Source organism: Bradyrhizobium sp. BR13661 (assembly GCF_029892425.1).
Lineage (GTDB): Bacteria > Pseudomonadota > Alphaproteobacteria > Rhizobiales > Xanthobacteraceae > Bradyrhizobium.
The window spans coordinates 1-86091 of the sequence record NZ_JARXWB010000035.1; the positions used below are offsets into that span (position 1 = coordinate 1).

At 58.3% G+C, this 86091-nt stretch carries 68 protein-coding genes and 7 pseudogenes; 34 read left to right on the forward strand and 41 right to left on the reverse strand.

What is annotated here, in order from left to right; translation table 11 throughout:
• Nucleotides 1-1125 precede the first annotated feature (1125 nt).
• A pseudogene (locus tag M2427_RS35925) lies at nucleotides 1126-1391 on the reverse strand (transposase); the annotation flags it as partial.
• A 1477-nt stretch (nucleotides 1392-2868) separates the two neighbouring features.
• Here M2427_RS35925 and M2427_RS35930 point away from each other — a divergent pair.
• Nucleotides 2869-3303, forward strand: coding sequence for a hypothetical protein (locus tag M2427_RS35930; RefSeq protein WP_280711540.1), 435 nt, complete (start codon nucleotides 2869-2871; stop codon nucleotides 3301-3303).
• 1603 nt (nucleotides 3304-4906) lie between these two features.
• Here M2427_RS35930 and M2427_RS35935 read toward each other — a convergent pair.
• The 3 genes from M2427_RS35935 to M2427_RS35945 all read right to left on the reverse strand — a co-directional run bounded on the left by M2427_RS35935 (nucleotide 4907) and on the right by M2427_RS35945 (nucleotide 6252).
• Nucleotides 4907-5140: a hypothetical protein gene (locus tag M2427_RS35935; protein WP_280711541.1), complete on the reverse strand. Its 234-nt coding sequence runs from the start codon at nucleotides 5138-5140 to the stop codon at nucleotides 4907-4909.
• A gap of 16 nt (nucleotides 5141-5156) precedes the next feature.
• Complete coding sequence (locus M2427_RS35940; RefSeq protein WP_280711542.1) at nucleotides 5157-5561, reverse strand: hypothetical protein; 405 nt, start codon at nucleotides 5559-5561, stop codon at nucleotides 5157-5159.
• A gap of 541 nt (nucleotides 5562-6102) precedes the next feature.
• A complete protein-coding gene (locus M2427_RS35945) occupies nucleotides 6103-6252 on the reverse strand; it encodes a helix-turn-helix domain-containing protein (RefSeq protein ID WP_280711543.1) in 150 nt (49 codons plus the stop codon).
• Between the two features lie 512 nt (nucleotides 6253-6764).
• Between M2427_RS35945 and M2427_RS35950 the strand changes: the two genes are divergently transcribed.
• Nucleotides 6765-7094 (forward strand): hypothetical protein, encoded by a 330-nt coding sequence (locus M2427_RS35950; protein WP_280711544.1) that lies wholly within the window; start codon nucleotides 6765-6767, stop codon nucleotides 7092-7094.
• A 612-nt stretch (nucleotides 7095-7706) separates the two neighbouring features.
• Here M2427_RS35950 and M2427_RS35955 read toward each other — a convergent pair.
• From M2427_RS35955 to M2427_RS35965, 3 genes are all read right to left on the reverse strand, one after another.
• Nucleotides 7707-7964, reverse strand: coding sequence for a hypothetical protein (locus tag M2427_RS35955; protein ID WP_280711545.1), 258 nt, complete (start codon nucleotides 7962-7964; stop codon nucleotides 7707-7709).
• Between the two features lie 465 nt (nucleotides 7965-8429).
• On the reverse strand, nucleotides 8430-8726 hold the full coding sequence (locus M2427_RS35960; protein ID WP_280711546.1) for a DUF1488 family protein: 297 nt from the start codon (nucleotides 8724-8726) through the stop codon (nucleotides 8430-8432).
• 356 nt (nucleotides 8727-9082) lie between these two features.
• Complete coding sequence (locus M2427_RS35965; protein ID WP_280711547.1) at nucleotides 9083-9244, reverse strand: hypothetical protein; 162 nt, start codon at nucleotides 9242-9244, stop codon at nucleotides 9083-9085.
• A gap of 825 nt (nucleotides 9245-10069) precedes the next feature.
• Here M2427_RS35965 and M2427_RS35970 point away from each other — a divergent pair.
• On the forward strand, nucleotides 10070-11686 hold the full coding sequence (locus tag M2427_RS35970) for a phosphoenolpyruvate carboxykinase (protein WP_280711605.1): 1617 nt from the start codon (nucleotides 10070-10072) through the stop codon (nucleotides 11684-11686).
• A 968-nt stretch (nucleotides 11687-12654) separates the two neighbouring features.
• Nucleotides 12655-13340, forward strand: a pseudogene (locus M2427_RS35975) (transposase); the annotation flags it as partial.
• Nucleotides 13341-13584: 244 nt separating this feature from the next.
• On the opposite strand, the gene M2427_RS35980 reads toward M2427_RS35975, so the two are convergent.
• Nucleotides 13585-13911 carry a hypothetical protein gene (locus tag M2427_RS35980; protein ID WP_280711548.1) on the reverse strand — a complete coding sequence of 109 codons (327 nt, stop codon included), beginning with the start codon at nucleotides 13909-13911 and terminating at the stop codon, nucleotides 13585-13587.
• Between the two features lie 754 nt (nucleotides 13912-14665).
• On the opposite strand from M2427_RS35980, the gene M2427_RS35985 reads away from it, so the two are divergent.
• Nucleotides 14666-14962 carry a hypothetical protein gene (locus M2427_RS35985; RefSeq protein WP_280711549.1) on the forward strand — a complete coding sequence of 99 codons (297 nt, stop codon included), beginning with the start codon at nucleotides 14666-14668 and terminating at the stop codon, nucleotides 14960-14962.
• Between the two features lie 314 nt (nucleotides 14963-15276).
• Here the strand turns inward: M2427_RS35985 and M2427_RS35990 are convergent, their stop codons facing one another.
• Complete coding sequence (locus tag M2427_RS35990; RefSeq protein WP_280711550.1) at nucleotides 15277-15444, reverse strand: hypothetical protein; 168 nt, start codon at nucleotides 15442-15444, stop codon at nucleotides 15277-15279.
• 20 nt (nucleotides 15445-15464) lie between these two features.
• Between M2427_RS35990 and M2427_RS35995 the strand changes: the two genes are divergently transcribed.
• Nucleotides 15465-16745 carry a hypothetical protein gene (locus M2427_RS35995; RefSeq protein WP_280711551.1) on the forward strand — a complete coding sequence of 427 codons (1281 nt, stop codon included), beginning with the start codon at nucleotides 15465-15467 and terminating at the stop codon, nucleotides 16743-16745.
• Nucleotides 16746-17185: 440 nt separating this feature from the next.
• Here M2427_RS35995 and M2427_RS36000 read toward each other — a convergent pair.
• Nucleotides 17186-17349 (reverse strand): annotated as a pseudogene (locus M2427_RS36000) (IS481 family transposase); the annotation flags it as partial.
• 1007 nt (nucleotides 17350-18356) lie between these two features.
• On the opposite strand from M2427_RS36000, the gene M2427_RS36005 reads away from it, so the two are divergent.
• The 3 genes and pseudogenes from M2427_RS36005 (at nucleotide 18357) to M2427_RS36015 (ending at nucleotide 20069) form a co-directional block, all read left to right on the forward strand.
• The gene (locus M2427_RS36005; RefSeq protein WP_280711552.1) at nucleotides 18357-18605 is read left to right on the forward strand and encodes a hypothetical protein; all 249 of its coding nucleotides are present in this window, start codon (nucleotides 18357-18359) and stop codon (nucleotides 18603-18605) included.
• A 574-nt stretch (nucleotides 18606-19179) separates the two neighbouring features.
• Nucleotides 19180-19470, forward strand: a pseudogene (locus tag M2427_RS36010) (transposase domain-containing protein); the annotation flags it as partial.
• A complete protein-coding gene (locus tag M2427_RS36015) occupies nucleotides 19467-20069 on the forward strand; it encodes a plasmid pRiA4b ORF-3 family protein (RefSeq protein ID WP_280711553.1) in 603 nt (200 codons plus the stop codon). The pseudogene M2427_RS36010 and the gene M2427_RS36015, both read left to right, overlap by 4 nt.
• Before the next feature lie 1827 nt (nucleotides 20070-21896).
• Here the strand turns inward: M2427_RS36015 and M2427_RS36020 are convergent.
• Nucleotides 21897-22148 carry a hypothetical protein gene (locus M2427_RS36020; protein WP_280711554.1) on the reverse strand — a complete coding sequence of 84 codons (252 nt, stop codon included), beginning with the start codon at nucleotides 22146-22148 and terminating at the stop codon, nucleotides 21897-21899.
• 163 nt (nucleotides 22149-22311) lie between these two features.
• Here M2427_RS36020 and M2427_RS36025 point away from each other — a divergent pair, with 163 nt between their 5' ends.
• The 8 genes from M2427_RS36025 (at nucleotide 22312) to M2427_RS36060 (ending at nucleotide 29617) form a co-directional block, all read left to right on the forward strand.
• Nucleotides 22312-22920, forward strand: a complete 609-nt coding sequence (locus tag M2427_RS36025) for a hypothetical protein (RefSeq protein WP_280711555.1) — start codon at nucleotides 22312-22314, stop codon at nucleotides 22918-22920.
• A 1153-nt stretch (nucleotides 22921-24073) separates the two neighbouring features.
• Entirely contained in the window at nucleotides 24074-24394 is a 321-nt protein-coding gene (locus M2427_RS36030; RefSeq protein ID WP_280711556.1) for a hypothetical protein, read from the forward strand.
• 478 nt (nucleotides 24395-24872) lie between these two features.
• Entirely contained in the window at nucleotides 24873-25253 is a 381-nt protein-coding gene (locus tag M2427_RS36035) for a hypothetical protein (protein ID WP_280711557.1), read from the forward strand.
• A 676-nt stretch (nucleotides 25254-25929) separates the two neighbouring features.
• A complete protein-coding gene (locus M2427_RS36040) occupies nucleotides 25930-26256 on the forward strand; it encodes a hypothetical protein (protein ID WP_280711558.1) in 327 nt (108 codons plus the stop codon).
• Nucleotides 26257-26279: 23 nt separating this feature from the next.
• Nucleotides 26280-26591, forward strand: coding sequence for a ribbon-helix-helix domain-containing protein (locus M2427_RS36045; protein WP_280711559.1), 312 nt, complete (start codon nucleotides 26280-26282; stop codon nucleotides 26589-26591).
• A 15-nt stretch (nucleotides 26592-26606) separates the two neighbouring features.
• Nucleotides 26607-26837, forward strand: a complete 231-nt coding sequence (locus tag M2427_RS36050; protein ID WP_280711560.1) for a hypothetical protein — start codon at nucleotides 26607-26609, stop codon at nucleotides 26835-26837.
• Between the two features lie 1103 nt (nucleotides 26838-27940).
• A protein-coding gene (locus M2427_RS36055) for an IS3 family transposase (protein WP_280711561.1) occupies nucleotides 27941-29118 on the forward strand; the annotation gives its coding sequence in 2 pieces (ribosomal slippage) (nucleotides 27941-28193 and nucleotides 28193-29118; 1179 coding nt in all).
• A gap of 316 nt (nucleotides 29119-29434) precedes the next feature.
• Complete coding sequence (locus M2427_RS36060) at nucleotides 29435-29617, forward strand: hypothetical protein (protein ID WP_280711562.1); 183 nt, start codon at nucleotides 29435-29437, stop codon at nucleotides 29615-29617.
• A 275-nt stretch (nucleotides 29618-29892) separates the two neighbouring features.
• Here M2427_RS36060 and M2427_RS36065 read toward each other — a convergent pair.
• Nucleotides 29893-30106 (reverse strand): annotated as a pseudogene (locus M2427_RS36065) (hypothetical protein); the annotation flags it as partial.
• Nucleotides 30107-30786: 680 nt separating this feature from the next.
• Here M2427_RS36065 and M2427_RS36070 point away from each other — a divergent pair.
• From M2427_RS36070 to M2427_RS36080, 3 genes are all read left to right on the forward strand, one after another.
• Complete coding sequence (locus tag M2427_RS36070) at nucleotides 30787-30999, forward strand: hypothetical protein (protein ID WP_280711563.1); 213 nt, start codon at nucleotides 30787-30789, stop codon at nucleotides 30997-30999.
• A 1648-nt stretch (nucleotides 31000-32647) separates the two neighbouring features.
• Entirely contained in the window at nucleotides 32648-32911 is a 264-nt protein-coding gene (locus M2427_RS36075) for a hypothetical protein (RefSeq protein WP_280711564.1), read from the forward strand.
• A 3765-nt stretch (nucleotides 32912-36676) separates the two neighbouring features.
• Complete coding sequence (locus tag M2427_RS36080) at nucleotides 36677-36940, forward strand: hypothetical protein (RefSeq protein ID WP_280711565.1); 264 nt, start codon at nucleotides 36677-36679, stop codon at nucleotides 36938-36940.
• A gap of 49 nt (nucleotides 36941-36989) precedes the next feature.
• On the opposite strand, the gene M2427_RS36085 is transcribed toward M2427_RS36080, so the two are convergent.
• From M2427_RS36085 to M2427_RS36100, 3 genes are all read right to left on the reverse strand, one after another.
• On the reverse strand, nucleotides 36990-37367 hold the full coding sequence (locus tag M2427_RS36085) for a hypothetical protein (RefSeq protein ID WP_280711566.1): 378 nt from the start codon (nucleotides 37365-37367) through the stop codon (nucleotides 36990-36992).
• 2009 nt (nucleotides 37368-39376) lie between these two features.
• Entirely contained in the window at nucleotides 39377-39823 is a 447-nt protein-coding gene (locus M2427_RS36095) for a hypothetical protein (RefSeq protein ID WP_280711567.1), read from the reverse strand.
• A gap of 928 nt (nucleotides 39824-40751) precedes the next feature.
• Nucleotides 40752-41600 carry a hypothetical protein gene (locus tag M2427_RS36100; protein ID WP_280711568.1) on the reverse strand — a complete coding sequence of 283 codons (849 nt, stop codon included), beginning with the start codon at nucleotides 41598-41600 and terminating at the stop codon, nucleotides 40752-40754.
• A gap of 887 nt (nucleotides 41601-42487) precedes the next feature.
• Between M2427_RS36100 and M2427_RS36105 the strand changes: the two genes are divergently transcribed.
• Nucleotides 42488-43573: a hypothetical protein gene (locus M2427_RS36105; protein ID WP_280711569.1), complete on the forward strand. Its 1086-nt coding sequence runs from the start codon at nucleotides 42488-42490 to the stop codon at nucleotides 43571-43573.
• A 57-nt stretch (nucleotides 43574-43630) separates the two neighbouring features.
• On the opposite strand, the gene M2427_RS36110 is transcribed toward M2427_RS36105, so the two are convergent.
• From M2427_RS36110 to M2427_RS36155, 10 genes are all read right to left on the reverse strand, one after another.
• The gene (locus M2427_RS36110; protein WP_280711570.1) at nucleotides 43631-44848 is read right to left on the reverse strand and encodes a serine hydrolase domain-containing protein; all 1218 of its coding nucleotides are present in this window, start codon (nucleotides 44846-44848) and stop codon (nucleotides 43631-43633) included.
• A gap of 852 nt (nucleotides 44849-45700) precedes the next feature.
• The gene (locus M2427_RS36115) at nucleotides 45701-46576 is read right to left on the reverse strand and encodes an ABC transporter permease (protein ID WP_280711571.1); all 876 of its coding nucleotides are present in this window, start codon (nucleotides 46574-46576) and stop codon (nucleotides 45701-45703) included.
• Nucleotides 46573-47343 carry an ABC transporter ATP-binding protein gene (locus M2427_RS36120; RefSeq protein ID WP_280711572.1) on the reverse strand — a complete coding sequence of 257 codons (771 nt, stop codon included), beginning with the start codon at nucleotides 47341-47343 and terminating at the stop codon, nucleotides 46573-46575. The genes M2427_RS36115 and M2427_RS36120 overlap by 4 nt, the downstream gene beginning before the upstream one ends.
• 59 nt (nucleotides 47344-47402) lie before the next feature.
• Nucleotides 47403-48455 (reverse strand): ABC transporter substrate-binding protein, encoded by a 1053-nt coding sequence (locus M2427_RS36125; protein ID WP_280711573.1) that lies wholly within the window; start codon nucleotides 48453-48455, stop codon nucleotides 47403-47405.
• A complete protein-coding gene (leuB, locus tag M2427_RS36130) occupies nucleotides 48452-49591 on the reverse strand; it encodes a 3-isopropylmalate dehydrogenase (protein ID WP_280711574.1) in 1140 nt (379 codons plus the stop codon). The genes M2427_RS36125 and leuB overlap by 4 nt, the downstream gene beginning before the upstream one ends.
• Before the next feature lie 31 nt (nucleotides 49592-49622).
• Nucleotides 49623-50249 carry a 3-isopropylmalate dehydratase small subunit gene (gene leuD, locus M2427_RS36135; RefSeq protein ID WP_280711575.1) on the reverse strand — a complete coding sequence of 209 codons (627 nt, stop codon included), beginning with the start codon at nucleotides 50247-50249 and terminating at the stop codon, nucleotides 49623-49625.
• Nucleotides 50250-51683: a 3-isopropylmalate dehydratase large subunit gene (gene leuC, locus M2427_RS36140; protein WP_280711576.1), complete on the reverse strand. Its 1434-nt coding sequence runs from the start codon at nucleotides 51681-51683 to the stop codon at nucleotides 50250-50252.
• Nucleotides 51684-51825: 142 nt separating this feature from the next.
• Nucleotides 51826-52779: a LysR family transcriptional regulator gene (locus M2427_RS36145; protein WP_280711577.1), complete on the reverse strand. Its 954-nt coding sequence runs from the start codon at nucleotides 52777-52779 to the stop codon at nucleotides 51826-51828.
• Between the two features lie 171 nt (nucleotides 52780-52950).
• A complete protein-coding gene (locus tag M2427_RS36150; RefSeq protein WP_280711578.1) occupies nucleotides 52951-55119 on the reverse strand; it encodes an ADP-ribosylglycohydrolase family protein in 2169 nt (722 codons plus the stop codon).
• Between the two features lie 34 nt (nucleotides 55120-55153).
• Entirely contained in the window at nucleotides 55154-56209 is a 1056-nt protein-coding gene (locus M2427_RS36155; protein ID WP_280711579.1) for a LacI family DNA-binding transcriptional regulator, read from the reverse strand.
• A 76-nt stretch (nucleotides 56210-56285) separates the two neighbouring features.
• Here M2427_RS36155 and M2427_RS36160 point away from each other — a divergent pair, with 76 nt between their 5' ends.
• The 4 genes and pseudogenes from M2427_RS36160 to M2427_RS36175 all read left to right on the forward strand — a co-directional run bounded on the left by M2427_RS36160 (nucleotide 56286) and on the right by M2427_RS36175 (nucleotide 60117).
• On the forward strand, nucleotides 56286-57626 hold the full coding sequence (locus tag M2427_RS36160; RefSeq protein WP_280711580.1) for an extracellular solute-binding protein: 1341 nt from the start codon (nucleotides 56286-56288) through the stop codon (nucleotides 57624-57626).
• A 7-nt stretch (nucleotides 57627-57633) separates the two neighbouring features.
• Nucleotides 57634-58482: a sugar ABC transporter permease gene (locus M2427_RS36165; protein ID WP_280711581.1), complete on the forward strand. Its 849-nt coding sequence runs from the start codon at nucleotides 57634-57636 to the stop codon at nucleotides 58480-58482.
• A complete protein-coding gene (locus tag M2427_RS36170) occupies nucleotides 58479-59306 on the forward strand; it encodes a carbohydrate ABC transporter permease (RefSeq protein WP_280711582.1) in 828 nt (275 codons plus the stop codon). The genes M2427_RS36165 and M2427_RS36170 overlap by 4 nt, the downstream gene beginning before the upstream one ends.
• Nucleotides 59307-59365: 59 nt before the next feature.
• Nucleotides 59366-60117: pseudogene (locus tag M2427_RS36175) on the forward strand (IS5 family transposase).
• 54 nt (nucleotides 60118-60171) lie between these two features.
• Here M2427_RS36175 and M2427_RS36180 read toward each other — a convergent pair.
• The 7 genes from M2427_RS36180 to M2427_RS36210 all read right to left on the reverse strand — a co-directional run bounded on the left by M2427_RS36180 (nucleotide 60172) and on the right by M2427_RS36210 (nucleotide 68435).
• Nucleotides 60172-61494, reverse strand: a complete 1323-nt coding sequence (locus M2427_RS36180) for an MFS transporter (protein WP_280711583.1) — start codon at nucleotides 61492-61494, stop codon at nucleotides 60172-60174.
• 43 nt (nucleotides 61495-61537) lie between these two features.
• Nucleotides 61538-62479 carry a hydroxymethylglutaryl-CoA lyase gene (locus M2427_RS36185; RefSeq protein WP_280711584.1) on the reverse strand — a complete coding sequence of 314 codons (942 nt, stop codon included), beginning with the start codon at nucleotides 62477-62479 and terminating at the stop codon, nucleotides 61538-61540.
• The gene (locus M2427_RS36190; protein WP_280711585.1) at nucleotides 62476-63669 is read right to left on the reverse strand and encodes a CaiB/BaiF CoA-transferase family protein; all 1194 of its coding nucleotides are present in this window, start codon (nucleotides 63667-63669) and stop codon (nucleotides 62476-62478) included. Before M2427_RS36190 ends, M2427_RS36185 begins: the two co-directional genes overlap by 4 nt.
• A gap of 108 nt (nucleotides 63670-63777) precedes the next feature.
• On the reverse strand, nucleotides 63778-64734 hold the full coding sequence (locus M2427_RS36195; RefSeq protein WP_280711586.1) for a LysR family transcriptional regulator: 957 nt from the start codon (nucleotides 64732-64734) through the stop codon (nucleotides 63778-63780).
• A 736-nt stretch (nucleotides 64735-65470) separates the two neighbouring features.
• Nucleotides 65471-66238, reverse strand: coding sequence for a transporter substrate-binding domain-containing protein (locus tag M2427_RS36200; RefSeq protein WP_280711606.1), 768 nt, complete (start codon nucleotides 66236-66238; stop codon nucleotides 65471-65473).
• 27 nt (nucleotides 66239-66265) lie between these two features.
• Complete coding sequence (locus M2427_RS36205; RefSeq protein WP_280711607.1) at nucleotides 66266-66619, reverse strand: cytochrome c; 354 nt, start codon at nucleotides 66617-66619, stop codon at nucleotides 66266-66268.
• Between the two features lie 100 nt (nucleotides 66620-66719).
• A complete protein-coding gene (locus M2427_RS36210) occupies nucleotides 66720-68435 on the reverse strand; it encodes a PQQ-binding-like beta-propeller repeat protein (RefSeq protein ID WP_280711587.1) in 1716 nt (571 codons plus the stop codon).
• A 1098-nt stretch (nucleotides 68436-69533) separates the two neighbouring features.
• Here M2427_RS36210 and M2427_RS36215 point away from each other — a divergent pair.
• Nucleotides 69534-69701, forward strand: a pseudogene (locus tag M2427_RS36215) (IS701 family transposase); the annotation flags it as partial.
• A gap of 484 nt (nucleotides 69702-70185) precedes the next feature.
• Here the strand turns inward: M2427_RS36215 and M2427_RS36220 are convergent.
• Together M2427_RS36220 and M2427_RS36225 are read right to left on the reverse strand one after the other, a co-directional pair.
• On the reverse strand, nucleotides 70186-70467 hold the full coding sequence (locus M2427_RS36220) for a hypothetical protein (protein ID WP_280711588.1): 282 nt from the start codon (nucleotides 70465-70467) through the stop codon (nucleotides 70186-70188).
• 12 nt (nucleotides 70468-70479) lie between these two features.
• On the reverse strand, nucleotides 70480-70677 hold the full coding sequence (locus tag M2427_RS36225; protein WP_280711589.1) for an alpha/beta hydrolase fold domain-containing protein: 198 nt from the start codon (nucleotides 70675-70677) through the stop codon (nucleotides 70480-70482).
• A 54-nt stretch (nucleotides 70678-70731) separates the two neighbouring features.
• Between M2427_RS36225 and M2427_RS36230 the strand changes: the two genes are divergently transcribed.
• Nucleotides 70732-71076 (forward strand): hypothetical protein, encoded by a 345-nt coding sequence (locus M2427_RS36230; protein WP_280711590.1) that lies wholly within the window; start codon nucleotides 70732-70734, stop codon nucleotides 71074-71076.
• Between the two features lie 313 nt (nucleotides 71077-71389).
• On the opposite strand, the gene M2427_RS36235 is transcribed toward M2427_RS36230, so the two are convergent.
• The 3 genes from M2427_RS36235 to M2427_RS36245 form a co-directional block, all read right to left on the reverse strand.
• A complete protein-coding gene (locus tag M2427_RS36235) occupies nucleotides 71390-72109 on the reverse strand; it encodes an SDR family oxidoreductase (RefSeq protein ID WP_280711591.1) in 720 nt (239 codons plus the stop codon).
• Nucleotides 72110-72119: 10 nt separating this feature from the next.
• Nucleotides 72120-73364, reverse strand: a complete 1245-nt coding sequence (locus tag M2427_RS36240; protein ID WP_280711592.1) for an acyl-CoA dehydrogenase family protein — start codon at nucleotides 73362-73364, stop codon at nucleotides 72120-72122.
• Nucleotides 73365-73475: 111 nt separating this feature from the next.
• Complete coding sequence (locus M2427_RS36245) at nucleotides 73476-74414, reverse strand: helix-turn-helix domain-containing protein (RefSeq protein ID WP_280711593.1); 939 nt, start codon at nucleotides 74412-74414, stop codon at nucleotides 73476-73478.
• 718 nt (nucleotides 74415-75132) lie between these two features.
• Here M2427_RS36245 and M2427_RS36250 point away from each other — a divergent pair.
• The 6 genes from M2427_RS36250 to ugpC all read left to right on the forward strand — a co-directional run bounded on the left by M2427_RS36250 (nucleotide 75133) and on the right by ugpC (nucleotide 82372).
• Nucleotides 75133-76140: a LacI family DNA-binding transcriptional regulator gene (locus tag M2427_RS36250; RefSeq protein WP_280711594.1), complete on the forward strand. Its 1008-nt coding sequence runs from the start codon at nucleotides 75133-75135 to the stop codon at nucleotides 76138-76140.
• Between the two features lie 58 nt (nucleotides 76141-76198).
• Complete coding sequence (locus tag M2427_RS36255) at nucleotides 76199-77443, forward strand: sugar ABC transporter substrate-binding protein (protein WP_280711595.1); 1245 nt, start codon at nucleotides 76199-76201, stop codon at nucleotides 77441-77443.
• Nucleotides 77444-77534: 91 nt separating this feature from the next.
• Nucleotides 77535-78458, forward strand: coding sequence for a sugar ABC transporter permease (locus tag M2427_RS36260; RefSeq protein ID WP_280711596.1), 924 nt, complete (start codon nucleotides 77535-77537; stop codon nucleotides 78456-78458).
• Nucleotides 78458-79318, forward strand: a complete 861-nt coding sequence (locus M2427_RS36265) for a carbohydrate ABC transporter permease (RefSeq protein WP_280711597.1) — start codon at nucleotides 78458-78460, stop codon at nucleotides 79316-79318. The genes M2427_RS36260 and M2427_RS36265 overlap by 1 nt, the downstream gene beginning before the upstream one ends.
• Nucleotides 79319-79352: 34 nt before the next feature.
• Complete coding sequence (locus M2427_RS36270) at nucleotides 79353-81293, forward strand: beta-L-arabinofuranosidase domain-containing protein (protein WP_280711598.1); 1941 nt, start codon at nucleotides 79353-79355, stop codon at nucleotides 81291-81293.
• Nucleotides 81290-82372, forward strand: a complete 1083-nt coding sequence (gene ugpC, locus M2427_RS36275; protein ID WP_280711599.1) for a sn-glycerol-3-phosphate ABC transporter ATP-binding protein UgpC — start codon at nucleotides 81290-81292, stop codon at nucleotides 82370-82372. Before M2427_RS36270 ends, ugpC begins: the two co-directional genes overlap by 4 nt.
• A 146-nt stretch (nucleotides 82373-82518) precedes the next feature.
• Here the strand turns inward: ugpC and M2427_RS36280 are convergent, their stop codons facing one another.
• From M2427_RS36280 to M2427_RS36290, 3 genes are all read right to left on the reverse strand, one after another.
• Nucleotides 82519-83175 carry a pentapeptide repeat-containing protein gene (locus M2427_RS36280; RefSeq protein ID WP_280711600.1) on the reverse strand — a complete coding sequence of 219 codons (657 nt, stop codon included), beginning with the start codon at nucleotides 83173-83175 and terminating at the stop codon, nucleotides 82519-82521.
• The gene (locus tag M2427_RS36285; protein WP_280711601.1) at nucleotides 83165-83458 is read right to left on the reverse strand and encodes a hypothetical protein; all 294 of its coding nucleotides are present in this window, start codon (nucleotides 83456-83458) and stop codon (nucleotides 83165-83167) included. Before M2427_RS36285 ends, M2427_RS36280 begins: the two co-directional genes overlap by 11 nt.
• 263 nt (nucleotides 83459-83721) lie before the next feature.
• Nucleotides 83722-84252 carry a hypothetical protein gene (locus M2427_RS36290; RefSeq protein ID WP_280711602.1) on the reverse strand — a complete coding sequence of 177 codons (531 nt, stop codon included), beginning with the start codon at nucleotides 84250-84252 and terminating at the stop codon, nucleotides 83722-83724.
• Between the two features lie 493 nt (nucleotides 84253-84745).
• Here M2427_RS36290 and M2427_RS36295 point away from each other — a divergent pair, with 493 nt between their 5' ends.
• Nucleotides 84746-84928, forward strand: coding sequence for a hypothetical protein (locus M2427_RS36295; protein WP_280711603.1), 183 nt, complete (start codon nucleotides 84746-84748; stop codon nucleotides 84926-84928).
• A gap of 10 nt (nucleotides 84929-84938) precedes the next feature.
• Here M2427_RS36295 and M2427_RS36300 read toward each other — a convergent pair whose 3' ends face one another.
• Complete coding sequence (locus M2427_RS36300) at nucleotides 84939-85187, reverse strand: hypothetical protein (protein ID WP_280711604.1); 249 nt, start codon at nucleotides 85185-85187, stop codon at nucleotides 84939-84941.
• Nucleotides 85188-86091: the final 904 nt, after the last annotated feature.

The window sequence follows — 86091 nt, forward strand, 5'->3', positions numbered from 1 at the left end:
GGCGGCTCCTTCGTTTGAGGTCAGCGACGACCTCATCTTGCCACGCAGTGTGGCGGAAGGGGGCCGTCCACCCCAACACGAGAGCCCGGTGCGGCGAAAGCCGCTCGCGCACAAACGACAAAAACAGAATTGGATTCCCCTCGCATACTTTGTGCATCGCGACAGATCTCACTCTACCTCGTTTACCCAGCGTCACTGCTTGCTGTCGGATCCAGACATATGTCTGCCATCCCGACAATTGGAGTTCCTAACCAGCTTCCTGAGCGACTTGAACGACGATAGATTGTTGGAATGAGGATGCATGAGTAAAGGGTTCAGATGCCTCTTAATCAGCGGGTCCCAGATACGAGCCTGGGTGTGCCCCCAAGCTTTCAATCGCTTAGTAGCTCTCGCGACAGCCATTCCGACAATCGGTCAGCGGCTATTCTGACAAACCAGCTGACGTCCGAATCCATGATAATCCATCGGCGGAGGCGCTTCACCTCGGCCGAGGCCGCGCACCGACTCACTTGTGTCACGATTAATCCAGGTAAGCGGCCACAGCATCAGCGCGCATAACCGCAGGTCAGGCGCCGGTTGGCGGGTAGCGGGCCGGAAGAGGCGATCGTGGCGAGATCGCACTCCTTCCGCACGGCTCAAGCATCAAGCAGAATGCAGTTAGCCAATTCCGCTCAACGCTGCGTCACGAGCGTCTCCGTGCACCTTCATATCGCGTGAATTCGACGTGTAGGTGAGCAGATGCAACCGAGCCCAAAAGAAGGCCAACGGTCCTATCCGGCATTCGGCTAGCTTACAGCATGACTCCCTTGTCCGAAGCGGAGGGGACTTTGCCGCCAGCCTTGCCGCCATGTGCTCATTTTCAGACGCGGAACTTGGGCAAAAACCGATGCTGTCAGGTCGCTTTTGTCTCGCGAGACCATTGCCGAACCTGCAACCAGACCGTTATGTGCGGCCGGCTCTAAGGCTGGTTCGTTGATATTGCGCCACTTTTACTCGCATTGATCGCGTTCTTGACGACCCGCTTTGACCATTCCGGAGCGAAACTGGTGCGGTTGAGGAATCGTGTCCCGTTGCGCGGTGAAGCTGGCGGCGGTTCATCGCGTTCACCGGCATGGGCCGGGCTGATCAGCTCGCGATAGCCGGAAGGCCTATCGGTTGGATCATCGCTCAACGGCGGGGTGGTTTCCAGCCTCAGGCAGGGGCATGCTGGACGGCCCATTAATCGCTTTGCTCGAGCAGGATCGCGCCGATGAGACGGACAGTGGCGTCATCATTGGAAGGAAATGCCTACGACCTCGGTCCGCCGCTTGATCTCGCGGTTAAGGCGCTCGATGAGGTTGGTCGAGTGCAGCTTAGTCCGGTGCAGCGAACGTCATATTGGCCGGCACATCGGCCTTGCCCTGGGGTAGAATGTTAGCGACCGCTGTCCTGCCATCGCGCGAAGGTAGAGCCCATTTATTGTATTGTTCGCCTTCGGCTCGACCTCGATCGACCAAGGAGCTCAGGCCGCCAGTCAGCTTATTTTCGCGCAGCGCCGCACGACACCACTTCGCGCTCGCGACGAAGCGACACTGAACATTCCCGCCATACCGTCACAACTCGCGAAACGGGGTGCAATCATGCTAACGGTCATCAACGCGATTCACGAGCAATTCGGTAAAGCTGCTCTCCTCGGCACTTGCAGCAGAGGGTACCGATGACTGAGATTGCCGTTGCTACACGTTTGCGTAACGCAGCATCTCAATATTTCTCGCTCACGCTTTCCATGCGCTGAACCGCATGTTCCAAGCCCGTCCGGACCACTAGAGCCCCGTCGGCGAGCGGCATGCTTCGGCGACCCGCCGCTGGGCCAATGAAGAAACGAGCCTAACCCAATACTAAGGCCTCATTTGGAACTCATTTTACGGCAAATTAGCGGTGTTGCCAATGTGGGGACTGGCAAATGCCGAGAGCCATCGCGTTTGGAGTGCTTGGGTTAGTTGCAATCTGTGCAATTGTTATTGGCGGTCGCAGATCGGATCCATCCCAACAATCGGATGCGCTCCTTGAGTTCGTTGCGCCGTCGCCGGCTGTCATTACGAACAAATCTGATAGGCTGCAAGCTCTGGTCGAGAGAGGCGCGGAGCTACCCGGACAAATAATGGAGGTTAGCTTCTTAGCTGTACAACAAGATCCTCAGCCCGATCTTCCGATAGGCCGTGCTAAGCAGCCGCCTGATTTTGTCCCTCGTCACTGGCGTGATCCGTACGCTTTGAAGCCGGAAGCGCAAAAGCGTGCAAGCATCGCGAAAAAACTTGTCAAGCGGTCAGCCGAGAAAGTTCGAGCGAGCACGGCAAAGGAATGCCCAACCGATGGGTTTGCTCCGCTCCTGAGAAAGCTTAGATTAGCAACTGATTGCGATAGCTAGACCAACAACAATTCGACCACGGCATCATCTCTCAAGGCCACTAGCGCTCCGCACAGATGGCAGCTTTCTGCTCGTCGACATCGTACCTTTATGCTCGAATATTGTCGGTCATTGGCGCCGCCACTGGCGCGCCCTTGATAGGCGCCAGCCAAGGAATGCGCACGGCTGAGCCACTCGGCACGGCTGAGCGCATGGCCCGCCGCGTCCTCTCGTCGGGGTTCTTACCAGTTATTTCCATCACCATGCTGGGATGGCTCTATGCCATCCAGCAATACGCGACGTTGAATTGGCTAGCTGGCTAAAAAACGCCCGCCCACCACTCGCCGCCCTTGATGGCCGCACAGATGATCATTCCCCATAGTGCAATGTTGATCTGCAAAGCCGCTGCCATTGGTCCCGCCCTCAACAGTTAGCTTCCAGTTGCATTCTCTAGCGACACAATCTGGCATCGGGAACACTTCTTGATTCTCTGGATTCACGCCAGCTTAAATTCGCGCCAGTTGTTGTGCGATGCAATCGAGGTTTTACGGGGGTACCGTTTGCGAAAGCGTAGGCTCACAGCTTCGATCACCGAGAACACTGTCGAGGACAAAGGAAATCAGACGCAATGCGTTTTTAAGCACGCCCGAAAACGCATTTTGCCTAGTTTTCGCCATCCGGTTGTCAATCAAACGGCGCGAGATGCAACACATTCTGGGCGGTGGTCGCAAGGCACGATGACAAGCTGTGATTGGAATGCAAATATGGAAACTGATGGCGTTGAAATCCACAGCCGCTCGGCCTTCGGGCGAGTATACGCAGGCGGCTACCTAATGATGGCCATCATCGCTACGATCGGCTGGCTGTCAGGACTTGCTTGGGCCGCGATGGCGCTTTTGTACTGGATGTGCGGCTGAAGGGCTTCGGCCCACTACAGCGCGGAGCAGATAATGGCTTCCCAAGTGGGCAACTCATCGTAAGTCAACCGCAAGACGAAACCCACTCATTCGAGTGGCATTGCGCTCGTAACTAGTCGTTAAACGCTGTACGAGCACGCTAACCATCGAGGAATCAACAGGCTCGAATATCTGGGATAGAGTTGGCACGTGGCGGCTTTGTATGAACTGAGCCGCAACTCTGCTCGAGCGATGGAGCTAGCAGCTCGCGTCGTCCAGCAATTCTCGAACACGCGCCCAAAATCCGAAGAAGATTAGTCTCCACTAGTAGCCGACTACGCCGCTGCAAGTCTGCTGATTAAGTGCCTTGCCGGAGCCAGGGATACTATCAAGCACGCTGATGCGAGAGCTGTGAGCCCTACCGCAGCTGCCTCGAAGCGGCAGCAGCTCATACAAATTCGCGACCACGCCGGGATCGATCATGCAATCACTTCAAGGTTAGCTAACCGCGCCGTCATTCACTACAGTGGACAAATGATAACGCCTCAAGGAACACCGCGACCATTTCCTGCTGTAGCAGAGGCAGAAGTGGCCCGGCGCATCCAGGCCCAACTCGAAGCGCACAACGTCGAGTATGGCCACGGATCTTTGGTGTGGAGCCGACATCCTGATTGTCGAAGCGTTGCTAGGGAGACAGGCGGAGCTCGAAGTCGTTCTGCCATTCGAGACCGACAGCTTTCTAAAAAGAGTCGGTCACCAACGGAGGCGAAGAATGGCTACGGCGGTTTGATTGTTGGCTTAAGCGGTGCGCGTCGTTCATGCTACAAACAGTCAATATACCGGCGATCCCAAAGTTTTTGCCTACGCTTCGAAACTTGCCAAGGGCACGGCGATGCTGCGGGCACGACATCTCTCATCCGAAGTCTTCCAACTGGCGGTTGGGACGGGCAGAAAACTAACGAAATCGCAGGCAAGTTCGCCAATATTCAAAACTGAAAGGACAACGGAGAGAAAACAACAACGATTAGCAGCGAGGCAACCTTCCAGCGCGGCGCAAGAAGCCCGCGGATCGGCCGTCCACGTCACAGCACGCGCCATCGCGCAAGGTTAGGGCCATTTGGTTTGGCGATTTTCCGAGCGTCGGAGCGCTGGGCTAACCTTTAATAGCCATGTGAAGACGGCCATCAGCCCTCGATCCGTCGAAAGCATCACAAAAAATACCTGGGTGATGGGATTTTCCTGGTTTTTTGCTGATCTCGTTTCTGCGGCGCGCTGCGCCATGGACATTCAGTCGGAAGCGTCAAAGCTCGATATGGCGTCGCCGGAGCTCCCCGAGCCGAGAATCTTGGATTGCGGCTCGGTTTAGACGCCGGTGCCATATTTGAAATCCGAGATCCGATCCTAGGTGCTGTGACTTTCACCGGTGCCCATATCAGTTGGACGGAGAGGATTGAACCCAGCACCCCGCCAGGTGAAGTCTATGTCACCGAAGCTTTCGCTAAATTGTTTATCTTGCGCGACCATGGCGATCTGCGTGCGATGACGCTCGAAATGGAGCGCGAATCACCGCGCCGGCCCGCGACCTTGTGCAACAGGCGTGGCCGCCATCATTGAGCGGATCGATCTAGCCCCACTCGTTGTCCGGCATCGAGCCCGGCGGCGGCTTCAACTGTTCGAGACCGGCTTCGATCAACGCCAGTTCCGCTTGAATCGCTCTAACCGCGTTCTCCGGGTTGATGCCAGACACGGCCTGCAGTTCGGCGAGCACTTTGCGGCGGTGAGCAAGCAGGCTCGTAAGGGCGGGTCTATCCCTCACCTTCACGTAGCCAGCGACGATTAATTCTAGCGCCTTCGACACTGTCGCCTCGTTAAGCCTATTCAGGCGTTGGGTAGGCGGCTCGTGCAACCGCTTTCAAACGCGGCCGTGTAAATACCGCCAGTCCTGCTTCGGTAATGCGATATTCGATGCCCGCAACTGAAGACCGACTTTCCATCCATCCGTTTGCGAGAAGAGACTGTTTCGATTTCGGCCTGTCGTCCAACTTGGAGCTTTTGACCCATTCAAGATGACGCAATCGATCAAGAAATTGTCGGTGGTGTTGGTCGAAGGTTGATCGACGTTTTACCTGCTCTCGAAGGCTACGCAAAATCTCTTCGAGGGAATGTTCTGTTTCCACGGCACCAAATATTGCAATGCAGTGTTGATGAAGTGTTATCCGCCGGGAAAATGCAGCAACGCCTTCTAAACGGTCCGGATTTACCTTTATGGCATGGGCCACGATGACATACCCGACGGGGTTTGGGAGCACGCTGCGGCGAAGCTATGTCCGTCTAGCGGCTTGGATGGTGCGGTCTAACCGCCCATCTGAGCCTAGTCGGCCGCCGGACCCCGAGAACACTCGACGGCCGGCGCCAGGAAAGGTCATGGTCTTCCAGCGGCCGTGGGGAACCTTAGCGTGAAGTCTGCTCCCGCGCGGCGGCCCATCCTCGCAAGGGCGCCATATCGGTCCTGGTCCAGGTCTCGTCGATGAAGACCGACCGTTCATCTTCGGTGCGATCTTGATACTTTGTCTACTGGGCTCGCCGCTGCGCGACCTCGGGTCGATCGCGTTCGCCAGCCGCCACGCTTTTTTTTTGAAGCTGAGCTTCTCGCGGCATGCAAGAAGTCCCACACCGAGTAGTAGTCGACCTTCAGGCCGCGACCGGCAGGTTCGGCAACGAGACCGCGTATCGTGAAATTACAATTTTTGAATCGTTACGGCAGCCACCGCATGCTCGCCCGAGATCGGATTTGGCTTGTAGCCACCGATCTGGCTGGGCTCAACGCTGCCACTCATCGACCCGCTTCATCCGGCCAATCGCCGTGCTGATTGCCACCCCAAAATGCTTGGCGGCCTGATTGCGCGACATCCTACCCTCAATAGCAGCTACGACAAGCTTGCGGAGATCCAGAGAATAAGGCTTGCCCATCCATGCTGGCCTCCCATCCATCCAGCCAGCATGGCGAATCAGAAATACATTGATTTGGGAATCCCGAACCAATTCAGACTAACCACCCCCCGGCATTAAATTTAGCGGGTCGGAATCTCCAATGCTCGGCACGATCTGAGCGACGCGAGGTTCCGACCATAACGTGAGTTAAGGGACGCCATTTTCTTAGCCTCTTGCCAACCGACTGGGCAATCTAGACATCGGCGATCCTCAGTAATCGACAGACGGCCAAGGGAAAGCAGTCCGCCGAATTAGTGCGTAGCTTGCGGCCAATACTTCGGCCAAGCCAGGGAAGCCCTCGCGAACCATCGAGCGCGACACTACCCAAGGTCGTACGTTTGGGCGCGATCCAGACCGCGTCGTTGGGATGTCGTCGGACAAGAGCGCCGATCTGGACGCGCTGGCGACGATGCCGGCGGAAGACCGCGCGCCGCTGATCGCGAGAGCCGCCACTGGCGAAAACGTCAGCGCCTTTGCGCGCAGTTGAGACGATGAGCCGAAGCCCGGCTCTCAAAACTACCTTCAAGGCGTTCCGGTCGGCGTGGCTGCGTCCCGCGGCGGACAACGCATCTATTGACATCAACACCGCGTCGCATCAATTTGAAGTGTTTTTTAGTAGATGTTTTCATGTCGGTATTTGCGTAATGAGCGTTAGAACCGTCTTGTCGGCAATATTGAAGCGCGAGCTGATCAGACGCGGCTTGCACGGTTTGTCCGACGCCGATTGCTCCGACATCGTTGGTCAGCTTCTTGAGCAACTCATGGATTTCGAGCTTAAGCTTGCTGCCCAAGAACTGACTGATCAATTACCGAAGAAATAGGTCATCTGTGGCTTCGACTATGTCGACGGTGCCCCCGTCTTTTGGCGGCCGGCTTCGGCGCAGCTGTAGGCATCTTGCGGGTCCGGCCCTCGTTGCCGGTACGCATCTCAACTGGTCTGCGTGGGCCAGTTAATTTTTTAAGGGCGCGCGCCTCGGTCGCATCGCCGAAACAACGAACGACTTCGAAGATGTACATGGCCGCGCCGCAATAAGCCCGCCAAAGCTTCTTGCGCATAGGCAAGGAGAACGGCGCGAACCGTTGCTTGCCTATTTCGGCCTGGTTTCGACACCCTCGAACATCACTTCATCGAACAGCTGATTTGCCAAGTCCCCGGGCGCTCGGCGCGCGCTTTGCTGCCTGGGCTGAAAGAAAATGGGCCGCCTGTCGGCGGCCTATCATTGGTCATCGTATGATCATTAGGCGAGGACCGCTTCCCGCTCCGTTCGTGGCAACAAAGTTCGATAAACTCGCCCGGCGCAAGTGGCTGCAGATCGAACTGAATGCCGGAGAGCTGCGAGGGGGCGCCCTCCTTCAGAACGATGCAGATGCGGTTCGTCTGACGAACGCGCCGCGAAGCAGACACATCGCCGGGACTAACACCAGTTCGAACCTTATGCAGCCTGCGAGGCTGAACCGGCCGACCGCAACTGATATTCGAGCGTAGCGATCGTATCCAGCAGGTTGCCACGGCGTCCGCGCAGGGTTCGTGCCAACATCGAATAGCGTTGATCGTAAATGTCGGAAACTCCCGTCCGCACCTCCTCTTCCTCGATGTCGGCGGACATTAATTCGGCACGTCGTTTCAATTCAACGACGAGTGCTTCCAGCTTCACTGGTCTCCGAATATTAATTTGAGACAGGTACTGCATGAAACTGCTCCAGAGTGAGACGGTTGCGACCTCTATGGCTGATGTGTCGCAAGCCGCTTGCCAAGGGTCGCAACCTCGGCTGTTGCCTGCCTTTAACGTTAAACGCTCAGGTTAACGTCTGAACGCCTTTGCACATGGCCGACTGCCGATCTACTTGTGATCGCATGCACAACGATTGCACGGAACAAACGAACAGCAAACGACGAGCGCACGTACGTGTGCGTCAGGCGTTTGCTACTTTCATTCTGTGCGCCTTCGCCATCGTGATGCTAGGATGGCTGGCTGCACTCTACTGGTTGGCCCGTGCGGCGTTTCTCTGGCTGCTCCCGTGAGGCTCGGGGCAGCGGCGGGGGCCTATCCGCATTGAGGCGGCAACCTCCACCCGAAGAAGTCATTGCTTATGCCGCCGCAGCTCATTTTGCGATAAGCATTGACGAATGTAGAAAGCTAGTCGCGCTGCTGTTCTTACGCGAAGGTGCGCTTCACTGCCCGACGCAGATGTTTGGAAAAAATTCTGATGTTCTCATTGCGCCTGAAGAGATTGCACGCCACTGCTTCGATCAGGTCGCGATGCCTAAGAAACACCGCCTCGTGGTCGATCACGACGATGGTCGCGCGACCCGCGAGGTCCACCAGAGCCGCGTTACTGATCTCACAAGATACGGACGCCCGGCCTCTCATCATGCTAAATCGGTAGAACATGCGTTGGCGGTCATAGCCAATTGCGTTTCCTCGGGTGAGAATAGGCTTCGCCTCAGACATGCCCCCTCCCGCAAAATTAAGCCAGATTTTTCAAGTACAATAGCGGTCGGCACGATCAGCAAGCCGACACGATTATGATTTTCCAACAAATGAGATCGGGACTGCAGCGACCTGATGGCGCCGTCTAACTCTTCCTCTGGCCACCTAAGGCCGATTGCTCAGCCGTATCTTGCTAGAGTCCGTCGCTTTGCTCCCACGCGACCCAAGGTGAGACCAAGAGCATAGGCTCGTGCTTTGACGGCCTGCGGTGTGCGATCAAGTTGAGTGGCTATGGCTTCAACCGCATTTCCGGCGCTCAGCCCGTTTCGCAAAAACTCGATTTCTTCATCCGACCAAATCCGTCGTAACCCAACCATCTAAACTCCCTCAATTTCACCGTACTCAAAAGCGATTTCTAAAAATCTGAGCGCCGATTTTTCAGCCTCTTGATAAAAACGTAATCCCCCGCCGATTGCAAGCCGGTGTTGGAGGAGGACACCGGGCGAGCTTAAGGAGGCGGCACGGGCGAAAGCCATCATCCCGACGCCCGTCTCAATCAGAGATGGTTGCATCAGCTCAATCGGGATTCTTTGTTGAGCGCAAGCCGATCACTTGGTCCAAGACTATTCGGTAACGGCAGCAATGAGCACACGCACCGGACGACATCGATGACGTGAGAGGGCTCACGCTCGGTTCTCTTGACATATACTTAGATGGAGTTTTCCCTCGAACAGGCTCGGTCTAAACTTTCCATATTTCCACTTCCGCAAATTTTTTAGTCACGTAACTTCTCTCGAGAGCGGACGCGGCAATGCAACGATTAGCGGTCTGGCGGCACTTCGCCTTTAGAGCTTAAGACAGAAGCTCGCTCGCAATCGCCCATAGTGCCGCAGATATGAGATATAGCCAACACAAAGATACTGCGGTCGCGATTATGGCCCAGACAACAGCAAACAGGCGGCTGCGACCTTCAACGGATCGCGGAAGCTCGAGTTGGCCACTCTGCCCGTCTTCACAAATATTTAGGTCATCTGAATCGACTATTGGCATGAAAGCAAAAGACTTCAACACATCAGGGAAATGCGGGCACATTAGAGGTATCACTTTTGACGGAATTTCGACGATGACCAACGTGGCTGCCTATTTTGGAACCTATTGTGCTTTAGGATTGAACGTTAATTTGTGAAGTTACGAGGGTGCTCTGGCAACGTACGCGTCGTCAGACACGGATATAGGTGTCGTGCCACGCAATTCTTGCCGGGATCGTGCAACACCGCGACCCAAATGTGAATCAGATCGCATGAAATGGCATGATTATTGCTGATCGAAGGGAGTTTGAGATGCTTATTTGAGTGTGTAGCGTGATGAAACATACTGGCGTGCGCAACGGTGCCTTCGACGCCGACAAATTCGGCTTAAAGAATCTCAAGCAGGTTCACTGGAACCTGGGCGCACCGCAACTCTATCAGTACTCGCTCGCTGCCGGCGAGGCAGTGCTGTCCGCCGACGGCGCGCTCTGCGCCGACACCGGCGAGTTCACGGGTCGCAGCCCGAAGGACAAGTTCACGGTGCGTGACGCCACCACCGACAAGAAGATGTGGTGGGCCGGCAACCAGTCGATTACCGCGGAGCAGTTCGAGACGCTGTATCAGGATTTCCTCAGGCACGCCGAAGGCAAGAGCCTGTTCGCGCAGGACCTCTACGGCGGCGCCGATCCGTCCTACCGGATCAAGACGCGCGTCTTCACCGAGCTCGCCTGGCACTCGCTGTTCATCCGCACTCTCCTGATCCGCCCCGAGGCGGTCGAGCTGCCGCACTTCACGCCGGAGCTCACCATCATCGACATGCCGAGCTTCCGCGCTGATCCGAAGCGCCATGGCTGCAAGTCCGAGAACGTCGTTGCGATCGATTTCGCGCGCAAGATCGTGCTGATCGGTGGCTCCTACTATGCCGGCGAGATGAAGAAGTCGGTCTTCACCACGCTGAACTATTATCTGCCCGAGCGCGGCGTGATGCCGATGCACTGCTCGGCGAATGTTGGCGCCAATGGCGACACCGCCATTTTCTTCGGCTTGTCGGGCACCGGCAAGACCACGCTCTCGGCCGATCCGAACCGTACGCTGATCGGCGACGACGAGCATGGCTGGGGTCCGAACGGCGTCTTCAATTTCGAAGGCGGCTGCTACGCGAAGTGCATCAAGCTGTCGAAGGAAGCGGAGCCCGAGATCTACGCAGCCTCGACCCGCTTCGGTGCCGTGCTCGAGAACTGCGTACTCGACGAAGACACCCGCGTGGTCGATTTCGACGACGGCTCCAAGACCGAGAACACGCGTTCGGCCTATCCGCTCGACTTCATCCCGAACGCCTCGCGCACCGGACGCGCGCCGCAGCCGAAGAACGTGGTGATGCTCGCTGCCGACGCCTTCGGCGTGCTGCCGCCGATCGCAAAGCTCTCGCCGGCGCAGGCGATGTATCACTTCCTGTCCGGTTACACCGCCAAGGTCGCGGGCACCGAGCGCGGCTTGGGCTCTGAGCCGCAGCCGGAATTCTCGACCTGCTTCGGCTCGCCCTTCCTGCCGCTCGATCCCTCCGTCTACGGCAACATGCTGCGTGATCTCATCGCCCAGCACAATGTCGACTGCTGGCTGGTCAACACCGGCTGGACCGGCGGCAAGTACGGCACCGGCTCGCGCATGCCGATCAAGGTGACGCGCGCGCTGCTCACCGCCGCGCTCGACGGTTCGCTTCGCAACGTCGAATTCCGCACCGACAAATATTTCGGCTTCGCAGTCCCGACCGCGCTGCCCGGCGTGCCGAGCGAAATCCTCAATCCGGTCAACACCTGGAAAGACAAGGACGAGTTCGACAAGACCGCACGTAGCCTGGTCGGTATGTTCCAGAAGAACTTTGCCAAGTTCGAAGCCCAGGTGGATGCCGAGGTGCGCGCCGCTGCGCCGGACGTGAAGCTCGCGGCAAGGTAAGAAAGCTCATTGAAGACTCTGATCATAAGGCAGCGCAATGTGCTTTCATTTTGCTATTTCAAGGGGGCAGCGAATAACATTCGAAGGTGATCGCCGCGCGCTCCATCAGGCTGCATCCATACCGCCGATCAAACGGATGAGGCGCCTTGGCAGAGCACGACCAGGCGCTGTCCTACCCTAAACGATGCTGATATAAGCTCTTATGAAAACTGGCCGAGAAATACCCAGATCCGATAAATAACGCTGACTGGACGTAGGACAGCGATGACGGCAAGTTTGGCCCCAAGGCTGCGCGTGTCGCGAACCGACTGGCAAGCATAAACCTAACTCGCTTGCCGAAGAGCGCACAGGCGGTCGATGATGCCGCAGAAATTGACACTTCCCCCCAGCTGAAATACTACTACTGAGAAGATGAAATTGGCTGGAGTCGAGACAATGAACTCCAAGATCATATTATCCTTAGCGATCGCAGCGGCAGCTCTTAGCCTACCCCAGGGCAAGTCGCATGCGCGTGGATATCGAGCGGCCGTCACTGTTGCTGACATTCAAGGTTGCGTCGTAGTTCCAACGTATAACCCTTTCATTTATCCGACCGCGAATTGGCGGCCGTTCTTTCTGCGCCACTATTATCAGTACGGACCAGTGCCGATCTGCGCAGTAACATCGTCCATATCAGGACCTGTTATTGCGGCCAAATTTTAGAGTACCTCTTCAAGTTCTCCGTGCTGGACAAGCGAACACCGTATTGGGTCCGCTTTATCCCTACGACACATCTTTCGCCATCAATCGCAAAGTAAGTTGTCGTCCGTTAAGAGCGACCAAGTGACTGATGTGGAATCGTAATCTGGCAGGCCGGCTTTTTTGCGATTGCAGGGCTTTGATGCTTCAGGGATCGGAACCTTGCAATTTCATTTTCAGGATTCCGTCGGATAGCCAGTCATGATTCCGTGGTCGCGTCGGAGGGGGCGATGCCGCCGAAGAAGCAGAAGGCGACGGGATCGGGCGATCTGTTCCGGGCCAGGCTGGACCAGATCATCAATATGAAGCACGAACTGGCTCAATTCGCGGCAGGGTCGACTGGGACTGGATCGACGGGGAGATCGCGCCGCTCTGCAGCGAGAACGGTCGGTCGGGCATCGCGACCCGCTTCGTGATTGGGCTGCTGCTGCTCAAGCAGATTTACGGCCTGTCCGACGAGGGGTTGTGCGAGCGCTGGGTCCACGACCCATATTTCCAGTACTTCACGGGCGAAGAGTTCTTCCAGCATTCATTTCCGCACGAGCCCTCGGATTTGAGCCACTCGCGCAAGCGGCTCGGCGACAAGCTGGAGCTGCTGCTGGCCGAGAGCTTGCGGGTGGCGCACGAAGCCGGCGCGTAACGCAGCCAGGACCTCAAGCGTGTCACGGTCGGTGACCGTGCAGCCGAAGGCGATCACCTTCCCGACCGATGCCAAGCTGCCAAGCTGCTGCACGCGGCGATCAAGGGGCTCAACCGCATGGCGAGGAAGCACGGGGTCAAGCTGCGGCAGCCCTGTCTGCGCGTCGCCAAGACCGCGGCAATGATGGCGAGACGCGACGCCCATGCCAAGCAATTCAGGCGGCATCAGCGGCAGTTGCGCATCCTGCGCAGCCGGCTGGGCCGGATCATCCGCGACTTCGGAGGCAGTCCATTGGCGACGCATCGTCTACTTTGTCGAACGTTTCAGCTTGTCAGCTCCAAATTAAGGCCTCGAGCTGTGTGATCAGCAATGCACTACCTTCAACTGATAAGACGGAAATTCGACAAATCTCCCATCCAAAATAACGACTTTGGCGCGCGGAATAGCGACTGAAAATTTTACGGCACGTCTTTGGCGGCATCGACCAAGCTGTCGTAACTCAAAATCGAGCGGCCCCCATTTACTCTTTGATCTCTTTTTGACTCGCGCAGATTGCTGCCAAGGCTCTTTCGGATTTTGAAAGAATTTTCAACCTAGCTTCAACAATTCTATCAATGGGTGGGGCAAGCCCCCTCAAGTCTAACTCGACACCGAGATCGTTTAGAGCTCTCTGATTAAACAGGATAGATTCATCGGCCCAGCGATTCATCTGTTCCGCCCATCGTTTGTTGAGATCGTTTTCCGACAGTTGCTGATACCGTCGACCACGCACGAGATAAGAATTCCTATTCTCTAATCTACGATTTTTCAGCATCGCTTCAACAGTTTCTCTCATCGCATCGCTCATCGACTGATCCTCTTAACGCAATAATGTGCCTCTTCTCGAAAATGCCGAACGGCTATCACATTAGGGGAATAGTTCTTGAACCGACGAGGGAGCGCCCGAGCATAAAGCCTCCTTGCAGCTGCCTTCCTGTTGAGCCGGTGATATGCAACTATGCCGTCGGTGTTAATCGACAGGCAAGAACGAGACGGCGGATACCACGCTCGCCGAGCCGATTGGGCAACTTTAGCCCAAGATCCAGGATGGCATGATTGGGTCGTCGGCTACGCAACCTCTGACTGGCGGTCAATGCGCCCGAGACGCCGGCGCTGGCCCGATAACGCAATTATCGTGCAGCAAGCTATCGGGGGATTCCAGCACTTTCTATGAATGGTGAAGCGATTGCGGCTGACCCACGCAAGCACTTTTGTCCCAAGCGCCAACCGCTCCCAACTGCTTTGAACAGACGAAACAGGGCTGCAATTATCGCACGCGGCAAGTCAGTTAGGTCACCGAAAATGCCCGTAATTACTTCCAACACCACCAATGCATCGAGCAACAATCCCTAATATCCGCCATCGCGAGAAATCAGATTTGCTCAAAAGTTAAGAGAATGGCTCGGCGACGACGTGCTATGAGCCAAATCGCGATTGCGCCTATCAATTGGCCGCTAGACCCGCCCCATTGCCTCCGACTGCGGCCGGAGCTCGGTATTTGCATTCAACTCGATGCCTGTTAAATTGAAAATTGTTCGCGAGCACGATTTTGCGAGGTTGCAGTGCCATTTTTCAGTAAGAAGGCAGACCCGTCGCGGCGTACACTTGTTTCTCGAAGCGCCTTGGAGCGAGCAATCACCACGGCGATCAAAACCTTCGATGTCGGCTGCCAAGATTTTGTGGGCGTTGTTGTTGAACAAAGTTCGTCCAAATCCTCTGCAGAGCCAAATTGGCAAGTAAAGGGTCTTCGCTTTGGCAAATCAGATCGAGACATGGCAACTGCGGCCCTCGATAGCGTTTTGCCACTCATGCAGAAGGAATTTACGCTCGAAGTTTCGGATCAGGACAAGATAGGATGAGAGAGCTTTACAACCTTGGCGAGCTTGGAAAGATGGCACTTTTCTCGTCCGCGACTGGCTCTACTGAGTGCCTTAGGATGTGCCGCCTCCGACGCCAATCCAACCGGCATTTGGTCGATCCCTTCGACTTATACCTAACGGCTCGCGCTAGAGCGCATGCAAGTTGAACCTAGGCCAAAGCCTCGTCTGCTTGTCCAGGCAAGGTTCGGCAGACCCATCCAGCCCCTGAAGATCGAAGGTTTTGCAACATCGCTCGGCGCAAGTTCCGCTGCTGCACTCTTGTAAGTAACTCTCAGAGCTGGGGGTCAGCAGGCCTATCCTCGAGCAGCACGGTCGTCGATGACGATGGAACCCCCTTGCAGGCCCTTCAGTCTGCGATTGCCATCGACCCAGGCAAAGCTATCTTTTTGACCAGAAAGGAGCGTCTCTTCAGCAAATTCAGCTCGTTGCAGCAGACTTGATCGTTCGCTAAAATGTTCCAATGTTAGCCTCATAAACTCGAATGAAATCAGAATCCTCGAAGCTCAACAATAGTGAAAGCCAGGATAGCGACGCGAAGAACGCAGCTGTCGCGCGATCGTCCAATTCTTCTTATCAAGATGCAGCTAGCGATAACGAAGATCACGCAGAAGGAGCATCAAACAAGGTAACAGTGTTCACTCAAACCCCAGCGGAACGACTGAATCGAGAAGTTGATTTCGCGTTGATGTTGGCCGACTTGATTAGAGTTGTGAAGCGAGATCCAGAACAACTTAGACTTACAATCTATGATTTCGCGCGGGTCAAACTCGCCAATGAACTGACTTGGGCCACTCCATCCGAGCGTGAAAGCCTCTTGCACTCACTAGAGGTCGCTATTCATGGCGTAGAAAAGTTTTCCTTGCGTTCGGAGCAAGTAACAGCCTTGCCGGCAGCCAATGCTATATCCAGCCCAGAGGTTGCCGCGTACTTTGACCAGGAAGCCAGATTTCGCACAGATATCCCCGAGACAAAGCCCGCCCCAGTTCATTTGGTTGAACTCGAAGCAATTCCTCAAAGAAGGAAGATTTTCTCGCCTCGGGGAATTGCAGTAGCATCGATTTTGCTACTCTTCATTTTTGGTGGATTTTTAGCTGGATCGATGGTGCTAGGTTCGGTCTTTTTGATGCGCGATAAACTCGTACAAGCGGTTGCGCCGACATCTTCCGAAAAGGTCGTACAGCAAACCATTGAGTCCCAGCTTAAAGGAGTTCCGACGCCGCCCCCTCCTCCAGCATTTCCGATTCCAGGCGACTATGGTGTTTATGCTTTGAACAATGGCGCGCTGGAGGAGCTAGAAGTACTATCTGAACAAGTTCCCGACAAGCGCATTGCGATGTCAACACCGATCATGCAACCAAGCCGGATAATTCTCCCGGACGGCCGTGCGAAATTCATTGTCTACCGTCGTGACCTCGCGAACAACGCTCCTGAAAGGGTTGACGTTCGCGTGGTCGCACAAGTGACAAGAGCGCACATGTTTGACGCGAAAGGCAAACCTACAACAGCTCCGGTCTCCGGCGCCTGGAATATTCGGAACATAACTTTTGCATTTAGAGTACGTCCGCTCCCGGGGAATGCCGAAATGTTGCTAATCCAACCTGAAAGCGCCGACTTCTCCCTCAAACCAGGTCGATATGTTCTGGTCCTGAAAAGCCAAGGATACGACTTCACGATTGCCGGAAGGATTACAGACCCGGCTCAGTGTCTCGAGCGAACAGAAGCTGCTAACGGCGTGTTCTATTCGGAATGCGAAAAGACTTGAGGCTCGGTAACAGGCTTTGTCAACTGCCAGGCGCTGGAAGATGTCAACTGGGCGACCGTCTATAGCAGAAGATCGTCGGGCTAATCCTAAGAAAAGCAGTATGCAATCTCTGAAACCAGAGCATACTGACCGCGGTCATCGAGAGGCGATTCTCGAACTGGCTCGTTTGTCGGCTGAAAACAGTTCGCATCAAAGACAACTGTTCCTCTTGCCTCATCGCGGGTGCGGCCAATTGATAGCATTGGCGCAAACCGTCGAGTGCATGTCGATTGTCTTTGGGTTGGGCGCGGAAGTTGATGAATTGCGCGCTGACTGCGGGCGCGGGATGCAGCAGGTCGGAAACGGAAAAGCGTTAGGGTCGAAACGTATTGTAGGCAATCACCTGAAACAACTATTCGGCTTTGACCTTTATCAGCAGGCTACGCCCTTGGGTGACCTAGCTAGCTGTGGAGCCTCAAGAGGTTGTCCTCAGTCAGACCAAGGCAGCTTGTCGGTGTTTGTGAATTTATACCGCTATGAGCCCCGTTCCAGTTGTATCGCGATGCATCGGCAGCTCTTGGGCGCGGCGATCGGAGGTTGGATATGCTTGGGCACAAGCCCATTCCGTTCAGATGCGCCAGTGCGTAAAGCTTGCGCTCTGATCCGGACAATTGCCAGATACGCTGCCCGCATTGGCCGTCCAAAATCACTGGCATAAACCTTAGCGAACCGCTCGGTCCCCCCCAACGCCACCTCTGGATCGCCCATATCCGTAATCTGATCCAGCTGAGGGCGGAGATTGCCTACTTACCGTTTCGCTGCGCTGCTACCGTGCGTCTCATTTCCCCAAACACAGGCCAAGGCGGGTCAACAGAAATCAGCTATGCGAAGAAGCTCTTTCCAAAACCCGCGCCCGCCGACGCTGCTCGTGACGGCGCAAAGCTAGGCGCGAAAAATCATGAAACGACGGAATAGCGCAATTTTCGCGAAACTGACCAGCTATTCTATTCAAGGTTATATTTGCGCCGAAGGCGTTCAAGTACCTCTGTCAGAATGCTCATAACGGCACTTCTATCTGACTTCCCAAAGCGAATACCTCTTACATCCCAATTAGACGATAATTGTGCCGTCGGCGCCTCTCTTTCCACGATAACACCCACAAATTGCCGACACTCGGGCGACGAGCCTTGAACAGCGGAGGTTATTTCAGATTCCAAGGCTTCTCGCGAGATACCTTCTTTTTGGGAGATCGTTGTTATCAAGGCCTCATCCTTGCACTAGGGTTCCTTCATTCCAGCTTCAAAACGAATGGCCTAATGCACCGTACACGATTCCCAGTGTTCGCTCGGAAAAGTTTCATCCACCAAAGCAATCTTTGCTCGGAATTATTAACGATTCCTCTGACGCAACTTAAAGTCGACCAAGGAGTCCTCAGTGGTCAAAACGACTCATCGGCCATATTTTACCGGTGTTGCTTGACGCGGCAAATCAAAAGTAGGAAGCATACCCTTAGGCTTGCGACGCGAAGGAAAATGGTTTCTTAGGGTGCTACTGCATGCTCCAATTTTCCATTTTGCGTTCGTGTCTGATTCGTCGCCAGCGATGTTTCTATTCTCATGGATGGATATACGAATGAAACGAACAGCTATCGCTTGTATTGCAATTGGGCAATTGATCCTGCTTGAAACAACATTGTCCGCTCAAACCATCTCGAACAATCGCGACAAGGCCGGCAATTTGACAAATCGTGGCACGGCGGCCGCTTTTGCGGTTCAACCGACGACGAACAATGAGCAAGGGATACGGAACACCCCACCTGCCAGTCAGAATATCGTGCCGAGCGCAGGCGGCATGTCACGGATTCAAAATCAGCGAAAGTGATGAGTTCTCCTCACCTCTCATCTGAACGTCGTGCCAATCTGAAAGGGCTCTTCGAATTAGATGAAGTTATCGAACGGCGCGCCTGCGGTTTGATTTCTGAGGTTGCCATTCGTGAGAATTGAGATTGAACGGTGCTAAAGAGAGGAGTTTTAGCAAACAAGTGGATCAAGAACGAGTAGAGTTCTGAATCATTAGCTTCGGCGATCAACAGCATAATCCACGTTGAGTCCTGTTGATGTATGATCACTTGCAGCTTCTAAGCGATGGCGCTCCGCTCGCAACTTGACATTCTTGCTTGATAGTCTGATCAACAAGCGCTGTCATATGATCCACGCGGCAGTGCACGACTACGGCAAGCGTAGCGCCGAGGCCCTTCGGATTGTTTGTGCGGAGTCTTGGGAGCACGGTTAGAAGAGTCATCTTCTGGAAGGGTGCTCACAATGGACGCTCATTCTGACGACATAAGACGACCGCTGTCACCGCATATCGAAGTGTTCACTGGTGCGGGTCGCAAGCGGTGGCCCGATGATTTGAAGGCACAGATTGCCGCGGAAAGCCTCGACCGGGGGCGAATGATGACGGGCGCATCGAGATGGACACGAATGTTGTCGAGCGTGCGATGCGGCCGATCAAGCTCAACGCCAAAAACTCCCTTTTTGCCGGTTGCGACAACGGCGCCGAGAATTGGGCAGTCCTGGCTTCGTTAATCGAGACCTGTAAGCTCAATGGCGTCAATGCCGAGCGCCGGCTCGCTGACGTTCTCGCAAAGCCCGTCAATGGTTGGCCTGCGGCGCGACTGGACGAACTGCTTCCCTGGACGTCGACGTACGCGATACATGATCACGATCCGAGGCTGGCAGCATGAACCTGAACACCACCGCGGTCCGGATCAAAGTGACCCTCAAGGACGTTCAACCGGAGGTGATGCGTCGCCTTGTCGTACCCGTCACTCTGCGCCTTGATCGGCTGCATCTGGCGCTTCAGGAGGCATTTGGCTGGACGAACAGCCACCTCTTCGAGTTCTTCGCTGGTGAGGTCCGTTGGAGGATTCCTGATCCCCACAACGATTACGGCCACCAGCCCATGGACGCCCGCAAAGCGCGGCTTTGCGATGTCGTTCGAGAGACCGGCGCCAAGACGATCCACTATCTCTATGACTTCGGCGACAGCTGGGACCATGTGATCAAGCTCGAAAAATGGTTCGAAAACACCACGACCGAAGGGCTTCCCTTTCTGCTCGAGGCCGCCGGTCGTTGTCCTCCGGAAGACGTCGGCGGTGCGCCAGGCTATGCCGAATACCTCGCCGCCATCAGCGACCCCACCCATCCAGAGCACGAACACATGCGCCTCTGGGGCCCGGAGCGGTTCGATCCCAACGTCGTCAACCGGAAGGCGCTCGAAGCCGCCGTCAACGCGTTGTCCGACACATGGATACCGCGGCGACGCGCCACGCGAACAAAATAGGCGTCAAGCGCCATTCAAAAGGGGCGCAGAGCGACGCTTACCGACTAGGTATTCGCTGAGGCGATCTCGCAAGGTCGCTGGACCAACGGGATAATTCACGCATGCATTTTACGTGGCGGGCATGAACACAGCGGCCCTCGGTCTTTCTCCTACCCAGCCTGCCTAGTGAACCGCTCACCGGCTCAGAAAGCGTCTCTAGGCCAGCTTTGATCGCGGCGATGTCCCTGCTCGACTTGAGAGATCGGCAACCGGTAGTTGAAGCAGGTCCTGGCTTTCAGATCAACCTCCAAACGCCGGCGGTGCATTCTATGGTCTTCAAGCGAATGACGGTCTGACGGTCCTCGCGTCAAACTCTCGACAACCAACTCAATAGCAAAAGACATAAAGCTACTCCACAATCAAAGATATTGACTACAATCCCGAGGGGCTACCGACAATTACGACGACAGTGAATCGGCCACCGGTGCGCTTGAAGCTTGAAGCCGATCCTGCGGCCGGCGCAGCGACGTTCCGCACGATCGGCGTGGCGGCCAAGTTGCTGACAACCCGATCCTAGGCTGAGAACCGATTAGGCCGAAAGCGCCACCTCTATCATCCTGGCGGAATCTTTGGAGCTCGTTAGGGAGAATCTGTCAGAGTTAATATTGGGACGGGGCCGTCGGGGGACATACGCGGCCTTGTGCTTGGGGTAGAGAGCCCGCCAATTAGCCAGCCCCGGCGGCGCTCTCCCTCAGCCCCTCTAAGCGGCAAGGCAAGGGCCACCACCGACCATCGCGTTGTCGCGACGGGTAGATTGCTAGCTATAACCGTCGCCATGCTTGGATGGCCTATGCCATCGTTCGCGGCGGTATTTCGATGCTGAATTGACAGTCTAAAAGCCAGCCGCCGCCCACCACTCGCTCCACTTGATCGCCGCACAAATCATCATTCCCCACAGCGCAATGTTGATTTGTAAAGCCGCAGCCATTGGTCCTAGCCTAAAGAGCATCTCTTAGTTGTATTTTATCGCAACGCCAACTTCGACCTTGAACCTTACTGATTTACGGAACTCTAACACCGCTTAAGTTCGCGCTAGCAGTTGTGGGATGCAATCGGGGATTTTACGGGGTGCTCTCACTCTCCAGCCTTTGCAAACCGGTTGTCCACAACATTAGCTCATGCTCAAGAGTTGCAGTGCCCACAAACTCTCGCCAAGCTCGCACACCGTTCATTCAACCCAAAGACGCGGATTTATCAGCGCGCGTCTGCCCCCACGGATACACGCCTCTCCTTCGACCTCAGCTCGCAAATCAAACAGCTGATACGCGCTACATCGCAATGCTTGGATGGTTGTTGGGTAGATACCTGAGCCACGATCAAGTTTGCGTCATGGATTTACGTCTGACGCGAAGCGTTTGCGCAGCTAGATGATCGTGTCTACAGGACAAAGGTCTAGAGCGGATTCACAGCCTATTACACAAATGGTCGCGGACGACGAACGCGGCTGAAAAGATACTTAATTTTGCTGCGACGAATCTAGCATCGAGCGCATGGATATGCAGCTTCTACAGGGTGACAGCGGTGTTCAGAACAGAGATTTTCGCCAATCTTCTCCTGTACCTCTTCAGGCCCAGGATCGCGACCCGACCCGCGGCATCGGCGCTCCGAAGCAACTTTCGAATGCTCTGCTGGAGGTACAACCGGACCGCGCACATCTCGGATGCGAATGGATCGCTGGACGAAGGAGCGAACGCGATCCTCTGCTGTATCTTTAGCAAGCCGCATTGACAGCGCTGCCGCAGCGCTCTTCTAAGATATATGCTAAGTCGCGCGGAACCAGCGCCGCAATTATGCAATCGGGTCGCCGATTTTCAAAGGCTCCATCTCCGCTAGAGACGGCACAAGCGAAGGCGCCTCGAATTCCTGCTGTTCTAATTGCTGCAACAGATCAAGGATCTTTTGAGGCATAGACGTAGTGGTTCGATCGATCTGCTGCCTCAGCCGTTCGCCAATTTCATCACAAATGGATCTGTAATGCTTACTATCGAGCCAGGTCGTATCCATGACTTTTCGTCCCCCAGCCGACAGCATCACGCTCACTCCATTTTCAAAATATTAATACGAGAAGCTCCCATCAATCCGTGGTGAAGCTTGGGTAAAGGGCGCGACCGCTCGACGTTCGGAGCTCGCCCTTTTCTTAAAGTTAGCGTTAACGCGATTTTGGTACTTTGGGCGCGCTTAAGTTTACCGGTGGGGCTAGAATGTGAACGCTATATTGATTGTTGTTGGCGGCTTAATTGTAATGCTTGCCTATTCGATTTGGTCGGCGATTCGATCTTACTATCAAAAAGGTAAGATCAAAGGCATTGAGGAAGCCGTCCGCGAGTTGCAGGTTGGGATGGCTCTGCACTTGGAAGCGGCGCCGACCCCCGACGTTAAAAAAGCCCTAACAGATCTGCACAAACGATTACGTCACCGCAATTCACGCATTTCCAAAGGAACTGATCGAATCCACCCTGATCTATGGGCAGTGGGAGCCGCATTGGCGGAGGAGAGTTGGCTAAAGGGCCACGGTGCGGGTGTTCGTAGAAAAGCACCTGAGGCCGGGAAACTTCGCATAGATTTATCGGCAGCAGAGTTGCTGCAAATAGGTAGTCTGGCGAATTTGGGATTCCAATACATGATGCCTAACATGCGCCTGATTGATGCTCCTCGGTTCTCAGGCAACGACGATGCCTTGGAAGCTTCCCGCTCAATTAGTAAGATCGAGGCAGCGATCCCAAAGATGCACAGGCCAGATTTAATCCTTCAGGTCACGAGCCGAGAAATTCTAATCGAAGACTGGTGGCAGTTGCGCACGCGCAAAGCTTAGCGACCTGAAGAGCTAAAGGTCCATTCCTAGGAGTCAAGTCGGTTCAGCCGGGTGGTCTGCCGAGACTACCTGCCTCGGTCTAGCGCTGAAACGTCTCGAGAAAGCAGCCGGCGCGATAATGCAAATGGCTCTACGGAGCGATCGCATTAGGCTTCGGTGTGCGTCCGGCGCTCATCGATGAACGCTTTTCCTCGATCAAGACGAGCCGCTCGGCTTCGACGCGGCCACAATACTTAGTTGTGCTCACCGAGCGAGCACCATAATTGCCGTCGCGTTGTCAAGCGACCGCGCTGGAGCAGCTCCAGCCTAATATGGCCAAATTTTTCTCGAGCGCCACAAATCTTCAACGGCCGCAATTGTGTCGTTCGTTAGCAACGTAAGCAATTTGACAACAGCTACTCGGGGTTTCTTGGGCCGAAAAGACCGACAGCGCAATCTATAGTCGTCCCCACACACTTGCGACATAAGCTTATGCATAAATCTTGTGAGATTGAGCCTTACGCAAATACTCCGGCCTATGGCCCTGTCAACAAAACTCCCGCGCGGTAACCTTGAGCAGTTAGGTTAAGGAACGGGTTCCGTTGCGAATGCTTAAAGCAATACTAATCTGCCGATCAAATTCACTTTCGGCAGAACATCAAAAATCGTGCATTCCTCCGAGACAGACACTTCGAGACGAACTCAGGACGTGCCGTCCGCCAAGCACGCTTTCGCCAAGCAGCTTACCCCAATTGGCGCTCGAGTCCGCAAGGCGATGAAGCCGTTTCTAACGGCTGCAATAATTGCCTGTATCTTGATCACTATGACAAGCTGGATTTTTTTTCTTTGCTGGCTGATCTGGCAACTATGCTGGTGGTGGTAGCGGGCATGGCGCGGGCACTCCAGCCGACCGAGCGAAGAGCTGAATAGGAACCAAGAGCCGCAGGCAGCCAAGAAATCTTATCCAAAGCGGGCACTGCTTCCGGCGGGCCAAGCCGCCATGCCCCATTGACGATCATTGTGTGGCTCAAGAGATCGAACCTACCTGCAAAGTCCTCTCGATTGTTCTCCTTCGATCGACTCGAGTTTCGAAATCTCCGATCTAGATTGTCCCCCGCTAACGACGATTTAATGTCGACTATGCTAAGGCATACTAAGCCCCACGAGGCGAGCAATGTGGGCTAAACCCACGGGGATCGACGTGCCGCAAATCTGGATGACCTACAGCGAGATTTCTGAACTTTTGGATTGCTCGATCGAAGAAGCGCGGAGCCGCGTTGTAATAGAACAACTAGATAGGAAAATCAGCCGCGACGGTCAAAGACGCGTTAAGCTCAACGAATTAATGATGATTACCTTCGTCCGCCGGATCCAAGAAGCATTTTTCGACAATTCGCACGCTGTTCGAGAACTTCGGCGCATGCACGACATGCTAAGATCGGAATCCGACCTTGCACGCAACATTGCTCCCCAATCGCGTCAATCGGTTGGATAATAGAAGCATCCAACGCCACATGCCCAGCGGTAGCACGCTTCGAGCTTCTTAATATACGCAGTTGCGTGCGGAAGCCGGCCCCGGTGCGCGGCAGGCGATGACCACTTAAGTGCAAGACACGTTTGCGGCGACGCTGTTTGGGCTTCGATAATGTGGGCCGCCTGGGTCCGCGTCGGCTCAATGCGCAGCCCGCGACGTTTTGCAGAACCAGCTGAAGCTCAAGACGCACCCGGGGCCCGGCGTCCAAACAGCCTATTGAGTCCGCTCGCGACGTTGCGACATGGAAGAAGATTGCAATAGGTACCTTCGCCGACTCTCTTGAGTTCCGCAACGAGCTCGATGTCAAGGCTGCAATGCTGGTGGTCAGGCCGCTGAAATCCTTGCTGGGCCAACGTTCACCGTTAGCTCACGGAAGACAGACGTAGAGCTTGTCGATTTAACGCCTGCACGACTTGGGCTCACCTCTGATACCGTCACATTGGCTAGCGTTCACGCAAGCGCTCCTTGGCTCGGCCTTGAACTCGCTGCGGCCGAAGTCGGCCCGCAATTGCGCCTCCAATATTTCGACCAACCTATTGGCGAATTTCTCATTACCGGAATGGACCCGATCATGAGATGGAGCGGCGAGCCGATTATTCTGAATGTAGCAAACGGCGGCGCCGATCCTGATCGGGCAGGATGGTCGACGCCAGGCGAATTTACCCGTCACATCTCGTTTCATTTTGGTCTGACCCCATCAACCGGCAACCGGCACCGAAGCCTTCGGATCAGTCGCTGCATTACTGCCGCTGTGACTTCGCGCAAATTGACTTCATCTTCCGGCGATTACTTATTTTTGGATCTGAAATCATGTTCGTGACTGTGGTTGCCTAGCTTTGTCACCTTACCGCCCAGGACTGCACTGAGGTGATCGTTACAAATTCGTCCTTGGAGTCGGGCGTTGCGCTCCAGGGGTGCATGATGGGTGGCCAAGTAAGCCTGGAGCAATGGAAGGCGTACCACTCTATCTACCGGTCCGAGGATTGGCGCGTTGAACGCTACAAGTGCGTTGCAGGTCGCTACGAGGCCAGGGCCAAGATATGATTTCATAGCCGTCGTCATGAATCCGCAATCTGGGCAGAACCTTCTCAGGTACGAGGCTGTTTTTTCCTGTCCGATGCGACGAAGCGGTCCTGAAACAGGATATTGGGTGAAACGACATTCGGCTGAAGCAGACCGAGCGCAGATGCTTGCGACAATGCGGGATATCGGCGAAAGCGATCCTCCCAATAAGCCCGCAGAGCGTCCCTTGCCCGTGATGGTTTGCGTCCCCCTACAACCGCAGTTGATGACGGCGTCGTCGGCGTACAGCCCAAGAATGCTTCGATATCGAGCGCGCGGTGAGCATCGAGCCAGTCCCCCGCAGCGACCATCGGGTCAAGGCCATATTCTCTCCTCTGCGAGCGCACAATCGAGTGAGCCCAAACTTTAGGCTCTAGCCCATTTGACTACCCGGATGCCCCCGTCCACAATACCCGGAGCGGAGGGCTGGTAATATGGACTACCGCAAAGAGCTTGAAGCGCTCATGATCGAGACTGTCGCGTTGACATCTCGCACACCACCCACTGTCCCGCAGAGATCACCTGTCGTTCTCGGTCTCCAAGCTCCTATCGATCTTGTTGTATCGATCCCGAACGAGCCTAGCCGTCAGGCTCCTCGACCCTATAATTACGGTCCGCCCGAGCGCGAGCAAATCAGCAAGCGCATCGAGAAGTTCAAAGCGCACCAAGAACGGTTTCGGCGGGAGCGCGAAGATTATTGTTCGCAAGTGATGAAGCGCGTGCGTGACGCAGCGGCAGGTCGGACGTTGCCCGACGATTAGCAGGATTTAAGAAGGTGATTTTAATGTCGCAGGTTGCCAAGCGATCCATTGTTGTAAGAAATCATAGATCGAGCGTGAGCCTTGAGATCGAATTTTGGTCAAGCCTTCGCGAGATCGCGAAGACGCTCGGTGTCAGCACGCAAGAACTAGTAGCCGAAATCGACCGTCAGCGCGAACATGCAAACCTGTCGTGTGCCATTCGCCTCTTTGTTCTCGACTATTATCGATCTCGCATTCGGAAACCTCTGCCCCCCGCCGTGGCCGCCCCAAGTTCTGATGGTGGCGACCAAAATCTCAGTCTCAACCTTTCTTTGGAACAGCAAGTTCGCTCTTAATACAGCGGATGTCTCATGGACGCTCAGCGCCGCTATGAACTAAAAGTTGCACTCGACCGATTGAGCGCCGCTTCAAACGAGTTGCGCGGGTTGGCGGACGAAGAGGAAGCCGCTTTCAATTCCACTCCGGCAAATTTGCAACAGAGCTACAGAGCGATCGCCCAGAAGGAAACATCGGAAATCCTTTCAGAGGCGGCGACGAACGTAGACGATATTGTACAGGCTCTCTCGCTGTTACTTGGCTAACGTGGCACCTGGGCGGCTAAACCGTCCCACAATTGTATGAGCCAGCAGCACAGCACTCCCGCCACTACATTGATTGAGACAATGAGCAGGATTTCAGCGGGAATGAACGATAGATTTTCGTCCGGCTGAGCCATCGCCAGACCTTAATCGACGGTAGCTCGGCCGTCGGCCCCAAAGAGTGCGCGCGACCCGAAATTATACGGGTGTTGCTGTGACGCGTCAGTGCAGGGGTAGCGTCGTTTGGCGGGACGAAAAGTCGGTCGCGGAGTTCCACGCAGCGGCTGCGAAATAGCCAGTAAAGGCGACACTTGCCGCAATCAAGAAAGCCGAAATGATCTGAGCCACGGACATCCTCACCGGGGTTCCTGACCACCGGAAAGTGCCGATGAGTGGTGGCAATTTAGCGGCGGAGCCATCGTTGCTATGCACGACAACAGGCATACGCCGTGCCCCGGGCGCGGAGACGCGGCGGTCGCGGAACGCTCTAGCTAGAGCCGCTCGGCGAGGCTCGAAATCACTTGGACAGGGACGTTGGACTCTCGCTACGGGAAACAATCAACCCGCCACGCCCCGATTGATTTGAGACGGGCCGTAGGCGACGGATCGTCCGCATGCCGACGCAGAGTGCAATCAGACCGCAAACGTCAACAACGAGGCGAAACAGCTCGACACGAGTCATTGCCACCGGGCATCGCTCCAGATCAATCGAACCATACCTGCTCATCGAACCGGATCGCCACCTGAATTGTTCGTCATAAATTTGGATGGCGTGCCGGGATGACCATTGGTCTTGGACCAACACCATCAAAGTAAACCCAACCGCGTCAACTTGTCCGGCTCGATCACGGCTATGGTTGGCCACTTCAATTGGAGCTCACCTCGCCAGACCCGTGCCCACACCTTCGATGGCACGACAACAAATAAGCCGCGCGCCTGATTCTTGCTTCGCGAACTGATACAGTGAATCCGGAAGCTCTATTAACTCGAGAGAAAAACCCCAAAAGCAACGGCTATCACTTATGATCATAGCCATATCATCCTGACCGGCCACTGAGTATTTCCTCCAGAAGAAGTTTGAATCCGGCCTGAAGAAGGACGGACAGATGAAGCGAGCAAGGTTTACGGAAGAGCAGATTATCGCGGTGTTGAGGGAGCATGAGGCCGAGGCGAAGACGGCCGATTTGGCTCGCAAGCACGGGATCTCCGAAGCGACGATCTACGACTGGAAGGCCAAATTCGGCGGCATGGATGTCTCCGAGGCCAAGCGGCTGAGGGCATTGGAGGAGGAGAACACGAAGCTGAAGACGCTTCTTGCCGAGCAGATGCTCGATGCGGCCGCCCTTCGCGAGCGCCTTTTAAAAAAATGTTAGGGCCCGCCGCCAAGCGCGCTGCTGTCGAGCATCTGCAGGCCTTCATGAGCCTGTCGGAACGGCGGGCCTGCTCGATCGTGGGCGCGGATCGGAAGATGGTCCGTTACCACTCCAGCAGTCCGCCGGACGTTGCTCTACGCGGCCGGCTGCGTGAGCTCGCCTACGAGCGGCGACGTTTTGGCTACCGCCGGCTGCTCGTCCTGCTGCGCCGGGAGGGAGAGCCCTCGGGCCGGATCTACCGGCTTTATCGGGAAGAAGCGCTCACCGTCCCCAAGCGGCGGGCTCGCCGCAAGGCCGAGGGGACCCGTGCCCCGATCCTGGTTAAGGCGAGGCCCAATGCGCGCTGGTCGCTGGATTTTGTCCACCACCGGTTCGCCAACGGTCGGCGCTTCCGCATTCTCAACATCGTCGACGACATCGCCAAGGAATGTCTGGGCACCATTCCGGACACATCGATGTCGGGGCGGCGCGTGGCCCGCGAACTGACGGCGATCGCCGAGCGGCGCGGCAAGCCAGGAATGATCGTGTCCGACCATAGCACCGAGTTCACCTGCAACGCTGTGCTCGCCTGGTGCAAGGACGCAGCCATCTACTGGCACTTCAACGCACCAGGAAAGCCGATGCAGAACGACTTTGTCGAGAGCTTCAACGGCCGGATGCGCGACGAACTGCTCAACGAGACCCTGTTCTTCGAACTCGATGCTCGTGCCAAGATCGCCAACTGGGTTATCGACTACAATCTCCAGCGGCCTCACTCGTCGCTGAGATACCTGACCCCCGCGGCCTATGCCGCCCACCTCACCGCAACGGACCACCGGCTGCGCAACCCCGACCAGCTCCGCCGATCGTCCGTTGCTCCACCCGCGCCGCTTGGCGTACAAAACCCCGAGACTCTAACCGCCACTGGATGAGAACTCAGTGGCAGGTCATAGTCGACAAAGCCACTGATTGTCGCGATGGCTCTGACGCCAAAGCTGGCCAGCGCTGACAGTGATAGGTCGGAATTAGGCCCGACCTTTGAAATTGCATCCCAAAGGGACTCGACAGAACTTGTCGTGCTGTCGATACCTTCGTCGTTCGCAGTGATTGTTACTCTGCGAACGATATCGCCTTCGGCCATTAAAAAATGAATTTCAAAATCTTGATCCTGTACGCAACTAGTGCGATGTTGTTATTCTTGAGAATGTTACTTAGAAGGCCCCGGTCAACAACGACTCGGGAATTCAAATGGCAAAAAAAGCCAAGAACAGAACACGCCGCACCTATACTGCGGATGATGTGAAGCAACTGCTTGCGCACTCGAAAGCACGCACGCCGGTAGCGAAGATCGCAAAAACGATGAAGAGAACTGAAGGTTCGCTTCGCCAGAAGGCAATCAAGCTCGGAATTAGACTCGGTCACCAACGCTGAGCGTCTCGGTTCGTCTCTTGACTCGGAAAGTTCTTGCCCAATTCTGGAAAGACTTTTCCGAGTCGAACCAACCGCGAACACGCTACGATGTCGCAGCCAGCGACAAACGAACCATCCTGGCTCACCGCCTGAACATAAAAAGCACAGTCTTTCTGCGGAAGATCATCTTCACCTCGCAGGTAATCTTCCCACATAAAATTCAGCGCATTATGGTCTATCAAGCGCCTCACGTCGGTCGACAAGATACCGCCTGACACCTTGTGAGCGAGGTCGTGGGCGCGCTGAGCCGCTTCTGCTTCTACCCTACGGACGGCCTCTTCGAGCATCAGGCGTTCGCGCGTGATCTCAGACTCGGATAGCTGCGGTTCTACGCTACGGAGTTGGGCGAGCTGTGCGTGCCCGTTCATTCAGGGCACGCCGGCTTTCTCCGGGGGCCCCGAGGTCAAATGCGGAAATCGCGCGAGCGATCAAAGGATAATAGTCGGCCAGGCAATATTCCTATTCGTGGACACATGGCAATAACACTACTTTAGACTGGCGCGCTGTACCGGTTTTTCTAGCCCAGCCCCCCAAAATCGGGCCGACACCAATTTGCTGCGCTCATAATCCACGGCCAGTCTGCTTGTCCCGGCGCTGAGCTTTCGCTATCCGGGCGCGCACAGCCGAGCCTGTTTTAGAACCGCCCCTACGAGACAGGCGCAGCCGCCAGTCGCGCCTGCGGGTGCCATGGGCGCAGCAGAACAGCCCTCCGCCTTGTAATATAGGTCAGGCAAAGCCGACCGCTGACGGTACTGAACGAAGATCGTGCCCGCAAAGCCATGCCGCGCGGTGGCTCACGAAACGGACGGTACGACAAGCTGCGTAGGCATCCCAAGTCGGTAGTCGGCGCCAATCAGTTGGTCGTTCCAACGCGCGACACAAAACCTTGGCACAACTTGTGCCTACTAATCGATACCGGAGTTTTGCATCCCCCCTCGGGACTGGAAAGCTGCCGCCCACGCTGATTTAAGCGGGCGGCGCTTTTAGTCACGGTGAAAAGGCCCTCCGCATCATGCTGGCGGATTCTTGAGCTTTGACTTGTTCGTACGAAGAGCAGTGCCCTCTAAGGCAGTTCGTCGTTCCCGCTCTTTGGCGCAGACAATCTTGTTCGGCATAGCCTTGGTCACGTCATGGAATGGAAATACGCGGTGATGTTCACGGTCGAAATCTACGGGACTGCCTTAGACGGTTCGGACTGGCTTATTCACCGAACGACCATTTTGGGAATTGACCAACTTGCAGCGCGCAAAACAGCGGACACCCTGCTTGCCGTGCGCAAGAAGGCGGCACGCGCCTGCGTGCTGAATGCGCAGGGGGAGACCATCTACATCGTCCACAAGTAACAGCCCGACGGCCCAAGCGCCGCGCGGGAGGAGAGAAACGGTCGCCAGGGCCGCGAGCACGCCAACTCGAATACACATGCGCACCGGCCATCCAACAGGACGAGTGCCGCCGCCGTCCCAGATAGCGCAGCTCATGTTCCAAGCAAAATGCGTGACCCTAGGAACTGCTGCGACATTCACCAGTTGCAGTATGCGCGGCCCAAGCCACTGCGCACACCCGGCCGCCCCCACACCTCAGAAGTCCTACAGCGGCCGGGCGCCTGCCAGAACCGTAATGTCTCGATGCACTACCTAATTGCGTTTCCTTCGAGGTTCGCCTTCAATTCCCTCGGTGAGGCCCTGAACGACCCAGTTGCATCCGCAAGGGATACCTGCGCCGAAAGAGTGTTCAATAAAACGACTTCGCCGAGGCTGCCGATTTTCGATAATCGTCAGTATTCGACCGGAGGTGCACCCGACATTCTCGAAAACTATTTTGCCGACATGACGCGGGGCAATCCACCGATCCTCATTTGCCGGGAATGCAGGCGGCCCATCGATTTTCTTGCAATGCTGCCCCACATCGCAAACCTGCCTGCCATATACGTCTTCAGATGCTTACCCTGCCGGAGGGTCGATACGATTACCATCCCGTCCTAGCGGACCGTCCGGCCAGTACTTCGACTTCGTCAGTATCCATTCCTTGGCCTCAGCCTCAGTCTCGAAATCTCCAATATGAGAGTCCGGCCCGTAACCCGTCACAATGGCTACGAACCAGCGCCCACCCCTCGTCAGCTCTGGCTTGAATTCAGGAAATTGCCGCTTCATGCTGACAGTATGGGACCTCGGCGTTCCGAAATCTATCCATATCGAGCGAGTTGCAACCTCTCGCCTTCCGAATTCTCCGATACCCCAACCGACGGCTGAGATGATCTTGAGTGGACGATAGCGAGTTCCAAGATCAGTCCTGCAACGGAATTTTGCGCAGAATAGCATCAAGCCCCGCCTGCGTGGCTTGCCACGCGCCGCGGTTCAGCTCGATCCAGCGCTTTCGCAGTAAGTCCTCAAGCGTCGCTTGCCCCACACCGAACGGGAGGGGACGTCTTCGATGAACGGCCATGATAGCTGTACGCTCAGCGTGTGTCGGAACATCCGGCGAACGCTTCCTGATCGCGCTCCGCCTAATGTCTATCCCGAGTTCGTGGGCTTTGCGCCGAACAGTGGTCTCCGCTCGATGGAGCGCGGCGGCAATAGGCTTGGCAAATTTTCCATCCTTTGCGAGCTGACGTAGCTGGGCGATCTCGTCCGAAGTCCAATCTCGTTTCATTGGCTAGAAAAACTTTTTGAATGAAAAATGCGGTGGATGTCTCAATCGCTTTCAGAGAATAAGCGAGTCGCCATAGTCCGCCCAGTCCCTTGCTATTTTGCCAGCTACCCCTCGAACGAACTGGCTCGCAATAGTCCCTCGGAGTCGCGGTATTCGACCTCAGCATAAAACTTGGGCTCTAGCCGCCTGGCGCCTCTCTGGCCAGAGCGACATGGATATCACTGGCCAGATCTCCCTTCAGTCTTAAGGATCGAAGGGGTCGCCTACCCGCTAGACCTTGCGCTCGCCCTCCGGATGCCTCAGCATTGCTGCATTGTCGAGATCGGGCCAAGGAGAAGTGAAATGGCGAAAGACGTCCATTTTGACGTCATCCGAAAACTGATCGTTGTCTCCGTGCTTCTAGGTAGCACAAGCGCCCAAGCAGAAAATTGTAAGCAATTTCCCCCCGGCCCCTTCCGCCGTCAGTGCGCCGAAGCAAACCATCCGCAGTTAGGTGCAAAGCTTGAGCGGTGCAAAGAGGAGGCCGGATCAATGGGTCTCTACCCGGGCAAGGGCGATCCCGACGCCCTCAAAGAATACGTGCAGGCATGCATGCACCGTCGCTAGCGGCGAGCACAAAGCAAGTGCGCGACTCCTAATCGAAGCATGCGGCAAGTGAGGCACCGTATGGATACCAGGAGGGCGCGTCCCCGATCGTATCTTAAAGGCGTCCTGCCAGCGTTTGAGTAGCACCGCGTTGATCTGGTTTGGATGGTGTCCCGCCACTCGCCCTCTTCGCGAAGCCAGTGCGCAAATGCCGAGCGTTCTAGGGCTCCCCTACGGGCACTAGCCCGCTGGCGTTCACCACGCTGTTTGCAACCTCGAATTACGTCATCGTGTGCACGCCGGCCGCGACCCGTGGAGTCATTGCGTCGACCTTGATTGCAGCAGTTCAGTAGCAAGCATTGATCTGCGAGTACCACCTGCGACCAACACCGATGTCAACTTCAGCTGTTCGGTGTTCGGGCGGCAATAGGAACTACCGCATTTTGTAAGCGTCAAGAATGTGGGCGATGAAAATCGCAACGCTTATAAATGCGAATGTCACAACGGCAATCTCTGTCATTGTACCATAGCCAATTTGCTGAAAACGTCTAGCGAAGGCCGCAGCAGAGGGACCTACTGCGGCCCGCGCATGGTCAAAATCAGACCGGGTAAAAAGATCTAAGTGAAATATGCAGCCAGCCCCGGTAAGCAGGAGCCTACCGCAGCTCTGCCGCAATGCAATGTTAGTTAGGACACAGTTGGAAACGTATTTAATTCGGAACCAAGTGAGGGAGAGCACCGCCGGGGCTAGCTAGCTGGCGGGCTCCCAAGCCCAGGACCGCCTCGTCCCTGCAGTCCCGTCCCGCGAAGAATAGTCCGCGATTCTCGCGTTTCGAACCACAAAGATCCCCGCCGTTCCGTTGAGGCGGACGGTACGGACATGCTAGAGCCTTGCGCGCCGTGCCTCTCGTGCGGAGAGGTATAGGCACCCGGCCGCAGGCACTGCCCAGATTAGCGCCTGCGGCCGATCAAGATTATTATCACGGGCTGGAAACATGCTTTTGCCGAGTTTTTCCGATGCTGTTTGTTGCCCAAAGGGCCGGAAGTAAGTGGGCGCCAGCTCTTGCCCCCAACCCTGCGAGCTGAGGCCGCTACTTTGCGCGGGCTACTTCTTTAGAATCAGCTTCATTTCTCGGGCCGCGCGCCTAACCGATCCGACATGCCGGTCTAGCGCTTGTGCAATTTCCAACGACGTGAGCCGACGGCGCGCCATCGCTGCCAGCTTTTGTCGCTCGATCTCGGTCCAATCCTTCCGGCTTCGATGATTTCATGTCGGGATCATCTACCCAGTCCCTTCGAGTCAAAGGCATTGGGAAATCTTACAATTGGTCAGTGCGACATGAGATTGTCGCCAAGCGACAAGAGTCGGGGCTATTTCCCATCAAGGTCGCTTCTTGCAGGCGTCCCAAGCCGCCGCCAAGTCTGCTTGCGCGCCCTCCAAGCCGAGCGCTGCGCCAGTTATGGGCAGCCCGTTCCCCGTTGGAAGGAGCTTCCAGACCCACCGAGGCGGCAACCTCTCAGGCGCGTAATGGATTCGCCCGACGTGTTGGCCGTCATCATAGATGGTGTAGTCACGTCCGCCGATCGTTCGCATCGTCAGGGCCATACTCCTCCTCCGATTCGATCGCACCATAGTGGTGCAATATTCGGAATCAGCAAAGTCCCGTTGACATGTGACAGGCTTTCGCCAAGGGATGAGCTAATGGGGCGGATGCCGCGGCAGTAGATTCTGCAGAACGGTCAGCTCTGGAAACTCGGCAGCACAGGCCTTGTAGCGCTCACAAATACGAAGATCGTTGCCGTTCGCCTGACCTGCCTTCGAGTGTCCTCCTCATCCGGCGCTACTTCGGCTCTATACCAGAGACCATAAGGCAGGCGGGCCCGGGGTGTAGACCACGTTCCGGCATGTTTGGAGTGAGACTCCACCTTCCATGCCGTTCGGGAAGACGAGATCGAGATCCCCCTTCGGACAGACTAGCTTCCACTCGCGGAGAGCGTGGATCACGATCGGCGGGCACCGAGCCAGCCATCCTGCCGAGGTCCCGCAATTGAGAAACGGCAACCGGGCTAGCGCTCGGTCCGGGGCAAATTCTGCTGCGCCTGCTGTCGCTCAAGCGCTGCCTCCGCCTGCAATACGATCGATCGCCGCGTGTCCTGGTTAGTTATTTTCTGAAACGCCCTGATCAGGCGAAGTATCTGCAGATCTTCGACGCCGCTCGGCATGGCAAAGCCCTTTGAGAAAATTGCATCCGAAAATGGGAAAACTATGCAGCGGCTTTGTCCCGAGTGGAACAGCTAACTCGGCCGAAGGTTAAATTCTGCCGGCCCGCCGCCGCCGGGCTGGCGGAGCCCAAAAGCCCCCCAGGCGGGCAGTTTCTTTGACATAGAATGTGGGATTGGAATGCCTGATGCTTCAACCGGACGGTTCAGATTGCGTGGAATCAACTGGAGAAGACGGGTGATCTAGGCAATGCATCAGAAGCCAGCCGCTTCCTTGTCAAAACCGTCGACGAGATGGTTCTCAAGGGCGAGAGCAAGAGGCTGATGCTGGCTAACCGCGCTATCGATGCTTACCGCCAGCGCCCAAAGGAAAAAAGGCCGTCCGCTTGAACAGCAGCCAGCGTCTTCACCGGAGCTGGATGCCCAAGGTTTCCGCAACCCGCTTGACCGAGGCGATATATCTTCGCAGCGCGCTCGCAATCTGGAGGGCGCTTGCTCCCTCAGTGGCCATCTCAATCAGCAACTTCTGCTCGGCGTCGGTCCACTGCCGAGGTTTCTCGCACCTCATCGTCAGCTCCGCCCAAGTGAAACCCAAAATGAATATGCAGAAGCCCGCCAGGTGCGACAGCTAGCGGGCTTCAGCCAATGCGTCGCAGCGAGTCCAAAATGCGACGCAGAACGATAGCGGATCAAATTTGCTACGCCCGTCCCCACCGATGACAGACCCGCCAACTTGTGAACCGGTCGGCGGTTTGTTGGATTGTAGATGGGATCCGGAACGGCCGCCCTTCGATGATCCGCATCAGAGGAAAGCAGCCATCTCGAGAATTGAGCCTCGCCATCACGACCGCCGGGCACCCACGCGAGGTTGGCAATGTTGCACGAAGGCATCACACGCCGGGGATCGTTGTTAACCGACGGTCGCGCGTTTGCACCGCACCTGAGGCGTTGGTATCAGGTGGCGGCCGTGCACTTCGCCTGGGGTAGGTTAAGGACGCTCGGCACACGGCCGCCCGGTCACGGTGCGGCCGTGACCGTTTTCAGTAGAACATAAATTACTTAAACTTGCGTCGACGCTCTGAGTGTTATGTTGATCACACTCAAGCACTTTTTTCGCCCATAGTTCCGCGAGATTCGACCGCTGAAGTCAAGCCCGGCCGACTCCGGTCAGAGTGGCGCGAGTTCCTGTGGGCACGAATTTTGCTGCTAGCGAGATGGCTCCTGCTCAACACCTTGCGCGGGGTCCATTCCCAGAAGCCTTTGCCCGGCGCGGAAGCCCTCGCGCCGGGCCTTTTTCATTGGTCAGAGTGCTTCCAAGAGGCCCGACCACTGGTGTTTAAATACCTGTGGACAACCTGTGGAAAAGCCAGTACTGCCGCATTTACGGGCGCACAGAACTGGGAAGTTAGGGGCCTAATTGAAGCGCGCCCCCCAAGCGCACAGAAGCCCATTTTCAACCCCCAAGCTATTGCCCCGCTCGCCCCCCAGCGTGCGGGGCTTCTTTTCCGCCGCTCCGCTGAATTGAGAATCGCCTATTCTCGGCGGCATTCCGGCTGGGGCTGATCCGTGAAGCTGATGAACGAGCGTTCTTACTCCGATCCTGCGGCCGCAGCGCGCAAGCTGATCGAGCTCGCAAAGAGCATCGAGGCGGTCCAGGACGGCCGCATTCACATCGAGAAGATCAACGCGCCCTTCCTGTCGAAGCTCAAGGCAACGGGCCCAGAGTTCGGCGCCGGCATCACGCACGCGATCGAAAAAGGCTGGCTTGAGCTGCACGAGAGCGGCACCTATGTGCGGCTCTTGTCGCCGGGTGACAATCTCATGTCGTGATGACCATCCGTAATTTTCTAGGGAGGCCGCCAACTGGCTATGTCTTAATTCAAGGTCCGATAATCGTGTAAAAAGCGCCAAAAACAGCGCCAGTGACGACGAAGAATCCAGCTATAAGCAGATGCAGGGCATGCCGAGATAATCGGCGCCCCGCGGATTGGTTGCGGAGGCAAGGTCCCCGCCAGGTCAGGTCGTCTAGGTCGTCGCATGACCACGCTAAGAACGCGCCATGACGGCTGGGTGAAAGCAGTACGCGCCACTCAATAGAGATTGATGTTAGCCAGAGGAAGCCTGAGTTCGCGGCGCGCTCTACGAGATCCTTTTTCCGAAACTCTGTTGCCTGTTGTTCGAACCGCGCCATTTCCTTCTGCGTTGCTTCTACCAAGCTGTTGCGCCGCTCGACATGCACATGCGAGTTCTCCGCCATGCCCCCTCCTACGCATCGGGGCCTGGCAGCGTCTGGATGCTCGCTTCTATTACGGCAATGTCCTGCTCGACCTCAGCAATGGAAGCTCGACAGTCGAAGCCGGTTCTGGCTTTCAGGTCGACTGCCAAGTGTCGGCGATGTCCTCCGATTTTCCAGGGACTGACGATTCCCGAGCTTGGCATAGCTGCCCGCAATCAACTCAATCGGACTCGACATAATACCACCCCACGCCAACTTCGGATTGCAACAGTGATGAGCTAACGTGCAAAGCGATTTTTGCAAATTTATAGGCAAAAACCCGCCAGCCTCGATGACCAGCGGGTTCTCTATGCCCATGCGTACCGCGGTAGATGTCATCCGATCCGTGATGACGAACCATACGTCGATAGGCGTTGACGAGGGGCCGGACCTATTCCGAGTGCGTGCCGCATGGGTCTCGAAGGTCTCAAAGCATTGAGATCGGCCGTACCGCGGAGGCCGGCAGAAGCACTGGATCGAGGTTAAGAACCGGCAGCAGCCGGCGATGGAGCGCGAGCTATAGCCGTATTCGTTTACGTCAACACCAGCAAGAAAGTCGGCGGACCACGGCATATTAAGTATTTGCCACGGTCAATGCTGCGGAAAGGTGGCTTTACGAGAACGATCCTGAATGTATGGATTCGAATATGAGGTTTTGGAATGAGCCGGACTGCGGATCCAGAATTAACCCGCGGTCGCAACATCAATCTTAACGCAAGACCTTGCTTGCGGCCTCGCCTGCAGACGCTAGGCTAGTCGCTCAACGGACATTGCCGTTTGTCCGGGTCCCCAGTGGCGAAGCCGTCGCTCCATCATATTCGGCCGCGGCGGCTTCGTGCCCTTCGCTCGAGCTCATTTGAAGATGCAGCCGAACAACGAATCGCTCGATCTCATCGAGATGCGTCGGCAACTTACAGAACTACGTTCGCAACACTCGGACAATCTTCTAATAGCGGCGGTGTTGAACCGCTTTCTCGTGAAGACAGCTTTTCTAACCAAGCCGACAGACATCGCGCACGAGCTGCGTCTCCGCTCAGAGCTCGAGCGAACGTTGACCAGGGTCAAAGCGATCGCTGCCCGAAGATGAAAAAGGCCGCGGGGCCCTACCCCATGCCCTGCGGCCCCACCCGGGAAATTGACTGTTTACCGAATGAGCACTGCCAGCCCCGGTTGATCGGCATGATTCCAGAATTTGCTATGCAGTTTGAGTCGGAAAATCCTGTTTCAGAAAAGAACCTCGCGACTGTTGCGGCAATGCTACTTTAAAGTCAGGACTCGAACCGATTGGTTTGGCGAAGCTGCCGGAAAGCAGCGCTTCTTCTTGGGTTGGGGAAACTTAGCAGATGTTTGAGACCCGAAAATCGGCGTTTAATCCCCGACCATCAGAGCGTCGGAGGATATTCGCGGGGCCTCTACTTACTTCTTCTGGCTACATGTGCTGTCGGCCTGCTGCTCTTAGCATTCGGCCGAAAGGACCGATGCCGAGCGCACTTGTTGCCGCGAATCCGCAGCCAGATCTGAAACTGTGTTATGCGGCACGATCGTTTTTGACTGTGCATGGATCGGCGCGTTCAATCTGAGTATCGACGTGATCATTACTTGGATTTTCGTCTTTGTGATTGGCGCGAGCGCAGCGATTTTGATCGCTCACGTAATCGATGCAATTCATTCTTGATCGAAGCGAAATCGGAGCCGGCCTCCCACGTCAGCGCAAATAGGGAGCCAGGGTCACAAGCTTTGATGGGCAAGAGAGCCCACCTCTGCTTGACGCATTCGCATGATCACTCTAACTCCGCGCGCGCGAGCATCTTACCCCACTCGCATTCATGGATCAGCATCGCAGTTCTTGGATTACCCGCGGCGAGATTCCACCGAACAACGATCGGCACGAGCCCCCCAGTGATGAGAGGAAAACCCTTGCGCCTGATCTAGGCCGGCGAGCGCCAAGCATGCAGTGGTCGGGCAGGCCTGCACGTCGATCTCGAACACACTTATGCTTTTTGCTGCAGTGATGCCAAGAGCCCGAGCAGATGATCTATCTCTTTGCTCTCTTCACTTGAAACCTGCAGGCCCGTTGTCGAGGGGTCTTCCGATGGCATTATAAGGCCTTCGGGTGATAGACCGTCGGTTGTCGGTAATTTCTCAGGCAAATATGTCGCAATATCTAACTTGGCCGGTACAACGGTGGCCGACAGCTCGTGCTCCCTGCCAGCCTCGTTACCAGGTTCCAAAATGACATGACGATCGAGGCGTGAAAGCCCAGTTTCAACTATTGCAATTTCCTGTTCGAGCTCGCCTATAGCGCTGCTCGCGTCATAGCCGACGATCCCCTTGAGCTTGCTCAGCGCCAATCTTCGGTGCGCGATCAAATCTTGCAGAGCATTGCGATCGTTCAACTTCACATACGATGACACTATCAAATCAATTGCCGCTGACATCTCTTCTCTCCAAGAGAACCGCTCGGCTCACTTAAATGCGCAATTTTCCGCAAATCGAAGAAATTGTAGAACAGAAAGACGAAGCGATCGTTAAAGGACGATTGGCCAAGTAACTTGAACACGGCCGCTTCAACTTTCCAACATCATGCACCGCCTTGCTAAATTTGCGTCGATCGGATCGATGGTGGTTATTCTCCTTGGAATAGCCTTGGTTACTTGGCCGGGCTTCGCGGCATTTGTTGACGCTGCGATCTACTCCGTCCAGGTTTTAATTTGGGACATGTTCAGCCCGCAAGAAACTTCAATATTGACCACCCTATCCGGTGCTTGATTCCCCGCCAATGTTAAAGCGCCAACCTGTGTCGATCGACCAGTTTTTCGCCTGAACGAGCACCTCGTAAGGCTTTGAAATTCATTTTTCTAGAATCTACAACGACCCTACGCGCCGCCTCAACGCCTTTCTCGCTGAGCACGTCGAAGCCAAACGAGCGGCCTATGAAAACCAATTTATTCACCTGACGACAACGCCCAGAAACGGACCGGGTCCAGCATCTGCTCACGACCTAACGAGGGGGTGGTTATGTGGACAATCATCAACCTTTTGTACAGCGATTATTGTCACCGAAGCCTTGGCAAGGCTTCGCCGGGTCGATGGGGTAGGCCGAGAGGACACGACCGCCGTCTTGGACGGCGATATCGTTAGACTGCCGATCCTCGCGGCAAACGCTGCCCCAATCGCCGGTCAAATGCCGCTTGAGGCATTCAAGGCGGTAGGCGCCAGTCGTGGCGTCGAGAACGCCGGGTCGGCAGCGGAAGGCCCATCCATGCTGGCGAGTGGGTCTCAACAGGCCCATCGCGCTGCCATCATATAGGTGCAAGCCCGCTGTTCCTTGCTTCGTCGATCCTGCTCAGTTGCCGCCGCGTAGCGTCAGACCACTTCCCTGACAGGCATCGTTATCGAACCGGGCCCATTCTCGATCATGGCATCGTTATAGGGATGCTGAGGCGGCGCTTCTTCGTAGCGGAACGTCCGTCGGACCAGAGCAGTGCTGTGACGGGAGCCGACTGGAAGCTGCACCTCAAATCTCAAGAGCTTGATCAACGGATTGAAGCCTTGAGGAACGGCAGAGATCAACGTGACGTTCCAGTCGATCTCGACGATCGCCTCGACTGTTGCGATGAACTTCGGTCCTTGGTCGATGCCAGGCTGCCTGTTGATCCAGGCCGCGAACGTGCCGGGGACGACCTCGACCGATGGAATGATCGGTCTCGCATGTGCGGCGACATACGCCTGGCAACTGGCGTAAGTGTCCGGCCCGAACACCTTGTGATAAATAGCCAGGACGAGATCTTCCGATTTGGCGATCAGATAGTGATCCGTGCCGATCTGCTGATACACCACGAACTCGGCGGCGGCGGGATCAGAGACCAAGAGGCTCGGAACCGTGGCCGGTTGCTCGACGATATCGATCGCATGGACGCCGTTTTTGTCGACGATACTGACGACCTTCGTGGAGGACGGGTAATTCGGGAACGCCTTTTCCACGTCGAACGGAAGAACAATCGGGTTTGTGATCCCGTCAGTTTCGAAGAACAGGCCCAACTGGGGCGGAAAGATCAGAAACGGCAACTCTTCGATCGTCACACGCGTCTGCGCGGTCGGCTTCAGGCCCGTCGCCCTGACATGCAGAATCCCATTCTGGCGGTAGGCGCTATAAATTCCCTCTCCAAATACCTTCGACATTGTCCCCCCAATAGCCGCAATTTGCCGGCTCAAAATGTCATCTACCTGACGGTGCCAAACGATAACGCCTCAACCCGCTTATCCTAGCCCACCCGATGCGACACTTTGACGACGCCTTTGTTGGTCTAACCGAAAGGCGTCCAGCGATGGAACGCGCCCATCGTGCGCGAGGATCAGGGTGTCGCCATTGCTCCGGTATCTTTGGCTGTGCATTCGTCCGCGCGTTCATTTCCCCAGCGAGGAGGCGAGACGTGCTTGTCTGGATTGGAGCTCTTTTCATTGCAGTGAGCGTCGCGCACGCGGTCGACGCCCTGCGTTCGTGACGGCGATCAAGCTGAGAAAAGTTTCCTTAGCTCGTAGCTTTGCGGGTGGTTTTATTTCCGCGATAATCCGCCTACAATCCGGACTTGCCGCGGCGAGATTTTCATCAGCCAACGAGGTCACTTGCCACGTTATCGCCCGCGCATATGTGTTTTGTGGATGAGATGCGAAGCTGTCATTTGCACGTTTGAAATTGATTGCTGGGGTGTAGTGCTGCGGACATGCCTGCAATTGCCTATTTCATCCTCGCGCAGTTTGCGCGCCTTGTTGAAAGTATCCTTTGCCTGGCCATGAGCCTGATCTAACCTAGGCAAGATCCGCTTTCCGCAGCAGAGTGGATTTTGAGAGGAAAAACGCTTTGGAGCGGGTGAAGAGCCCCGAGCGGAGCGGGTGAAGGGAATCGAACCCTCGTATTCAGCTTGGAAGTCGCCACATTCTGCAATGTTATCAAGAGCCATTCTGATATTTCTCAGCTTCTTGGGCGATTGAGATCGCTACAGAGTTTCTCTTTGTCGGAATGGCGACGGGTTTAGCCCTTCGCCCGATTGGTCTAACCATGTACCGTCAATCGAAGGGCAAGACATTCAAAGGAGCAAGACATGCGGGCTGTCCGCTCGGGCCAAAATGGTCTCACTCGTTTGCTCGCTGGCGTCACCGTTGGTTTCGGGATCTATTCCGGTTCTGCGCTGGCCCAGGACGTGCTGCGGACCGCTCCGTATCCCGTTGGGGTGACGCAGCTCGAATATGTCGATCCGTCCGAGGGCGGTCGGCCTCTGAACTTGATGCTGATCTATCCGGCGGTCCCAGCTACAACAGCCGTTCCTTTCAAGATTTTCCTGGCCACCAATCTGAACCTTTACAAGGACGCGCCCGTCGTGTCCGATGGCGTGAGGCGTCCACTTATCATGTTCTCGCACGGGGCGGGCGGCAACGGTTCGGGTTATGCCTGGTTCGGCGAATACCTCGCCTCTCACGGCTATCTCGTGGCCATGCTGTATCACTTCCGGGCCAACACCTTCGACTCCAGCGCGCTCTACGTGCGCAGCAGGATCTGGCAGCGCCCGCGCGATCTCAGTCTGGATATCTCCCATCTTCTTCAGGACAAGGTCTGGGGACCGCATGTCGAGCCAAGCCAGATCGGCGTGGCGGGACATTCACAGGGAGGATTCACTTCGCTCTGGATCGGGGGCGCCAAGGTCAATCCGGAACTTTTCTTGAAGTTTCAGCGCATCTGGAAGAACAATGAGGCGGTGCCGGCCTATATCCGCGAGCAGATGAAGCTTGATGCCGAACCCGCCCGCGACCTGCGCGACGATCGGGTCCTGGCGGCCTTTGCGATGGCTCCGGGCGATATCCGGGGGTTCGGCATGGACGAGGCCGGGCTACGGCAAATGGCGATCCCGACCTATCTCATCGTCGGAGCCGGCGACACTACAACACCATCCGATGAAAACGCAGCCTTTGCGGCGAAATACATCCCGCATGCTCAGTTGGACGTGCTGCCCGGTCCGGTCAGCCATGAGATCTTCGGCAATGAGTGCGACCAGATCGGACGCGATAACTTTCCCGAAGCCTGCAACGATGCTCCCGGCGTGGACCGGGTCAAGCTGCACGAATACATCGGCAACGCAGCGTTGCAGTTCTTCGATTCGAACCTCCGTGTGCGGCGAGAGAGCCCGAAATGACGTGCACGATCGCCGCTCTTGCGGCCTGATAGCCGGAAGAACCCTGTTCGCCGACGCCTATTTCGCGTCACCCCGCAAGATGTCATAGATGACACCCACGAGGTCGTGGAGCTTGTCCGCTTCGGCCGCCGGCTGCGAGTTCGTCTGGAGCGTAATCATCAGGTCTTCCTTTTCGAACCACACATAGAGCGTTCGGTAGCCGAGCGTCTCGCCCTGATAAAACCAGTGTGCGCCAAACGATCCAAGAACAGCCTTGCCGAGACCGAGCGAGAATCCGCGCGTATCGTCTGCCGTTACGTCCGCGATCGGCTCACCCGTCTTGATCGACACGAGTGCCATCCATTCCGCCTGCTGCTTCGGCGGCACCACGCGTCCTTTGAGCACAGCGCGCATCCAGCGGTCCACATCGCGCGCGTCGGCGATCGCGCCACCTGCCGCCTGAGCCCATGAGGTGCTCATCCCGCGAACGTCACCACCCATCAGCGAGTGATTCCAGGACTGGGTGCATTTGGGTTGATAATCGGCGCAGGCAGGGTTGTCGAAATAGCCGTGCGCCAGACGATCGGTCACCGGGTCCGGATATGCCCCGTTTTCGTAGAACGTGCTGTGCAACCCGAACGCTTCGACAATCATGTGGTGCACCAGATCACGATAGGACTGGCCGGCTGCCTTTGCCGCGATCATGCCGGCGAGGATGTAGTTGGTGTTCGAATAATGGTAGCCTTTGCTCTTGGGCAGGTCGCCGCTTCCGGTAGGATAGGCGATGTCTATTAGGTTTTCGGCACTCAGCTCGCGCGTGGGATCGTTGATCCATATGCGGGACATGGCTTCGGTCTCGGAGTAGTTCGGGATGCCGCTCGTCATGTTGAGGAGACGCTGGATCGTCACATCCTTCCACGCCGGATATTGCGGAAGCCATTTGCCAAGCGCGTCGTCGATGGACAGCTTGCCCGCAGCCTCGAGCTTCAGGATCAAAGCCGCCGTGAAGGACTTCGACGTGCTGCCCATCTGGAACAGCGTGCCCTGCCGGACCGGAGCATCCTGTGGACCGCTGCCGATTTTTCCGGCGAACGCCTCGATAGCCGGGCCAGTGTCCCCGAAGCTGACGTAGGCGGCAACTCCCGTCACTTTCTCAGCCGAGCTGCGGTCGGCCAGCCATGCGTCCAAGGCCGCCTGGATTTTGGCGATGTGGGGTGAATCCGCTTGTGCGCCCGAAGCCGCGAGGATCATCAGGCCTGCCGCGACCATCGCCGCTGCCCATTTGCCTCCCAACATGGTGCCTCCTTCGGCATACCCCGCAGCAATGTATCGCCACATCAACGTCGCCGCTACGCCGTGGGCGTAAACCGGCGCCGAAGCATGGGTCGCACCTCGCCCGAAGCTCGCATCTCATCTGAGAGTCGCGATCATCTCTAAGTCAGGTACGCGATCCCAATTGCCTTCGGCCGACCGTATTTCAGAACTGACGCGCTCTGAAATCGTGCCGCAAATCGACCTTTTCGTAAGCGCTGCCAACAGCATGACCGTTTAGGCCCCTCACGCTCACTGGGATGGCGCACCGTTGCCTTGATCGACCAGCGCCCCGGGATCTTCTCGGTCTCACCAACGATGCTCCCGTGTCCCCGGGGCGCTTGGAACGTCGCGTATCGAGAGTATGCCAAAGAGCGTGACGCTACCGCTTGAGGCATCCACGACCGTCGGCTACCACTTCCGTCCTCCCAAGGGCGCGTCTTGGCTTCTTGAGGCTCAGCCTTATTCATCTCCTCTCGCTGGGTGATGAGCTGATCCGCCTTCGCCTACATTCGGGACAAAAGCCTCCTCCGGCGCGGTCCCTACGCCAGCGCGCTGAAGCTGGAGGATTTCCCTGCGCTGCCGACCGATCTGCGCGCGCATATCCCTCCCAGAAGGTGCTGCGCCACTACCGCGCAACGCCAGGAGCGATTGAAAAGCTATGTCCTCAACAACAACAACTAAGATCCGCTTGTGATGGAGACCGAAAATCTCGATCTGGCTCCTCGAAGCCAAATCGATCCCTCAGCGGCGCTCCAGGATGTCGGATATTGCGTCTCTATCGAGGGGTAAAGCAGACAATATGCGCGCCGAGGACGAGCGTTTCTGACTACACGCTTATTCGGCGACATTGTGCTGCTGCCAGCGTAGCAAATAGGCCTGCAATCGCCAGATCAGTGCCGAGAGCGCAACGCCGACCAGCATCAGTACGATCACGGCGACCATCATGCCGGACGCCTCCGCCCGCGCCTCGGATTCGATGATGAGGCGCCCGATCCCTCGCTCCGCGCCGATGAACTCGCCGACGATCACCCCGATCAAGGCGAAGGAGATAGCGGGCGTCAACGAGGCGAAGACCCAGGCCATGGTCGAGGGAATGACCACGGTACGGGTGATCTGCCACTCGCTCGCGCCGAGCAGCTGCGCAGCATTGACAAAACCCTCGTCGATCGAGCGGGCGCCCTCGAACGTATTGAAGAACACAAGGAAGACGACCACGATCCACGACGTGACGATCTTTGAGGTATCGCCGATGCCGAAGGCCAGCACGATGATCGGCGCCAGCGCGATGCGCGGGATCGAGTTGACCGCCGTGATGAACGGCTGGAAGATCGCGCTAAGGCGATCCGAGCGGCCGAGCACGAGACCCGCGGCAAAACCGCTGACAACGCCGGTCACGAAGCCGAAGAATGTGTTTTTCAGCGTGACGGCGGTCGCGATCCAGAGATTGTTCTCGGATCGCGCCATGCATCGGGTGAATTCGCCATTGAACCACCCGTTGAACACGCCGAGCTTGGACTTGAGACAGCTCAAGATCAGGAAGCGCTCGAAGATGTCGGATGGCTTGGACACGAAATAGGGATCGAGCAGATCCGGCACCAGCCATGGAAGGCGACCGTGCAGATCGTAGCCCCACTGCCAGATCGAGAGGAGGCAGACGCAGATCAGCGCCTGCCAGGCGAACGTTCTTCCCGGGCGGCGTGCGCGCCTCATGGCTTGCGCCCCTTGATGAATTCCTCGCCGAGCGAGTGCCAGATCAGCTGGAACAGCTCGGCATAGCGCGGCGTCTCCCGGATCTTCACGGCATTGCGCGGGCGGGCAAAGTCTACTTCGAAAGTCTCCTTAATGCGGCCAGGCCGCGCCGAAAACAGGATGATGCGGTCTGCCAGCGTCAGGGCCTCGCCGAGATCGTGAGTCACGAACAGCACGGTCTGCTTCTCGCGCTCCCAGATGCGCAGCAGCACATCGTGCATGTCGATTTTGGTATGAGTGTCGAGCGCGCCGAACGGCTCGTCCATCAACAGGACTTGCGGCTCGACGACCAGCGTTCGCATCAAGGCTGCGCGCTGACGCATGCCGCCCGACAAGGCCGACGGATAGGCATTGCCGAAATCCTGCAGTCCGGCCTGCATCAGACAGGTGCGGACGCGCTCCTTCCGCTCCGCCACCGGGACACCAGCCAACTCCAGGCCATAGCCGATATTGTCGGCGACGGTACGCCAGGGAAACAGGGTGTCGCGCTGAAAGACATAACCGACATTCGGCGTCGCTTGTCCGGGAATGACCGGCTTTCCATCAATCAGGATCTCGCCGCTGGTCGGCTTGATCAGCGTCGCGATCATATTGAGGACGGTACTCTTGCCCGAGCCGGACGGCCCCAACAGGGCAATGAATTCGCCGCGTCGAACACTGAAGGAGACGTCCCGCACCGCTTCGATGGCCGCGCCCGCCAGTTGGAAGATCTTGCACAATCCGCGCACGTCAATGCGCCGCACATCCGGTGGCGCATCGACAAGCCGCGTGTGTAAGGCCTCCACGCTCAAACCGGATAGGCCTTGCGTGCCGCTTCGATGAAGCTGGTATTGACGACATCGGCCATCGCGAGCGGCTTGATGCCGGTCATTTCACGAAACCAGACCTTCTGCCCGCGCGCGAAGCTCTCCGCATCGATGATGCCGTCGTAGTCGGTGATCTTCTTCATGATTCCGATGTCGAAAATATTCGCTTCGCGCGACGTACTGCCAACATAGGGCTCGATCGCATCATAGATCTCTTCGGGGGAGTGCCCCTTGATCCATTGGGTGGCCCGCCACAGCGCCGTGACGAAGGCCTGCATCTTCTGCGGATCCTTTTCGATGGTCGATTGCAGCGAGAAGTGAGACGTCACCGGGACCTTGCCGCCGATATATTTGGTCCAGACCGCCTCATCCGTTCCATCGAACAACAGCGCGCCCCAGCCCTGCTCGATCGAATCCTTCAGGATCGATGGCGAGTTGATGAGGACATCGACCTGCTTCGTTTTCAACGAACCCATCATGGTGTCGACATTGCCGGTGCCGATCCAGGTCACCTTGTCCTCGAGTCCCATGGTTTCCATGTAGTAGGACGCCCAGACATGATTGGTGCCTCCAAGCGAGGACACCGCAACGATCGGCTTGCGTCCGTCGGGCCGTTTCCAGTTTGCGAATGCCTCCAGCGTGGTGATGCCCTGATCCATCAGATCCTTGCGAATAATGAAGATCGCTGCATTGCTGCGGGTATCGACCGGCATCAGGACGCGCGCACTGCGGCCGTGATTGCTGAGCTGCATCGGGTGGGTGATGTCGCCGATGCCGATATCGCCCTGGGACGAGGCGATGATCTCGCGCGTCTTCACGCCGCTGCCGCCCTGGATCAGCTTGCAATCGAGACCTGCGTCCTTGAAGAACCCGGCACGGTCGGCGACGAACTGGGACTGATAGACCGGAATGGCCACCGGATAGATCACCCGGCCCGACGGGGTGTCCGCCCCAGCCCGCCCGGCAGCCATTGATGCACCGGCACCAGCGACAATCGTAAGCGCCGATCGTCTTGTGACCTGCGTCCTCATCATGCGGGCTCCCTCTCCTTGCCGGCGACCTTGTCCAGCGCGTTCAGCACTGCATCGCCCATCTCCTGGGTCGAAAGTCTTTTTGCGCCGGGTTCGGCGATATCGGCCGTTCTTGCGCCGGCGGAAAGGGCCGTATCCACGGCCCTCTCCAGCAGAATCGCATCATCAGGCCGATTGAGGGTGATGCGCAACATCATCGCGACGCTGAGGATCGAGCCGAGCGGGTTGGCGATGCCCTTGCCCGCTATGTCAGGTGCACTGCCATGGACCGGCTCATAGAGCGCCTTGCGGCGGCCCAGCCGGTCCGGCGGCCCAAGCGAGACCGACGGCAGCATGCCGAGTGAGCCCGACGCCATCGCCGCGCAATCGGACAGAATGTCGCCGAAGATGTTGCAGGTCACCATAACGTCGAATTGCGACGGCGCCCGCACGATCTGCATCGCCGCGTTGTCGACATAGAGATGCGTCAGCTCCACGTCGGAGAATTCGGCTTGATGCAGCCCGATGACCTCCTCGCGCCATAGCACGCTGGTTTCCAGCACATTGGCCTTGTCGACCGAGCAGACCCGCCCCTTGCGCGTCCGCGCCAGTTCGAATGCGGTTCGCGCCACCCGGCGGATCTGGCTGGTGGTATATTGCTGGGTGTTGAAGCCGCGGCGCTGGCCGCCGGGCAGCGTTTCGATGCCGCGCGGCTCGCCGAAATAGATGCCGCTGGTGAGCTCGCGGATGATGATGAAGTCGACATCCTTCAGCACCGAGGCCTTGAGTGGCGCTGAGTCCGCCAGTGCCGGATTGGCGACGATTGGCCGGAGATTGGCGTAGAGATCATACTTGCTGCGCAGCGACAGCAGGCTGCCCGCTTTGCGCGCCGCGGGCGGCACTTCTGTAGTCTCCGGGCCACCGGTCGCGCCCCAGAGTATCGCGTCGGCCTCCTCCATTGCTTCAACGGTGTCATCAGGCAGCACCTTGCCTGTCGCCAAATAAGGGCTGAGCCCGTATTGCGCTTCACGCAGCGTCACGGGAAGGCCGCGCCGGGCCGAGAACCATTTGAGAATGCGATGGGACTGGTCGGTCACTTCAGGACCGATGCCTTCGCCGCCCACGACGGCGACCTTGATCATATTCGAAAGCGTGTTCATGCCCAATGTATCCTGACGATTATCTTGCCTGTTACCCTGCAAAGTGGATCCACGGCCGCGCGTTGCGGTCGGCTGCCTGGAAGGCGCGGATCTCGTGGTCCCGCCGCAAGGTCAGCGAAATCTCATCCAGGCCTTCGAGCAGGCCCGCGCGGCGGCGCGGATCTATCTCGAAGACATGCCGCACGCCCGAAGGCGAAGTGACCGTCTGTGCCTCGAGATCGACCGAGAGGCGGCCGGCGCCCTGGCTCGCTTCGATCTCTGCGGCGAGGCTGTCGATGACGGCCTTGTCCAGCACCACCGGCAGGATGCCGTTCTGGAAGCAATTGGCGAAGAAGATGTCGCCGAAGCCGGACCCGATGATGGCGCGGATGCCCATCTCCTGCAGCGCCCACACCGCCGCCTCACGCGAAGAGCCGCAGCCAAAATTCGGACCCGTCACCAGGATTTCCGCCTGGCGATAAGGCTCACGATTGAGGATAAACTCCGGATTTTCCGCGCCATCAGGCAGATAGCGAAGGGACCCGAACGCCCATTTGCCCAGACTGCCACGGACGGAATTTCCGATCATGCGGTTGATGCTGATGATGACATCGGTGTCGACATTGGTGCGCATGATCGGCGCGGCGGTTGCGGTCAGCTTGGTGAAGGCTTGCGCCATCTAGCGCTCCATGGTTCGAACATCGGCGATGGCGCCGGACACCGCCGCCGCCGCGGCCATGGCCGGGCTCGCCAGATGGGTACGGGCGCGCGGCCCTTGCCGGCCGATGAAATTGCGATTCGACGTCGACACCGAGCGCTGGCCGGGCGGCACGGTTTCGCCGTTCGCAGCAAGGCACATTGAGCAACCCGGCTCGCGCCATTCGAAACCTGCGTCGATGAAGACCCTGTCGAGCCCCTCGGCCACCGCATCGCGCTTGACGGTTTCCGAGCCCGGCACGACCCAGGCCCGCACGCCAGGGGCGACCTTGCGGCCGCGCGCGACCTCGGCCGCGGCTCTGAGATCGCTGAGACGGCTGTTGGTGCAGGAGCCGATGAAAACCCAGTCTACCGGCGTGCCGGCGATCGGTGCGCCCGGCTTCAGGCCCATATAGTCGAGCGCGATCTCGATGGCGCCGCGGCGTGCCGGGTCGGCAATATCAGCGGGATCGGGCACGCGGCCATCGACACCGAGGACATGCTCCGGACTGGTGCCCCAGGTGATCTGCGGGATGATGGTGCTGACATCGATCGACACCGCGCGATCGAACACGGCGTCGCTGTCGCTCCGCAGCGTCCGCCATGCCGCGACGGCGCGATCCCACATCTCGCCTTGCGGCGCATAGGGACGCCCGCGGACATAGGCGAACGTCGTCTCGTCGGGCGCTATCAGCCCCATCTTGGCGCCGAGCTCAACCGAGAGATTGCAGATGGTGAGCCGGCCCTCGATCGGCATGTTCCTGATTGCGCTACCGGCATATTCGACCGCATAGCCGGTGCCGCCGGCGGCGCCGACATGGCCGATCAAGGCCAGGATGAGATCCTTCGCCGTCACGCCGAATGGCAGCTTGCCGTCGAACGTCACGCGCATGGTTTTAGGGCGGCGCTGGATGATGGTCTGGGTCGCCAGCACATGCGCGAGCTCGCTGGAGCCGATGCCGAAGGCGAGCGCCCCTAAGCCGCCATGGGTGCAGGTGTGGCTATCGCCGCAGACGATCAGGCAGCCGGGCAGGCTGAGGCCGAGCTCCGGCCCGATGACATGGACGATGCCCTGCCCCGGCTGGTCGATGTCGAACAGCTGGATGTTGCTGGCCGACGTCTCGGTGCGCAACGCCGCCAGCAGCTCCCACCCGGTCTTGATCGTGCCGGCGCGCCCCGCGGCCGTCGAAATCGCATGATCGGGCGTCGCAAAGGTCAGCTCGGGATTGTGGACCGGAATATTGCGGCTTTTGAGGTCGAGCAGGCCGCGGGAGCCGCCGAGGTCATGCAGCAGATGGCGATCCACATGGAGCAGATCGGTATCATCGCTGATATGGGCGATGACTTGCTGGTCCCAGATTTTGGCCAGCAGCGTGCGGCCACGCGTGTCCACGATCCGTCCTCCCCTTTTCGGCATCTGAAGTGCCGTATTGCTGCCGATCTTGCCAAGCGGCTGCGCTGTTGGGAAGCAGGATAGAAGGCCGTCGCGAAAATGTGCAGTGCCGGTTGGGCAGCCTGCCATCGCGGCCGGCGATGGCAGGCCGTCTGCACGGACGATCTCAGCCCCTGCTGCGGACGACCGTCAGCCGGTCGGAGACGCTGCCCGTGGCGAGACGCGCCTGGTCAGGAGATCGCAAATGCTCCACCAGGAGCTTCGTCACCGGAGGCAGCGATTTGTAGTCGCGCACGCCCATGACCAGCTCGCGCCGCGCCCAGGACTCTTCGAGGGGGACGGTGGCGAGGCTGTCGATGCCGTAGCGATCGCGGACGATCTCCAGCGGAACGATGCCGACTCCCATCCTTGCATCTACGACGCGAAACAGCGCATCGAAACTGCTGACGCGGATGCGCACCTTGAGATGCTGCCCGAGAGCCGCAGCGGCCCTGACACATAGCGTCTCGATCGAGCTGCCCTTCTCCAGGCTGACGAAGTCGAAATCGACCAGTTCGCGGAAGCGCACCCTGCTCCGGCCCGCCAGTGGATGGTCGCGCGTGACCAGTGCGACCAGGTTGTCGCTGCGATAGGGCAGCAGCTCCAGATCCTGTGCGTCGATGTTGCCGCCGAAGATGCCAATGTCGGCCCGGTTCTCCACCACGGCACGCACGATCGCGGGGCTGAGATCCTCCTCGATATCGATGTGCACCAGCGGATGCCGCTCCAGGAATAGGCTGAGCTCGTCGGCGAGGGCTTCGAGGATCGCGGACTTATTGGCACAGACCCGGATCAGCCCGCGCTTGCCCTGCCGGTATCCCGTCAATTCGCTCTCCAGCCTGCTCAGGTTTCCCAGGATGATGCGCGCATGCTCGAGCAGGGCAAATCCCGCCGGCGTCGGCTCAATGCCTTTCGAATGGCGATGCAGTAGTTCGACTTGGAAACGGTCTTCGACATCCGAGATGCGCCGGCTGACAGCGGACGCAACGATATTCTTCTTCTCCGCCGCCTTCGCAATGCTCTGCTCCTCGGCGATCGCTACGAATAATTCCAATGTCAAGAGATCGATTTTAGCCGTCATCCGTCAGATCCTCGATCGATCTAGGCTTCACGACATGCTACGATTGTTTCTCGTTGCGCGAAAGCTCTGACAGTATCGAACCCGACGGCGGACTGTTTGCCCGAGCGGAGAACAGGCCAATTCCGCAACTATAGTGCCGTCGGGATGACAATTCCGAGCGCTAGCGTTGTTCTATCTAAAATCCCTATTCAGCACTGGGGAAACGTGCACCTGTTCAGTTGAGATAGAGCCGCTCTCGACGACAAGCGCGACCGCTCCCCCCGTCAGTGGCAGCTCGCTGGTGTCCTGAACGCTGAACAGCCTTTTGCCGTCGACATGGGCTTCGATCGCGCTGCCGATCACACGCAGCTCGACCTCGTATTTGCGATCAAACTCCCAGGTGAAGCGTTCGCCGGCGAGCACGACCTCGTCATGCACGCGCTTGACAAGGCGCACCCGCCCACCCTCGATACGATCGAACATCAGCGCGTAATAGCGCTCGCGCCCCTGCACGCGCGCGGCGAGGCCCCAGGCATTGGCCAACAGCGGTGTGATTTCCGACCTGACTTGATAGTCCTTCCAGTCGCGTGAGCCCTGCGCGATGAAGCCAAGACCGTCGCCATTGGTGACGCGCAGGCCTTCCCAGCGGGTCTGGAACTGGCTGACATTGTTGACCCAGGCGTACTTCCACATCGTGCTGAGATTGTTGTCCGGCCGCTTCAGCACGGTGTCGGGCGCTCCACCCCAGGTCAGGTAATCCAGATACAGCCTGCCATCGACACCGAGCGGATCTGATGTCTCGATCTCGACGCCGATCTCGAAGATCGGATAGGCGTGCGTCTCCGGTACCTGCCAGCTCAGCACGGCCTCGCAACCGCCCTTTAACTCCTGCGCATCGCCATAGATCTGAACCAGCTCGTCGCGCTCGTCATAGACGCTGGCGAAGAGGCGTGCGCTCATCGTGCCGCTGTCGGTCTCTGATTCCAACCGGCACTCGACGCGCTGGCCCGAATGCAGCGTCGGGCACGACACCAATTGATAGGTTGGCATCGTAAACACCTCCTTGTCGAAGAAGGTTGGGCTGGCGATACGCGCGACACGGCCGGGCGCGAGGCGGCGGCAGTCGATCGCGAGGCTGCGCTCACCGGTGCGGCTGTGGCCAGCCACATTGCTCAGCTTGACCTCGTGCAGCCGCGCTGGCGACCCGCCCTTGACGTTGAAGCCCTGCAGGCTGCCCGGGAAATTGAAGTTGAAGCGCGCGCCGTTCTTGGCCACCGCGAGTGCCGGCGCGCCCGCCAGCGCGAGCCCCGCTGCGACCAGCGACTGCGTCTCGATCACGGCGTCGGTGATCGCGGCGCCGCCGTCGGCGGTCGAGATGTACATGCGATCGGCAATCGGCGAGCGGAAATCCGGTCCAGCGTCGAGGCCGGCAAGGCCAGTTCGGATGCCAAAAAGGCAACCGACATTGCCGGCATTGCAATCGGTGTCCCAGCCCGCCGTGTTAGCGATCCGCATCGCCTCCTGAAAGCTGTTCTCGCCGTACAGCGTCGCGAGGATGATCAGCGCGTGGTTCGGTACGACATGGCAATTGCCGAGGAACTTGTCGTAGCCGTAACGCTCGGCAATCAGAGCGCGAGTGCGCTCCCAATCGTTGCTGTTGTCGCCGGCGTGCCAGTCGCGGACGTCGTTGACGACGCGGCGGATCAGCGCGTCCTCCGGGACGACGGAAAGACCGATGTCGATCAGCTTCTGCACATCGCGCTCGACGAAGGCCTGCGCCTCCATCGCTGCCAGCAGCTTTGCGGCATGCACGGATTCGCCATCATGGCTGACGCGCCCGGCCTGGTCGGCGAGATAAGCAGCCTGCTCGGGATCGCCGGGGCTCACCATGGCCCAGCCATCGATGAAGATCTGCGCGCCGATCTGCTCGGCCACAGTGGCGCCGTTCAGCTCGATCGAACCGCTCTGCGGCGCCGGGATGCCGGACTTCAGGCGCAGATAGGCGGTGTGCTCGGTGGAATTGCCGACGCCGCCCCACCACAGCACGGCGCGCTCCTCGACAATATAGTTCAACCAGGCCTGGCCGACCTGCTTGGCGGTCAGGCGCTTTGGGTAGCCGTTGTCGGCAAGCGCGCGCGGAAACGCAAACGTGCCGGAGACGTCGTCATCGGTGACGACGAGATGATGCGAGCGCAGCGCGACGTCGCGGCGCTCGTTGACGTAATAATTGATCGGCCCGAGTTCCTTCATGATGCGCTCATAGGTCCAGCCCTCGAAAGGCCGGCCGAGATAGACGCCGATGAGCTTGCCGAGTACGCCGGCATAGACGCGCTCCGCGTAGTCATGAGGAATTGCCGTCACTTGTTCACTCCCACGTTCAATTTCCGTCGCCCAGTCAGACCGACGAGCGTTTCACGATCTCGAATTTCAGCTCATGGCTCTTGCCGGGTGCCCTAAGCCCGCCCGGCTGCAACCGCCTCACCAGCGTCTCCGCCGCCAGCGCGCCGAGGTCGAACTCCGGCTGGCGCACCGTGGTGAGGCCGAGCAACTTCGCGACCGGGATGTCGTCGAAGCCAGCAATCGCGATGTCGTCGGGAATCGAGAGCCCGGCGTTGCGCGCCGCTTCCATCGCGCCGAGCGCCAACACGTCGCTCGCGCCGAACACGGCGGTCGGGCGATCACCCTTGCGCTCGAGCAGCCGCGTCATCGCTCGCGCACCGGATTCTTCCGAATACGCACTGTCAGTGATGAAGTCGGGTGATAACCCAGCCTCGCGCATCACCGCGCCATAGCCTTGCGCGCGGCGATTGCTCGGGCCGAACTCGGCCTGGATCATGGCGATGCGCCGATGCCCACGCGCGATCAGCAGCCGAGTCATCTCGGCGGCGGCCTCCGAATTGTCGATATAGACGCTGTCGATCGCGAGCGGCCCGTCCGGCTTGTGCTGGCTTTCCAGCCGCACGAGCGGAATGCCTTTGCGAGCGAGCACTGCAAGCTGCGGCACGCGCAGATGAAAGAATGTCGCGACGACGCCGTCGGCGCGGCCCTGCAACAGCCAATCGATCGCGCGCGCCTCACGCTCGCGCGTTCCGTCCGTGTCGAAGATCAGCACGTCATAGCCAGCGGGCGCCGCGACCGTCTGCAAGCCACGCACGAGGCCGGGATAGAACGGGTTCGTAATGTCGGGGATGACGCAGGCAAAGGTCATGGTGCGCGCACTGCGCAGCATCCGCGCCGGATGGTTCGGCCGATAGCCAAGTTCTTGCGCGACTTCGAGGATGCGCGTGCGCGTCGCCGGCGGGACGGATGGTGTCTCGGCCTTGTTGAGGACGAGCGACACCGCCGCCTGCGAAACGCCGGCGGCGAGCGCAATATCCTTCTGCGTGGGGCGGCCGGGCGCCTGATTGTCGCGCCCCTTCCCCCGCTTGGTCCTGGTTGTTGACGTCGCCATTTCGCTTAGTTATACGTATTACTAAAGGAAAATCAACAAACGCTATTCCCGCCCGAGGAAACTGAGGTTCATTGCCATGACCATGACCCGACGCCAGCTTGTCGCCGCCATTCCCACCGCAGCGCTTGCAGCAAATCTGCCGCGCGGTGCCCGCGCCGAGGACGGGCGCAAGGTCGTCACCTTCTGGTTCGGTCAGGCAAACTCGGACGGCCAGGCCGCGTTGCGCAACGATCTGGTCGAGGCGTTCAACGCCTCGCAGGACAAATACCTGCTGCAGATGGAAGTGAAGGGCGCGGCGGTCAACAATCTGTTGAAGGTCGCCCTGGTCGCCGGCAATGGTCCTGATATCGTACAGACCGCGGGACCCGCCTATCTCACCGCGATCGCCAATGCCGGCCAGGTGCTGCCGCTCGACGATTTCGCCGAGAAGTACAAATGGAAGGACCGCTTCCTCGCGCCGCTGCTCAATACCAGCGTCTATGGCGGCAAGCTCTATGCGCTGCCGCGCGACTACGAGTCGATGCACCTGTTCTACAACAAGGAGCTGTTCAAGCAGAACGGCTGGAAGCTGCCGTCCAACCGGCAGGAGATGGAGCAAATCGCCGATGCCGCGATCGCCAAGGGCATCATCCCCTTCGGCGCCGGCAATGCCGACTGGAAGGGCGTCAACGAGTGGCTGATGACGGTGTTCTTCAACAACGTCGCCGGCCCCGACAATGTCCGCAAGGCGCTGTCGGGAGAACTGCCCTGGACTGCCCCGCCCTTCGTCGAGGCGGTCGAGCTCTCGAAGGCCTGGTACAACAAGGGCTATTTCGGCAAGAACTACTTCTCGCTGACAATCGAGCAGAGTTTTCTCCAGGTCGTGAACGGCAAGGCGGCGATGGCGCTCAGCGGCACCTGGTCGTTCGGCACCAAATCCTACGGCATGTCAAAGCCCGATACGGTGATGGACGTAGCGCCCACGCCGAGCCTCGGCTCGGCTGTCTCGGGGCCGCTGGTGCATCTCGCCTGCGGCGCGACGCTGTCGATCGCAAAGACCTCACAGAACGCGGAAGGCGCCGCCGCCGTGTTCGAGTTCATGCTGACCCGCAAGTTCTACGAGGCGATGAACCGCGACTGGCCCGGCAAATGGGCCCTGCCGGTGAAGGATCTGCCGCCGGAGATGCTGAGCGGTATCGGCTATCCCCTGTTCGAGAAGACCATTGCGAACCTGCACGAGGCCTTCAGCAAGGGGCAGTACGGTTTCACCACCTGGACGTTCTGGCCGGGCGCGACCAACTCCTATCTGATCGAGGGCATCGAGCAGGTTTGGCTCAACAAAATCACGCCGGATGCGTATCTCACCCGGCTGCAGACATTGTTCAGCCAGGAAGCCAAGGAAGGCAAGGTGCCACCGCTGCCGCCGCGGACGGCCTGATCAAAAGATGTGGCTGTTCGCGCTTCCGGCGCTGCTGATCAATGTCTGCATCATCCTGGTGCCAGCCGTGCTGACATTCACGGCGGCGTTCTTCATCTGGGACGGCGTCGGCACGCCTGTGTGGGCTGGACTGACCAACTTCCAGAACATGGTCGCCGATCCCGTGTTCTGGTCGGCTCTGACCAACAATTTCATCTGGACCGCGATCTTCCTCACCGTCCCGGTCTGCCTGGCGCTGGTGATGGCGGCGGCGCTCTTGATGGCGCCGAAGGCGCGCATCGTCGTGCAATCCATCATCTTCCTTCCGCGTATCATCGCAGTGGCGGTCACAGGCCGCATCTTCCAGGGCATGATCTTCAGCCCTGCGACCGGCATCGTCGCCTGGCTGAACGAGCACGGCTTTTCGATCTCGGATCCGCTGGCAGATCCCGACCGCTCGCTCTACGCGGTCGCGGCCGTCGATATCTGGCACTGGTGGGGCTTTCTTGCGGTTGTGTTCCTGGCGGCAATGCGGCAGATCAGCGTCGACCAGATCGAGGCGGCGCGGCTCGACGGTGCTGGTTTCTTCGCGCTGTTTCGCTACGTGCTGCTGCCGGGCATCAGCCCGACTTTGACCCTCATGCTCATCCTGACCGTGATCTGGTCGTTCCAGGTCTTCGAGTTCATCTTCATCGTCACCCGCGGCGGCCCGGCCTATGGCAGCGAGGTGCTGGCCACCTTCGCCTATCGCCACGCCTTCTTCGAGGGCGATGTCGGCCATGCCGCGGCGGCCGCCTGCGTCATGAGCCTGTTTGGACTCTGCGCCACCGCGGTCTATCTCCGGCTCCAGATCACCGACGACGCGCAATCGACATGATCGGGGATCGCTGGAGCAGGACGTTTGCCCTGGGGCTGATCGGCGTCGCGTCGTTCAGCTCGCTGCTGCCGATCGCGCTCGCGATCATGAACGCGCTGAAAACGACGACGGAAATCGGCTCGAACCCGCTGGCGCTGCCGACCCAGATGCACTGGGAAAACTTTTCGTCGGCCTGGCGTAACGCCCGGCTTGGACCGAGCCTGTTGCACAGCGCCGAGGTCGCGTCTCTCACCATCCTGATGGTCTGCGTCACCGCGACGCCTTGCGCCTATGTGCTGGCGCGACAGAAGGGCAAGCTCTGGCGCTTCATCACCTTCTACTTCATGGCCACGATTACCGTGCCCGTGCAGCTCTACCTCTATCCGCTCTATTTCATCTTCGCCAAGCTGGGACTGGTGAATTCGATTCCGGCGGTGGCGCTGATCTACACCGCCATGTTCTCGCCTTTTGCGATCTTCCTGCTCCGCACCTATGCGCTGGCCATTCCCGTCGCGCTGGAGGAAGCCGCGCAGGTTGACGGCGCGCGGCCGTGGCAGGCCTTCTGGTATGTGATCCTGCCGATGATGCGGCCGGGATTGCTCACGGTCGCGATCATCGTCGGGCTGAACGCCTGGAACGAATTCGTCATCGCCGTGACGTTCCTGCAGAACGACAGCAACGTCACGGCGATCGTGCGCTTCTACAACCTCACCGGCCAGTACTCGACCGATTGGGGTGAGATGCTCGCTGCCGCCGTGACGATCGTGCTGCCGATTGTCGCGATCTTCGTGCTGCTGCAACGACAGTTCATCGACGGAATGACATCGGGTGCGGTAAAGTCGTGAGCTAGGGTCTGTCTGGATTCAGGATTCTCATTCCAGCTTGGTTGTGATTCAAACTTGGGATGAACCGATTCGTTTTGACTGACGCCCAATGGGCGATGATGGAACCACATTGCCTTGGCAAGCCGGGCGATCCCGGCCGGGGCGGCAAGAACAACCGGCTGTTTGTCGAAGCAGTCTTGTGGATCGCCCGGACAGGCAGTCCATGGCGCGATCTGCCGCGCGCCTTCGGCAACTGGATAACCGTGTACACGCGTTTCCGCGACTAGGCGAAGGCAGGGGTCTGGAAGCGTCTGTTTGCTGCGGTCTCAGACGAGCCGGACATGGAATACGTCATGGTCGATGCTACCATCGTCAAGGTCCACCGCCACGGACAGGGCGCAAAAGGGGGACGCAAAACCAAACCATCGGCCGCTCGAAAGGCGGTATGACCACCAAAATTCTGGCACTTACCGACGCGCTCGGCAATCTCGTGCGCTTCGTGCTGCTGCCAGGACAGCGCTTCGACACGGTCGGCGTCCCGTCGCTCATCGAGGGGCTGGCCTCCGATGCGCTGATCGCAGACAAGGCATCCGACAGCAACGCCATCGTCGCCGACCTCGACCAACGCGGCGCCAAAGCAGTCATTTCCCAGCATCCACGCCGCGCACAGCCTATCGCCATCGACAAGGAAATGTACAAATGGCGGCATCTGATCGAAAGCTTCTTCTGCAAGCTCAAGGAATTCAAACGCATCGCAATGCGCGCCGACAAAACCGATCTGAGCTTCGAAGCAATGATCAACCTGACCGCCGCCGTGATAAACTCAAGATGAATCCAAACAGACCCTAGCTTGCAAGGCGGTCGATGAGTGAGCTTCGGGACAAGCTCAGTTCGGCAGATCGCTCGCCTTCAAGTCGCGAGGTAGGGCCGTCAACAACAGGATCGCGCAGAGCACGCAGAGGCCGCCGATGACGTAGAGTGCGGGCGTCGTGCTGCCGGTCCAGTCCTTGACGGAGCCGACCATCAGGGGGCTCACAATGCCTCCGATCTGGCCAAGCGTGTTGATCAGTGCGATGCCGCTCGCAGCGCCCGCACCGGTCAGGATCTTTGGCGGCAGGGTCCAGAATATTGGGATCGCGGCAACCACGCCGGCGCCAAGAACGGCAAGCGCCCCCACCAGCGTCACGACATCCTTGTCGAAGGCTCCGCTGGCGAAGAAGCCGAATCCTGCGGCCAGGATCAAGGCGGCCACGAACTTAGGACGTTCGCCCGACGCATCGGACATCCGTCCGACCACCAGCATGCTGATGGCACCGCAGAAATAGGGAGCTGCCGTCAGGAAACCGATCGCTGCCGCGCTGCCGCCGCCAGCGGCCTTGATCAGGTCCGGCGCCCAGAAATTCAGCCCATACGAGGCGACCTGGATCAGGAAGTAGATGAAGCCCAGCAGCAGCACGCCCGGCATCAGCAGCGACCGCCACGCCGGATGCTCGCCGATCTCGCTCTTCTGCCGGTCGAGCTGCACCGAGATGAGACGACGTTCGTCGTCGCTCAGCCACTTCGCCTGCTCAATGCCGTCATCGAAACGAAATAGGACGACTAGGCCGAGCGCAACGCACGGGAGGCCGCCAGCCACGAACAGCCATTGCCAGCCGGCGAGACCATGCACTCCGTTGAGATAGTTGAGAATGAGCCCGGAGATCGGCGCACCGATGATCCCTGAGAATGCGGTGGCGAGGAAGAACACCGACGTCATGCGCCCCCGGTGCGACTTCGGGAACCAAAGTGTCAAATAGTAGAGAATGCCGGGCGCAAATCCTGCTTCCATGGCGCCGATCACAAACCGCAGTGAGTAGAACTGCCATTCGCCGCGCACGAACACCATAGCCGCGGTGGCGATGCCCCAGGAGATCATGATGCGGGCGATCCAGCGCCGCGCGCCGAAGCGATACAGCAGCATGTTGCTCGGCACTTCCAGCAGGACGTAGCCGACGACGAACAGGCTCGCGCCTAACCCATAGGCCGTGTTGCTGAGCCCGAGATCGGCTTGGAGCGCGGCTTTGGCGAAGCTGATGTTGACGCGGTCGAAGAACGCGAAGAAGTAGCAGACTATGATCAGCGGCATCAGCCGCCAGGCGATCTTCCTGATAACCAGATGTTCGGAGATCCGGGTGTCGACATGGCCGATGGCCGACGCTGTCATGGTCATGGTTTCCTCCTTATGTTATTTGAGATTCTGAGTTGTTGGATGTTCAGCCCGAGTGCCGGAATCGCTCCGGAATCGGATGTAGGTCCGAGGCAAGACCGGCCTTGGCGACCTGCCCCGGTGCGTCATGCCCGACCAGTCCGGTCAAACTGCATGACAGGTCAATCAGGCCTCGCAGATCGAGGCCGGTCGCGAGACCCATCTCGTGGCAGAGATTGACAAGATCTTCGGTACAGACATTGCCCGTAGACCCGGGTGCAAACGGGCACCCGCCCAAGCCGCCGAGCGCCGCATCGAAGCGTCGCGCTCCAGCATCATGAGCGGCCAGCACATTGACTAACCCGAGGCCGCGGGTGTTGTGGAAGTGAAGCGTCAGCTTGTCCGCGGGCACCAGCAGCAAGGTTCTGGCCACTAGGTGAGAGACCTGGTTCGGATTGGCCATGCCGGTCGTATCGGCGAGCGTGATGCCGTCGGCGCCGAGAGCGAGATAGCGCCTGACGATGTCCAGCACCTTGTTGAACGGCTGCGCACCCTCGAACGGACAACCGAACGCCGTCGCGACGGTGGCGTTGAGCAGAGCGCCGGCTTCATGAGCGGGCCCTGAGATTTCGGCGAGCGACGCCAGCGAGCGCGCATGCGTCATGTTCATATTCGCGCGGTTATGGGTCTCGCTCGCCGACATCACGAAGTTGAGCTCGTCGGCGCGTGCCGCCAGCGCCAGCTCAGCGCCGCGCCGGTTCGGGATCAATGCGGTGTAGACCGTGCCCGGCCGCCGCGTGAAGCCGGCGAAAACCTCGGCGGCGTCGAGCAGCGACGGCACGGCCGCGGGCGAGACGAAGGACGATACCTCGATGCGGGCGAAGCCGATCGCGGACAGGGAATCGATCAGCTTGATTTTATCGGGCGTCTCGACCCATTTCGGCTCGATCTGCAACCCGTCGCGCGGCGCGACTTCCTGAATGACGATGTTGGGTGGCGCCGCGGTCATTGCACCGCTCCAACGCGGCGCAGCCGCGCGATCTCGGCCTGCTCGAGACCGAGACCCGCCAGAACCTCGTCGGTATGCTGACCGAGCGTCGGACCCGACCATCTGACGTCGCCTGGCGTGTCGGAGAGTTTCGGCGTAATGCCCGGCATCTTCACGGTGACATCGCCCGGCAACTCGGTGGGCAAAATCATCTCGCGAGCCGCATAATGGGGATCGCTGACGATGTCCGCGACCGAGTAGATCCGTCCTGCGGGAACGTCGGCGCCGTCCAAGACCGCCAGAATCTGCTCCATCGTCCGCGTTGCCGTCCACGCGGTGATGGCGGCGTCCAGGATGGCGTTGCGGCGAACGCGCCCGTCGTTGCTGGCGAGCGACGGATCGTCGGCGAGATCCGGCCGGCCGACGACCTCCATCAGGCGCCGGAAAATCGCATCGCTATTGCCGGCGATGACGACGTGCTGACCGTCCGAACTCGGATAGGTGTTGGAGGGGCTGATGCCCGGCAGAGCGCCACCGGTGCGGGTCCTGACATGCCCCATGAGGTCATATTCGGGGACGAGGCTCTCCATCAGATTGAACACGCTCTCGTAGAGCGAGACGTCGACCACCTGGCCACGCCCCTGGCCGGTCTTGACCCGCAGCAGCGACATCAGAGCGCCGATCACGCCGTGGAGCGAAGCGAGGCTGTCGCCGATGCTGATCCCGACACGAGCTGGCGGGCTGTCCGGATCGCCCGTGGTGAAGCGAAGGCCGCCCATCGCCTCGCCGATCGCGCCGAAGCCGGACCTATCGCGGTAAGGACCGGTCTGGCCGTAACCGGAGATGCGTACCAGCGTCAGGTTCGGATTGAGCCTGGACAGCACGTCCCAGCCGAGGCCAAGCTTCTCGAGGCTGCCCGGCTTGAAATTCTCGATCACGACATCTGCCTGCGCCGCAAGGCGAAGCGCCACCTCGCGCCCCTCCGGCGACTTCAGATCGATCGCGATCGACTTCTTGTTGCGCGATTGCAGGTACCACCAGAGCGAAGTGCCCTGATGCAGCTTTCGCCAGCTGCGCAGCGGATCACCGCTGCCGGGCTGCTCGATCTTGACCACATCGGCGCCGAATTCAGCAAGCAGCCGCGCGGCGAACGGCGCGGCAATCAAAGTTCCAAGCTCGACGACTCGAATTCCGGACAGCGGTCCATCCACGGCAGGCGCTCCTCGACGATCTGTTTCGTCGAGATGTCGCCTACCAGGAGGTGTTGAGTCCAATAGTCGTTGATGAAGGAGCGTTCGCGGATGACGAACGCCGCAAAACTAGTGGGTGCTGGCCGAGGGAGAGCGCAGATGCGCGAGCATCAGATGGCTCGTTGCCGACAAGCCAGCAGGATCCCTTGTAACCAGCACCAGCTCGCGATCGGCCCAATCGTCGCGCAGCGGAATGGCTGCCAGATCCATGCCCTGGCTCAGCACCTCGAACGCGCGATCCGGAATGAGGCCAATGCCCATGCCTGCCTGGACCATGCGGCAAACCGCATCGAAGCCGGGGACATGAACACGCAACCGGATCGATTTGCCGATCTGCTGCGCGGTGTATTGCGATCGCAGATAGATCGAGCTGGTCGCGAAAAGGCCGACATGATCGTAATCGAGTGTATCGGCAAAGGACACCTCGCCGACCCGCGTCAACGGATGATCGGACCGCACCACGATGACGAGGCGATCGCTCCGATACGAGAAGCGTTCCAGCCCGCGGGTCGATACATCCGTCGAACAGATGCCGATCTCGGCGACGCCCTCCTCGACACCGCGAACGACGTCGGCGCTTGGCCGCTCCTGCAAATCGAGCCGCACCAACTCGTGCGACCGGAAGAATCCGGGCAGATCGTCGGGAAGGAATTCGACGATCGAGGACAGATTCGCAAGCATCCGCATATGTCCGCGCACGCCGCGGGCGTGCTCGGCCATGTCGACCGCGATCTTCTCGACGTTGAGCAAAGTGACGCGCGCATGATGCAGCAGCGATTGTCCCGCAGGCGTCAGAGCCATCCCGGTCGGGTGCCGCTCGAACAGGGCAACCTCGAGTGCCTCCTCCAGATCATGCATGCGCTTGCTGACCGCGGATGCGGCGATCGCTTCGCGTTGCGAGGCGCGCGTCAGATTGCGTTCTTCGCAGATAGCGATGAACAGACGCAAGGTGATCAGGTCGATGCGCCTGATGAGATCAATCTTGTGCGACGCAGTTGATCGCGGCGACGGTGTTTTCTGTTGCATGATCGGCTTCCCAACCTGCGAACATAAACCGTCACGTCTTGAAGATTTTCTCAAAATGCGGGGACGTTTGCCGCGAAATCGGAAGATGATTCCAATATCTGGCGAAACTAGGCAGTTCCATTCCAATTCGGCCCAGGGGCCGCTTGGTTGCGCCCTAATTTGGCGGCAATGACTGCAGCCGCCTCCATTCCGCTCGCGTTTTGCTTACGATCGTCCCGCCTAGTTCTTGCAATTCGTTGAGGCGAAGCGTTCTTCCGTGATCCAGCGCGTGGCATGGTCGTTCTCGAAGCTAAGGCGGCGCGGTGGCAGGCGACCTACCGACTTTCTCATCAGGGCATCGAGCGTATGCTCTTGGGCCGCCACCTGCGGTAATTGCAAACGCCCCGAGCAGACCAGCATTCTAGGATCAAAAGCAGTTGGCCTTGCCCGGTAATCATGGCGTGCGCCTAGGCCGGCATTCGTTCATTAAGCAGTGAGACCCAAGCCGCGCAGGAGCTTGTGCGTGCGGCTGACGTCTAAGCCGAGAATACCGGCAAACTCCACCTCGCGGTATCCGAGAATGGCAACTTTCCTCATGGTCCCCTCAAAATCGGCCGTTAGCAGGTCACGAACGGTGTAGAGCTGCAGGCCAATCTTCCGAAGCTCTCGACCGCGTGCGGAGCCGAGTCTCGTCATCGCCCCAGCCGCGATGCATCGTAAGAGATGGCGCCTGCTGGGTTGCGGCGGCGTATAGGGTTTACCTTGGCGACTGTAAGACGACACCGTAGCGCTCGTAGATCCGATGAATCGTACCGTCGGTCCGCAGCCGGTCCAGAGCTCCGTCGATGGCCTCGCGCAACTGGTCATCCGGTCGCACCATGCCAACGGCAACGTTCCAGTTGAGCCCAGCCTCGTTCTCGTCAAGTGCTAGGATGTGTACCGCCTTGTCCGGATGCGTCAAATTGAAATAGCTGGCGGCTGTCGGGGTGACCGCAGCCGCATCAATCTCATGATTGACAAGAGCCTCCAGGCTGTCGACCTCAAACCCAAAGGTCGACGTGGGCACGTGTCGCTGCCCGAGGGTCATAGCCGCCATCGACCCGACAAGGACACCAACTTTCGAGTGTTCGTCGAGGCTCCTGAATGACGTGAGCCGGCTTCCATCAGAAACCGCCAGCGCAACCCCTGTGCGGTAATACGGTTTCGATATTTTCAGGTTAGTCTCGCCCTGCGCTTCGCCATCGGCGATGATGTCGAGCACAATGTCACAGCCCGCACTCCTCATCTGGTATTGAGTGATGATCCAGTCCGGCCTCAGGGTGACGCCGAGCTCACGCGCGAACGCAGCGCCTAGTTCGATCTGAAATCCCGGAGGGTCACCGGCCTTGTTAGCGAAAGGCAGCGAATTGGGGTGGGCACATAATCCGAGCACACCAGAGTTGCGGATCGCATCGAGAGATCGGGCCTGCGCGACGCTGGTTAGTCCCACCAGGGCGCTGAACACGAGAGGGAGATAGCTCTTGATGGAATTAAGGGTGTAGATCAATGTGGCCTAGCCTTCATGTGGCTTCAGAGCGCGAACGTATTTAATGATCTCGTCGATCTGCGCATCGCTGAACGTCGCGCCGAAGGCTGGCATCGCGCCTTCCTTGCCGTTCTTGATGCGGTTGCGGATGAAGTCGTCATCCCGCTTTGTGTCCATCAGCTGCGGCCCCTTGCCGGCGGCGCGACCGCCGTCGGAGTGACACCAGCCACAAGTGGTCGCGAACAACTGCCCGACATCGAGCTGTTGGTTATCCGGAGCGCCCGGCGCAGGTTGCTGCGCGCGAGCGGCCAAGGTGGAAATCGTAAGAAGCGCGGCCAGTGTCGAGGTCGAAAACGTCGTGATCTTCCAAGCCAATCGCATACCGACCAACCCTACCTCTCAGCGATCATTTTGCGCAGAGCCTCGTTAGCTCCGCTTCAATAGAGGGAGCGACGCCGCCGCTCCCTCCCGACGTGACGGATTATTTCAGACTGTAGACAACGAGCGCGCCGTCGTCGCGAGGCATGCTCTTGTAGACGCCGCCGAAGGTCGGCGCGTAATCATCCGAGGCCATGCCGCCGAAGCCCGCGACGACCGCGATGTACTGTTTGCCATTGACGGCATAGCTGATAATGCCACCCTGGTGGCCAGTGCCGTCGCCGTGGCTCCACAATTCGGCTCCGGAGTCGGCATCGTAGGCATGAACCGTGCCGCGCGAATCCGGCACGAAGACCAGATTGCCTCCGGTCGACAACACGCTTCCAAGCGGCGGCTCGGGGAAGCGGACTTCCCACTTCTTGGCACCGGTGATGGGATCACGCGCGTCGAGGTGGCCGTAGATCTCACCGCCGGGCGGCGGTGCGATCTTGAAGTCTGCTCCGATGTTGAGTTGAGCCTGAGGAGCAACGATCGGAGTCGTCTTCTGAACTTCGAGCGTCATACACCATTCTTGGCCAAGCTTGTAATAGAGCCCTGTTTTCGGGTTGTACGATCCGGAATTCCAGCTCACCCCGCCCGATATATGAGGGCACAACGGTTCGGAAACCTTCCCGGCGGAAAAGTCGCGGCGGCCGATTAGCTCACCCGTCTTGGGATCGATGTCCTTGACGAAATTGCTGTTCTGCGTGATCCGCCACACGTTCTTGACAGCGAGATTCCGGTCATAAACGAAGATATATCCGCTCTTGTTAGGATGGACGACGTATTTCTGGCCATCGCGATCAAGCATCAAAAACTCGCCGACCGCACTATCAAAATCCCACGCGTCGTGGGGGAGCTCCTGGTGATAGGATTTTAGCTTGCCGCTGTCGATATCGAGCGCAATCACCGAGGTGGTGTAGAGATTGTCTCCCGGACGCGCGCCTTGCGTCTTGTAATCGGCTCCCGACCAATCGTAGAGCGGCGCCGGGTTTGCAGTGCCCCACAGGATTGTATTGGTATCGGCGTCGTAAGTGCCAGGCATCCAGCCACCGCCGCCACCGGTGCGCCAGGAGTCATTACCCCAGGTCTTCATGGCGTCGTCAGTGCCGGCGACCGTCAGGAATTCCCATTTCTTTTTACCGGTGGTGGCATCAACACCGAAGATCGGGCCGCGGCCTGGCCATTCACCGCCCTGCGCGCCGATCACCACCGTGCCCTTTGCGTATAGCGGCGCTCCAGTGAAACCAACGGTCAGTTTTTGGGAATCGATCAGCTTGGTGTCCCACATTACCTTTCCGGTCTTCATGTCGAGCGCGATGAGGTGGCCATCCATCGTTCCGACGTAGACCTTTCCCTCGCCGATGGCGGCACCACGGTTGTAGGGTGAGTGGGTCTGCCGCGCTACCAAGGCCTCGTCCAACTCGGGGAAGTAGGACCAGATTACCTCGCCGGTTGCGCCGTTCAGCGCAAAGGTGCGGCTATACGAGCCCGTGTAATACAGCACTCCATCCGCCGCGAGAGGCATCGATTGTAATCCTCGTGTCGAACGTCCCGGAATATGGATCCAGGCGACACTCAGGTTACTCACATTGCTCGGGTTGATCTGTGCCAGCGGGCTGTAGTGATACGATTTGTATGAGCCATGATAGGTCAGCCAGTCGTTCTGACCGGCGGCTTCGATCCGCGCCGTGTCCACCGATTGAGCGAGTGCCGATGATGCTGCGACGGCAGCAATAACAACAACAGGAAAACAAGAATAACGCCACTGCTTGTTCATGTAGAGTCCTCCCGCTTTTCTAGATCTTTGTGAATTGAGTGAGCCGCCTCCGATGAGTTTCGCCCTTCAAATGCGGCGCTTCTTCGTCGTCACGCAACCATTTTCAGCCCCTCGCTCGATTCACAAGGAGCTTCGCCGACCGGACCGGATACTGTGTGTACCCCGCCAGGGATCTTAGAGTAGCCCGGATCACATCTTGTGCAATGATGGAATACGATCGCCAGCGAACGACAGCGGTACTTACCGAAATTGAATCTTCCGGCTGACGGACCCGTTTCGGTGATAAAAAAATCTCCCGTAAAGCGGGGGAGTAGTACGGTTGCCAGACGGGCGTAATCGCCTTGCTAACAGTCGGGCACTCCAGCTGGGCGGGAGGATGCATTGGCGTTTGTACTCGTACCGGAAGAAGTGGTTGAGAAAGTGCCAGCGCTCGACCCGGATGAAGTTGCGGAGCCGACAGTCGTATTTCCGGATGGGCCGGTAGCAGTGGCGCCGCTTACGTCGCGAACTACCTTGTTGGCCACGTCCCAGCATTGCTTCTCGTGACCGCTGGACCCGCCTGTCGAGGCGCCTTGCGAATGCGCGAATGCACCGACACCCAACAATGCGCCGCTAATCGCCAAACCCAGATACATCTTTCTCATCAATGAGAGCTCCTCTTTAGGTGCCGACTGGAGTGCCGACCCCTCTGAATACGGGCGCGATGTCCAACGTTCCTGCGGGCGGGCGCAGCGCTTGGATCTTGTCCGATAGGTAAGGTCCGGCTGGCTGGTCTAAGAACAGGGATCGAGCGGCGCCTGGCGCGTCATCTCATTCGGAGACGCCATTGAGAACGTCATGCGGGATTTGGAGCACAAAGTGGACGACCTGATGGGTTACTTCGTGAAGGACGGTTAGTGGAGGCTCACAGACGAATAGCGGTGCCGCCCCACGTATGACTGCTTGCGGCCCATCGCGACATATTGCGCTGCCGCACGAAGTCGGTCGCTATAGGGCAAAGCAGACATTGCTTTAGTCGCATGAAGCCGCCGGGTTTAAGGGTGCACGGCCTCGTTGCGCACCTTTGCCATAAACATTATATGGCTATTAGCACTATTTGGCCTCTTCGAAGGGCGATCATGGCAAGGTCTTCATCGCCACGCCCTGATGAAAATCATTGCCTAAGCCTTCCGTCAACATCGTCGCCTCGCATACGCGCGGCGGGAAGAAAACAATCAACGGGCCCCCTCAACCTAACGTGCTCGCCGTACGTCACGCCATCCTTAATCTCATCCTGCAGCCGCCGGCGCCGTGGTGTAAGTACTGCCGAAATCACTCCTTGAAAAAGAGTGGCCAAGCATTTCAGCCGGAAACGGGCCGCGCCCGAAGCCGACGATATCCGCCAACCGCAGCGATCATCGTCAGCTCTAGTCACTGCGCTCCGAAGCTCAGCCTGACTGTTTCTAGTGGATCAATCTAAAGCCAGCCTGAAAAGCCATATGATCCCAGAACGCATGATCAGCGCAGCCAAGTCAGCGATCGTCATCAGGAAGGAAAGCGCAAGTGCAGGATCGACCTTCTGCAACTTGACCACACGGGTGAGCGGGGTGTGATATCCCTCTGTCGCACCCAAGTCGGCATTAGGCCCAGGCAGTGTGATAACTGCTCTGTTTAAAGTGATTCGCGCGATAGGATTCCCAGCGATTTCGCCGGGCTTTGATGAAGTTTGCTACGGAAGCATGAAGCCTGACAGACTTACTTCCCAAGCACATCAATCCCTCCAATTGACACCCGAGTCCCACCGGCCTTGTGGCCGAAGGAGGCCACGCGTGCCGCTGGTCAGGATGGTGGGCGGAAAGCCGGCCATGTCGCCGTAAACCGCCGACGGCAGCGGATCCTTCAGATCGTGACCCTTGGCGTATACGACCGTACCCGCGTCGCAGATGCCGTCCGGCGAGACCAGCACGTTGTCCAGCCGGGCATTGGTCACGAAGCTGTCGCCGACCTTGGTCACGTCGGACATCGGGGTGCCCGGCGCGATCGCACCCGGCATCGGCAAGCCGTCCTACTTGGCCTTGAGCATCATCTCCAACGTGAGAGCGCCCCCAGCCGCGCTGTCGAACACCGCGATCTGTTTCGGATCGGTGGTCTTGAGCAGCGTCTTGTACACCGTCATCCCGTCATCGAGCGCCGCCGGGAAAAAGGCTTCAGGCGGCATCCGGTAGTCGACCGAAACGACCTTGAAGCCGCCAAAGCCCGCCATGAAAATGGCTTCCGGCAGCGCGGCCTCGCCGGGGTTGAGGACGTAGCAGCCGCCGTGCCGGCGAACGTTTCACCATGGCTGCGGTTTGCGCTGCCGGCGGGACTTCTCGCGATCTGCCTAGTGCGTTTGATCCAGTGGGTGCGCCTGGACGGCAGCGAATTCTCCCCCGAGCAGGCCCAGCGTCAGCTGGTCAGAACGCGTATCGTCGCGATCGTCCCCAACACGGGCTTCGTGCTCTGGATTCTGGCGCCGTTCGGGGTCGTGGATCCCGACCTCCGCGCCCCGGTGGCGCTGCTCGTGTTCATGGGCTGCGTTGGCACGGCCTATTGCCTCGGCAGTTTTCCGCCGGCCTCCCTGCTGACGATGATCATCGCCGGCCCGCCAATCGCGACCGTGTAGAGCATCTGCCGAGTTTGTTAGATCGGAGCGGCAGAGAGAGGCGTTGCGGGCCCAATAGCTGGCAGACGCTGAAGAAGAGCCCTCCTGCCCTCAAAAAACCAGACTAGAGGCACATCATAGCAGTAAGCAGGTGTCGGGATCGACAACGTACGAATTTCGGTCATTGCTTCGATAGCGAATCTTCCGCCAATCCGCTGGCGTAGAATCGTGATCCGCGGGAAATCAAACCTCGCCGCCGGGCCCGCTCGCCAGGAGCGCTGTCGGCGATCGGCAGAAGGTTCGCCGAAGAACTTTTTTTCGACCGCCCCTGCTTCTAGGTGCGGTGGTGGCCGGCGGACTGTCCTCCATCTACGTGAAGAATTTCGCCTGTCACAAACCCTGCGCCGTCCAAGTAAAGTACCGCATCGACAACGTCGGCTATGTTTCCCATCCGGCCCATCGGGTGGAGCGCGGCCAACGCTTGATGCGCCTCAGGCGGATGCATCGGCGTTTTGATAATGCCGGGCGAGACTGCGTTGACGCGGACACCCGTGCTCGCATACTCGATCGCGAGCGCCTTGGTGGCCGCATTCAAGGCGCCTTTGGTAAGCGATGCCAAAGCGGCCGGGACGCTGTTCATCGGCTGGTCGACGAGACTGGTCGTGATCGTGACGACATGGCCGCGCCCCTGCTTGCCCATGATGTCGAGCGCACGTTGGGTCATGTGAAAGAACCCTTCAACGTTCGTCGAGACGTAGGCCTCATAATCGGCCCGAGTGTATGCGGTGAACGGCTTTGCCATGAACATGCCGGCGTTGTTGACCAGCGTGTCGACCCGGCCGAAACGCTCGAGCGCGGCGCTGAACGCCCGCTGCGCCATTTGGGGATCGCCGACGTCGCCCGGCACGGCCACCATGTCGGCATCTGCGCTTGCCTTGATTGATCGCGATGTCGCAACGACCCCGTAATTTCGCTGCCGAAAGGCCTCGGCAATCCCCGCGCCGATCCCCTGAGATGCTCCCGTGACGATGGCGACTTTCCGCTCTGTGCCCATAACCATCCCCTCAAGTTGCGCCGCTTGCCGCAAGCGGATCGTAGCTGCCTTGCCGAAACATCATGTGCAGTTGCCGTCGCCTGACGCCCATATTGCCGCCGTCGAAGATTGGCAGTGCCAGCGCATCCTGGAGCAGACGAGCGAACGGCGCTTCGTGATCGTAGCTATCGACGCCCACTACCCGCATGAGATCAGTGATCACGCGCACCGCGGCTTCCGAGCCAAAGATCTTGGCCTCGATGGCAAGCTCATCGGCCCCCGGCGACTGGGTATCAACCGCGTGACAGGCGCGCCAGCTGAGATAGCGGGCGGCCTCGATCGTAGTCTTGGCATCGGCCAAGGCGTATCCGACCGCCTGATGCTCGATGATCGGGTGAACGCCGCCGCGCTTTTCGATCTGGGCAAAATGCAGCGCGAACTCAAATGCCGCGCGCATGAGTGCCACGCCAAAGATGCCGACGAGCGCCGCAGTCCCCGTGAAGGCGGCCGCCGTAAGCGCGAGACCGGCCCCCTCCTCGCCTAATAGATTGCGGTGCGGTGTCGCAACATTCTGCAATCCGAACTGCGGCACAAGATGCGCGCGATGGCCGATCGTGTCGATGGCGCGTTCGAACACAAGGCCCTTGACCGGTCCCTCGACAGCAATGACCGAGATCGCTTCGCTAGGGGGCGCTTCGGAATTGGTTCGGCACACGACACACAGGACATCGGCGCCTTCGCGGTTCCAGCCCGTTGCCGAGGACACCCATTTCTTACGGCCGTTGATCACCCAGGTGTCGCTCTCCCGTCTCGCGGTGGTGCGAACCCCTTCGCCCGGCGGAGGCGAGCCGGAATTGGCGCTACCGCCCGGCTCGCTGGAGCAGAATCCGGCGAGCGGCGCGCCATTCTTCTTCAGGAACGACACCAGCAGGCGCTGACACTGCTCCGGCGTGCCGCCGAGCAAAATCGGCAAGAGGCCGAGCACGGTGCCGAGCATCGTCAGCGTCACGCTGGCGTTCACGCTGTAGAATTCCTCGGCTAAGATCGCCATGTCGATCAAGCCTGAGTTTTCGCCCCCCGCCGGCGACGGAATGCATTTGCGCAAATAGCCGGCCGCGACCATCGCCTCATAGGTGGGCCGGGTCGCGAGAAAGCGTTCTTCCGGTGTTGCCAGCAGTTCAGCCCGCCGAGCCTCGATGAGCACCTCGTTGGCGAACTTGCGCGAAGCGCGCTGAAGATCCCGCTGTTGCGTCGTGAGCGTGAAATCGATCGCCATGGCGATGTCCTCTGATCCCGGATGTCAACCGTCGGGCATGGGTATCCCGGGATCAGAAGAAAATCTTGGACAGCAGCGTCCGATTTCTTGGCGTGGACTGAACCGGATCAGTCAGCGTGCGCTGCCAGCACGCCGAAACTCGCGCGGGGCCAAACCGTGGCTGCGCTTGAATAGACGGTTGAAATGCGAGATGTCGCGAAAGCCCGCGGCAAAAGCAATTTCAGCAATGGTCCGGTGAGCGCATTGGGGATCTAGCAGCCGGCGCGTGCAGGCGGAAATCCGCCGGTCATTGACGTGTTCGCCGACCGAGCTATCCGTCATGGCAAAGAGACGATGGACGTAACGCTCCGAGCAGCGGAACTTCGCAGCGAGGGCGGCCGCGCCGAGCTCGGGGTCCTCGCTGTGCCGCGCGATATGGTCGATCATCATCGAAAGCAAGACCGGGATGTGCACGCGCTCAGCGGACAGATCGCTCAGCACGTCGGGCGCGTGTGCGATCAGATCGACCACATGCGCACCGACCGTGGCCGAGGTCATTGAACGCCGATGATCCGCCAGACAGATTTCGGCATAGCCAGCGAGCGTCTTCGACAGAGCCCGGCCCGTCTCCGTGCGAGACAGGTTGAGCCGCGGACGATCGAGCAGCCCGCTCGGCAGCAGCCGTCGGGGGATCGCAAAGCAGAAGAGCTTGAAGTTGTGGCAGTTGGCGATCTCGAACGGCTCCGTCGTATCGGCGACGGCGAGATCGCCGGGCGCACAGGTCTGCTCGTGGTTGCGCTGGTTTGTGCGCCCCAGCCCTTCGATCTGGAGGTTGATGAAACAAAGATCGTCGCTGCTCCCGGAAATATGTGGAGCAAGACGAACCACCGTATGGCGCGTCGCGGTCACCAGAGAGACCTGGATTGGCGCAGCATCAACTCTGGAAATAGTGCCTTGAAACGGCTCGTCCGCAATCCTGCGCGGCTCAAGACGAACAAATGCCGCAGCAAGGTCGTCCGCCCAACTTCCAAAGGGTTGATCGGCGCGCCGCAGCCTAGTCGACCATTCCATGAGCACCCCATACGAATTGCCAGGGTCCCGATCGGCACAGAATATCGCCGGGGTAATATGCGGTCAAATTCCCGGCAAATGGCACGTTCGTGTTCGCCCGGAAGCGGGAGAAACCTCCAAATATCCTCTTCTACGATGAGTCTGCTCAATCGAAAGGGGCGAAGATATTGAAACGAAGGAGAATTCGCACAGCAATCCGGCCGCCTGACAGGCCGCCCGGGAGCCGGTTCGTGCTCGGCAGATCTTGCCCCCGATTTATTGAAGAAGACTGCTTTCGCGATGGCGGGCGCACCAAGGCTCGAACCTGGGACCCGCTGACTAAGTGCCAGCTATGGATTGAGCAGTATCAATGACTTTCCAATCGCAACTCAGGTCTCCTCTGGACCTAAGTCAGCATTAGTCGCACGACCGAACGCTACCAGCTCGCGACGGTCGGACGGACTCCGGCTCCGCTGCTTCGGTCACGATGTGGGCCGAATGCCTCAGATCTTCGCCTTGACCGCCCTGTGGTGACTCCCGAGTGAGCCAAGGCGCATTGCACCCGCAAAAACCTCAGCCTAGCAACGTCCTCGCAATCGCGAGGATGACACGCGGTACCGCGCCGGGCGGCGCAGCTATTCTATTAATAGCCCGATCAATTACTGAGAAACCGTTTTCTCATTGCATCGTCGGCTCACTTCGACTATGAGAAACCGGTTTCCCATCGGGGATGGCGAGCTTGTCGAGCTGGGTATCGAGTGAGCGTGTGACGATCTACGACGTGGCCAAGGCCGCGCGCGTCAGCACTGCGACGGCATCAAAAGCGCTTAATGATTCCGGGCGGATGGCGCAGGAGACCCGCGACCGCATCAAACGCGTCGCGTTGGAACTCGGTTTCCGACCAAACTCTCTGGCGCGGAGTCTGACGCGCAAACGAAGCTTCACGGTTGGGCTGCTGACCAACGATACTTATGGCCGCTTCACGCTACCGGTCATGGCCGGGATTTCCGAGGGCCTGATCGACCATGGCGTGTCGGTGTTCCTCTGCGCGGTCGAGGACAATTCCGATCTTGCCAAGACCCATGTGGAAGCGATGCTCGACAAGCAGGTCGACGGCATCATCGCGACTGGCAAACGCATCGACAAGCCGCTGCCGGTGGACCTATCCGGTCTACCAGTCCCCGTCGTCTACGCACTGACTGCCGGCCCATCCGACGGTGTCACTCTGTTGCCAGACGACAGGCAAGGGGCGGCTGAGGCGGTGCGTCACCTGATCGCTCAGGGACGGCGACGCATAGCGCACATCACCGGTCCATCAGATTTCAAAGTTGTGCATGAGCGCGCGCTCGCCTGCGCCGAAATGCTCTCCGCGGCTACGCGAGCGAAGGACATGGGCACACTGTTCGGCTCATGGTCCGAGCGCTGGAGTCACCAGGCGATTGAAACGCTGTGGTCGGCCTCCGAAAAGCCGGACGGCATCTTCTGCGGCAATGATCAGATCGCGCGCGGCGTCGTCGATGCCTTGCGCGAACGCGGCGTGAGTGTGCCGCGCGATGTCTCCATCGTCGGCTTCGACAATTGGGAAATCGTTGCCAAGGAGACGCGTCCTCCGCTGACGACAGTCGACATGAATCTGAAGGAACTGGGACGACAGGCGGGGCTCGCGCTCGTTCGTCTGGTTAATGGCGAGGCGGTCGAAAAAGGAGTCTGGAAGCTGCCCTGCAGCCTGATCGTACGCTCGTCGTAGTGCTCTCGTCGAACAAAAATGGCCACCGACAACGAAGGCCGCAACCGGAGGAGATGAAATGAAGGTCCTAAAGGCAGGATTGCTGGCACTCGTGACCGTGTTTGCTTCCGCAGGCGGGGCACTGGCTCAACAAAAGCTGACGATGTGGTCGCGCTCGAGCAGCGAGGCGTTCATGCCGTCGCTGGTCAAAGCATTCAATGCCGCGCACCAGACGCAGATCGAACTGCAGATCGTACCCAACGCCGAGATGGTGCAAAAATACGCAATCGCCGCCGCCGGCGGTTCCGCGCCCGATCTGCTTTCGCTCGATCTGGTTTACACGCCGGCCTTCGCTGCGTCCGGCCAGCTCGAGGACCTGACCGAGCTGGTCAAAAGCTTCCCGTTCTTCGAATACCTGTCCAAGGCCCACCTCGGCGCCGGCACCTACGAGGGTCGCATCTACGGCGTTCCGATGTCGGCCGACGCTTCCGTGATGCTCTGGAACAAGCGCCTGTTCAAACAGGCCGGCCTCGACCCGGAGAAAGGGCCCACGAACTGGGCCGAGATCGAGGAGTTTGCCGGCAAGGTCAACGCCATCGGTGGTGACATCCGCGGCTTCTACTTTTCCGGTGCGTGCGGCGGGTGCAACGCCTTCACCTTCATGCCACTGGTCTGGGCTTCGGGCGGCGAGATTTTGGCAGAGGGCGCCAAGCGCGCTACGCTGAACACGTCCCAAATGCGCGATGCTGTCGCGCTCTATCGCGGACTGGTGGCCAAAGGCTACGTGCCCGAAAGCGCCAAAACCGATACAGGAGCCAATTTCTTCGGCGGCTTCGCCACTGACAAGATCGGCATGTCGCCGATCGGCGCATTTGCAATCGGCAACCTGGTCAAGAACTACCCGAAGGTCGAGTTCGGCGTGACCTTCCTGCCCGGCAAGACCGGGGGCAAGGCCTCCTTCGCGGGCGGCGACAATTTCGTCGTCACGGCCGGACGCAAGAACCTGCCGGCCGTGCGCGAATTCCTGACCTTCGTATATTCGCTCGAAGGCCAAACGCTGCTTGCCAAACTGGGCAGCCTGCCAACGCGCGGCGATATCGCGGCTGAGGCTGTCAAATCGCTCGACGAACGCTATCTGATCGCTACCGAGGCGATGAAGATCGGCAAGACGCCGTCGTCGCCGGTCTACAACGACATCATCAACAGCAGCACCGGCCCCTGGAAGCAAATGCTGAACGAGGTCTTCTTTGGCAACGATGTCGAGGGCTCCCTCGTCAAGGCGGAGAAGACGATGCAGTCGATCATCGACGCATCTGGAAAATGACCAGTGCGGGGACCGCGCCCTGCGTCATCTCAATACGAAGCTCGGGCGGCTCTTGCGCCGGGCTACCTACCACTTCGTCGGAAACTCCGTCATGAGCCAGCAAACGATGTCCCATGGACACCTTCCCCGGCGCCGGGGCGCGCAATTGCGTCGTAAGCAGTTGATTGGCCTGCTCTTCGTGGCGCCCGCAATTCTGCTCGTGCTCATGTTCTTCCTCGTACCGCTCGGCATGGCGTTCTGGATGTCGCTGCACAACTGGCCCCTGCTCGGCCGGGCGCACTTCATCGGCATCGACAACTACCTGAACTTGATGAGCGACCAGCGCTTCTGGGGCGCCATGCGGTTTACGGTGTACTATACCGTGATCGTCACTATTGCGATCTTCGCCGCCGCATTTCCGCTCGCGTTGTTTGTCGAACGAGCGCGACCGCTGACAAAGCTCTACCGCACCGCCGTCTTTCTACCAGTCGTCATCGGGTTTGGCTCAGCCAGCCTGCTCTGGTCCTGGTTGATGAACGTCGATGTCGGCCTGTTCTCGCCGCTCGCTTACCGACTTGGCCTGACGGAGAAGCCGGTCAATCTGCTCGCCAGCTTCGACACGACCTTTTGGTCAATCATCATCATGGTGGTCTGGAAGACGGCCGGCTTCAACATGATGATTCTGCTCACCGGCCTGCAAGGCATTTCCTCGGAAGTGCAAGAGGCGGCGCGCATGGACGGCGCTTCCGCCTGGCAACGCTTCCGCCGCATTACTTTGCCGCTGATGCGGCGAACCATTGCACTGGCACTGATCTTGTCGATCGCCGGCTCTGTTCTCGCGTTCGACCAGTTCTATATCATCGCGGACGGCGGCCCGCAGAACAGCACGGTCACCGCCGTCTACTGGATCTTCAGCCAGTCTTTCGTCTCGTTCCGCCTCGGCTACGGCGCAGCAATGTCGATGGTTCTGCTCGCAATACTCGTCACCATCAGCGTCGTCCAGTTGCGCCTGCTGCGCACGCCGGAGGGTGCCTGATGTCCCGCAAAGCCGCCGCCTCGCGCCGCAAGGTCTGGAGTGCAACCCGCTATCACGCGATCGGACTTGTCATCTCCTTCCTTTTCGTCGCACCGATCGCCTGGAGCGCGCTCGTCAGTTTCAAGTCCTCCGCCGAAGCTGCCCTCCCGCCCCTGCCGCCCTGGCCTGTGGAAGGCTTTAGCACGCAGAGCTACGAGAACCTGGCGAAATACGGCGTCGGCATCTGGACCTATGCCGCCAACAGCTTGACGGTCGCCGCCGCAACCGTGATCGTCACCGTCATCATCAGCCTGCTTGCCGGATACGGTTTCTCGCGCTTTCAGTTCCCGCTCAAGAACCTGCTGTTCATGCTGGTCATCTCGACGGTGATGATCCCATTTCAATCGATCCTGACGCCGTTGTTCCTGATCCTGACAAAACTCGGGCTTCAAAACACTCTGCCGGGCCTCGTGCTGATTTATGTGACGTTGCACCTGCCGTTTTCGATCTTCATGATGCGCAATGCTTTCGACGCCGTGCCCAAGGATATCGAAGACGCGGCAAGGGTCGATGGCGCTTCCGTATTGCTGATGCTTCGCAGGGTGATGCTGCCTCTGGTGTTGCCTGGAGTGGCGACCGTGGCGATCTTCGCCTTCCTCGCTTCGTGGAATGAGTTCCTGGCCGCACTGATCCTCCTTACTGATCAGAAGAAGTATACCCTGCCCGTGATGATGGCAGCCGTCCGCTCGGGTCAATTCGGCACGATCGACTGGGGTGCGGTGCAGTCGGGCGTGATGCTGATGATGGCGCCATGCCTCGCCCTCTTCCTGCTGCTGCAGCGCTACTACATCCGCGGCCTTACGGCTGGCGCGGTCAAGTAATTCACCCCAATCACATCAATGGAATGGTGACGACATGACTTCTCTCGATTTGCCCAAAGCCAGCGGTTTCCGGCCCCCCGCCGTTCCCGATGTCGAGGTGCGCGGCTTCTGGGGCGATCGCATGGACGCCGTAGCGGACAGGACCGCGATGATCCTCTATGAGCGTTGCGTTGCCGCCGGCATGTTCGACCAGATCGATCCTGCGCGGCCGGTGCCACCCGTCAAGATGCCGTGGCATACCCGAGCCGACGGCAAGCCAGACACCGTTAACGTACAGATGTTCTGGGATTCGGACGTGGCCAAAGTGATCGAGACCGCGGCGTATGCACTCTATCGCAAGCCGAACTCGGACCTAGAAGCCAAGATCGATGCGATCATCGACATGTTCGCAAGATTGCAACAGCAAGATGGCTACCTGAACTCCTGGTTCATCCGGATGCAGCCTGGACAGCGCTGGACCAATCTGCGCGACTGCCACGAACTCTATTGCGCCGGCCATCTGATGGAGGCGGCCGTCGCGTATTACGACGCGACGAGCAAGCGCGCACTGCTCGACGTGATGTGCCGCTATGCCGACCATATCGATAGAATGTTCGGCCCTCGCGCGGATCAGAAGCCCGGCTATTGCGGCCATGAGGAGATCGAACTCGCTCTCATCCGCCTTGGCCGCGCCACCGGCCAGCAGCGCTATCTTGACCTAGCCCGTTACTTTATCGACGCACGGGGACAGCAACCGCATTATTTCGATGTCGAAGCGGCGAAGCGTGGCGTCGATCCAGCTGGGTGGCGGCACAAGACTTACCAGTATAACCAGTCGCATCTTCCGGTGCGCGAGCAGACGAAAGTCGTCGGCCATGCCGTACGGGCAATGTATCTTTATTCTGGAATGGCAGATGTCGCGACCGAGTTCAGCGACGACAGTTTGACAGAGACATTGAAGGGCCTTTGGGAGGACCTGACTTCCAAGCAGATGTATGTCACTGGCGGCATCGGCCCGGCAGCCAGCAACGAGGGCTTCACTGAGTACTACGATCTTCCCAACGAGAGTGCCTATGCCGAGACCTGCGCAGCAGTCGCGCTGATGATGTGGGCGAGCCGCATGCTTGGGCGAGGCCCGGATCGGCAATACGCAGATGTCATGGAGCAGGCGCTCTACAATGGCGCGCTCGCTGGTCTCTCGATCAATGGCACGCGCTTCTTCTACGACAATCCGCTCGAAAGTCGTGGCGGCCATCATCGCTGGACCTGGCATCGCTGCCCGTGTTGTCCGCCAAACATCGCGCGCACCGTAGCCGCAATCGGCAGCTACATGTATGGCGTCTCCGCCGACGGCGTCGCGGTGCATCTATATGGCGAAAGCACAGCTCGACTGAAGCTCTCGTCCGTCCTGGTGACGTTGACGCAGCATACGACGTATCCGGCGGACGGGCGCGTCAAGATCGGCGTCGGCCTCGAAAAGGCAGCGACCTTTGCGCTGGCCCTGCGCGTGCCTGGTTGGTGCGACACCCCGTCCCTGACACTTAACGGCGAGGTCGTCGAACTCGGCGAGATGGACGGCGGCTACATCCGGCTGAACCGCGCGTGGCAGGACGGTGATGTGCTGATATTGGATCTGCCGATGAACGTGCGCGCCCTGCACGCGCATCCGGCGGTCAAGGCCGATCTCGGCCGCGTCGCCGTTGCGCGAGGTCCGCTGATCTATTGCGCCGAAGAAGCCGACAATAGCGCCGAACTCAACGCACTGATTTTGCCTCCCAACCTTGAGGCGGCGCGCACGTCGCCCGTGCCAGAATTGGGTGGCGCCCTCGCAATTCTGTTGCCGGCACGGCGCGAGGAATGGCGCCATCGCGACGGAAAGCTCTACGATACGCGGCCGCCCGACCTTGCCGACGTTACGGCGCGGCTCATACCCTACCACCTCTGGGACAATCGTGCCCCCGGCGAGATGCTGGTCTGGATAAGGTCGAGCCGATGAGCATATCTGAGACAGCGACCATCGAACTGCGGGGCGTGCGAAAAAGCTTCGGGTCGGTCAATGTCATCCATAATGTCGACCTCAAAGTCGAAGGCGGCGAGTTCGTTGTCTTTGTCGGCCCATCAGGCTGCGGCAAATCCACTCTGTTGCGAATGATCGCGGGACTTGAGGAAGTTAGCGATGGCGACATCCTTATTGCGGGCCGGGATGTAACCGATCTTGACCCCGCCAAACGCGGTATCGCTATGGTCTTCCAGTCCTATGCGCTTTACCCACATATGACCGTGCGCGAGAACCTTGCTTTTGGTCTCGAAATCGCCAAAACACCGGTCCCGGAGATCTGGCGTCAAGTCGAGGCTGCGGCCGAGATTCTCAAAATCGGCTCTCTGCTAGACCGTCGCCCGGGCCAGCTCTCGGGCGGGCAGAGGCAACGCGTTGCGATCGGCCGGGCGATCGTGCGCAAGCCGTTGGTTTTCCTCTTCGATGAGCCGTTGAGCAACCTCGACGCCGAGTTGCGTGTCAGCATGCGCGTCGAGATCGCGAGGCTGCACCGCGAACTCGGCAACACGATGATCTACGTCACGCACGATCAAACAGAAGCGATGACGCTGGCCGACAGGATCGTCATTCTTCGGGAGGGGCGAATCGAGCAGGTAGGAACGCCCCGTGAAGTCTACGAGAACCCAAACAACCTGTTCGTCGCCGGCTTCATCGGCTCGCCGCGCATGAACGTGCTAGACGCAGTCGCGCTAGGAGGCGATCGGTTTTCGGTGGGCGGCTCCGAAGTGTCTCTCGGCCAGCCAGTGCCGGCCGGCACGGCCAGCCAGACGACTAAGTTGGGCGTCCGGCCGGAGCACTGGCTTGTCAGCGATCAGAGGAAGAATGCGCTGCTAGCCCAAGTTGATTTCGCGGAATATCTCGGCAGTATCCGATACATTCACTGTAAGCTCTTGAGTGGCGAGGCCGTTACGGTGGAGCAGCGCGACGGCCCGGAGCTGGCTTCTGGTCAAAGGATTTGGCTGACCTGCAATCCTGTAAATCTGCTATACTTCTTGCCGTCGGGAGAAAGAATCCGTTGAACGTTGTCCTCCCCGAAAACGATCGCCCCGAACGCTCATAACGGTCTGGTTGCAGGTTCGAGTCCTGCCGGGCCCACCAGTATTTTCAAGGGCTTGGCCCGGCTTCTGACGCTTGGCTTTCTCGTCGACCAACGAAACAACCAATCCTACGTTCTTGCTCGGTGCCGAGTGCGTTCCGATAGCGTTCGCAGCCACGCGCAGATGGTCCGGATGATGATGGCCGTAGGTTTGGCACCAAACTGCGCCAACGTATGGTATATGAATGCCTTGTGCTCGGCCTTAGTGTCCACCGCAAGACTCATGTAGAGTGGGATTTCTGCCTTGACTGTTAGGCTGTTACTTTCATCAAACACAGCCTTGGCAATCTTGACCGCGTCGCCAGAATTCCGGTCGTTACGAAGCATCGCCTCTACTGTAAGAATAACATTCGCCCAATGTTCGCCCCGCAGGCGCTCAACGCGATCCGCATATTCGGGATGCGCATCAAAGAACTTCTTTTTGGAAAGCGAGTAGCTGAACACCGAGTCGTCTGCATCCGCGTCATTGAAGCAAGTTGTCCCATCCCATCCCACATTTACGCCGAATGCACCGCGCAAATCGGCCCCGGTGAAGTCAAAGCCGCGCAGATCAGAGTTCGAAAAATCAACGTCGGACAAGTCGGCATGCTTAAAGTCGCGAGCCGGGTTTAAGCCTAAAAACCGCACTTGCTCGGAAAAGCTATCTAAGTTCGATGCAAAACACCTTTCTGCGAGATGCAGAGTATCGTTTGGTACTTTGGCTTGAAGTGACTCTTCAATCTTCAATGTCTAATTCCGACCTAGAAAATGCAACAAATCCATCAAATCCATCCCCACCGGCAAGGGCTTTAGCGATTAGCACTTGAAACAGCTTCTTCTCGTTGGTGCTCTTAAAGATTTTGGATTTTTTGGCGGTGAGAATAAGATCCCTTTGCTTTGCGTACGCAGTCAGATCGAGCCGTTTGTCATTGGCTCTGTCATGAGACTCAACGCGACACAGGACCGCGTCATTCAGATAAGTCCCATCAAGGATTGGTTGCTCCCACGGAGGCTCAGTGACCTCCCACATTAGGTTTCCACGAGCACGTACGCGGTAGTGCGTCTGTCTTTCGGTCGTGGAAACCGTACCCTTTTCGGCAATTGCTTGAGAGCCTCCGGTCTTTGCCGAAAGCTCTGAATTCACCGCTAGCTTAAAACCGACTCCGTGGTTTTCTTTCTCTCCACGGAGATTTCGGTCGACACTGTGTGCTCCCGCGTTTCTTGGTTAATCGAAGCTGCGTCGCTCTAACTAGAATACAAATTCACGAAGCCACGACGCCGAGAGTCGTCGGTTTAGCGGCGCCAATAAAAATAAATTAAGCCGACAATCAAGCTAGCGAGAATAGCAAGCCGAATGACCCGGCGTGTGCTAAATGGTTTGTTCAACCAAGCCTGTAACTTCAATCTTAGCGGACCGCTTTTCAGGACTAACTGTTCGACCTCATCGTTTGTGTGACAACGATGGAGGCTTTCGGTAAAATCGGTAAAGTGATCTTCTGCACTTCGATGTCTATGGATTAGCCAATACTGCCAACCAGCTGCATACGTTACGTTAGCAATGGCCTCGCTCCGAGACTCGCGCCATCTACTCTTCGCCCAAATCATATACGTATTGGGGTCTACGTAGCCAGATCGATAGGCATAGAACTCAATGAATTGAAGCGCAAAGAATTGCGCGTAGTAGTGCTTAACCTCCCACTCTAAGAAATTGGGGATGGTTGCGTCGGGACTCGTCCAGCCCGCTGGAGCGACCCTTTGACCGCTTTGAATTTGATGCTTTCGTTCCATCAAATCGTCGAACGACTTCCCGAACTGAATTGCCATGTCGGATTTCCGCAGCCCCTTTGTCATTCTGACCGTTCCGTAGAACGTGACAGACAGGACTGTTGCGGTAATCATCGCACCTACGTACGGCGCGGCTATTACCAAGCCATCCTTGTTATTGTGAAGCCAAGACGACAGCCAAGACATAGTTACGCCTCCTACAATCGCCCGTTTGTTCAGATTGGGCCATTATGGAACTGCTCGCAAGACCGAAGTTGCATTTCGCTCAAAGGTAAACCGCGCTTAAAAAGGCGACCTCTCTACCGCGAAGTAAGTTAGGTTTCGCACGTCGGCAGCTTTAGCGCGCCGCGTTCTCATCGCGAAAGACCAACTTTGCCCAGTCCATCATTATCCCGTCATGGCATCTCATCGGGCTCTGCCAGTTGTTACCCTGCGAACGATATCGCCTTCGGCCATGTATGTATTACTTTCATTGAAATGTGATGATGTCTCCCCTGCTAGAAGCCCCGCTCTTAAATTAGGAGCCTCCTCCATGCCAAAGAAGACGAAGAAGGTTGCCCGCCGCGAATGGACCGCGGCGGACGTGAAATCGTTGCGTGCCCATTCCGAGGCCCGCACACCTGTTGCAATAATTGCGAAGCTCACGAAGCGAAGCGTGCCCTCTTTACGTATGAAGGCATCAAGCCTTGGTATCGGGCTCGGTCACCAGCGTTGACGCGTCCCGCCTACGACGTCGCGGCCAAGATCGTTCGTTTGTCGCCGTTGCGATTCAGTTTGACAAACGTATCGACGCTGCGAACGGGCTTTCTCGTTTCATAGTCGGCCTCACCGCCGCCGTATGGCTTTGGCATCCGGGGATTCTTGATCGCGTTCGCTAGCACAGGGTCCATTGGACGTGTTTGTTCGGCTCCCTTGCCGTTCACGCGGTCCCATTGAGTACGGAGTTCGGCGCGTCGAGAAAAGAATTCAGTCAATGTGTTCTCCAAATGAAAAAGGCAGCCCTACCGGCTGCCCTTGTGTTACATGCAAAATATCCGTGCACGTGTCGGGGTTCTGACGGTTTGGCCAAGGTTTTAAGTTAGGTCCGGTCTACCCCCGATAGCCGACATATTCTCGGCCGTGGAATGCGGCAGCGGTGGGGCCAACAGGGGACATTCGCAAAAAGGGTTGCCAATTTCGCCGGTCTTATTTTGAATAGCGTTTCTCTTTGAGCGCTTGCTTGATGGCCCATTCGGCTGCGAGAATTGCCTCTGCGCGATTATAGGAAATGCCGGTTTTCAGCGGGTGCCCTTCTCGCTCAAACGACCATTTCCAGCCGAACGGATTGGCGGTTTGGACGATTGTGTATTCTATACCCTGACATTGCATTAGGCGGCCTTCATGTCGTTCTCGGCGGGCGCAATTCGCTCTTGGTCCATGCTTGAAAGTCCGGGACCTGCATTGGATCAATGTCGTCGCACTTGATACACTGAAACTTGCGACCGCCTGTTTTGACGATCACGAAGTGCATCGGCTTGCCGCATTTCGGGCAGATCGGGCGGGGAGAGTTTTTGGGCATGGGGGCTCACGCTGAGTTGAGGCGCGAGTCTTCTGCTCACAGTCATCGGTAGCTGCCGGGTAAGACCGACGATGGAACCACGCTAGTTAACTATCGTGACGGCTGCATCAAGAAAGAACGGGACTACGTATTGTTACGTAGCCTCCGTGCATTCGCGACATGTCTTTGCCAGTAACGGCGGGCGGATCACCGCAGCACCGCATGAAAACGGCCAAAGGTCGGCTCAGGGTCTTGGTTGTGTGCAAACGCACAGGTCGGGAGCGGCCGTTGCCGCCAATCATTGCAGTCGGCCGATGTCGTCGGGTCCGATCGTCAATGAC

Bases quoted from the DNA above. Each gene is read 5' to 3' on its own strand.
- M2427_RS35945 (WP_280711543.1), bottom strand. From the start codon at position 6,252: ATGGGCAAGCCTTATTCTCTGGATCTCCGCAAGCTTGTCGTAGCTGCT.
- M2427_RS35950 (WP_280711544.1), top strand. From the start codon at position 6,765: ATGAGCCGAAGCCCGGCTCTCAAAACTACCTTCAAGGCGTTCCGGTCG.
- M2427_RS35955 (WP_280711545.1), bottom strand. From the start codon at position 7,964: ATGCAGTACCTGTCTCAAATTAATATTCGGAGACCAGTGAAGCTGGAA.
- M2427_RS35960 (WP_280711546.1), bottom strand. From the start codon at position 8,726: ATGTCTGAGGCGAAGCCTATTCTCACCCGAGGAAACGCAATTGGCTAT.
- M2427_RS35965 (WP_280711547.1), bottom strand. From the start codon at position 9,244: ATGATGGCTTTCGCCCGTGCCGCCTCCTTAAGCTCGCCCGGTGTCCTC.
- M2427_RS35970 (WP_280711605.1), top strand. From the start codon at position 10,070: ATGAAACATACTGGCGTGCGCAACGGTGCCTTCGACGCCGACAAATTC.
- M2427_RS35980 (WP_280711548.1), bottom strand. From the start codon at position 13,911: ATGAGCGATGCGATGAGAGAAACTGTTGAAGCGATGCTGAAAAATCGT.
- M2427_RS35995 (WP_280711551.1), top strand. From the start codon at position 15,465: ATGAAATCAGAATCCTCGAAGCTCAACAATAGTGAAAGCCAGGATAGC.
- M2427_RS36005 (WP_280711552.1), top strand. From the start codon at position 18,357: ATGAAACGAACAGCTATCGCTTGTATTGCAATTGGGCAATTGATCCTG.
- M2427_RS36015 (WP_280711553.1), top strand. From the start codon at position 19,467: ATGAACCTGAACACCACCGCGGTCCGGATCAAAGTGACCCTCAAGGAC.
- M2427_RS36030 (WP_280711556.1), top strand. From the start codon at position 24,074: ATGTGGGCTAAACCCACGGGGATCGACGTGCCGCAAATCTGGATGACC.
- M2427_RS36040 (WP_280711558.1), top strand. From the start codon at position 25,930: ATGGACTACCGCAAAGAGCTTGAAGCGCTCATGATCGAGACTGTCGCG.
- M2427_RS36045 (WP_280711559.1), top strand. From the start codon at position 26,280: ATGTCGCAGGTTGCCAAGCGATCCATTGTTGTAAGAAATCATAGATCG.
- M2427_RS36050 (WP_280711560.1), top strand. From the start codon at position 26,607: ATGGACGCTCAGCGCCGCTATGAACTAAAAGTTGCACTCGACCGATTG.
- M2427_RS36060 (WP_280711562.1), top strand. From the start codon at position 29,435: ATGGCAAAAAAAGCCAAGAACAGAACACGCCGCACCTATACTGCGGAT.
- M2427_RS36070 (WP_280711563.1), top strand. From the start codon at position 30,787: ATGGAATGGAAATACGCGGTGATGTTCACGGTCGAAATCTACGGGACT.
- M2427_RS36075 (WP_280711564.1), top strand. From the start codon at position 32,648: ATGGCGAAAGACGTCCATTTTGACGTCATCCGAAAACTGATCGTTGTC.
- M2427_RS36085 (WP_280711566.1), bottom strand. From the start codon at position 37,367: ATGGCGGAGAACTCGCATGTGCATGTCGAGCGGCGCAACAGCTTGGTA.
- M2427_RS36095 (WP_280711567.1), bottom strand. From the start codon at position 39,823: ATGTCAGCGGCAATTGATTTGATAGTGTCATCGTATGTGAAGTTGAAC.
- M2427_RS36105 (WP_280711569.1), top strand. From the start codon at position 42,488: ATGCGGGCTGTCCGCTCGGGCCAAAATGGTCTCACTCGTTTGCTCGCT.
- M2427_RS36110 (WP_280711570.1), bottom strand. From the start codon at position 44,848: ATGTTGGGAGGCAAATGGGCAGCGGCGATGGTCGCGGCAGGCCTGATG.
- M2427_RS36115 (WP_280711571.1), bottom strand. From the start codon at position 46,576: ATGAGGCGCGCACGCCGCCCGGGAAGAACGTTCGCCTGGCAGGCGCTG.
- M2427_RS36125 (WP_280711573.1), bottom strand. From the start codon at position 48,455: ATGATGAGGACGCAGGTCACAAGACGATCGGCGCTTACGATTGTCGCT.
- leuB (WP_280711574.1), bottom strand. From the start codon at position 49,591: ATGAACACGCTTTCGAATATGATCAAGGTCGCCGTCGTGGGCGGCGAA.
- leuD (WP_280711575.1), bottom strand. From the start codon at position 50,249: ATGGCGCAAGCCTTCACCAAGCTGACCGCAACCGCCGCGCCGATCATG.
- leuC (WP_280711576.1), bottom strand. From the start codon at position 51,683: ATGCCGAAAAGGGGAGGACGGATCGTGGACACGCGTGGCCGCACGCTG.
- M2427_RS36145 (WP_280711577.1), bottom strand. From the start codon at position 52,779: ATGACGGCTAAAATCGATCTCTTGACATTGGAATTATTCGTAGCGATC.
- M2427_RS36155 (WP_280711579.1), bottom strand. From the start codon at position 56,209: ATGGCGACGTCAACAACCAGGACCAAGCGGGGGAAGGGGCGCGACAAT.
- M2427_RS36160 (WP_280711580.1), top strand. From the start codon at position 56,286: ATGACCATGACCCGACGCCAGCTTGTCGCCGCCATTCCCACCGCAGCG.
- M2427_RS36165 (WP_280711581.1), top strand. From the start codon at position 57,634: ATGTGGCTGTTCGCGCTTCCGGCGCTGCTGATCAATGTCTGCATCATC.
- M2427_RS36170 (WP_280711582.1), top strand. From the start codon at position 58,479: ATGATCGGGGATCGCTGGAGCAGGACGTTTGCCCTGGGGCTGATCGGC.
- M2427_RS36180 (WP_280711583.1), bottom strand. From the start codon at position 61,494: ATGACCATGACAGCGTCGGCCATCGGCCATGTCGACACCCGGATCTCC.
- M2427_RS36185 (WP_280711584.1), bottom strand. From the start codon at position 62,479: ATGACCGCGGCGCCACCCAACATCGTCATTCAGGAAGTCGCGCCGCGC.
- M2427_RS36195 (WP_280711586.1), bottom strand. From the start codon at position 64,734: ATGCAACAGAAAACACCGTCGCCGCGATCAACTGCGTCGCACAAGATT.
- M2427_RS36205 (WP_280711607.1), bottom strand. From the start codon at position 66,619: ATGCGATTGGCTTGGAAGATCACGACGTTTTCGACCTCGACACTGGCC.
- M2427_RS36210 (WP_280711587.1), bottom strand. From the start codon at position 68,435: ATGAACAAGCAGTGGCGTTATTCTTGTTTTCCTGTTGTTGTTATTGCT.
- M2427_RS36220 (WP_280711588.1), bottom strand. From the start codon at position 70,467: ATGCCGGGTGCGATCGCGCCGGGCACCCCGATGTCCGACGTGACCAAG.
- M2427_RS36225 (WP_280711589.1), bottom strand. From the start codon at position 70,677: ATGGCGGGCTTTGGCGGCTTCAAGGTCGTTTCGGTCGACTACCGGATG.
- M2427_RS36235 (WP_280711591.1), bottom strand. From the start codon at position 72,109: ATGGGCACAGAGCGGAAAGTCGCCATCGTCACGGGAGCATCTCAGGGG.
- M2427_RS36240 (WP_280711592.1), bottom strand. From the start codon at position 73,364: ATGGCGATCGATTTCACGCTCACGACGCAACAGCGGGATCTTCAGCGC.
- M2427_RS36245 (WP_280711593.1), bottom strand. From the start codon at position 74,414: ATGGAATGGTCGACTAGGCTGCGGCGCGCCGATCAACCCTTTGGAAGT.
- M2427_RS36255 (WP_280711595.1), top strand. From the start codon at position 76,199: ATGAAGGTCCTAAAGGCAGGATTGCTGGCACTCGTGACCGTGTTTGCT.
- M2427_RS36260 (WP_280711596.1), top strand. From the start codon at position 77,535: ATGAGCCAGCAAACGATGTCCCATGGACACCTTCCCCGGCGCCGGGGC.
- M2427_RS36265 (WP_280711597.1), top strand. From the start codon at position 78,458: ATGTCCCGCAAAGCCGCCGCCTCGCGCCGCAAGGTCTGGAGTGCAACC.
- M2427_RS36270 (WP_280711598.1), top strand. From the start codon at position 79,353: ATGACTTCTCTCGATTTGCCCAAAGCCAGCGGTTTCCGGCCCCCCGCC.
- ugpC (WP_280711599.1), top strand. From the start codon at position 81,290: ATGAGCATATCTGAGACAGCGACCATCGAACTGCGGGGCGTGCGAAAA.
- M2427_RS36285 (WP_280711601.1), bottom strand. From the start codon at position 83,458: ATGTGGGAGGTCACTGAGCCTCCGTGGGAGCAACCAATCCTTGATGGG.
- M2427_RS36290 (WP_280711602.1), bottom strand. From the start codon at position 84,252: ATGGCAATTCAGTTCGGGAAGTCGTTCGACGATTTGATGGAACGAAAG.
- M2427_RS36295 (WP_280711603.1), top strand. From the start codon at position 84,746: ATGCCAAAGAAGACGAAGAAGGTTGCCCGCCGCGAATGGACCGCGGCG.